Source organism: Sinorhizobium sp. NG07B, from assembly GCF_002532005.1.
In the GTDB taxonomy this organism is placed as follows: Bacteria; Pseudomonadota; Alphaproteobacteria; order Rhizobiales; family Rhizobiaceae; genus Sinorhizobium; species Sinorhizobium fredii_C.
Genome location: NZ_NWTD01000001.1, coordinates 223,245 through 336,439 on the forward strand (window position 1 = coordinate 223,245; position 113,195 = coordinate 336,439).

Annotated in this window: 104 protein-coding genes, 1 tRNA gene and 1 pseudogene (2 of these 106 cut by a window edge); 58 read left to right on the top strand and 48 right to left on the bottom strand. The window is 64.0% G+C overall.

What is annotated here, in order from left to right; all coding sequences use genetic code 11:
* The 6 genes from rpsT to CO664_RS01175 all read left to right on the top strand — a co-directional run.
* Positions 1-90, top strand: the end of a protein-coding gene (rpsT, locus tag CO664_RS01150; RefSeq protein WP_018235071.1) for a 30S ribosomal protein S20. The gene continues 177 nt to the left of window position 1, outside the view; the window shows 90 of its 267 coding nt (coding positions 178-267); its start codon lies beyond the left edge, outside the window; the stop codon is at positions 88-90.
* 1,101 nt (positions 91-1,191) lie between these two features.
* The gene (dnaA, locus tag CO664_RS01155) at positions 1,192-2,634 is read left to right on the top strand and encodes a chromosomal replication initiator protein DnaA (protein ID WP_234819747.1); all 1,443 of its coding nucleotides are present in this window, start codon (positions 1,192-1,194) and stop codon (positions 2,632-2,634) included.
* A gap of 164 nt (positions 2,635-2,798) precedes the next feature.
* A complete protein-coding gene (locus tag CO664_RS01160; protein WP_037420835.1) occupies positions 2,799-3,173 on the top strand; it encodes a YciI family protein in 375 nt (124 codons plus the stop codon).
* Positions 3,170-4,438 (top strand): RNA polymerase sigma factor, encoded by a 1,269-nt coding sequence (locus tag CO664_RS01165; protein ID WP_097537734.1) that lies wholly within the window; start codon positions 3,170-3,172, stop codon positions 4,436-4,438. The genes CO664_RS01160 and CO664_RS01165 overlap by 4 nt, the downstream gene beginning before the upstream one ends.
* A gap of 74 nt (positions 4,439-4,512) precedes the next feature.
* Positions 4,513-4,989: an SRPBCC family protein gene (locus CO664_RS01170; protein ID WP_097537735.1), complete on the top strand. Its 477-nt coding sequence runs from the start codon at positions 4,513-4,515 to the stop codon at positions 4,987-4,989.
* Positions 4,990-5,003: 14 nt separating this feature from the next.
* Positions 5,004-5,861, top strand: a complete 858-nt coding sequence (locus CO664_RS01175) for a nuclear transport factor 2 family protein (protein WP_097537736.1) — start codon at positions 5,004-5,006, stop codon at positions 5,859-5,861.
* Between the two features lie 129 nt (positions 5,862-5,990).
* On the opposite strand, the gene hemW is transcribed toward CO664_RS01175, so the two are convergent.
* The 4 genes from hemW to rph are packed head-to-tail and all read right to left on the bottom strand — an operon-like array spanning position 5,991 to position 9,052.
* Positions 5,991-7,172: a radical SAM family heme chaperone HemW gene (hemW, locus tag CO664_RS01180; RefSeq protein ID WP_176536526.1), complete on the bottom strand. Its 1,182-nt coding sequence runs from the start codon at positions 7,170-7,172 to the stop codon at positions 5,991-5,993.
* An 11-nt stretch (positions 7,173-7,183) separates the two neighbouring features.
* Positions 7,184-7,828, bottom strand: a complete 645-nt coding sequence (rdgB, locus tag CO664_RS01185; RefSeq protein ID WP_097537737.1) for an RdgB/HAM1 family non-canonical purine NTP pyrophosphatase — start codon at positions 7,826-7,828, stop codon at positions 7,184-7,186.
* A gap of 35 nt (positions 7,829-7,863) precedes the next feature.
* On the bottom strand, positions 7,864-8,280 hold the full coding sequence (locus CO664_RS01190; protein WP_097537738.1) for a VOC family protein: 417 nt from the start codon (positions 8,278-8,280) through the stop codon (positions 7,864-7,866).
* A gap of 52 nt (positions 8,281-8,332) precedes the next feature.
* Positions 8,333-9,052, bottom strand: coding sequence for a ribonuclease PH (gene rph, locus CO664_RS01195; RefSeq protein WP_037420854.1), 720 nt, complete (start codon positions 9,050-9,052; stop codon positions 8,333-8,335).
* Between the two features lie 156 nt (positions 9,053-9,208).
* Here rph and hrcA point away from each other — a divergent pair, with 156 nt between their 5' ends.
* The 3 genes from hrcA to CO664_RS01210 all read left to right on the top strand — a co-directional run bounded on the left by hrcA (position 9,209) and on the right by CO664_RS01210 (position 11,434).
* Positions 9,209-10,279, top strand: a complete 1,071-nt coding sequence (gene hrcA, locus CO664_RS01200; RefSeq protein ID WP_097537739.1) for a heat-inducible transcriptional repressor HrcA — start codon at positions 9,209-9,211, stop codon at positions 10,277-10,279.
* Positions 10,280-10,438: 159 nt separating this feature from the next.
* Positions 10,439-11,065: a nucleotide exchange factor GrpE gene (gene grpE / locus CO664_RS01205; protein WP_037420822.1), complete on the top strand. Its 627-nt coding sequence runs from the start codon at positions 10,439-10,441 to the stop codon at positions 11,063-11,065.
* A 12-nt stretch (positions 11,066-11,077) separates the two neighbouring features.
* Positions 11,078-11,434, top strand: coding sequence for a hypothetical protein (locus tag CO664_RS01210; protein WP_097537740.1), 357 nt, complete (start codon positions 11,078-11,080; stop codon positions 11,432-11,434).
* Between the two features lie 124 nt (positions 11,435-11,558).
* Here the strand turns inward: CO664_RS01210 and CO664_RS01215 are convergent, their stop codons facing one another.
* From CO664_RS01215 to lptC, 8 genes are all read right to left on the bottom strand, one after another.
* Positions 11,559-12,794 carry a D-arabinono-1,4-lactone oxidase gene (locus tag CO664_RS01215; RefSeq protein ID WP_097537741.1) on the bottom strand — a complete coding sequence of 412 codons (1,236 nt, stop codon included), beginning with the start codon at positions 12,792-12,794 and terminating at the stop codon, positions 11,559-11,561.
* 10 nt (positions 12,795-12,804) lie between these two features.
* Positions 12,805-13,572, bottom strand: coding sequence for an SDR family NAD(P)-dependent oxidoreductase (locus CO664_RS01220; protein WP_097525534.1), 768 nt, complete (start codon positions 13,570-13,572; stop codon positions 12,805-12,807).
* A gap of 203 nt (positions 13,573-13,775) precedes the next feature.
* Positions 13,776-14,240 (bottom strand): PTS IIA-like nitrogen regulatory protein PtsN, encoded by a 465-nt coding sequence (gene ptsN, locus CO664_RS01225; protein ID WP_037420810.1) that lies wholly within the window; start codon positions 14,238-14,240, stop codon positions 13,776-13,778.
* Between the two features lie 171 nt (positions 14,241-14,411).
* A complete protein-coding gene (gene raiA / locus CO664_RS01230) occupies positions 14,412-14,984 on the bottom strand; it encodes a ribosome-associated translation inhibitor RaiA (protein WP_037378109.1) in 573 nt (190 codons plus the stop codon).
* 189 nt (positions 14,985-15,173) lie between these two features.
* The gene (gene rpoN / locus CO664_RS01235) at positions 15,174-16,736 is read right to left on the bottom strand and encodes an RNA polymerase factor sigma-54 (protein WP_097537742.1); all 1,563 of its coding nucleotides are present in this window, start codon (positions 16,734-16,736) and stop codon (positions 15,174-15,176) included.
* Positions 16,737-16,876: 140 nt separating this feature from the next.
* On the bottom strand, positions 16,877-17,689 hold the full coding sequence (gene lptB, locus CO664_RS01240) for an LPS export ABC transporter ATP-binding protein (protein ID WP_176536527.1): 813 nt from the start codon (positions 17,687-17,689) through the stop codon (positions 16,877-16,879).
* Positions 17,690-17,703: 14 nt separating this feature from the next.
* Positions 17,704-18,267, bottom strand: a complete 564-nt coding sequence (locus CO664_RS01245; RefSeq protein WP_037420804.1) for an LptA/OstA family protein — start codon at positions 18,265-18,267, stop codon at positions 17,704-17,706.
* Positions 18,268-18,283: 16 nt separating this feature from the next.
* Positions 18,284-18,952 (bottom strand): LPS export ABC transporter periplasmic protein LptC, encoded by a 669-nt coding sequence (gene lptC, locus CO664_RS01250; RefSeq protein WP_037420801.1) that lies wholly within the window; start codon positions 18,950-18,952, stop codon positions 18,284-18,286.
* Between the two features lie 260 nt (positions 18,953-19,212).
* On the opposite strand from lptC, the gene sppA reads away from it, so the two are divergent.
* The 3 genes from sppA (at position 19,213) to CO664_RS01265 (ending at position 21,055) form a co-directional block, all read left to right on the top strand.
* Positions 19,213-20,172: a signal peptide peptidase SppA gene (sppA, locus tag CO664_RS01255; protein WP_037420798.1), complete on the top strand. Its 960-nt coding sequence runs from the start codon at positions 19,213-19,215 to the stop codon at positions 20,170-20,172.
* A 117-nt stretch (positions 20,173-20,289) separates the two neighbouring features.
* Positions 20,290-20,592, top strand: coding sequence for an integration host factor subunit beta (locus CO664_RS01260; protein ID WP_037378120.1), 303 nt, complete (start codon positions 20,290-20,292; stop codon positions 20,590-20,592).
* 121 nt (positions 20,593-20,713) lie between these two features.
* Positions 20,714-21,055 carry a LapA family protein gene (locus CO664_RS01265; protein ID WP_037420795.1) on the top strand — a complete coding sequence of 114 codons (342 nt, stop codon included), beginning with the start codon at positions 20,714-20,716 and terminating at the stop codon, positions 21,053-21,055.
* Positions 21,056-21,077: 22 nt separating this feature from the next.
* On the opposite strand, the gene CO664_RS01270 is transcribed toward CO664_RS01265, so the two are convergent.
* Positions 21,078-21,530, bottom strand: a complete 453-nt coding sequence (locus tag CO664_RS01270) for a carbon monoxide dehydrogenase subunit G (RefSeq protein WP_097525537.1) — start codon at positions 21,528-21,530, stop codon at positions 21,078-21,080.
* 293 nt (positions 21,531-21,823) lie between these two features.
* Between CO664_RS01270 and CO664_RS01280 the strand changes: the two genes are divergently transcribed.
* From CO664_RS01280 to CO664_RS01300, 5 genes are all read left to right on the top strand, one after another.
* Entirely contained in the window at positions 21,824-22,966 is a 1,143-nt protein-coding gene (locus tag CO664_RS01280) for a class I SAM-dependent rRNA methyltransferase (RefSeq protein ID WP_097537743.1), read from the top strand.
* The gene (locus CO664_RS01285; protein ID WP_097537744.1) at positions 22,963-23,820 is read left to right on the top strand and encodes an RNA methyltransferase; all 858 of its coding nucleotides are present in this window, start codon (positions 22,963-22,965) and stop codon (positions 23,818-23,820) included. Before CO664_RS01280 ends, CO664_RS01285 begins: the two co-directional genes overlap by 4 nt.
* Positions 23,820-24,320, top strand: a complete 501-nt coding sequence (lspA, locus tag CO664_RS01290) for a signal peptidase II (RefSeq protein ID WP_097525540.1) — start codon at positions 23,820-23,822, stop codon at positions 24,318-24,320. Before CO664_RS01285 ends, lspA begins: the two co-directional genes overlap by 1 nt.
* 47 nt (positions 24,321-24,367) lie before the next feature.
* Positions 24,368-26,620, top strand: coding sequence for a PAS domain-containing hybrid sensor histidine kinase/response regulator (locus tag CO664_RS01295; protein WP_097537745.1), 2,253 nt, complete (start codon positions 24,368-24,370; stop codon positions 26,618-26,620).
* 112 nt (positions 26,621-26,732) lie between these two features.
* Positions 26,733-27,623 carry a GNAT family N-acetyltransferase gene (locus CO664_RS01300; RefSeq protein WP_097537746.1) on the top strand — a complete coding sequence of 297 codons (891 nt, stop codon included), beginning with the start codon at positions 26,733-26,735 and terminating at the stop codon, positions 27,621-27,623.
* A gap of 394 nt (positions 27,624-28,017) precedes the next feature.
* Here CO664_RS01300 and CO664_RS01305 read toward each other — a convergent pair whose 3' ends face one another.
* A complete protein-coding gene (locus tag CO664_RS01305) occupies positions 28,018-30,303 on the bottom strand; it encodes an NADP-dependent malic enzyme (RefSeq protein WP_064252534.1) in 2,286 nt (761 codons plus the stop codon).
* 102 nt (positions 30,304-30,405) lie between these two features.
* Here CO664_RS01305 and mutS point away from each other — a divergent pair, with 102 nt between their 5' ends.
* The 14 genes from mutS (at position 30,406) to CO664_RS01375 (ending at position 47,264) form a co-directional block, all read left to right on the top strand.
* Complete coding sequence (gene mutS / locus CO664_RS01310; RefSeq protein ID WP_097537747.1) at positions 30,406-33,153, top strand: DNA mismatch repair protein MutS; 2,748 nt, start codon at positions 30,406-30,408, stop codon at positions 33,151-33,153.
* Positions 33,154-33,354: 201 nt separating this feature from the next.
* Positions 33,355-36,204 (top strand): [protein-PII] uridylyltransferase, encoded by a 2,850-nt coding sequence (locus CO664_RS01315; RefSeq protein ID WP_097537748.1) that lies wholly within the window; start codon positions 33,355-33,357, stop codon positions 36,202-36,204.
* Positions 36,201-37,808, top strand: a complete 1,608-nt coding sequence (gene murJ, locus CO664_RS01320; RefSeq protein ID WP_097537749.1) for a murein biosynthesis integral membrane protein MurJ — start codon at positions 36,201-36,203, stop codon at positions 37,806-37,808. The genes CO664_RS01315 and murJ overlap by 4 nt, the downstream gene beginning before the upstream one ends.
* Positions 37,805-38,197, top strand: a complete 393-nt coding sequence (locus CO664_RS01325; RefSeq protein WP_097537750.1) for a VOC family protein — start codon at positions 37,805-37,807, stop codon at positions 38,195-38,197. Before murJ ends, CO664_RS01325 begins: the two co-directional genes overlap by 4 nt.
* A gap of 73 nt (positions 38,198-38,270) precedes the next feature.
* Positions 38,271-39,335 carry a tryptophan--tRNA ligase gene (gene trpS / locus CO664_RS01330; protein WP_037378144.1) on the top strand — a complete coding sequence of 355 codons (1,065 nt, stop codon included), beginning with the start codon at positions 38,271-38,273 and terminating at the stop codon, positions 39,333-39,335.
* Between the two features lie 52 nt (positions 39,336-39,387).
* The gene (locus CO664_RS01335) at positions 39,388-39,879 is read left to right on the top strand and encodes a universal stress protein (RefSeq protein WP_037378146.1); all 492 of its coding nucleotides are present in this window, start codon (positions 39,388-39,390) and stop codon (positions 39,877-39,879) included.
* Between the two features lie 104 nt (positions 39,880-39,983).
* Positions 39,984-40,550: a NifU family protein gene (locus tag CO664_RS01340; protein ID WP_037378149.1), complete on the top strand. Its 567-nt coding sequence runs from the start codon at positions 39,984-39,986 to the stop codon at positions 40,548-40,550.
* Positions 40,551-40,705: 155 nt separating this feature from the next.
* Entirely contained in the window at positions 40,706-41,386 is a 681-nt protein-coding gene (tsaB, locus tag CO664_RS01345; protein ID WP_097525547.1) for a tRNA (adenosine(37)-N6)-threonylcarbamoyltransferase complex dimerization subunit type 1 TsaB, read from the top strand.
* An 83-nt stretch (positions 41,387-41,469) separates the two neighbouring features.
* Positions 41,470-41,967, top strand: a complete 498-nt coding sequence (locus tag CO664_RS01350) for an N-acetyltransferase (protein ID WP_097525548.1) — start codon at positions 41,470-41,472, stop codon at positions 41,965-41,967.
* Between the two features lie 135 nt (positions 41,968-42,102).
* Positions 42,103-42,918 (top strand): 1-acyl-sn-glycerol-3-phosphate acyltransferase, encoded by an 816-nt coding sequence (locus tag CO664_RS01355; protein ID WP_097537751.1) that lies wholly within the window; start codon positions 42,103-42,105, stop codon positions 42,916-42,918.
* Positions 42,919-42,997: 79 nt separating this feature from the next.
* On the top strand, positions 42,998-44,398 hold the full coding sequence (gene miaB, locus CO664_RS01360; protein WP_097525550.1) for a tRNA (N6-isopentenyl adenosine(37)-C2)-methylthiotransferase MiaB: 1,401 nt from the start codon (positions 42,998-43,000) through the stop codon (positions 44,396-44,398).
* A 113-nt stretch (positions 44,399-44,511) separates the two neighbouring features.
* Positions 44,512-45,567, top strand: coding sequence for a PhoH family protein (locus CO664_RS01365; protein WP_037420741.1), 1,056 nt, complete (start codon positions 44,512-44,514; stop codon positions 45,565-45,567).
* Positions 45,568-45,584: 17 nt separating this feature from the next.
* Positions 45,585-46,091, top strand: a complete 507-nt coding sequence (gene ybeY, locus CO664_RS01370) for an rRNA maturation RNase YbeY (RefSeq protein ID WP_037420738.1) — start codon at positions 45,585-45,587, stop codon at positions 46,089-46,091.
* Between the two features lie 12 nt (positions 46,092-46,103).
* Positions 46,104-47,264: a hemolysin family protein gene (locus CO664_RS01375; protein ID WP_097525553.1), complete on the top strand. Its 1,161-nt coding sequence runs from the start codon at positions 46,104-46,106 to the stop codon at positions 47,262-47,264.
* A 6-nt stretch (positions 47,265-47,270) separates the two neighbouring features.
* Here CO664_RS01375 and CO664_RS01380 read toward each other — a convergent pair whose 3' ends face one another.
* Complete coding sequence (locus CO664_RS01380) at positions 47,271-47,846, bottom strand: NYN domain-containing protein (RefSeq protein ID WP_037420733.1); 576 nt, start codon at positions 47,844-47,846, stop codon at positions 47,271-47,273.
* A gap of 497 nt (positions 47,847-48,343) precedes the next feature.
* On the opposite strand from CO664_RS01380, the gene lnt reads away from it, so the two are divergent.
* The 4 genes from lnt to CO664_RS01400 all read left to right on the top strand — a co-directional run bounded on the left by lnt (position 48,344) and on the right by CO664_RS01400 (position 52,926).
* Positions 48,344-49,939, top strand: coding sequence for an apolipoprotein N-acyltransferase (gene lnt, locus CO664_RS01385; protein ID WP_097537752.1), 1,596 nt, complete (start codon positions 48,344-48,346; stop codon positions 49,937-49,939).
* A 145-nt stretch (positions 49,940-50,084) separates the two neighbouring features.
* Positions 50,085-50,501 (top strand): helix-turn-helix domain-containing protein, encoded by a 417-nt coding sequence (locus CO664_RS01390; RefSeq protein ID WP_097525555.1) that lies wholly within the window; start codon positions 50,085-50,087, stop codon positions 50,499-50,501.
* 223 nt (positions 50,502-50,724) lie between these two features.
* Positions 50,725-51,993, top strand: a complete 1,269-nt coding sequence (gene metK / locus CO664_RS01395; protein WP_097537753.1) for a methionine adenosyltransferase — start codon at positions 50,725-50,727, stop codon at positions 51,991-51,993.
* 234 nt (positions 51,994-52,227) lie between these two features.
* On the top strand, positions 52,228-52,926 hold the full coding sequence (locus tag CO664_RS01400; protein ID WP_097525666.1) for a tRNA (guanosine(46)-N(7))-methyltransferase TrmB: 699 nt from the start codon (positions 52,228-52,230) through the stop codon (positions 52,924-52,926).
* Between the two features lie 144 nt (positions 52,927-53,070).
* Here the strand turns inward: CO664_RS01400 and CO664_RS01405 are convergent, their stop codons facing one another.
* On the bottom strand, positions 53,071-53,328 hold the full coding sequence (locus tag CO664_RS01405) for a DUF1150 family protein (protein WP_012706639.1): 258 nt from the start codon (positions 53,326-53,328) through the stop codon (positions 53,071-53,073).
* 49 nt (positions 53,329-53,377) lie between these two features.
* Positions 53,378-53,809, bottom strand: a complete 432-nt coding sequence (locus CO664_RS01410; protein WP_037378185.1) for an Hsp20 family protein — start codon at positions 53,807-53,809, stop codon at positions 53,378-53,380.
* A 247-nt stretch (positions 53,810-54,056) separates the two neighbouring features.
* Between CO664_RS01410 and CO664_RS01415 the strand changes: the two genes are divergently transcribed.
* On the top strand, positions 54,057-55,001 hold the full coding sequence (locus CO664_RS01415; protein WP_097525558.1) for a nucleoside hydrolase: 945 nt from the start codon (positions 54,057-54,059) through the stop codon (positions 54,999-55,001).
* Between the two features lie 49 nt (positions 55,002-55,050).
* Here CO664_RS01415 and CO664_RS01420 read toward each other — a convergent pair whose 3' ends face one another.
* From CO664_RS01420 to CO664_RS01430, 3 genes are all read right to left on the bottom strand, one after another.
* Positions 55,051-57,411: a methyl-accepting chemotaxis protein gene (locus CO664_RS01420; RefSeq protein ID WP_097538555.1), complete on the bottom strand. Its 2,361-nt coding sequence runs from the start codon at positions 57,409-57,411 to the stop codon at positions 55,051-55,053.
* 282 nt (positions 57,412-57,693) lie between these two features.
* Entirely contained in the window at positions 57,694-58,593 is a 900-nt protein-coding gene (locus CO664_RS01425) for a ribokinase (protein ID WP_097537754.1), read from the bottom strand.
* A 51-nt stretch (positions 58,594-58,644) separates the two neighbouring features.
* A complete protein-coding gene (locus CO664_RS01430) occupies positions 58,645-59,850 on the bottom strand; it encodes a DNA recombination protein RmuC (protein WP_097537755.1) in 1,206 nt (401 codons plus the stop codon).
* A 116-nt stretch (positions 59,851-59,966) separates the two neighbouring features.
* Here CO664_RS01430 and def point away from each other — a divergent pair, with 116 nt between their 5' ends.
* From def to truA, 3 genes are all read left to right on the top strand, one after another.
* On the top strand, positions 59,967-60,491 hold the full coding sequence (gene def, locus CO664_RS01435) for a peptide deformylase (protein WP_097537756.1): 525 nt from the start codon (positions 59,967-59,969) through the stop codon (positions 60,489-60,491).
* Between the two features lie 82 nt (positions 60,492-60,573).
* Positions 60,574-61,509 (top strand): methionyl-tRNA formyltransferase, encoded by a 936-nt coding sequence (gene fmt, locus CO664_RS01440; RefSeq protein ID WP_097538556.1) that lies wholly within the window; start codon positions 60,574-60,576, stop codon positions 61,507-61,509.
* A complete protein-coding gene (truA, locus tag CO664_RS01445) occupies positions 61,509-62,252 on the top strand; it encodes a tRNA pseudouridine(38-40) synthase TruA (protein WP_037420705.1) in 744 nt (247 codons plus the stop codon). Before fmt ends, truA begins: the two co-directional genes overlap by 1 nt.
* Positions 62,253-62,270: 18 nt before the next feature.
* On the opposite strand, the gene CO664_RS01450 is transcribed toward truA, so the two are convergent.
* The 5 genes from CO664_RS01450 to CO664_RS01470 all read right to left on the bottom strand — a co-directional run bounded on the left by CO664_RS01450 (position 62,271) and on the right by CO664_RS01470 (position 69,585).
* Positions 62,271-62,867, bottom strand: a complete 597-nt coding sequence (locus CO664_RS01450) for a hypothetical protein (protein ID WP_037420699.1) — start codon at positions 62,865-62,867, stop codon at positions 62,271-62,273.
* Positions 62,854-64,047, bottom strand: a complete 1,194-nt coding sequence (gene dapE, locus CO664_RS01455; protein ID WP_097537757.1) for a succinyl-diaminopimelate desuccinylase — start codon at positions 64,045-64,047, stop codon at positions 62,854-62,856. Before dapE ends, CO664_RS01450 begins: the two co-directional genes overlap by 14 nt.
* Before the next feature lie 159 nt (positions 64,048-64,206).
* Entirely contained in the window at positions 64,207-67,392 is a 3,186-nt protein-coding gene (locus tag CO664_RS01460; RefSeq protein WP_037420842.1) for a multidrug efflux RND transporter permease subunit, read from the bottom strand.
* Positions 67,393-67,519: 127 nt separating this feature from the next.
* Entirely contained in the window at positions 67,520-68,725 is a 1,206-nt protein-coding gene (locus CO664_RS01465; RefSeq protein ID WP_097537758.1) for an efflux RND transporter periplasmic adaptor subunit, read from the bottom strand.
* A 44-nt stretch (positions 68,726-68,769) separates the two neighbouring features.
* Complete coding sequence (locus tag CO664_RS01470) at positions 68,770-69,585, bottom strand: alpha/beta hydrolase (protein ID WP_037420689.1); 816 nt, start codon at positions 69,583-69,585, stop codon at positions 68,770-68,772.
* Between the two features lie 136 nt (positions 69,586-69,721).
* Here CO664_RS01470 and CO664_RS01475 point away from each other — a divergent pair, with 136 nt between their 5' ends.
* Positions 69,722-70,633 (top strand): LysR family transcriptional regulator, encoded by a 912-nt coding sequence (locus CO664_RS01475; RefSeq protein WP_037420686.1) that lies wholly within the window; start codon positions 69,722-69,724, stop codon positions 70,631-70,633.
* A gap of 15 nt (positions 70,634-70,648) precedes the next feature.
* Here CO664_RS01475 and CO664_RS01480 read toward each other — a convergent pair whose 3' ends face one another.
* The 3 genes from CO664_RS01480 to dapD form a co-directional block, all read right to left on the bottom strand.
* A complete protein-coding gene (locus CO664_RS01480) occupies positions 70,649-72,550 on the bottom strand; it encodes a DEAD/DEAH box helicase (RefSeq protein ID WP_097537759.1) in 1,902 nt (633 codons plus the stop codon).
* Positions 72,551-72,703: 153 nt separating this feature from the next.
* Positions 72,704-73,087: a DUF805 domain-containing protein gene (locus CO664_RS01485; RefSeq protein ID WP_037420680.1), complete on the bottom strand. Its 384-nt coding sequence runs from the start codon at positions 73,085-73,087 to the stop codon at positions 72,704-72,706.
* A gap of 2 nt (positions 73,088-73,089) precedes the next feature.
* On the bottom strand, positions 73,090-73,947 hold the full coding sequence (gene dapD, locus CO664_RS01490; protein WP_037420677.1) for a 2,3,4,5-tetrahydropyridine-2,6-dicarboxylate N-succinyltransferase: 858 nt from the start codon (positions 73,945-73,947) through the stop codon (positions 73,090-73,092).
* Positions 73,948-74,250: 303 nt separating this feature from the next.
* Between dapD and CO664_RS01495 the strand changes: the two genes are divergently transcribed.
* Positions 74,251-75,150 carry an LOG family protein gene (locus CO664_RS01495; protein WP_037378215.1) on the top strand — a complete coding sequence of 300 codons (900 nt, stop codon included), beginning with the start codon at positions 74,251-74,253 and terminating at the stop codon, positions 75,148-75,150.
* A 15-nt stretch (positions 75,151-75,165) separates the two neighbouring features.
* Here the strand turns inward: CO664_RS01495 and CO664_RS01500 are convergent, their stop codons facing one another.
* Entirely contained in the window at positions 75,166-75,879 is a 714-nt protein-coding gene (locus CO664_RS01500; protein ID WP_097537760.1) for a pyrimidine 5'-nucleotidase, read from the bottom strand.
* A gap of 158 nt (positions 75,880-76,037) precedes the next feature.
* Here CO664_RS01500 and CO664_RS01505 point away from each other — a divergent pair, with 158 nt between their 5' ends.
* From CO664_RS01505 to CO664_RS01520, 4 genes are all read left to right on the top strand, one after another.
* Positions 76,038-76,838 (top strand): sterol desaturase family protein, encoded by an 801-nt coding sequence (locus CO664_RS01505; RefSeq protein WP_176536472.1) that lies wholly within the window; start codon positions 76,038-76,040, stop codon positions 76,836-76,838.
* Between the two features lie 49 nt (positions 76,839-76,887).
* On the top strand, positions 76,888-77,802 hold the full coding sequence (locus CO664_RS01510; protein WP_037420672.1) for an EamA family transporter: 915 nt from the start codon (positions 76,888-76,890) through the stop codon (positions 77,800-77,802).
* Between the two features lie 74 nt (positions 77,803-77,876).
* Positions 77,877-78,956 carry a trifunctional transcriptional activator/DNA repair protein Ada/methylated-DNA--[protein]-cysteine S-methyltransferase gene (locus CO664_RS01515; protein ID WP_097537762.1) on the top strand — a complete coding sequence of 360 codons (1,080 nt, stop codon included), beginning with the start codon at positions 77,877-77,879 and terminating at the stop codon, positions 78,954-78,956.
* Positions 78,953-79,729, top strand: coding sequence for an isocitrate lyase/phosphoenolpyruvate mutase family protein (locus CO664_RS01520; RefSeq protein WP_097537763.1), 777 nt, complete (start codon positions 78,953-78,955; stop codon positions 79,727-79,729). Before CO664_RS01515 ends, CO664_RS01520 begins: the two co-directional genes overlap by 4 nt.
* A gap of 191 nt (positions 79,730-79,920) precedes the next feature.
* Here the strand turns inward: CO664_RS01520 and argB are convergent, their stop codons facing one another.
* Entirely contained in the window at positions 79,921-80,808 is an 888-nt protein-coding gene (gene argB, locus CO664_RS01525; protein WP_097537764.1) for an acetylglutamate kinase, read from the bottom strand.
* A 192-nt stretch (positions 80,809-81,000) separates the two neighbouring features.
* Here argB and CO664_RS01530 point away from each other — a divergent pair, with 192 nt between their 5' ends.
* Positions 81,001-81,714 carry an anti-sigma factor gene (locus CO664_RS01530; protein ID WP_037420659.1) on the top strand — a complete coding sequence of 238 codons (714 nt, stop codon included), beginning with the start codon at positions 81,001-81,003 and terminating at the stop codon, positions 81,712-81,714.
* 129 nt (positions 81,715-81,843) lie between these two features.
* Here CO664_RS01530 and CO664_RS01535 read toward each other — a convergent pair whose 3' ends face one another.
* From CO664_RS01535 to rpmH, 5 genes are all read right to left on the bottom strand, one after another.
* The gene (locus CO664_RS01535) at positions 81,844-82,383 is read right to left on the bottom strand and encodes a DUF1269 domain-containing protein (protein WP_037420656.1); all 540 of its coding nucleotides are present in this window, start codon (positions 82,381-82,383) and stop codon (positions 81,844-81,846) included.
* A 135-nt stretch (positions 82,384-82,518) separates the two neighbouring features.
* Positions 82,519-83,172 (bottom strand): ribosome biogenesis GTP-binding protein YihA/YsxC, encoded by a 654-nt coding sequence (gene yihA / locus CO664_RS01540; RefSeq protein ID WP_037420653.1) that lies wholly within the window; start codon positions 83,170-83,172, stop codon positions 82,519-82,521.
* 164 nt (positions 83,173-83,336) lie between these two features.
* Positions 83,337-85,115: a membrane protein insertase YidC gene (gene yidC, locus CO664_RS01545; RefSeq protein ID WP_172900160.1), complete on the bottom strand. Its 1,779-nt coding sequence runs from the start codon at positions 85,113-85,115 to the stop codon at positions 83,337-83,339.
* The gene (rnpA, locus tag CO664_RS01550) at positions 85,115-85,513 is read right to left on the bottom strand and encodes a ribonuclease P protein component (RefSeq protein ID WP_176536473.1); all 399 of its coding nucleotides are present in this window, start codon (positions 85,511-85,513) and stop codon (positions 85,115-85,117) included. Before rnpA ends, yidC begins: the two co-directional genes overlap by 1 nt.
* 20 nt (positions 85,514-85,533) lie before the next feature.
* Positions 85,534-85,668: a 50S ribosomal protein L34 gene (rpmH, locus tag CO664_RS01555; RefSeq protein ID WP_012706673.1), complete on the bottom strand. Its 135-nt coding sequence runs from the start codon at positions 85,666-85,668 to the stop codon at positions 85,534-85,536.
* 326 nt (positions 85,669-85,994) lie between these two features.
* Here rpmH and CO664_RS01560 point away from each other — a divergent pair, with 326 nt between their 5' ends.
* The 5 genes from CO664_RS01560 to CO664_RS01580 all read left to right on the top strand — a co-directional run bounded on the left by CO664_RS01560 (position 85,995) and on the right by CO664_RS01580 (position 92,252).
* Complete coding sequence (locus tag CO664_RS01560; protein WP_097537766.1) at positions 85,995-87,992, top strand: methyl-accepting chemotaxis protein; 1,998 nt, start codon at positions 85,995-85,997, stop codon at positions 87,990-87,992.
* Positions 87,993-88,279: 287 nt separating this feature from the next.
* The gene (locus CO664_RS01565; protein ID WP_097537767.1) at positions 88,280-89,080 is read left to right on the top strand and encodes a TVP38/TMEM64 family protein; all 801 of its coding nucleotides are present in this window, start codon (positions 88,280-88,282) and stop codon (positions 89,078-89,080) included.
* Between the two features lie 19 nt (positions 89,081-89,099).
* Entirely contained in the window at positions 89,100-90,524 is a 1,425-nt protein-coding gene (locus tag CO664_RS01570; protein ID WP_097537768.1) for an FAD-dependent oxidoreductase, read from the top strand.
* A gap of 22 nt (positions 90,525-90,546) precedes the next feature.
* Positions 90,547-92,028, top strand: a complete 1,482-nt coding sequence (locus tag CO664_RS01575; RefSeq protein WP_097537769.1) for a HAMP domain-containing sensor histidine kinase — start codon at positions 90,547-90,549, stop codon at positions 92,026-92,028.
* Between the two features lie 147 nt (positions 92,029-92,175).
* Positions 92,176-92,252 (top strand) — tRNA-Arg (locus tag CO664_RS01580).
* 553 nt (positions 92,253-92,805) lie between these two features.
* Here CO664_RS01580 and CO664_RS01585 read toward each other — a convergent pair.
* From CO664_RS01585 to CO664_RS01620, 8 genes and pseudogenes are all read right to left on the bottom strand, one after another.
* A complete protein-coding gene (locus CO664_RS01585) occupies positions 92,806-93,276 on the bottom strand; it encodes an aminoacyl-tRNA deacylase (protein ID WP_037420633.1) in 471 nt (156 codons plus the stop codon).
* A gap of 96 nt (positions 93,277-93,372) precedes the next feature.
* Entirely contained in the window at positions 93,373-94,050 is a 678-nt protein-coding gene (locus CO664_RS01590) for an isoprenylcysteine carboxylmethyltransferase family protein (protein ID WP_097537770.1), read from the bottom strand.
* A 330-nt stretch (positions 94,051-94,380) separates the two neighbouring features.
* Positions 94,381-94,809: a DUF1810 domain-containing protein gene (locus CO664_RS01595; protein WP_097525669.1), complete on the bottom strand. Its 429-nt coding sequence runs from the start codon at positions 94,807-94,809 to the stop codon at positions 94,381-94,383.
* A 43-nt stretch (positions 94,810-94,852) separates the two neighbouring features.
* The gene (locus tag CO664_RS01600; protein ID WP_097537771.1) at positions 94,853-95,839 is read right to left on the bottom strand and encodes an aldo/keto reductase; all 987 of its coding nucleotides are present in this window, start codon (positions 95,837-95,839) and stop codon (positions 94,853-94,855) included.
* Between the two features lie 93 nt (positions 95,840-95,932).
* On the bottom strand, positions 95,933-96,517 hold the full coding sequence (locus CO664_RS01605; RefSeq protein WP_037420624.1) for a YigZ family protein: 585 nt from the start codon (positions 96,515-96,517) through the stop codon (positions 95,933-95,935).
* Positions 96,518-96,772: 255 nt separating this feature from the next.
* Positions 96,773-100,473 (bottom strand): annotated as a pseudogene (gene putA / locus CO664_RS01610) (trifunctional transcriptional regulator/proline dehydrogenase/L-glutamate gamma-semialdehyde dehydrogenase).
* Positions 100,474-100,633: 160 nt separating this feature from the next.
* A complete protein-coding gene (locus CO664_RS01615; protein ID WP_097525578.1) occupies positions 100,634-100,963 on the bottom strand; it encodes a YkgJ family cysteine cluster protein in 330 nt (109 codons plus the stop codon).
* A gap of 50 nt (positions 100,964-101,013) precedes the next feature.
* Entirely contained in the window at positions 101,014-101,820 is an 807-nt protein-coding gene (locus CO664_RS01620; protein ID WP_037420615.1) for a phosphodiesterase, read from the bottom strand.
* Positions 101,821-102,008: 188 nt separating this feature from the next.
* Here CO664_RS01620 and CO664_RS01625 point away from each other — a divergent pair, with 188 nt between their 5' ends.
* On the top strand, positions 102,009-103,043 hold the full coding sequence (locus CO664_RS01625; RefSeq protein WP_097537772.1) for a proline racemase family protein: 1,035 nt from the start codon (positions 102,009-102,011) through the stop codon (positions 103,041-103,043).
* A gap of 51 nt (positions 103,044-103,094) precedes the next feature.
* Here the strand turns inward: CO664_RS01625 and CO664_RS01630 are convergent, their stop codons facing one another.
* Entirely contained in the window at positions 103,095-103,652 is a 558-nt protein-coding gene (locus CO664_RS01630) for a sel1 repeat family protein (protein ID WP_097537773.1), read from the bottom strand.
* 179 nt (positions 103,653-103,831) lie between these two features.
* On the opposite strand from CO664_RS01630, the gene CO664_RS01635 reads away from it, so the two are divergent.
* The gene (locus tag CO664_RS01635) at positions 103,832-104,452 is read left to right on the top strand and encodes a FecR domain-containing protein (RefSeq protein ID WP_097525581.1); all 621 of its coding nucleotides are present in this window, start codon (positions 103,832-103,834) and stop codon (positions 104,450-104,452) included.
* Between the two features lie 3 nt (positions 104,453-104,455).
* On the opposite strand, the gene CO664_RS01640 is transcribed toward CO664_RS01635, so the two are convergent.
* Both CO664_RS01640 and CO664_RS01645 read right to left on the bottom strand, forming a co-directional pair.
* Positions 104,456-106,321, bottom strand: a complete 1,866-nt coding sequence (locus tag CO664_RS01640; protein WP_097537774.1) for an adenylate/guanylate cyclase domain-containing protein — start codon at positions 106,319-106,321, stop codon at positions 104,456-104,458.
* 3 nt (positions 106,322-106,324) lie between these two features.
* Positions 106,325-107,029 carry a Crp/Fnr family transcriptional regulator gene (locus CO664_RS01645; protein WP_097537775.1) on the bottom strand — a complete coding sequence of 235 codons (705 nt, stop codon included), beginning with the start codon at positions 107,027-107,029 and terminating at the stop codon, positions 106,325-106,327.
* Positions 107,030-107,249: 220 nt separating this feature from the next.
* On the opposite strand from CO664_RS01645, the gene CO664_RS01650 reads away from it, so the two are divergent.
* The gene (locus CO664_RS01650) at positions 107,250-107,687 is read left to right on the top strand and encodes a DoxX family protein (protein WP_097538557.1); all 438 of its coding nucleotides are present in this window, start codon (positions 107,250-107,252) and stop codon (positions 107,685-107,687) included.
* A gap of 63 nt (positions 107,688-107,750) precedes the next feature.
* Here CO664_RS01650 and CO664_RS01655 read toward each other — a convergent pair whose 3' ends face one another.
* Positions 107,751-108,182 carry an RbsD/FucU family protein gene (locus tag CO664_RS01655; RefSeq protein WP_037420585.1) on the bottom strand — a complete coding sequence of 144 codons (432 nt, stop codon included), beginning with the start codon at positions 108,180-108,182 and terminating at the stop codon, positions 107,751-107,753.
* Positions 108,183-109,415 carry an ROK family transcriptional regulator gene (locus tag CO664_RS01660; protein WP_097537776.1) on the bottom strand — a complete coding sequence of 411 codons (1,233 nt, stop codon included), beginning with the start codon at positions 109,413-109,415 and terminating at the stop codon, positions 108,183-108,185. It abuts the gene before it with no gap.
* Between the two features lie 263 nt (positions 109,416-109,678).
* Between CO664_RS01660 and CO664_RS01665 the strand changes: the two genes are divergently transcribed.
* The 4 genes from CO664_RS01665 to CO664_RS01680 form a co-directional block, all read left to right on the top strand.
* Positions 109,679-110,704: a sugar ABC transporter substrate-binding protein gene (locus tag CO664_RS01665; RefSeq protein WP_097537777.1), complete on the top strand. Its 1,026-nt coding sequence runs from the start codon at positions 109,679-109,681 to the stop codon at positions 110,702-110,704.
* A 303-nt stretch (positions 110,705-111,007) separates the two neighbouring features.
* The gene (locus CO664_RS01670; protein WP_037420580.1) at positions 111,008-112,093 is read left to right on the top strand and encodes an ABC transporter permease; all 1,086 of its coding nucleotides are present in this window, start codon (positions 111,008-111,010) and stop codon (positions 112,091-112,093) included.
* Entirely contained in the window at positions 112,093-112,875 is a 783-nt protein-coding gene (locus tag CO664_RS01675; RefSeq protein ID WP_037420579.1) for an ATP-binding cassette domain-containing protein, read from the top strand. Before CO664_RS01670 ends, CO664_RS01675 begins: the two co-directional genes overlap by 1 nt.
* On the top strand, positions 112,872-113,195 hold the 5' portion of the coding sequence (locus CO664_RS01680) for a nucleoside triphosphate hydrolase (protein ID WP_097525584.1). Its footprint extends 297 nt past the window's final position; the window shows 324 of its 621 coding nt (coding positions 1-324); its start codon is at positions 112,872-112,874; its stop codon lies off the right edge, out of view. Before CO664_RS01675 ends, CO664_RS01680 begins: the two co-directional genes overlap by 4 nt.

Genomic DNA, 113,195 nt, shown 5'->3' on the forward strand with positions numbered 1-113,195 from the left:
CGCGCCGCCACCAAGGGCGTGCTGCACGCCAACACGGCGTCGCGCAAAGTGTCCCGTCTGGCCCAGCGCGTGAAGTCGCTTTCGGCCTAACCCGGCTAAATAATAAGCAGTTGATGAAAAGCCCGGCGCGTGCGCCGGGCTTTTCGGATTCATAATTCTGCCATGGTCGTGACTAGCCTGCCAGAAGGGTGGTTGTGTCAGTGGCGTGACAAAATTATTGAAACGATTTCAAGCGGTTGCGCGAGGTTGTCACAAGGAATAGGTGTCGGCGGCTTGCCCTCTTCGAGGCGAAGTGAGTCAAGCAGATTTTTATTTTTTTTCTTTTTCGCCAGCTAAACACGGCAGCAAAAATTAAAACCCTTGATTCAACAGGGATTCTTTCGGGACTCGCAAACCCGCATGCAAAACGCGGCACGAGAGTCAACTGCCAGCGCTTAAGAAGCGGTAAAAATCGCCATTGATCTTACCCATCGATCCTGCCTAAATGGCTTCCACAGGGGACACGGATCACATCTGTATCAAGGAGGTTTGGAGTCATTTCAACGAGATGGCTTTGGGCTTTCTGTTCCCTGTGGCGGGGGAAATCCACGTCGCTCAATCAGACAAGTCGAGATGGTGAACCGGGCGATCCGTCGCCGCGGGGCGAGGACATTTCGTCTTAAGGTTGTGTCGTGCGCGGCCCCGATCGGTACTGTGTCGGTGTAGAGGAAGGAGACCCGGGCTACCCGCTTCGTACGAGGGTGCGGCGTAGTCGAAATGAATAGGACCGGATGGCTTGAAAGCGGCCACACGGAATCGATAGGACTACAGCGCCACGCACCTCGTCTCGGTGCGCAAAGGTCGCTGTAGAGTTTTGAGTGCTGCATGGTTCCGTCCTTGAATCGAAGCCGGTTCAGGGAAGCATGCAGGAGGCGCGAGGGGACATTCGCTTGTTCGAGGCGAGCGGGTGCGCGCAGCGCGCAGCGGGGCGGGATTATGAGGAGCCCGATTCACTGCGACAGGGCGTCCGTCGGACGCGGCATGGCTTCGGAAGGCGGCCGTGTCCGATGGATAAAAGAATGACGCCGGCAGCAATGACGGCATCGGACAATGATATTGGAAGGCGGCAACATGCAGATGAATTTGGCGACGGCGTCTGAAGGATTTCAGGCCGGAAGCAATCAGTCTCAGGCGGCGGGGGAAAAGCACGACATGCGGCATGACGCACTTTTCGAGCGGGTAAGTGCGCGTCTAAAAGCCCAGGTCGGTCCGGATGTCTTCGCCAGCTGGTTCGGGCGTCTCAAGCTCCATTCGGTATCGAAAAGCGTCGTGCGCCTGTCGGTGCCGACGACATTCCTGAAGTCGTGGATCAACAATCGCTATCTCGATCTGATCACCAATATTTTCCAGCAGGAAGACGGTGAGATCCTGAAAGTGGAGATCCTCGTCCGCACCGCGACCCGGGGCCAGCGTCCGGCGGTTCACGAGGAGGCAGCGACTGCGGCAGCCGAACCTGCGCCCGCTGCCCCGGTCCGCCGCACGGCCTCGCCGCAGCCGGTCGCCGCTGCCGCCGCCACGGTCGCCGCCGCCGCAAAGCCGGCCCAGGCGCCCCTTTTCGGCTCGCCGCTCGACCAGCGATACAATTTCGAGAGCTTCGTCGAAGGCTCCTCCAACCGCGTTGCGCTCGCTGCCGCTCGCACCATCGCGGAGGCCGGCGCCGGCGCCGTGCGCTTCAATCCGCTGTTCATTCACTCGAGCGTCGGCCTCGGCAAGACGCATCTCCTGCAGGCGATCGCACTTGCGGCTCTGCAGAGCGCCCGGGCGCCGCGCGTCGTCTATCTGACGGCCGAATATTTCATGTGGCGTTTCGCCACCGCGATCCGTGACAACGACGCGCTGTCGCTGAAGGAATCGCTGCGCAACATCGATCTTCTCGTCATCGACGACATGCAGTTCCTGCAGGGCAAGTCGATCCAGCACGAATTCTGCCATCTCCTGAACATGCTGCTCGACTCGGCCAAGCAGGTGGTCGTGGCGGCGGACCGGGCGCCCTGGGAACTGGAATCGCTCGATAGCCGCGTTCGCTCGCGCCTGCAGGGCGGCGTGGCGATCGAGATGGAGGGCCCGGACTACGAGATGCGCCTCGAAATGCTGAAGCGCCGCCTCGAAGCGGCCCGTCAGGACGATGGGTCGCTCGATATTCCGCAGGAAATCCTGTCCCATGTGGCGCGCAACGTCACCGCCAGCGGCCGCGAACTGGAAGGGGCCTTCAACCAACTCCTCTTCCGCCGCTCCTTCGAGCCGCAGCTGTCGATCGAGCGCGTCGACGAGCTCCTCGGCCATCTCGTCAATGCCGGTGAGCCGCGCCGCGTTCGCATCGAGGACATCCAACGCATCGTCGCCAAGCATTATAACGTCTCGCGCCAGGAACTGGTCTCGAACCGCCGCACCCGCGTCATCGTCAAGCCGCGCCAGATCGCCATGTATCTTTCGAAGACGCTGACGCCGCGCTCCTTCCCGGAAATCGGCCGCCGCTTCGGGGGCCGCGATCACACGACCGTCTTGCACGCGGTGCGCAAGATCGAGGAACTGATCGCGGGCGACACGAAGCTCAGCCACGAGATCGAGCTGCTCAAGCGCCTGATCAATGAATAGGGATAGGTAAGCTTGTAGTTACGAAAAGCCCGGTTCGACCGGGCTTTTTGTTGGCCGGCACCCGCGGGTGTGCGTGGCATGCGGCTTGCCCCGTGTTTTTTTCGCCGCGCTTGTCGGCTATCTCTTTCGTCATTCGTCTATTCAATCGAAGCGGGAGAGTCTCGATGCTTTACGCGGTGCTTTGCTACAATACGGAAGACGTCACCAGTGCCTGGACCAAAGAGGAGGACGACCAGGTCATGCGCGACCTGACGGCGGTCCAGCGCAAATATGTCGAAGCCGGCAAACTCGGCCCGGTTGCACGGCTTCTCCCGACGACCGCGGCCACCACATTGCGCCACCGGCCGGGCGAGACCGTTGTCATGGACGGACCCTTCGCCGAGACCAAGGAGCAACTGCTCGGCTTCTACCTGATCGATTGCGCATCGCTCGACGAGGCGCTGGATTTTGCCCGCGAGCTGAGTGCCGCCAATCCGGCCGCCGGCTCCTACGAGATCCGCCCGCTTTCTCTCTACAAACCGGGCGAGCTTGCCCCATGACCGACACGGCCTGGATCGACCTTGCCCTTGTTTCCGCGCGGCCGCAGGCCATGGGCGCGCTGCTGCGCTATTTCCGCAATCTCGATCTGGCGGAGGAAGCCTTCCAGGAGGCCTGTATCCGGGCATTGAAGACCTGGCCGACGAACGGACCGCCGCGCGATCCCGCCGCCTGGCTGATTTTCGTCGGCCGCAACAGCGGTATCGACAAGGTCCGGCGGCAAGCGCGCGAGACGCCCCTGCCGCCGGAGGACATTCTCTCCGACCTCGGGGACCGGGAAAGCGAGCTTGCCGACCGTCTCGACGGAGCGCATTATCGCGACGACATCCTGCGGCTGCTCTTTGTCTGCAGCAATCCGGCCCTGCCGGCGACACAGCAGATCGCGCTGGCGCTCCGCATCGTTTCCGGCCTTACCGTCAAGCAGATCGCCCGCGCCTTTCTCGTCAGCGAGGCAGCGATGGAACAGCGCATCACCCGTGCCAAGGCGCGGGTCGCTGCGGCCGGCATCCCGTTCGAAACGCCGGACGCCGCGGACCGCGCTGAGCGGCTCGCGGCCGTCGCGACGATGATCTACCTCGTCTTCAACGAGGGTTATTCGGGCATGAACGGCCCCGAGGGCGTGTCCGCGGATCTCTGCGACGAAGCGATCCGGCTCTCCCGACTGCTCTTGCGCCTGTTTCCGGCGGAGCCCGAAATCATGGGGCTGACGGCGCTCCTGCTTCTCCAGCATTCGCGCGCTCGTGCCCGCTTCGACGCGCATGGCGCCATCGTCCTCCTCGACGATCAGGACCGCTCGCTGTGGAGCCGGCCGATGGTCACCGAGGCGCTGGCGATGATCGACAAGGCGATGCGCCATCGCCGCCCCGGTCCCTACCAGATCCAGGCGGCAATTGCGGCCCTGCACGCGCGCGCCGAGCGGCCGGAAGGGACGGATTGGGAGGAGATCGACCTGCTCTACCAGGCGCTCGAGCGTCTGCAGCCGTCCCCGGTCGTCACCCTTAACCGGGCGGTGGCCGTCTCGAAGCGCGAAGGGCCGGAGGCGGCGCTGGCACTGGTCGAGCCGCTCGCCGACAGGCTCTCCGGCTATTTCTATTTCCACGGGCTGCGCGGCGGCCTGCTCAAACAGATGGGCCGGGCGCGCGAGGCGCGGATTGCCTTCGACCAGGCGATCGCGCTTGCGACCAACGCGGCGGAGGCAGCCTATATCCGCAAGCAGCTCGACCATCTTGCAGGAGAGGCAGGCACCTCGCGCGAAGACCAGCAATAAAAAATCCTCGCCGCTGTCGGAACTCGATCTCCCCCATCGTCCTAGGTTTCGAACCCATCAAGGAGGAATTGCAAATGACCGCAGCAGCCGACGCCGCCAACGAACGCGAACTGATTTTGATCCGCCTGATCGACGCGCCGAGTGAGAAAGTCTATCGCGCCTTCACGGATCCGGAGCTGCTGAAGCAATGGTTCGCGCCCTTGCCGTGGACGATCACCGAAGCGGAGCTCGATGTCAGGCCAGGCGGCACCAACCGTTTCGTCATGCGCTCGCCGGAGGGCGAGCTTTATCCCAACCAGGGCGTCTATCTCGAAGTCGTGCCGAACGAGAAGCTGGTCATGACCGACGCCTATACGGAAGCCTGGAAGCCCTCCGAAAAGCCCTTCATGACGGCGATCCTGACCTTCGAGGAGGAGGGCGGCAAGACCCGCTATACGGCCCGCGCCAGCCACTGGAGCGTCGCGGACCGGGAGGCCCACGAGAAGATGGGCTTTCACGAGGGCTGGGGCCAGTGTGCCGACCAGCTCGCGGCCCTTGTCGCAAAACTCTGAGCGGAGGACGGAATATGTCCAGCACCGAGAGCAGCAGCACCGCGGAGATTCGGGCGGTGATCGAAGACTGGGCGGAGGCATTGCGCCAGAAGGATGCCGATCGCGTCCTCTCGCATGGCACCAAGGATTGTCTCGTCTTTTCGCTGGCGCCGCCGCTGAAGGGCTCGGACGCCGACGCCGATGGACTTGAGCAATGGTTCTCGACCTGGAGAGGGCCGCTCGGCTACCGGCTACAGGAGCTCGACATTTCCGCAAGCGGCGACGTCGCCTTCGCCACGTCCTTGGCCCATCTCTCCGGCGAGAAGCAGGACGGATTGAAAGTCGCGCTCTGGTATCGCCAGACGCTCGGCCTGAAACGCACCGACAAGGGCTGGAAGATCGCCCACCAGCACGAATCTGTCCCCTTCTACATGGACGGCAGCCTCAAGGCGGCGGTCGATCTCGAGCCCACATCAAAGATCGACTGGAACGCGCCCCCGCATCCGCCGATGGCGGGCGTTATCGCCTATCTCAACGTCGAGAATGCGGACGCGACCGCCAAATTCTATGCCCGCGCCTTTGCCGCCAAGGAGGAGGACCGAAAATATGCCGAGGACGGCAAGCGCCTCATCCATTGCCATCTGACGATCAACGGCGGCGCGCTGATGCTGAACGACCCCTTCCCGGAGTTCGGCATTCCCTGGAAGGCGCCAGAGGGGTTTGTGCTGCACCTCCTCGTCGACGACGCCCATTTCTGGTGGGAGCGGGCCGTCGCGGCGGGGGCGGAGGTGACGATGCCGCTGGAGATCGCCTTCTGGGGCGACTATTACGGTCAGCTGCTCGATCCCTTTGGAGTCACCTGGGGAATAGTCGCGCCGGTGAAGAAGAGCTGACGAGCCTCATCCGCCTGCCGGCTCCCCGCAGGCGGGGCGAAGGGCTATGCCGCGTCGCCATCAGTCCCCTCTCCCCGCCTCGCCGCATGCGAGGAGAGGGGCAATCCGCGCTCCGCTTCCTCCCAGCCGTCAGCAGGCGAGGTCGGCGACCACCGCATCGAGGATCAGCATGCCGGCCGGCGTGCAGCGCAGGCGTGAATTGCCGAGCCGCTCGACGAAGCCGTGATCGATCAGGAACTGTTCGCGCTCCGGATCCGGATCCCGGCCGGAGAGGCTCTGCCAGCGGGCAAGATCGACGCCTTCCCGAAGCCTCAAGCCCATCAGCAGCATTTCGTCGGCCTGGGCTTCGAGGTCGAGCGGCTCCTGTTCGGTGATGCCTTCGCCGCGTTCTTCGACGAGGCGCAGCCACGCCTCCGGGTTTCGTTCCGTTGCGGTCGCGATCTTGGTGCCGCCGACCGCAACTCGCCCGTGGGCGCCGGGTCCGATCCCCGCATAGTCGCCATAGCGCCAATAGGTGAGGTTGTGCCGGCTTTCCGCCCCCGGCCGGGCATGGTTGGAGACCTCGTAGGCCGGTATGCCGATCGCCGCCGTGATCTCCTGGGTCGCCTCGTAAAGCACCGCCGATTGTTCGCCATCCGGAACGATCAGCTTGCCGGCCTTGTGCAGCCCGAAGAAGGGCGTGCCTTCTTCGATGGTGAGCTGGTAGAGCGACAGATGATCGACGGCGTAGGAAACCGCCTCCTTCAGCTCGCGCTCCCATTCGTCGACTGTCTGGTCCGGCCGGGCATAGATCAGGTCGAAGGACATGCGCGGGAAGATTTCGCGCGCCAGCCGCACCGCTTTCAGCGCATCCTCGACATTATGCAGCCGGCCGAGGAATTTCAGGTCGCGGTCGTTCAGCGCCTGGACGCCGAGGGAGACACGGTTGACGCCGGCAGAACGATAGCCGTGGAAGCGTGTCGCCTCGACGCTCGAGGGGTTGGCCTCCAAGGTGATCTCTATGCCATCCGGCACATGCCAGTGCTTCGCTATGCCGTCGAGGATCGCGGCGACGGTCGCCGGGTCCATCAGCGACGGCGTGCCGCCGCCCATGAAAATGCTGGTCACCGTTCTCGGGCCTGACAGCGCCCGCACCGCCGCCATCTCCTGGAGAAAGGCGGCGACGAAGCGCGGCTGGTCCACCGGCTGGTGGCGGACATGGCTGTTGAAGTCGCAATAGGGGCATTTGGCGGCACAGAACGGCCAGTGTACATAGACGCCGAAGCCCGGGTCCATGCCGTCACCGATTGCCGAAAGCGGGGCCGTCTGGATCATTCTCGTTCTCAGGCGCCGAGGCAGGTCTCGGCAAACAGCTTGAAGGCGCGGGCGCGATGCGAGAGCGCGTCCGCGTCGCCCGGCTTCCAGCCGTGCTTCTCTTCGGCGCTCATTTCTCCGAACGTGGTGGCGTAACCCTTGGGCTGGAAGACCGGATCGTAGCCGAAGCCGCTCGTGCCGCGCGGCGGCCAGACGACGTAGCCTTCGACTTCGCCGCGAAAGAGCTCGACATGCCCGTCCGGCCAAGCAAGGCAGAGCACCGAGACGAAGCGGGCGGTACGCTCGCCCGGCTCCGTCGCACCTTTCTCCCTGAGCTCTTTTTCGACCTTTTCCATGGCCATCGCGAAGTCGCGGCTGCCGTCGTCGCGTTCCGCCCAATTGGCGGTGTAGACGCCGGGAGCGCCGCCGAGCGCATCGATGGCAAGGCCCGAATCGTCCGAAAGTGCCGGCAGGCCGGAGGCTTTGGCAGAGGCGAGCGCCTTGATCGTCGCGTTCTCCTCGAAGGTCGTGCCGGTCTCGTCCGGCTCGATGAAATTGAGATCGGCGGCCGATTTTGCCTCGAAGCCGAGCGGTCCGATCAGGTCACGGATTTCGCGGATCTTGCCGGCATTGTGGCTTGCGACCACGAGTGTCTTGTCAACCAGTTTGCGCATTCGAGTTTCGTTCCGTCCAAACGTTCAAAGCGTCATCAATCGAGGGCCCAGAGGCCGGGCTCCGCGCATTCAAGGCTGTTTCCGGCCGGGTCGCGGAAGTAGAAGGAGCGGGCGCCGTTCGGCCAGCGGATGTCCGCCTCGATCGCAATCCCTGCCGCCTCCAGCTTCGCCTTCCAGGCGTCGAGCGCCTGTCCGCCGACGCGGAAACACATGTGCCCCTTGCCTTGCGTGCCATGCGGCGGCACCGGCAATGCGCCGGCCACGGGCGGCTTTATCGTTTCCGCCGGGTTGAAGATCAGCAGCACCCCGTCGCCGCAGCGGAAGAAGACGTGACGATTGCCGACGCGGGTGATTCGCGTCAGTCCGAGCACGTTGCCGTAGAATGCCTCGGCCGCATCGAGATCGTGCGCATAGAGTGCGGTTTCGAGGATGCCCTCAAGAGCCGGAGCCAATGCCAATCCTCTCCTCTGTCAGCCAAAGCGGGCGCGCGCGCCCCGCCTACCGCTAGCCGGCGATCGCCTGCTTCTGCAGCGCCACGAGCTCGGCGATGCCGTCCTTGGCGAGTTGCATCAGGCTTGCGAACTCTTCCTCGCTGAAGGGTTTTCCTTCCGCCGTTCCCTGGATCTCGACGAGACCGCCGCTGCCCGTCATGACGAAATTGGCGTCGGTTTCAGCGGCCGAGTCTTCCAGATAGTCGAGGTCGACCACCGCCTGGTTGGCGAAGATGCCGCAGGAGATGGCGGCGACATGGTCCTTGAGCACCCTCTCGACCTTGATCATGTTGCGCGCTTCCATCCATTTCAGGCAGTCGTGCAGGGCAATCCAGGCGCCGGTGATCGAGGCGGTTCGGGTGCCGCCATCCGCCTGGAGCACGTCGCAGTCGATCGAAATCTGCCGCTCGCCGAGCGCCGGCAGATCGACGACGGCCCGGAGCGAACGGCCGATCAGCCGCTGGATCTCCTGTGTGCGGCCGCTCTGTCTGCCGGCGGCCGCCTCGCGTTTCATCCGCTCGCCGGTCGCCCGCGGCAGCATCCCGTATTCCGCCGTGATCCAGCCCTTGCCGCCGTTGCGCAGCCAGGCGGGGACCTTCTCTTCGAGACTCGCGGTACAGAGCACGTGCGTGTCGCCGAAGCGCACCAGACAGGACCCTTCCGCATGCTTGGAGAAATTGCGCTCGAAGGAAACCTTGCGCATTTGGTCGGTTTTTCTGCCGGATGGCCGCATCTTCAACTCCTGTGTTCTCAGCAGCCTTCTAGATCATGGCGCCCCCAAAGGGAACCGCCTGATATCGGGCCGGGACGGTGATTTTTCCCTTTTGCCATTGCCCCGGCGGATCACTATATTCTTCGGCGACACGAACGGTTGTTTGCATGGAGTGACATGGTACTGCGCAACCCTCAAAAGCAGGGGATCGCATCGACGCTGGACGAGCGCTCCGGCGAGATCTTCCGCCGCATCGTGGAAACCTATCTGGAAAGCGGCGAGCCGCTCGGTTCACGCAATCTCTCCCGCCTCCTGCCGATGTCGCTGTCGCCCGCCTCGGTGCGTAACGTGATGAGCGATCTCGAGGATCTGGGGCTCATTTATTCGCCGCATGTCAGTGCGGGCCGCTTGCCGACCCAGACAGGCCTGCGCTTCTTCGTCGATGCTTTCATGCAGGTCGGCAACCTTTCCGCCGAGGAGCGGACCTCGATCGAGCGGCAGGTGCGGCGGGACCAACCGGTCGAAAGTCTTCTCACTGAGGCAAGCCAGATGCTTTCCGGCATGTCCCGCGGCGCCGGCCTCGTCATCACCACCAAAAGCGATCCGGTGCTGAAACACGTCGAATTCATCCGGCTCGCGCCAACCAAGGCGCTTGCGGTCCTCGTCGGCGATCACGACCAGGTGGAGAACCGCATCATCGAGCTGCCGGCGGGCGTCACCAGCGCGCAGCTCACCGAGGCGGCGAACTTCGTCAATGCCCATCTTGCCGGGCAGACCATTCCGGAACTGCGCGCCCAGCTCGAAAAGGTCAAGAAGACCGTGCGCGGCGAACTCGACGCGCTGTCGCAGGACCTGGTCGAGCGTGGCCTTGCGATCTGGTCGGGCAGCGAGGGCGACGAGAAGCCGGCGCGCCTGATCGTGCGCGGACGTGCCAACCTGCTCGAGGGCCTGGAAGGAAGCGAGGACATCGAGCGGCTGCGCATGCTGTTCGACGATCTCGAAAAGAAGGACAGCCTGATCGAGCTTCTCAATCTTGCCGAAAGCGGTCCGGGTGTGCGCATCTTCATCGGCTCGGAAAACAAGCTGTTTTCGCTCTCCGGATCGTCGCTGATCGTCGCACCCTATCGCGACAGCGACGACCGGATCGTCGGCGCCGTCGGCGTCATCGGCCCGACGCGGCTCAATTACTCCCGGATCGTGCCCATGGTCGATTACACCGCCCAGCTCATGTCGCGACTGTCGCGCTGAGCGAATCCTTTTGGACGAATAGACCGATTGGACCCTTGATTTTTCGGGCTCAAACCTCGATATCGGCTTCAAATCCAGGCAACAGAACGTTCAAGCAAAGCGACTTCCGCTGGTTTGATGATGCCGAACACGCCAAAGACAAGACATTCGGAGACCGTCATGACCGACGAAACGAACAAGAACGGAGCTGAGGCCGCAGCGCCGGAAGAGGTTGCAAAGGCCGCCGCGCCGGACGCGGTGGAGAAGCCGGAGGCCGAGACTTCTGCCGCTGCGCCGGACCCGCTGGAGCTCGCCAAGGCCGAAAGTGCGGAGCTGCGCGATAAATATCTTCGCCTCGCCGCCGAGATGGACAATCTGCGCCGGCGCACCGAGCGCGAGGTGAAGGACGCCAAGTCTTATTCCGTCGCCGGCTTTGCGCGTGACATGCTGGCCGTCTCCGACAATCTGCGCCGCGCGCTGGAAGCCATTCCGGCCGAAGCAAGGGAATCCGCCGATGCCGGCCTCGCCGCGCTGATCGAAGGCGTCGAGATGACCGAGCGCTCCATGCTGGCGGCGCTCGAGCGCCACGGCGTCAAGCAGCTGGACCCGACCGGCCAGAAATTCGATCCGAACTTCCACCAGGCGATGTTCGAGGTTCCGAACACCGAGGTTCCGAACAACACGGTCGTCCAGGTGGTCCAGGCCGGCTACACGATCGGCGAGCGCGTGTTGCGCCCGGCCATGGTCGGCGTCGCCAAGGGTGGCCCGAAGGTCGCCGCCGCGGAAAGCGAGACGCCTGCCGCCTGAGGGCGGAGGAGGTTGGATCTGACCGACGCAGTCGAAAATGCGCAGAAAGAAATCTGCGCGAAATACGGCACGGCTTACTACCTTTCACCACCAGGGATGAAGGTAGGGATCGCTCTGAACGGCTGGGATGGTAAAACGCCCATAAATGGCTTGCGTCATCCGCCCGAAGGCGACACCACCGGCTGGTATATATGGGCCGGTGAAATGCTATCTGCGGACACGGATTTCTTTAAACCACTGCATGTGCGGCATTTGGCTGGTTGGTATCCTGAGATTCAGAAGTATCTTGCTTTGCCGCCCGGATGGCGATTTCTGATTAGCGGGAATTATGAGGATGTTTGGTACAACGGGTCGTTATTGAGCGTCTGATATTTTGGTGTGCTGCTTGCCCGGGCTCAGTGCCGCAGCTATTCCTCCGACCCGCGTTTGGAGCGACCGCGTAAGGTGAAGCGGCGTTTGACGTTGCTTGCTTGCAAACGACCTCGCAGGGGTCCTACCCAAAAAGCTGCCGGAGATGGTCGTTCAGGAAGCGGCCCTCCGGATCGACCTTCGCCCGTAGCGCCCGGAAATCGCCGGAGCGCGGATAGAGCGCCGTCACGTCTTCGGCGCCCAAGAAGTGCAGCTTGCCCCAATGCGGGCGCGAGCCATATTGGCGCAGGATCGTGTCGACGTCCTTCAGATAGTCCCAATAGTCGGTGCCCGGTTCGCCGGAGACCGAAAGCGTGATCGAATCCTGCTCGAAGAATGGGCTGATCCAGCCGGAATCGCCAGCGGTGAAGCGGTATTCGATCGGGTAGATGCAGGTGGGGTGCTTCTCGAGCATCAGCTGGCGCACAGCGCGGACGGCCTCCTTGCCGTGTGCGACGGGCACCGCATATTCGAGTTCGTGGAAGTTCGGGACATATTCGATCGGGTAGATTTCCGAGGAATAGGCGATCCGCTCGAAGGCCCGGTCCATCGGCGGGCGCTCGGTGATGTCGATCACCTTCATTTCGCAGACATCGGCGGTCTTTTCCGTCGTCGAGACGGATGATGTATCCGGCAGACAGTAGCAATGGCGGCTTTCCGGAACCGGGCACCAGAAGAAGCCGAAATGGCGATGCTTCGCGGCGAGCTCGTCATGCTGCTCCATGCATTCGTCGAAGTCGCAGCGCCACAGCTTTTCATGAAGGTTGTAGCTGTCCATCACCTGAAGGGTGATTTCCGAGATGACGCCGAGCATGCCGACGGAGACGCGGGAGGCCTCCAGGAGATCCGGCGTCGTCTCGTCGACGACGAGGATCGAGCCGTCCGGCTGCACCAGGCGCATGCCGACGATCTGCGACGCCATGTTGCCGAGCGCCGCGCCGGTGCCGTGCGTGCCGGTGGTGAGCGCGCCGGCGAGCGCCTGGCTGTCGATGTCACCCTGGTTGATGAGCGACAGGCCGTTCGATTTCAGCGCCTTGCCGAGCTGGTTGATCGTCGTTCCGGCGCTGACCGATATCCGTTTGCGTGCTTGGTCGATTTGGGTGACGCCCTGCATGCCGGACAGCGTCAGATGCAGGCCGCTCGTCAGCGCGACCGGTGTGAAGGAATGGCCGGAGCCGGCGCAGCGAACGTTGAGACCGGCGGACGTCGCTTCCCGCACCATCTCGGCAAGTTCCGCTTCGCTCTCCGGCACGCCCCTGTGACGGACGATGCAGGACTGATTTCCGACCCAGTTGCGCCAATGACCACCCGCTTGCAGCATGCTTGTCTCCTCAGACGGCCGTGAAACAATTGTCGACGAAGAGATGCGTGCCGTTGACGAAGCTCGCCTCGTCGCTCGCCAGGAACAGCGCGGCATTGGCGACCTCCATCGGATCGCACATCCTCCCCTGCTGGGCGGCGATTGCCGCTTCGGACACATCGACGCCGTGTTTGGTGAGGCCGGCGAGCTCGCGCTTGCCGTGATCGGTGGCGATGAAGCCCGGGCAGACGGCGTTGCAGCGAATGCCGCGGTCGCGAAACTCGACGGCGATCGCCCGGGCGAACATGTGGCAGGCGCCCTTTGTCGTGTCGTAGAGCACCTCCATCGGCGTCGCCGCGACTGCCGAGATCGACGAGGTGCAGACGATGCTGCCGCCGCCGGCGCCGATCATGCCCGGTAGCACCGCCTTGGTCATCAGGAACATGCTCTTCACGTTCACCGCCATCAGCCGGTCCCACTCCGCCTCTTCGGTTTCGAGGAAGGGTCCGACGGCGAGAATGCCGGCATGATTGAAGAGGACGGTGATCGGGCCGAAGGCATCCTCGACGGGGCGGACCGCCGCACTCACGTCGGCCGAGACCGAGACGTCGGCGGCCGCGAACACGGCCTCACCGCCCCGGGCGCGAATGGCGGCTGCAACCTCCTCGCCTTTGCTCTTCGGCAGGTCGACGATGCCGACCTTGGCGCCCTCGCGCGCGAAAAGCTCGGAGGCCGCCAGCCCGCAGCCGCCGGCGCCGCCACTGATCAACGCGACCTTGCCCGAAAGCCTGCCCGTCATGATGTCGTCCTCCCCGCATCGCCGATCGAATGCCGGAGTGGATTATTGTTGACGACGGGGAAGCTGTCGATAGCCCTTTTCGGGTGGGCGAGAGCAGCGGAACGCTTGAATTGTTTGATCAATCCGGACGCGGACGGAAACACGATCGGTCTTCGGTCAGCGAAGTCGCAAGGGAATCCGGGCCGCTCCACTGCGCCCGGTTGTCACGCGGCGTGCGAGGTCGTGTCCTCGTTGAGGAGCATATAGATGGCGCTGGCGGAATCGGTCGCCCGGATGCGCGTCACCATATCATGGTCGCGCAGCACCCGCGCGATGCGCGACAGGGCCTTGAGGTGATCGGCTCCGGCGCCTTCCGGGGCGAGCAGAAGGAAGACGAGGTCCACCGGCTGGTCGTCAAGGGCTTCGAAATCGACCGGCGTCTCGAGCCGCGCGAAGATGCCGACGAGCGAAGAAAGATTGCTGAGCTTTCCGTGCGGGATGGCAATGCCGTTGCCGACGCCGGTCGAGCCGAGGCGTTCGCGCTGCAGGATGACGTCGAAAATCTCCCGTTCCGGCAGACCGGTGAGCTTCGATGCTTTTGCTGCCAATTCCAGAAGGAGTTGCTTTTTCGAGTTGGCCCTCATGGCCGGGATGATCGCATTTTGGTGCAGCAAGCCTGCCAATGCCATTCTTTTATCCTCGTTTGCCGGTCAGAGCCTGACAACTTCAACACAAATTTGCCGCAATGGCTCCAACCATCTTTAGGCTGGTGGGTCGCATTCACAGAAAAGACGAATTTTCCTGGCCCGCCGATCGGAGCGGCGGGGAAGGCCGACCGCGCCGGCATTCCCCGAACCCACTCATCCTTTGATATTGGCGGCGTCGATCCAGCCAATGTTTCCATCATTGCGCCGATAGACGATGTTCAGATCTTCCTTGCCGGGGGTGCGAAACATCAGCACCGGCTCGTCCGTCATGTCGAGCGCCATGACGGCGTTGGCGACGGACATTGTCCTCAATTGCTTCGTGCTTTCGGCGACGATGGTCGGTGCGTAATCATCGGGAACTTCCTCGTCCTCGAAGGGAACCGAGTCCATTACCCTGTAGGCCACCTCGGTAGCATTCTGACCATTGCCGTTGTGATGGTCCTTGAGCTTACGCTTGTAGCGCCGGAGCCTCTTTTCGATGCGCTCCGAAGCCGCGTCGAAGGCCAGCTGTGGTTCATTCGCCTGACCGTTTGCCTGCAAGACCACGCCCGTGTCGAGATGAAGCTTGCAGTCGGCGCTGAAGCGTGAGCCGGATTTTTCCACAGTGACCTGGCTTGAATATCCTCCGTCGAAATATTTGGTTACGGCCTCGCGGACCTGCTCGCCTATGCGCGAGCGAAACGATTCGCCGATTTCCATATGTTTACCGGATACACGCACACTCATGGAGTTTCCTCTCTCGTTCGTGACTTGCGTATCCAGTCTATTCCAAGCGCCTTCGTCATCCAAGCGTTTCAACGAGGGGCGGACGGGGCGCGTGGAGCCGCCGAAGTGGAGTGACTGGCTCGGCATTTCGCGGCGGCCTCATATCGCCTGCGTCGCAGCGAGTCAATTGCAGCCGCAAAAAAACCCCAATCAGAACCCGGCTGCCTTGGCAAGCGCGCGCTTCTCGCGGCGCCGCTGGACCGAGGAGGGGATGTTCATCGCTTCGCGATATTTGGCGACGGTGCGCCGTGCGATGTCGACCCCGGCTTGCTTGAGGACATCGACGATATCGTCGTCAGACAGCACCGCATCGGCGCTTTCCTGACTGATCAACGTGCGGATGCGGTGCCTGACGGATTCCGCCGAATGGGCGTCGCCGTTTTCCGCCGAGCCGATCGACACGGTGAAGAAGTATTTCAGCTCGAAAAGACCCCGCGGGGTCAGCATGTATTTGTTCGAGGTGACGCGGCTCACCGTCGATTCATGCATCTTGATCGCGTCGGCGACGATCCTGAGGTTCAGCGGCCGCAGGTAGTCGACGCCATGGATGAGGAAAGCGTCCTGCTGCCGCACGATCTCGCTCGCGACCTTCATGATCGTCCTGGCGCGCTGGTCGAGACTGCGCGTCAGCCAATTGGCGTTTTGCATGCAATCGCTGAGGAAAGCCTGCTCGGCGCTGTTTTTCCGGCTGTGGCGTGAAACCTCGGCGAAATAGTCGTGATTGACGAGGACCCGCGGCAGCGCGTCAGGGTTAAGCTCGACCAGCCAGCCGCCATCGGGTGCCGAGCGGACGACGACATCGGGTATGATCGCCTCGGTGATGCTGGTCTCGAAGCTTGTCCCCGGCTTCGGATCGAGCTTGCGAATCTCCGCGAGCATGTCGACGAGATCCTCCTCGTCCACCCCGCAGATCTTCTTGAGGTTCGCGAAGTCGCGGCGCGCCAGAAGCTCGAGATTGGCGACAAGCGCCTCCATGGCCGGGTCGAGGCGGTTGCGCAAGCGCAGCTGAATGGCAAGGCATTCGCTGAGCGAGCGCGCGAAGACGCCGGGCGGATCGAACTGCTGCAGGACGAAAAGGACGCGCGTCACGTCCTGCGCGGCCACGCCAAGCCTTGCCGCCGTTTCCCCGATCTCCGCATGCAGATAGCCCGCTTCGTCGAGTTGGTCGATGAGATGCTGGGCAATCAGCCGGTCGCGCGCGGCGGCAAGCGCAAAGGGGATCTGCTCGAGCAGCGTCTCGCGGAGCGTTTTCCGGCCGGCGACGAAATCGTCGAGATCGTATCCTTCGCCATCATCGCCGCCGCCGGCGCCCGGCATCGATTTCCATTGGCCGAGCAGCTCCGGCGCATCCGCGCGCTGCGGAGCCGTATCGTCCTGGAAGACGTTGGCGAAGTCGGCGTCGAGTTCTTCGCTGAGCCTCTCGCCGGTGCTCGACATGGTGCTGTCATAGAGGTCGCTTTGGCTGCCACTCTCCTCCGCCCCGCCGCCCGTCTCGCTGGCAAGGCCTGCCTCGTCGCGTTCGGACCGGTCTGGGCCGGAGCCTGCCTCCTCGGCCGATTGAAACTCCAGCAGCGGGTTCTTTTCGACTTCCTGGGCGATGAATTGGCCGAGTTCGAGATGCGTCATCTGAAGCAGCTGGATCGACTGCATCAGTTGCGGGGTCATGACCAGCGACTGTGACTGTCGCAAATGAAGGCTGGCGGACAAAGCCATGCAGACGCGAAACTCCCGTCAATTCTTCGGGCCGGTCTAGCGTGGACGGGCCATTTCTTAGTTGGCCCAAAAATTGCTTATTACTGGGATTTGGTCAAGCGCCGAGGCGTTGTGAAGCGGTAATTCGCCTGCACGCACGGTTACAGGCTGAAATTGTCGCCGAGATAAAGTCTGCGCACATCCGGATTGGTGACGATGTCATTGGCGCGCCCGTGGGTCAGCACTTCACCGGCATGGATGATATAGGCGCGGTCGATCAGCCCCAGCGTTTCGCGGACGTTGTGATCCGTGATCAGGACGCCGATGCCGCGCGAGGTCAGGTGCCGGACCAGCGCCTGGATATCGGCGACCGAGATCGGATCGACGCCCGCAAAGGGTTCGTCGAGCAGCATGAAGGTCGGGTCGGTTGCAAGGGCGCGGGCGATCTCGAGGCGGCGGCGTTCGCCGCCGGAAAGGGCGATGGCCGGTGATTTGCGCAAATGCGTGATCGAAAATTCGCCAAGCAGGTCGTTGAGCTTGCTTTCGCGCCGCTCGACATTCTTGTCGTGGATTTCGAGCACGGCGCGGATGTTTTCCTCCACCGTCAGCCCACGGAAGATCGAGGCTTCCTGCGGCAGGTAACCGACGCCGAGCCGCGCCCGGCGGTACATGGGCATGGTGGTGACGTCGTTGCCGTTGATCTCGATCGCTCCCTCGTCGACGGGGACCAATCCGGTGATCATGTAGAAGCAGGTCGTCTTGCCGGCGCCGTTCGGCCCAAGCAGACCGACCGCCTCGCCGCGGCGCACGACAAGCGAGACGCCGTTGACGACGCGCCGCGAGCGGTAGGATTTCGTCAGGCCGCGGGCGATCAGCGTGCCGTCATAGCGCGCCTTGTCGACCGTGCGCGCAGCAACGGCTGCCGCCGACGGTTTCTTGACCCGTTTGCGTTTGGGAAGAAAGGGGATCTGCACGTCCGAATCTTGCATCAATTCTGCTTGCGGGACTGCGGATCGAGCTGAATCTGCACGCGGCCGCCGCAGGCCTCGAGCTGGGCTTCGCCCGTATCCATTTGCACATTCAACTGGCAGCCGACGAAGACGTTCTTGCCCTCCGACAGCACGACCTTCTCGCCCTTGAGCACGATCGTCTGGTTGGTCAGGTTGACGAGGCCGGTATCGCCCGTGGCCTGTTGGGCGCCGGAGCTCAAGAACACCTTGTTGCTGACCTCGATCCGGTCGATATCGGCGTTGCCGCTGGTGATCGTCGCGCCTTCGGTCGCCTTGTAGAAGACGGTCATGTTGCCGGCCTGCAGCGTCGTCGTGCCCTGCACGACCTTCACATTGCCGGTGAAGATCGCCTTGCTTTCCGGATCCTTGATCTCGAGCTTGTCGCTCTCGATCTGGATCGGCTGGTCGTTGGAAAGCTGCATGCCCTTCATGCGGCTGGATGTGGCCTGCGCCAAGGCGCCGGAAGCAATGATCAAAGCGCCGAGCCCGGCGGCAGCCAGGGTGGCGGATACCTTAAAAGAAACGGTAGATGTGACCGACATGGGGGTGCACCAGGTCCTATTTGGCGTTCTTGCGGATGGCGCTGGGTTCGACATTGACCCGGACCATGCCTTCGAATGTTACAATACGTCCCTTATCTGTCATTCGCAGCGACTGCGCAATGATCGATCCGCCGTTCATGCTGATGGCAATCGGATGCTTGGTCTCCATTTCGCCGGCGTCGATATCCAGATATGCCGACTGGAAATCGGCATTGACGCCATTATTCATCGAAATAGTGAACGGCGCGTTCATATCGAGCGTATTTCCGCCGCGATCGTAAATGCCGCTCGTCGCGTCGACCGTCGCCACCAAAGTCTCGTTGACCGGCATCTCGGCGTGGATCTTCTCGAGCGTGATGATGTCCGGATTGGCAATGTCCTGCAGCGCCCGCTGGGCTTTCATGGAATAGCTGATATCCTGCCGGTTGCGGCCGGAAATCGCCGGATTCTGCATGACGATCTTGCCGTTTTCGATCGTCGCGGTTTCGAGCTGCAGTTCCTCCGGCAGAAAGGCGCGGATGAAGGAAATGGCCGCGAAGACGAGAGCGATGACGCCGGCCGCGAGCGGCAGGACGATCTTCAGGCGCTTCACCCGCGCGGAGTGTCGCGCCGCCGATGCATAGGCATCCACGGAGCTCGTGCCCGTATCGGCGACGATATCGGGAAAACGCGCTTGGTTCAGCATCAAGAGCCTGTTGGTTCCGTTCGGATCTTGCGATAGCCGCAAGATCCGCATTTACATGCAATGGCGTAGGTCACGGCGAATATGGTTATTTTGTTATCGTCCGGCAATGGAGCGGCAAAAAGTTTGAAGGGACTGCGAAAAACGCGGGCTTTCGACTTTCCTCCGTCGCCAGCCGCGCCTATCTAGCCTGCCACCGCGGGCGCAGATAGCATGTTCCTGAGGAAACTGACAGGACCCGCGCCAAGATTTGGGAGATGCCCATGGACGAACTCGCCGTTGCCGATCGCCGCAGCCTGCGCCGGAAGTTGAGCTTCTGGCGCTGGGCGGCGGCTGCCATCCTCGTTCTGGGCGGTTTCGCGCTCGTTGCCCTTTCGGGCTGGACGGAGGTCAGCGGACGGGCCCGCGAGCACGTTGCCCGCGTGACCGTGACGGGCGTCATCCAGGACGATCGGGAGCTGGTCGAGAGGCTGGAGAGCATTGCCGACAACAATTCCGCCAAGGCTCTGATCGTGACCATATCGTCGCCGGGTGGCACCACCTATGGCGGAGAGGTGCTCTACAAGGCGATCCGCAAAGTCGCAGCCAAGAAGCCGGTGGTCTCCGATGTCAGGACGCTTGCCGCCTCCGCCGGCTACATGATCGCGCTTGCCGGCGACCGCATCGTCGCCGGCGAAACCTCGATCACGGGCTCGATCGGCGTCATCTTCCAGTATCCGCAGGTCAAGGAACTGATGGACAAGGTCGGCGTGTCGCTGGAGTCGATAAAGTCGCGGCCGCTGAAGGCCGAGCCCTCGCCGTTCCACCCGCCCAGCCCCGAGGCAAGGGCGATGATCCAGACGATGATCGACGACAGTTACAACTGGTTCGTCGATCTCGTGGCCGAGCGGCGCAAGCTGCCGCGGCCGGAGGCGCTGGCGCTGGCAGACGGCCGGATCTTCACCGGGCGGCAGGCTCTCAGGGACAAACTCGTCGACACGATCGGTGGCGACGACGAGATCAGGGCATTTCTGGCCGAGCGCAAGGTGTCGAAGGACCTGCCCGTCGTCGATTGGAAGGATCCGGGCGGCTCCTTCCCCTTCGGGCTTTCGACGGTCGTATCCAATTGGCTCAAGCTGTTGGGATATGATGCTTTTCCGGCGATGAACGGGATCGAAAAGATTGGCGGCGACAAGTTGTTTCTTGACGGTCTTGTTTCGGTTTGGCAGGTTGATGCTCAATAAGGAAGGCTAGAAATGCCGCCCTGAGGCGAGATGGGGCCTCACCCATGCTCCGGGCGTCCGGTGAGGCCTTCCAAGCGTCACAAACATTCACAAAAAGCAAAAGACCAGGGGGCGAAAGTGATCAAGTCAGAACTGGTGCAGATTGTGGCCGCGCGCAATCCGCATCTCTATCACCGCGACGTTGAAAATATCGTCAATGCGGTCCTCGATGAGATCACTGACGCACTCGCGGCCGGAAACCGGGTCGAACTGCGCGGTTTCGGTGCCTTCTCGGTGAAGAACCGGCCATCGCGCTCGGGCCGCAATCCGCGCACTGGCGATTCCGTCTTCGTCGAGGAGAAATGGGTGCCGTTCTTCAAGACCGGCAAGGAGCTGCGCGAACGGCTCAATCCAGGTATGAACGGTCAGGATGAAGACTGAGCGAGAGGCGCAGCGACGACAGCGCCGTACGTTTTGAAAGCGGCGGTCGCCCCTCTCATTCCAACAGCGCACCGTGCCTGCCGCAGAGCATTCCGAGCCGGTGCCATAGCCGGAGCGGTGCATGTTCAAGAAAATCGTCAACATCGTCGTGCTCGTACCGCTCGGGGTGATCCTTGTCGCCTTGAGCGTCGCCAACCGACAGACCGTTACATTGTCGCTCAATCCCTTCGATCCGGCCGACAACGTGCTTTCCGTATCCGCGCCGTTTTTCCTCTTCCTATTTCTGGCGGTCGTCCTCGGCCTGTTCCTTGGGGCCGCCGTGGTTTGGTTCAGCCAGGGCAAGTACCGCCGCCGGGCGCGCAACGAGGCCCATGAGGCGCTGAAATGGCATCGCGAGGCTGAAAAGCACCGCAGCGAGGCCGAAAGGTTGGCGCAATCGAGCCTGCCGGCGCCGCAGAACTGACTGGCCGAGATGCGGGCGCGCTTCAGCCCGCCGGCTCGCCGCTGACGGCGAGGTTCAGATTGGCGAAGAACTGCTGCGCGAGCTTCTTGGCCGTCGAATCGATCAGGCGGGAGCCAAGCTGAGCGAGCTTGCCGCCGACTTCGGCCTTGACGTCGTAACGCAGCACCGTTTCGTCACTCGCTTCGGCAAGCATGACATCCGCGCCCCCCTTGGCAAAACCGGCGATGCCGCCCTTTCCCTCACCCGATATCCGGTAGCTTTCGGGCGGATTCAGGTTGGAGAGCATGACCGTGCCGTTGAAGGTCGCCGAAACCGGACCGATCTTGACCTTCACGACGGCCGTGAGTTCCGTCGGCGAGACCGCCTCGATCGCCTGGCAACCGGGAATGCACCGCTTCAAGATCTCGGGGTCGTTCAGGCATTGCCAAACTGCTTCCCGCCGTGCCGCGATCCGCTCCTCTCCGGTAATGTCCATAGAGCTTCCTCCCTTCTACTGTATGTGTCCCTAAATCGACCTCGATTTTAAGGACAAAGACATGCAGCAATTCAAAGTGCTACAGCGACCTTTGCGCGCCTGAGGCGCGCGACGCTGTAGTGAAGTCACCGATCTTCGCAGACCGGAAACGGCTTTGCCAAGAGCATCCGCGATGCTATTGCACGCACTGAGCAAGTCGCGCATCCGTCCGGGCGCGCGGCCAGGGCACATTCCCTCTGCTGGCCGGGCAAAAGGGATGTGCCGGTGATCGAGCGAAATCCAAGGATCAGCGCGTGAAGGAAAAAGATCGGCGATCGAAGAACGCCTCGGTCACGGCGGCCAAGGGACGCGGCGCAGAGGCGCGTGGCGGTCGTCACGAGCAAAGGCATTCTTCGGCAAAGGGCGGTCCTCAGAAGGGCAAGGCCGGCGGGCTGCCGTCGCCAAAGGCGGCGCCGCAGAAATTGCCGCGTTCGGCCGCACAGGAGAGCACGCCGCCGCGCCGCGTGGAGCCGCGGAGCGGCGCGAAGCCGGCCGAGACGGTGCCGCTCATCCTCGAGACGCGGCCGACCGCCGGCTACCACCTGATCGACAGCGGCGACGGCGAGAAGCTGGAACAGTACGGGCTCTATCGTATCGTCCGGCCCGAAGCCCAGGCGCTGTGGCCGAAGGCGCTGCCCTCTGGCGTCTGGGAAAAGGCGGATGCGATCTTCACCGGAGACACCGACGAGGATGGCATGGGCCGTTGGCGTTTCCCGCAGGAAGCGCTCGGGGAAACCTGGCCGATGCAGCTTCTCGACACGGATTTTCTCGGCCGATTCACCTCGTTCCGGCATGTCGGGGTTTTCCCCGAACAGCTTGCCCACTGGTCGTGGATGAAAGACCAGGTCGCGTCGGCCGGCCGGCCGCTGAAGGTGCTCAACCTCTTCGGCTATACCGGCGTCGCCTCGCTGATCGCGGCGAAGGCGGGCGCGGAGGTGACCCATGTCGATGCTTCCAAGAAGGCAATCGGCTGGGCACGCGAGAACCAAGCCATGGCGCGCGCCGAGAAACTGCCGATCCGCTGGATCTGCGACGACGCCATGAAGTTTATCCAGCGCGAGGAGCGACGCGGCAGCCGCTACGACATCATTCTGACCGACCCGCCCAAGTTCGGCCGCGGTCCGAACGGCGAGGTCTGGCAGCTCTTCGACCATCTGGCGGCGATGCTCGACATCTGCCGCGAAATCCTGTCTGAGGATGCTCGCGGCCTGGTGCTCACCGCCTATTCGATCCGCGCCAGCTTCTATTCGATCCACGAGCTCATGCGCGAGACGATGCGCGGGCGCGCCGGCCGGGTGGAATCGGGCGAGCTCATCATCCGCGAGGGCGGTCTCGACGGCACGGCGCCCGGTCGGGCGCTGTCCACCTCCCTCTTCAGCCGCTGGGTACCCAAATGAATTCTGACAGAAGCGATCACGGCACGTCGCGCGTCGGCCAGGTCAAGGAGGTCACCAGCCTCACCAATCCGATCATCAAGGATATCCGCGCGCTCTCCCAGAAGAAGCATCGCGACGAGACGCGCTCCTTCATGGCCGAAGGGCTGAAGCTGGTGATCGATGCGCTCGATCTCGGCTGGAAGATCAAGACGCTCGTCTATGCCAAGGCGGCCAAAGGCAAGCCGCAGGTCGAGCAGATAGCGGCAAAGGCGGTGGCAAAGGGCGGGCTCGTCCTCGAGGTCAGCGAGAAGGTGATCTCGACGATCACCCGCCGCGACAACCCGCAGATGGTGGTCGGCATCTTCGAGCAACGCTACCGGCCGCTGAAGGATATCCGCCCTCAGGAGGGCGAGACCTACGTGGCGCTCGACCGGGTGCGCGATCCCGGCAATCTCGGCACGATCATCCGAACCGCCGACGCCGCCGGAGCGTCCGGCATCATCCTGGTCGGCGAGACCACCGATCCCTTCTCGCTCGAAACGGTGCGCGCAACGATGGGCTCGGTCTTCGCCTTGCCGATCGCGCGGGCCAGTGCCGAGGAGTTCGTCCGCTGGCAGAAGTCGGCCGGCGTCCAGGTGGTGGCGACGCATCTGGCGGGCTCCGTCGACTATCGCACCATAGACTACCGGTCGAAGCCGGTCGTCCTGCTGATGGGCAACGAGCAGGCAGGCCTGCCCGTCGAGCTCGCTCGCGAAGCCGGCGCACTGGCGCGCATTCCGCAAGCGGGCCGGGCCGACTCGCTCAATCTGGCGATTGCCACCGGCATCATGCTGTTCGAGGCGCGCCGCCATCTTCTTTCATTGGATGAGCGCTGATGAGTGAACGCAACACCCTTTTTTCCCGGCCGCTGCCGATCGCGCTTTTCATTCTCGTCGCGCTCGTTGCCGACCAGGCGATCAAGTATCTGGTGGAAGCCTTCCTGCCCTTCCAGGAGGCGGTGTCGGTCATCCCGATGCTCGCGCTCTACCGCACCTATAACTACGGCGTCGCCTTCTCGATGCTCTCCGGCATGGAAGGCTGGTTCATCGTCGGCATTCGTCTCGCCGTCGTCACTTTCGTGCTCTGGCTGTGGCGCCGCACTCCGAAGGACCGCTTCTTCGCCCATCTCGGCTATGCGATGATCATTGCCGGCGCGCTCGGCAACCTCGTCGACCGGCTGCTCTTCGGCTATGTCATCGACTACATCCTGTTCCACACCGCCACCTGGTCCTTCGCCGTCTTCAATCTCGCCGACAGTTTCATCACCGTCGGGGCCGGTGCGATCATTCTGGACGAGCTGTTGCAGGCGAAAAAACCGCGGTCGCTAAAACTTTAGACGTCCGTTGAAGCCATTCGGAAGGCTTGCCATGCCAGGTTGAAGGCATGAGCGAGCTTCCATCGGTCAAGCATCGGAACCAAGCCGGCTCGGGCGCGCGATCCGGAGCGGCTGGAATCACGTTCTCGAAGGCGACTACGCTCGGTGGTGGCTTGCGGCCGGCGATCGGCGGCGAAGCATCCGTCGGGCGACTTCTCCTTGCGCTCGCCGGCCTCGCTGCTGCGGGCGTTCTGCTGGTCGTCGGCGCGCGCGCCGATCTTTATCTGCTGCCGGTCCTTGCGGCCCTCAGTGCCCTTGTTGGCGGCTTTCTGCTGCTCTCCAGCCATGGCACGGCCTCCGGGCAGGTTCCGGAGGCGGGCAGGGCCGCAGCCGATGCGCTGTGTTCCGAGACGGCGAAGCTGCTTTCGACGATCCATGACGCGCTGGGCGACATTGCTCTCGTCCGCGGCATGGACGGCAGGATCGTCCAGGCGAACCGGGTGTTCACGCGAATGTGCGGGCGAGCCGACGTGCGGGGGCTGACCTGCTCCTCGCTGGGCCTCGAGTTCGAAACGCGGCCGGATCCCGACCGTTTCATCGTCCGCTTGGCGACGCCGGCGGGCTTGCGCCTTTTCGATTGGCACGATGTCGTGATCCGCGCCCCGGCAACCGGCCGGCTGATGCGCCACAGCATCGCCCGCGACATAACGGAGGAAGCGCAGGCGGCACGCCGGCGGGAGGAGGCGCGGCAGCGCGCCGAAGAGGCGAGCCAGGCGAAATCGCGGCTGCTTGCGACCGTCACGCATGAGATCCGCACGCCGCTTTCCGGCATTCTCGGCATGAGCCATCTGCTCGCCCAGACGAAACTGTCGGCCGAGCAGCGGAACTATCTTGCCGACATGCAGCAGTCGGGCCACGCCCTGGTGCAACTGGTCGAGGACCTGATCGACTTCTCCTCGCTCTCGGCTGGGCGCTTTCAATTGCATCCGTCCGGGCAAGACCTGCGCCTCGTCATCGAGAACGTCGTGGAGATGCTCTCGCATCGTGCCCATGAGAAAGGCATCGAAATCGGCGCCGCGATCGATGCGAGTGTGCCGCGCGGCGTGGCCTTCGATGCGGCGCGGCTGCGGCAGGTGCTGTTCAACGTTATCGGCAATGCCGTGAAATTCACCGAGACCGGCGGCGTCCTCGTCACGGCCGGCTTCGAAGCGGGGATCGTCCGCATCCGCGTCGACGACAGCGGCCTCGGCATGTCGGCCGACGAACTGGCGCGTGTCTTCGATGAGTTCGAACAGGCCGGCGACGACGCCCAGCGCTCCAAGGGAACGGGTCTCGGTTTGGCGATATCCCGCCGCATCATGGAGGCTTTCGGCGGCAGCCTGACCGCGTCGAGCATCGCGGGAGAGGGAAGCCGCTTCGAAATTCGCTTCCCGGTCGCTGGAGCCGGTTCGGCGGCTCAGCCCCGCCGCGGTGTCCTTGCCGACACCCATGTACTCTTGCTCGCTCCCGACGGTCCTGCTTCGACGGCGCTTGCGGCGACGATCGAGACGCTCGGCGGCAAGTGCCACCGTGCCGGATCCCTCTCGGCCGCCCGCGCTGTCGCAGCCGACGCGCTCGCCGATCGCTTGCCGCTGACGGATATTATCGTCGATCACCGCCATGCGGCGCAGTTGCGCGAACTCCTCTCCCTGGAGCCGGCGCTCGGGCGGCAGCGATTGCGCAAGACCTGCCTGATCAGCCCCGAAGAGCGCAGCAGCCATCCGCTCAGCAGGATGGGCGGCTACGAGGCCTGGCTGATACGCCCCTTGCGGGAGAAATCGCTGGTCGAGGTGTTGCTCGGCCGCATGACGGGCATCGAAAGGCGCGACGGGATCAACGACAACAGGCCGATCCTGAGGGCGGAGCCGCCGAAGGCGGCAACGGTCCGAGATCACGGCCGCCCGGTGCTGCTCGCCGAGGACGATCCGGTGAACGCCCTGATCCTGCGGAAAATGCTCGAAGGAGCCGGGCACGCCGTCCACCCTGTTGGCGATTTCGCCGCGCTCGAGGCCGTGTTGCGAGAGAAGGGTGCCCCGGCGCTCATCGTGACGGACGTCAACATGCCGGGCGGCGACGGTCTTGCCCTGCTGCGGCGCCTTCGCGCAAAGGAAGCGCCCGGAACGGGACGTCGCCTGCCGGTGATCGTTCTGACCTCCGACGTCCGTAGCGATCTTCATCGGCTGTTGCTTGCGGCCGGCGTCGACGCCGTTCTCACAAAGCCGGTCGAACCGCAGCAGTTCCTCAATGAAGTCGCTCGGCTGCTTGGGGTCGGGCAAGCCTAGCCGCCGCGCGGCATTGTCCCGCCTCGGGGTTGTCTTGCGTTTTCGTGTCACTATGTTGTTGCAGAAACGTGGTCTAAGCCCGACGGACACTGACGATTCGGGATGACACGGCATGACGATCGACCTTCTGGATTCGACGAGCGTGGTTGACACTTCACAGGCTTGCGTCCGCAAGACGATTGCGGCACCGGCAACCGATGTTCTCGGCCGTATCGCCAATCTCGAAACGCGCCTTGCCCGTACGGCCGCGGAGATCGATGCGGCGCAGGCGGTACGCTACCGGGTTTTCGTCGAGGAGATGAAGGCGCAGGTGGCGCCCGAAGCAGAACGGCGCAAACGCGATGTCGACGGCTGGGATGCGATCTGCGACCACCTGCTCGTCCTCGACACGTCGATCGAAGGCGATGCCGAGGAGCAGATCGTCGGCACCTATCGCCTGCTGCGCCAGGAGGTTGCCGTGCGCGCGGGCGGCTTCTATTCGGCCTCCGAGTTCGCGATCGGCGATCTTCTCGCCCGGCATCCGGACAAGCGCTTCATGGAACTCGGCCGATCCTGCGTGTTGCCGGAGTACCGGACCAAGCGCACGGTGGAACTGCTCTGGCAGGGCAATTGGGCCTATGCGCTGAGGCACGGCATCGACGCCATGTTCGGCTGCGGTTCGCTTCCGGGCGTGGTTCCGGCGGAGCACGCGTTGGCGCTCTCCTTCCTGCACCACAATATTCTGGCTCGCGACGAATGGGCGGTCGCCGCCCGGCCGGAGCTCTATCGCACGATGGATCTGATGCCGTCCGAGGCGGTCAATCCGAAAAAGGCGCTTGCGGCCCTGCCGCCGCTGATCAAGGGCTATATGCGGCTTGGTGCCATGGTCGGCGACGGTGCCGTGGTCGATCACGCTTTCCGCACGACAGACGTGCTGATCGTTCTGCCGATCAGCAATATTTCCGGTCGCTATCTCAACTACTACGGTGCCGACGCGGGACGTTTTTCTTCATCCGTCTCCTGATCTCCCCATCACGCCGATCGTTCAAGAAGATCATGCTCGGCGAAGCCATGCCTTTTACGTCGCAGTTTAACCGTTAACCACTTATTAAGTGTATGTTTGACTTCTAACATAATGAGACGGAAATATATCCTCGTGGTTGGATCTCAATTTCATTACGAAGCGGTGTAAAAAAGAAGGGGGCAACCGCCGCTGCGGCTGGAGGGAGCCGCGATCGCGGAAAGTTCCGTATTTTTGATGACGTAAGCTGTAGGTTGGCCACAATGTATTGAGCCCACTTCCTTCTCAAGAAGTGGGCTCTTGTTTTATTTGGAGACTTTGTACCGTTACTGTACAGATTCACAAATGCGCTTGACTACGACAAGGTGGGCCGTGCCGAAACGGCGCATCCGCCCCGTCAGGTCCCGGCATTGTAGGCGGCGATTGCGGCCAGGTTAACGATGTCGGAGTCCTTGGCCGACATGGAGACGATCTGCACCGACTTGTCGAAGCCGACGAGCAGCGGGCCGATGACCGTCGAACCGCCCAGCTCCTGGAGCATCTTGGTGGAGATCGAGGCCGAGTGGAAGGCGGGCATCACCAGCACGTTGGCGGTGCCGGAAAGCCGGCAGAACGGATATTGCTCCATCACCCGGTGATTGAGCGCCACGTCGGCGGCCATTTCGCCGTCATATTCGAAGTCGACACGGCGGCGGTCGAGTATCTTCACGGCCTCGCGCACCCGCTCGGAGCGCTCGCCCGACGGATGGCCGAAGGTCGAATAGGCCAGCATCGCGACGCGCGGCACGTAGCCGAGCCGCTTGGCGAGGCCGGCGGCCTCCTCGGCAATATCGGCCAGTTCCTCGGCCGACGGCATGTCGTGCACGGCGGTGTCGGCGACGAGCACGGTGCGGCCGCGGCAGAGCGCGATCGAGACGCCGATCACCCGGTGGCCGGGCTTTGCGTCGATGCAGCGGCGGACGTCCTCGAGCGCCGTCGAATAATTGCGCGTAAGACCGGTGACCATGCCGTCGGCATCGCCAAGCGCGACCATCGAGGCGGCGAAGTGGTTGCGGTCGTTGTTGATCAGCCGCTGCACGTCGCGGAAGAGATATCCCTTGCGCTGCAGGCGGGCATAGAGGAAGTCGGTATAGGCGCCGACACGTTTCGACAGGCGGGCATTGACGATCTGGATGCCCGGTCGGTCGAGATCAATGCCTTCCCGCTCGGCGGTTTCGCGCATCTGCTCCTCGCGTCCGAGCAGGATGGCCGTGCCGAGCTGCTGGTTCGCATAGGCAATGGCCGAGCGCATCATCTGCACTTCCTCGCCCTCGGCGAAGACGATGCGTTTCGGCTGGCGGCGGACGCGCTCGTAGATGCGCTGCAGCGTCGATGCGATCGGATCGCGCCGGGCCGAAAGCTGCTGCCCGTAGGCATTGAGATCGGTTATCGGCTTGCGCGCGACGCCCGTCTCCATGGCTGCCTTCGCGACCGCCATCGGGATCGCTGAGATCAGGCGCGGATCGAAGGGCACCGGAATTATGTACTGCGCTCCGAAGCGCGGCCGGTTGCCCTGGTAGGCGGCGGCGACGTCGTCCGGCACGTCTTCCTTGGCGAGGCTGGCAAGCGCTTCCGCCGCGGCGATCTTCATCGCGTCGTTGATCGTCGAGGCGCGCACGTCGAGCGCGCCGCGGAAGATATAGGGGAAGCCGAGGACATTGTTGACCTGGTTCGGATAATCGGAGCGGCCGGTCGCGACGATTGCATCGTCGCGAATCTGGGCGACCTCTTCCGGGGTGATTTCCGGATCCGGATTGGCCATGGCGAAGATGATCGGCTTCGGAGCGAGCGAGCGCACCATATCGGGTGACAGCGCGCCCTTTGCCGAGAGTCCGAAGAACACGTCGGCGCCCTCGACCGCCTCGGCCAGCGTCCGGCGATCGGTCTCGACCGCATGCGCCGACTTCCACTGGTTCATGCCTTCGGTGCGGCCCTTGAAGATCACGCCCTTGGTGTCGCAGAGGATGATGTTTTGCGGATTGAAGCCCATCGCCTTGATCAGCTCGATGCAAGCGATGGCGGCCGCACCGGCGCCGTTGCAGACGAGCTTGGTCGTCTTGAAGTCGCGCCCGGTCAGCGTCAGCGCATTGATGAGACCGGCGGCGGCGATGATCGCCGTGCCGTGCTGGTCATCATGGAACACCGGAATGTCCATGACCTCGCGCAGTCGTTGCTCGATGATGAAACAATCCGGTGCCTTGATGTCCTCGAGATTGATGCCGCCGAAGGAGGGACCGAGGAAGCGCACGCAGTTGATGAATTCGTCCACATTCTCGGTATCGACCTCGAGGTCGATCGAATCGACATCGGCGAAACGCTTGAAGAGCACCGACTTGCCCTCCATCACCGGCTTCGAGGCAAGCGCCCCCAAATTGCCGAGGCCGAGGATCGCCGTGCCATTCGAAATAACCGCCACCATGTTGCCGCGCGCCGTGTAGTCATAGGCCGTCGCCGGATCCTCGGCGATTGCCTTGACGGGAACGGCGACACCCGGCGAATAGGCGAGCGACAGGTCGCGCTGCGTCGCCATCGGTTTCGTCGGCGAGATCTCCAGCTTGCCGGGACGACCCTGGGAATGGAAGTCGAGTGCTTCCTGTTCAGTCACGCTCGTCCTCGTGCGGTCGGACTTGTCGGTAGCCGGCATGTTTCCTCAACCTCCTGTGGGCGACCCTTTCGATCAGCCTCTTTGTTGTTGTCGTCTATAAATGCTTGCGGATAGTGTGACATCTCTTTTTTTGGAACAATCATGAATTTCATGCCTGACGCATCGAGCCGCACGGGCGACGTCCTTTCCGTGTCCGATCTGGCGAGCGAGGAGAGCCGCTCCACTGCCACGCCGATGATGGAGCAGTTCATCGAGATCAAGGCGAACAATCCGGATTCGCTGTTGTTCTACCGGATGGGCGATTTCTACGAGCTGTTCTTCCAGGATGCGGTGGAAGCCTCGCGCGCGCTTGGCATTACGCTTACCAAACGCGGCCAGCATCTCGGACAAGACATCCCGATGTGCGGGGTGCCGGTGCACGCCGCCGACGACTACCTGCAGAAGCTCATCGCGCTCGGCTTCCGGGTCGCAGTCTGCGAACAGGTGGAGGACCCCGCCGAAGCCAAGAAGCGCGGCAGCAAATCGGTGGTACGCCGCGATGTCGTGCGGCTGGTAACGCCGGGGACGATCACCGAGGACAAGCTGCTCTCGCCTTCGGAAACCAACTATCTGATGGCGCTCGCCCGCATCCGCAGCGGTTCGGATCCGGCCTATGCGCTTGCCTGGATCGACATTTCCACCGGCATTTTCCGTCTTGCCGAGACGGCGGAAAGCCGGCTGCTCGCCGATATTCTGCGCGTCGAGCCGCGCGAGCTGATCCTGCCGGATACCGTCTTCCACGATCCGGAACTGCGCCCGGTCTTCGACGTGCTCGGCCGGGTGGCGGTGCCGCAGCCGGCGGTCCTCTTCGACAGTGCCACGGCGGAAGGCCGGATCGGCCGGTACTACGGCGTAAAGACCCTGGACGGCTTCGGCACCTTCTCGCGCGCCGAACTTGCCGCCGCTTCCGCCGCGATCTCCTATGTCGAGAAGACGCAGCTCGCAGAACGACCGGCGCTCGGCATCCCGGAGCGGGAGAGCGCCGCCTCGACCCTCTTCATCGACCCGGCAACCCGCGCCAATCTGGAACTCGTCAAGACGCTGTCCGGCTCCCGCGACGGTAGCCTGTTGAGAGCCCTCGACCGCACAGTCACCAGCGGCGGCGCGCGGTTGCTCGCCGAGCGGCTGATGTCGCCGCTCACCGACCCGGAGCGGATCAATCACCGTCTCGATTCGATCGAGGTCCTTATCGACCAGCCAAGCTTCGCCATGGACGTCCGCGACGCCTTGCGGCGCGCGCCGGACATGCCGCGGGCCCTTTCTAGGCTCGCGCTCGGCCGCGGCGGCCCGCGCGACCTCGGCGCCATTCAGGCGGGACTTCGGGCCGCGGCGGCGACCTCGGCGCTGCTTGCGGAGGCGCGGCTTTCGTCGGAGCTTACCGAAGCGCAAGCCGCGCTCGCCGCCTTGCCGGCAGCCCTGCTGGAGCGCCTCGATTCAATGCTTGCCGAAGACTTGCCGCTTCTGAAGCGGGACGGCGGCTTCCTGCGCGAAGGGGCAAGCGGCGAACTCGACGAGATGCGGGCGCTGCGCGACCAGTCGCGTCGCGTCATTGCCGGCTTGCAGCTCCAATACTGCGAAGAGACCGGCATCAAGTCGCTGAAGATCAAGCACAACAATGTGCTCGGCTATTTCATCGAGGTGACGGCCGGCAATGCCGGCGCCATGACCGACACCGATGCCGGCCGTGCCTGCTTCATCCATCGCCAGACCATGGCGAATGCGATGCGCTTCACTACCACGGAACTTGCCGAGCTCGAGACGAAGATCGCCAATGCCGCCGATCGGGCGCTGGCGATCGAGCTCGCGGCCTTCGAGGCGATGGCCCGCGAGGTCGTCGCCGAGGCCGACGCGATCAAGGCGGCGGCGCTGGCGCTCGCGACGCTCGACGTCTCGGCGGGGCTTGCCGTGCTTGCCGAGGAGCAGAACTATGCCCGGCCGCTCGTCGATCACTCGCGGATGTTTTCGATCGACGGCGGACGCCACCCGGTCGTCGAGCAGGCGCTCAGGCGCCAGGCGGCCAATCCTTTCGTCGCCAATGGCTGCGACCTGTCGCCTCCGGACGGTCCGGAGGCCGGCGCCATCTGGCTGCTCACCGGTCCGAACATGGGCGGCAAGTCGACCTTCCTGCGCCAGAACGCGCTGATCGCCATCATGGCGCAGATGGGCTCCTTCGTGCCCGCCAACGCTGCCCATATCGGCATTGTCGACCGGCTGTTCTCACGGGTCGGCGCCTCGGACGATCTCGCCCGCGGCCGCTCGACCTTCATGGTCGAGATGGTCGAAACGGCGGCGATCCTCAACCAGGCGACCGACCGCTCGCTCGTCATCCTCGACGAGATCGGCCGCGGCACCGCGACTTTCGACGGCCTGTCGATCGCCTGGGCGGCGGTCGAGCATCTGCACGAGGTCAATCGCTGCCGCGGGCTCTTCGCCACCCATTTCCATGAACTGACGGTGCTGTCGGAAAAGCTCGGGCGGCTCTCCAATGCGACGATGCGGGTCAAGGAATGGGACGGCGACGTGATCTTCCTGCACGAGGTCGGCCCGGGCGCGGCCGACCGATCCTACGGCATTCAGGTCGCCCGCCTTGCCGGGCTTCCCGCCTCCGTCGTCGCGCGGGCGAGGGACGTGCTTGCCAAGCTTGAGGATGCCGACCGCAAGAATCCGGCGAGCCAGTTGATCGACGACCTGCCGCTCTTCCAGGTGGCGGTCAGGCGCGAAGAGGCGGCGAGGGCCTCCGGCCCCTCCAGGGTCGAAGAGGCGCTAAGGGCGCTCAATCCCGACGACATGACGCCGCGCGACGCATTGGATGCGCTCTACGCCTTGAAAAAGGACCTCGCCGGCCGCTGACTTGAGAGGCGCGTCTCGACGCGCCCGGGCCGTTGCGCAGCGCCCCGATTTTCCCTGTCAATCGACCGGCAAAAAGGCTATACAGCGCCGCGTGCCTTTTCACGAGGGCATGCGGTAGTGCTTGAAATGCTGCATGATTCCGGCGCTTGCACATGCAGCGAACCATTACGATCAGTCGGACAGGACGCCTCCCGGCACTAAATGGCCAAACACGAAACTTCCTTCCCTGAAATTCTCGACGTCGCCGCACTTCGGGCCAAGTGCGGCTTCATCGCCTCGGCCCATGCCGAGCAGCGCGAGCCGATGCGCCGCGCGCTTCTCGCCGCCTTCAAGGAGGCGAACAATGCAGGCCGAGCCAAGGCGCGCGAACTGCTTGCCGTCGACGGGGCCGGCATCAAATGCGCCGAGCGCATATCCTGGCTGCAGGATCAACTGATCACCGTGCTGCACGATTTCGTGCTGAACGAGGTGTTCGACGCCGCCCATGCGCCGGCGGCTTCCCGGCTCGCCGTGACCGCGGTCGGCGGCTATGGCCGCGGCACCCTGGCGCCGGGCTCGGACATAGACCTGCTCTTCCTGTTGCCGCCCAAAAAGGCGGTCTGGGCGGAGCCTGCCATCGAATTCACACTCTACGTCCTGTGGGACCTCGGCTTCAAGGTCGGCCATGCGACGCGCACCATCGACGAATGCATCCGACTGTCGCGCGCCGACATGACGATCCGCACGGCGATCCTCGAATGCCGCTATATTTGCGGTTCCGAGGCGCTGGCTGGCGAACTCGAGCAGCGCTTCGATCACGAGATCGTCCGCAACACTGGCCCCGAATTCATCGCTGCCAAGCTCGCCGAACGCGACGGGCGCCACCGCAAGGCGGGCGACACCCGCTATCTCGTCGAGCCGAACGTCAAGGAGGGCAAGGGGGGCTTACGCGATCTGCACACGCTGTTCTGGATCGCCAAGTATTTCTACCGGGTTAAGGATCCGGCCGACCTCGTCAAGCTCGGCGTCCTGTCGCGGCAGGAATACAAGCTTTTCCAGAAATCGGACGATTTCCTCTGGGCAGTTCGCTGCCACATGCACTTCCTGACCGGAAAGGCGGAGGAACGCCTGTCCTTCGACATCCAGCGCGAGATTGCCGAAGCGCTCGGCTATCACGACCATCCGGGCCTCTCGGCGGTCGAACGCTTCATGAAGCATTACTTCCTCGTCGCCAAGGACGTCGGCGATCTCACCCGCATCTTCTGCGCCGCGCTCGAGGACCAGCAGGCCAAGGATACGCCGGGGATCTCGGGCGTCTTCAGCCGCTTCCGGCACCGCACGCGCAAGATTGCCGGTACGCTCGATTTCGTCGACGATGGCGGCCGCATCGCGCTCGCAAGCCCGGACGTCTTCAAACGGGATCCGATCAACCTGCTGCGCCTGTTCCATATTGCCGATATCCACGGGCTGGAGTTCCATCCGAACGCGCTGAAGCAGGTGACCCGTTCGCTCGGCCTGATCACCCCGCATTTGCGCGAAAGCGACGAGGCCAACCGGCTGTTCCTGTCGATCCTCACCTCGCGCCGCAATCCGGAACTGATCCTGAGGCGCATGAACGAGTCGGGCGTGCTCGGCCGGTTCATCCCGGATTTCGGCAAGATCGTCTCGATGATGCAGTTCAACATGTATCATCACTACACGGTGGACGAGCACCTCTTGCGCACGGTCGACGTGCTGTCGCGGATCGATCGCGGCCTCGAGGAGGAAGCGCACCCGCTGACGGCCATGCTGATGCCCGGCATCGAGGATCGCGAGGCGCTCTACGTCGCCGTGCTGCTGCACGACATCGCCAAGGGCCGGCCCGAGGACCATTCGGTCGCCGGCGCCAAGGTTGCCCGCAAGCTCTGCCCGCGTCTCGGCCTGTCGCCGAAGCAGACCGAGACGGTGGTCTGGCTGGTCGAGGAACATCTGACCATGTCGATGGTCGCGCAGACCCGCGACCTCAATGACCGCAAGACCATCCTCGACTTCGCCGAGCGTGTGCAATCGCTCGAGCGCCTGAAGATGCTGCTCATCCTGACCGTCTGCGACATCCGGGCGGTCGGCCCCGGCGTCTGGAACGGCTGGAAGGGGCAGTTGCTGCGCACGCTCTATTACGAAACCGAGCTTCTTCTCTCCGGCGGCTTCTCGGAACTGTCGCGCAAGGAGCGGGCAAAGCACGCCGCCCATATGCTTGCAGACGCGCTCAAGGACTGGTCGAAGAAGGAGCGGGACGCCTATGTCCGGCTTCACTACCAGCCCTATCTCCTGACCGTGGCGCTCGAGGATCAGGTGCGGCACGCCGAATTCATCCGCGAGGCGGATAAGGCCGGCAAGACCCTGGCGACGATGGTGCGCACCCATCATTTCCATGCCATCACCGAGATCACCGTGCTTTCGCCGGACCATCCGCGGCTGCTGACGGTCATCGCCGGCGCCTGCGCCGCCGCGGGCGCCAACATCGTAGACGCGCAGATCCATACGACCTCGGATGGCCGGGCGCTGGATACGATCCTCGTCAACCGGGAGTTCTCGGTCGACGAGGACGAGATGCGGCGCGCGGCGAGCATCGGCAAGCTGATCGAGGACGTGCTCTCCGGCCGCAAGCGGCTGCCGGAGGTGATCGCCAGCCGCACCCGGGCGAAGAGGCGCAGCAAGGCCTTCACGGTGACGCCGGAGGTGACGATCAGCAATACGCTGTCGAACAAGTTCACCGTCATCGAGGTCGAGGGCCTCGACCGGACCGGCCTGCTTTCCGAGATCACCGCGGTGCTTTCCGACCTCTCGCTCGATATCGCCTCGGCCCATATCACCACTTTCGGCGAGAAGGTCATCGACACCTTCTATGTGACCGACCTGGTCGGCGCGAAGATCATCAATGAGAACCGGCAGAGTAACATTGCCGCTCGCCTCAAGGCAGTGCTGGCCGGCGAGGTCGACGAGGCGCGCGAGCGCATGCCCTCCGGCATCATCGCTCCCGCCCATCCGCCGCGGACGTCGCACGCTTCCAGAACGACAAAAGCCGAAACATGAGCCTCGTCAAGAAATTCGCAACCGTCGGCGGCGCGACGCTCGGAAGCCGCGTCTTCGGCTTCGTGCGCGAGACCTTCATGGCGGCCGCCCTCGGCACCGGACCGGTCGCCGACGCTTTCAACACGGCCTTCCGGCTCCCCAACACCTTTCGCCGGCTTTTCGCCGAGGGTGCGTTCAACTCGGCTTTCGTGCCGCTCTTCGCCAAGGAGATCGAGGCGCGCGGCATGGACGGCGCCCGCCGCTTTTCCGAAGAAGTGTTCGGCGTGCTCTTCACCGTCCTTTTGTTTCTGACGATCGCCATGGAACTGGCGATGCCGTTTATCGTGCGCGAACTGATCGCTCCCGGTTTCGCCGACGATCCGGCGAAATTCGCAAGCACCGTCACCTTCGCGACGATCATGTTCCCGTATCTCGCCTGCATGTCGCTGGCGGCGATGATGGCGGGCATGCTCAATTCGCTGCACCGCTATTTCGCCGCGGCGATCGCGCCGGTGTTCCTCAACTTCATCCTGATCGGCGCGCTTGCCTATGCCTGGTATAGCGGCCAGGACGCGGTTGCCGTCGGCTACAGCCTCTCCTGGGGCGTCATGGCGGCCGGCCTCGTCCAGCTGGCGATCGTCTGGATCGCCGTCCGCAACGCCGGCATCCGGATCGGCTTCCGCCGTCCGCGCCTGACCGCCAATGTCCGGCGCCTGCTGGTGCTGGCGCTGCCGGCGGCGATCACCGGCGGCATCACCCAGATCAACCTGCTGATCAACACCAATATCGCCTCGGCGCAGGAAGGGGCGGTTTCGTCGCTCGTCTATGCCGACCGCATCTACCAGCTTCCGCTCGGCGTCGTCGGCATCGCGGTCGCAACCGTGCTCTTGCCGGAGCTGGCGCGGGCGCTTCGCGCCGGCAATCTCAACGAGGCGTCGAACCTCCAGAACCGCTCCGTCGAGTTCACCCTGTTCCTGACCCTGCCGGCGGCCGCGGCGCTGCTGGTCATGTCGGAACCGATCGTCCGGCTGCTCTTCGAACGCGGAAAGTTCTCGCCCGAATCGACCGTCGTCGTCGGGCATATCCTGGCGATCTACGGTCTCGGCCTGCCGGCCTTCGTGCTGATCAAGGCCTTCATCCCGGGCTTCTTCGCGCGGGAGGACACGCGCACGCCGATGATCTTCGCGGCGATCTCGGTGGCGGTGAACGTGTCCTTGGCGCTGGCGCTGTTTCCCTCGCTCGGCGCCAGCGGCATCGCCACCGCCGAGATCGTCGCCGGCTGGGTGAACGCCCTCCTGCTCTTTGCGACGCTCGCCTGGCGCGGCCACTGGGGCCGCGACATTCCGCTACTCACCCGCATTCCGCGCCTTGTGATCGCCGCGGCGATCATGGCGGCGGCGCTCCACTACGCCATCCAGTGGCTGGTCTTCCCCCTTTCCTCCGCCGCGCCACTGGCGATCCGCGCCGCAAGTGTCTGCGGCCTGGTGGCGGTTGCGATGTCGATCTATTTCGCCGCCGCCTTTGGGCTCGGCGGCGCCAGCCTGGGGATGATACGCCGCAGCTTGAAGCGCAAAGCTGTTCCGGCGGCTGCCTCGAGGGCGGGTGAGGGGACCGGCGAGCCATGAGGCAGACCATTGCCCGGGTCGCCATTCTCGTCCCGGACTATGTCGAGGGCATCGCCTTCTATTGCGGTCGCTTGGGCTTCGATCTGATCGAGGACACCGATCTAGGCGATGGCAAGCGTTGGGTGCTGGTGCGGCCGAGAGGCGCGACCGAAACGGCGCTGCTCATCGCCAGGGCCGAGGGCGATCGGCAGAAGGCGGCGATCGGCAATCAGACCGGCGGCCGCGTCGGCTTCTTCCTCTTCACCGACGACTTTGCCCGCGACCATGCGACGATGCTTGCCGCCGGCGTCGAATTCCTCGAGACGCCGCGCCATGAGGCCTACGGCATTGTCGCCGTCTTCACCGATCCGTTCGGCAATCGTTGGGACCTCCTGCAACCCGCCTCTTGATTGCATTTGGCGCGCCGTGCATAAGCGCGGCGATATCAATTGGTGGGCCCTCCACAAGCCCGATGAGGACGACATGAACGAATTCAGGCCGCTCGTATTTTCCGGCGTTCAACCGACCGGCAATCTGCATCTCGGCAATTATCTCGGCGCGATCCGAAAATTCGTCGCCCTGCAGGAGAACAACGACTGCATCTATTGCGTCGTCGACCTCCACTCCATCACCGCGCAGCTCGTGCATGACGACCTGCCGGGCCAGATCCGCTCGATCGCGGCCGCCTTCGTCGCCTCGGGCATCGATCCCGAGAAGCATATCGTCTTCAACCAGTCGGCGGTGCCGCAGCATGCGGAGCTTGCCTGGATCTTCAACTGCGTCGCCCGCATCGGCTGGATGAACCGGATGACGCAATTCAAGGACAAGGCCGGCAAGGACCGCGAGAACGCCTCCCTCGGCCTGCTTGCTTACCCGAGCCTGATGGCGGCCGACATCCTCGTCTACCGCGCCACCCATGTTCCGGTCGGTGACGACCAGAAGCAGCATCTGGAGCTCACCCGCGACATTGCCCAGAAGTTCAATATCGACTTCATGGAGCACATAAGGGCGCGCGGCTACGGCGTCGATATCGTCGTCGGCGAAGAACCGATCCATGCCTATTTCCCGCCGGTCGAGCCGCTGATCGGCGGACCGGCGCCGCGCGTCATGTCATTGCGCGACGGCACGAAGAAGATGTCGAAATCCGATCCGTCCGACCTGTCGCGCATCAATCTGCTGGATGATCCGGAGACGATCGCGAAGAAGATTCGCAAGGCCAAGACCGATCCCGATGCGCTGCCGAGCGAAGCCGAAGGGTTGAAGGGCCGCCCGGAGGCGGAAAACCTCGTCGGCATCTATGCCGCACTTGCCGACCGGACGAAGGATCAGGTCCTCGCCGAGTTCGGCGGTCAGCAATTCTCGGTCTTCAAGCCGGCCCTTATCGATCTCGCCGTCGAAGTGCTGTCGCCGATCACCGGCGAGATGCGTCGCCTGATGGACGACACTGCGCATATCGACTCGATCCTCAGGAATGGCGGCGAGCGGGCGCGGGCGCGGGCGGAAAAGACCATGCGCGAGGTTCGCGAGATCATCGGCTTTTTGCAGTAGTCCGCCGAAATGAGAGCTTGCGGGACGCATGCGGCGATGTAATGTTCGCCGCATGGTTTCCACCCGACTCTCACGACTGGAAGGTCATCGCCGCAAGTTCATGGCGGTGATCGACGACACGCCAGAATGCGGTCGTGCCGTGCACTATGCAGGCATGCGCGCCAAGAACTCCAATGGCGGTCTCGTGCTGCTCTATGTGATCTCCGACGCCGACTTCCAGCAATGGCTGGGCGTGGAGGAAATCATGCGGGCGGAGGCGCGCGAGGAGGCCGAGGCGACGCTTGCCAAGGTCGCGCAGACGGTACGCGAGAGGATCGGCATCGAGCCGGAAATCGTCATTCGCGAGGGGATCGCCACGGAGCAGATATACGCGCTGATCGAGGAAGATCGGGATATCGCCATCCTCGTGCTTGCCGCGGGATCGGCGAAGGAAGGGCCAGGCCCTCTCGTATCGTCGATCGCAGGCAAGGCGGCGGCCTTTCCGATTCCGGTCACGGTCATTCCCGATCTTCTGACCGACGAGGAGATCGACGCGCTGACCTGACAGTGCGGCAGAACGCGCCCTTGCGGCGCCGGAGCGATGCCCCTATATTTTTGAACAATTCTAAAGAGCCGGTTGAGAGCGCTCCCGGCGCAACGGAGAGAACCATGTTCATCCAGACCGAAGCCACGCCGAATCCGGCCACGTTGAAGTTCCTACCGGGCAAGGTGGTGATGGAGAACGGAACCGCCGAATTCCGAAGCGAGGAAGAGGCGCGCGCCGGTTCGCCGCTGGCAGCACGGCTTTTTTCGATTCCCGGCGTCAGCGGCGTCTATTTCGGCTACGACTTCATCACCGTCAGCAAGGAAGGGCAGGAGTGGCAGCACCTGAAGCCTGCGGTCCTTGGCTCGATCATGGAGCATTTCATGTCCGGCCAGCCGATCATGTCGGGCGCCGGCCGCGCCGAAGAGACGGATCAGGAAGGTGAGTTCTATGACGAGGGCGACGAGGCGATCGTCGCGACGATCAAGGAACTGCTCGACACGCGGGTGCGCCCGGCCGTCGCCCAGGATGGCGGCGACATCACCTTCCGGGGTTTCAAGGACGGCACCGTGTTCCTGAACATGAAGGGAGCCTGCTCCGGTTGCCCGTCCTCGACCGCGACGCTCAGGCACGGCGTGCAGAACTTGCTGCGCCATTTCGTGCCCGAGGTCGAATCGGTCGAATCGGTCTGAAGCCGTCCTCGGATTCGGATGATAGCGACTTAGGCTTGTTGCAGCCCCAAGATTTTCGGACACCGACGACAGGCGACGGCTGCGGTCGCGCCTTGCAGCGGAAGAGCCTCTTCGCGGGCCGGCGAAGCAGCGCAGGGAGGTCATGGCGTCTCACAATGTTGGTCCTTGCCATCGATACCTCGGGCAGCGGTTGCGCGGCTGCAGTCTATGACGGCGCGGCGGGCGAAGTGCTGGCCCATGCCGGCGCCGACATCGGCCGCGGTCATGCCGAGCGCCTGATGGAGTTCGTCGATGAGGCGCTCTTCGCCTCCGGCAGGGAACTTGCGGACATAGACCGGATCGCCGTCACCGTAGGGCCGGGGTCGTTCACCGGCATTCGCGTCGGCGTCGCAGCGGCGCGCGGCCTGGCGCTTGCCCTCGGCAAGCCGGCCCTCGGTATCACCACGCTCCAGCTTGTTGCCGAGAGCGCCAGGGAGAAGCAGCCGGGGCAGCCGGTGCTGGCGGTCATCGACGCGAAACGGGACGAGCTCTATGTCCAGGCCTTTAGCGCGTGCGGCGAGGCGCAAGGCGAGCCCGAAATCCTGCCGCTCGCCACAGCGCGCGACCGCTTTTACGGTTTCGTCGGCGTTATTTGCGGCTCCGGCGCACCGCTCGTTGCCTCGGCCGATACGGTCGGCAAGCCGGACGAGATCGATATCGCCATCGATATCGGCCTCGTCGGCCGGCTAGGCGCTACGGCCGATCCAGCCTCGGCCAAGCCGAAACCGCTCTACTTGCGGGGCCCGGATGCAAAGCCTCAGGCGGGCTTCGCCGTCAGGAGGGCGACGGCAGGATAGACCCGTTCAGCCAATCGAGACAGCCGGCCGGCGCCCTGGATGAGGAGGGCGCGGTACCGTCGAGCCGGATGCGCAGGACAGAGATGAGCTTCACCGACTATTTCACGCGCCGAACTGAATTCGACATCTTCCCGCTGGAGGAGGCGGACCTGATCGCGGCGGCAACTCTGCACAGCCAGCGTTTCGCCAAGCCCTGGAGCGACGGCGAAATTCATGCGCTCCTGCTGCAGGAAACGGTCTTCGGCTTCGCTGCCCGCCAGACGAATGGCACGTTTCGACCTGCATTCGGAGGCTTCGTGCTGTCGCGTGCCGCCGCGGGTGAGGCCGAGGTCCTGTCGATCGGCGTCGATCCGCGTTTTGCCCGCTCCGGTCTCGGCTGGCGGCTGATGCAGGCGGTGATGCGCGAGGCGATCGTCAAGGGCGCTGAGACGCTATTCCTCGAAGTCGATGAGGCGAACCTGGCAGCGATCGGACTCTACGGCAAGCTCGGCTTCGCGAAGGTCGGCGAGCGCAAGGCCTATTATCAGGGAGCGGGCGGGTCGCGCACGGCCGCCCTTGTCATGCGGCTCGATCTTCGCTAGAGCATTTTGCAGGCAGGTGGACTCACCTGCCGTCGCATAAATGCGGCAAATCAATCCGATAGAGCGGCGGCGCGGACGCATTGAGCGCACCCGCTCCAGTCCCGTCGAAGTGGTCGGATCAGAAAGTCTTTCCGGATGATCAACTGGATACGGGTCGCGCTCTACGCCATCCTGCTGGCGATCGTCTCTTTGCTGCTGATGCCGGTCCAACTTGTCTGCCTCTGGCTGGATATGAAGCCGCGCCGCTTCCTGCCGCGGTTCTGGCATCGCATCGCCTGCCGTCTGCTCGGCCTTCGCGTTCGGGTCCACGGGGAATTGGATCGGCGGCGGCCGCTGCTGATAAGCGCCAATCACGTCTCCTGGAAGGACATAATGGTCCTGTCGTCCATTGCCGATGTCGTTTTCGTAGCCAAGTCGGACGTCAGGGACTGGCCCGTCTTCGGTATCCTTGCCCGCCTGCAGGCCTCGGTTTTTATTGAACGCGAGCAGAAACGCACAACCGGCCACCAGGTAAGCGAGATCGGCCGCCGGCTCGCAGACGGCGAGGTCGTCGTGCTCTTTCCGGAGGGGACGACTTCGGACGGCAACCGCCTTCTCGAGATCAAGACCTCGCTGTTCGGCGCAGCCGCCTCGGCCGTGCCGCAGTCGCCGACCGGCGTCGTGCATGTCCAGCCGGTGGCGATTTCCTATACGGGCATCCATGGCATGCCCATGGGCCGCTACTACCGGCCGATCGCGGCCTGGCCGGGCGACATCGGGCTGCTGCCGCACCTCGTCGGGGTCCTTCGGGAAGGGGCGATCGACGTGGAAGTGGATTTCGGCGAGGCGGTGGATTACGACCGGTACTCCAGCCGCAAGACCATCAGCCGCCTCGTCGAGCAGCGGATCCGCAACATGTTGTCGGACCGGCTGAGAGGCCGGGCGCCGGCCCGGGAGAGGACCGCGGCCTAGCGATAACGAGCCGCCCCGCCGCCTTGGGTGCCGGCCGAAAATGCTTCAACTTTGGGCCGCTTTGCACTAAAGAACCCGCATGACCCAGGAAACCGCTCTTCTGCCGAAATCGCCCGTGGCGGGCGAGGAACACGCTCCGACGCGCAAGGTCTTCGTCAAGACCTATGGCTGCCAAATGAATGTCTACGATTCCGACCGTATGTCCGACGCGCTCACGCGGGACGGCTTTATTGCGACGGACGTGCTGGAAGATGCCGATTTCGTGCTGCTCAACACCTGTCATATCCGCGAGAAGGCCGCCGAAAAGGTCTATTCCGAACTGGGCCGGCTGCGCGAACTGAAGAAGGCGAAGGCGATCGCGGGCCGCGAAATGGTGATCGGCGTCGCCGGCTGCGTCGCCCAGGCCGAGGGCAACGAGATACTGCGGCGTGCGCCGGCGGTCGACCTCGTCATCGGCCCGCAAACCTACCACCGGCTGCCCGAGGCGTTGAAGCGGGCGAGGAGCGGCGAGCGCGTCGTCGAGACGGACTACGCCATCGAGGACAAGTTCGAGCATCTGCCGGCGCCGGACAGGGCCAAGACCCGTGCCCGCGGCGTCACCGCCTTTCTCACCGTGCAAGAAGGATGCGACAAATTCTGCACCTTCTGTGTGGTGCCCTACACACGCGGCTCGGAAGTCTCGCGCCCGGTGGCGCAGATCGTCGCTGAGGCGGAAAAGCTGGTCGACGGCGGCGTGCGTGAGATCACGCTGCTCGGCCAGAACGTCAATGCCTGGCATGCAACGGGGCCTGACGGACGCGACTGGGGCCTCGGCGACCTTCTGAGGCGCCTCGCCGAGATCGACGGCCTCGCGCGGCTGCGCTACACGACCAGCCACCCGCGCGACATGGACGAGAGCCTGATCGAGGCGCACCGATCGATGGCCAAGCTGATGCCCTATCTGCATCTGCCGGTCCAATCCGGGTCCGATCGCATCCTGAAAGTGATGAACCGGCGCCATACGGCGGCCGAATATCTTGCCCTTGTCGAGCGGATTCGCACCGTTCAACCCGATCTGGCGCTCTCCGGCGATTTCATCGTCGGCTTCCCGGGCGAGACCGACCAGGATTTCGAGGACACGATGCGTCTCGTCGAGGCGGTGGGTTATGCACAGGCCTTCTCTTTCAAATATTCAAGCCGCCCGGGTACGCCGGGGGCCGATCTCAAGGACCAGGTTCCCGAAGACGTAAAGGCCAAGCGGCTGGAAAGATTGCAGACTTTGCTCTTCAAACAGCAGCGCGACTTTGCCGCCGCCTGCGTCGGCAGAGAGATAGACCTGCTTCTGGAAAAGCCCGGCCGCATGCCGGGTCAGCTAGTCGGCCGCTCGCCCTGGCTGCAGCCCGTGAATGTTGATGCAAAACGATCGCAAATCGGTGACATTATCAAGGTACGAATCACCAAGGCCGGCCCGAACAGCCTGTTTGCCGAGATGATCGAATAGAGCAGGGGCACGAGAGCCTTCTCGGGAGCTTTTGCTGAGTTAAGGCGTTAGAACATTCTCTGCGCGTCATTTCACGCGCGGTGCCGAGATCGAGAGTGAGGAGCCAGAACCGCTTGAACGGACACGAAATGATTTCAACCTCATCGCGCCATTCCAAGACAACCGCGACAGACGCCAATCACTTCGTGCTCACGTTCGAGAACAATCGGTTCGCCAGCGAGCTCTTCGGCCAGTTCGACCAGAATTTGAAATTGCTTGAGGAACGGCTGCGCGTCGATGCCAGGCCGCGCGGCAATTCCGTTGCGATCTCCGGCGACATCGTGGCGACCAACCAGGCGCGGCGCGCGCTCGACTATCTCTATGGAAGACTGCAAAGTGGGGCTTCGATCGATACGTCCGACGTCGAAGGGGCGATCCGCATGGCGGTCGCGGCCGACGACCAGCTGCAGTTGCCGACCATGGAGCGCAAAGCCAAGTTGACGATGGCGCAGATTTCGACGCGCAAGAAGACGATTGCTGCGCGCACGCCGATGCAGGACGCCTATATCCGGGCCATGGAGCGGGCGGAGCTCGTCTTCGGCGTCGGCCCGGCCGGCACCGGCAAGACCTATCTCGCCGTCGCCCATGCGGCCCAGCTGCTGGAGCGCGGCGCCGTCGACCGCATCATCCTGTCGCGGCCGGCGGTCGAAGCGGGCGAGCGGCTCGGCTTCCTGCCCGGCGACATGAAAGAGAAGGTCGATCCCTATCTCAGGCCGCTCTACGATGCGCTTTACGACATGATGCCGGGCGACAAGGTGGAACGGGCGATTTCGGCCGGCGTGATCGAGATCGCGCCGCTCGCCTTCATGCGCGGCCGGACGCTCGCCAATGCCGCCGTCATCCTCGACGAGGCGCAGAACACGACGTCGATGCAGATGAAAATGTTCCTGACGCGCCTCGGCGAAAACGGCCGGATGATCGTCACCGGCGATCCGAGCCAGGTCGACCTGCCGCGCGGCGTGAAATCCGGTCTCGTCGAGGCGCTGCAGATCCTCAAGGGCGTCGAAGGCGTGTCGGTGATCCGCTTCAAGGATGCCGACGTGGTGCGCCATCCGATGGTGGCGCGGATCGTCAGGGCCTATGAAAGCCATACGGCCGTTCACGACGAAAGCGAACAGAGCGACCGCTGAGGCGGTCGCGACCAGTCATGACGGCTTTGGATATTCAGATCAGCGTCGATGAAGGAGACTGGCCGCCGGAGGACCGGTTGCAGGCCCTTTCTGCGCGCATTCTCGGCGCGGCCGCGGATTTTCTCGCCACCGAGGAGAAGCAGCCGTTCCCGGCGGAACCGCCGGAACTGTCGCTGGTCTTCACCGACGATCGGTCTATGCGGGAGATCAACGCCGAATGGCGCAACCAGGACAAGCCGACCAACGTGTTGTCCTTCCCCGCCTTCCCGGTGACGCCCGGCAGGATGCCGGGGCCGATGCTCGGCGACATTATCGTCGCCTACGAGACGCTGAAGCGCGAAGCCGATGAATTGGAGAAATCTTTCGACGAGCATCTGACGCATCTTCTCGTCCATGGATTCCTCCATCTTTTCGGCTATGATCATATTGAAGACGACGAAGCGGAAAGAATGGAAGGGTTGGAGACTCGCATTTTGGCGCGTCTTGGCCTATCTGATCCCTACGGGGACCGGACCCCGGATTGACAGTTTGGAACAATGAGCGACTTCAAGACACAGCCGGCAACGGTTGCCAGCGAGGAGGCCGATGCCTCCGGCGACGCCGACGCGGGCAGTAGTAGTACCACCGCCCGACCAGAGGGCAACAAATCCACCTCATCCTTCTGGAGCCGTGCGGCCCGCCTGTGGCGCGGTGCGGGTGCGTCAAGCCTGCGCGAGGATCTCGCCGACGCGCTGATGACGGATGCCGACAGCAACACCGCCTTTTCGCCCGAAGAGCGGGCGATGCTCAACAACATCCTCCGCTTCCGCGAGGTCCGCGTTGAGGACGTGATGGTGCCGCGTGCCGATATCGAAGCGGTCGATCAGAGCATCACGATCGGCGAACTCATGGTTCTCTTCGAAGAATCCGGCCGTTCGCGCATGCCGGTCTATAGCGAGGGCCTCGACGACCCGCGCGGCATGGTCCATATCCGCGACCTGCTCGCCTATGTGACCCGGCAGGCCCGCAACCGCCGCCGCAACGGGAAGGCAGCGCATCCGGTCGTCGCCGACAAGGTGGAGAAGACGCCGCGCCCGCCGAGGCCGGGCTTCGATCTATCGCGCGTCGACCTGAACAAATCGGTCGAGGAGGCGGGCATCATTCGCCAGGTCCTCTTCGTGCCCCCTTCGATGCTCGCTTCCGACCTGATGCAACGCATGCAGGCCGCACGCATTCAGATGGCGCTCGTCATCGACGAGTATGGCGGCACCGACGGGCTGGTCTCGCTCGAAGACATTGTCGAGATGGTGGTCGGCGACATCGAGGACGAGCATGACGACGACGAGGTGATGTTCGCCCGCTCGTCGGACGACGTTTTCGTGGCGGACGCGCGTGTCGAGCTCGAGGAGATTGCCGAGGCGATCGGTCCGGATTTCGACGTGCGCGAGCAGCTCGAGGACGTCGACACGCTGGGCGGCCTGGTCTTCGCATCGCTCGGCCGCATTCCGGTCCGCGGCGAGGTGGTGCAGGCCATTCCCGGCTTCGAGTTCCAAATCCTCGACGCCGATCCGCGTCGCGTAAAGCGGGTGCGCATCATGCGCAAGCGGCCGCCGGCACGCCGGCGGGTGGTCAAGCCCGAAAAGGAAATCTTGCCCGATGCGCTGCCGGCGAATGGCGGCGCTCAGGCAAACGCCCCGCCTCCGAGCTCGGCGGAATGATATGTTTTAGGTGGTGAGCGTTTCGTCGACCGGCTTGGCGGTCTGGGGCGACGCCTGTGGATGGCGGTCGATCTCGCTGCGCAATGTGATGAGATCGATGAAATGATCAGCTTGGCGGCGCAGTTCGTCGGCGATCATCGGCGGCTGGGTCGTGAGCGTCGAAACGACGGAAACCTTGCGTCCCCTGCGCTGCAACGCGTCCACCAGGGTGGTGAAATTGCCGTCGCCGGAGAAGAGGACGAAATGGTCGACGACGCGGCACTGTTCCATCGCGTCGATCGCGAGTTCTACATCCATGCTCCCCTTGATCTTGCGCCGGCCCTGGGCGTCAGTGAATTCCTTGGCCGGTTTGGTCACGACCGTGTAGCCATTGTAGTCCAGCCAGTCGATTAAGGGCCGGATCGAGGAAAATTCGAGGTCTTCGATGAGCGCCGTGTAGTAGTAGGCGCGCAGCAGATAGGCGCGTTTGTGGAATGCGGTCAACAACTTCCGGTAATCGATGTCGAAGCCGAGGCTCTTCGATGTCGCGTAGAGATTGGCGCCGTCAATGAAAAGCGCGATCTTTTCGCGGGTATCGAACATGGGGACCCCTTTTTTGTCCGAGATGCTGTTCTGGATCGCCTGTCCTACAACGCCGCGCGGTCAAGAGACGTGCAAAGGTCGCTGTAGCACTTTGAATTGCTGCATGATTTCCTCCTCAAATCAATTCTCGAATTTTAGGAGTGATGCAGTAGACGCGTCACATGGGCCCAGTGCCGAGTAGTTGGACCAGACTAACGGCATCGTCCCCAGGAGGGAACAACCAGCGGTGGCCGGAGCGTGAATTCTGCCGGCTGTGGTTAATCCGGCTTCTATCTCAACCAGTCGGGCGGTGATCCGGGTAATTGCCCTCTCTCTTCATCTCGCCACGATCTGCTGCATGATTTCGTGAAGCGGAACCGACCCAAGGCCAAACCATGCAGCAGCGGCGCGGCGCCGCCACGGCCACGGGACAAGCAAGCGGTTTTTTGGAAAACTGCCGGCACTGATTCGATTGATCTTACGCGCGAGGCCTTTCGCCGGCGCGACTTGGAGGCTGCATGGAAAAACTGGCAGGCAGGATCATATTGCTCTCCGGGGCGTCTCGCGCATTGGTCGGCTTCCTCGCGGGCGTGCTGGCGATGCTCGCCCAGCCGCCTTTCGGCATCTTCGCGGCGGCCTTCATTTCCTTTCCGATGCTCGTCTGGCTGATCGACGGGGTACCGACCCATCCCGACGACGGCGTCGTCCGGCGGCTCCTGCCGGCGGCTGCGATCGGCTGGAGTTTCGGCTTCGGCTATTTCCTCGGCGGTCTTTGGTGGCTCGGCAACGCGCTCCTGGTGGAGGCGGATCTCTTCGCCTGGGCCTTGCCGCTGGCCGTCATCGGCCTTCCCGCCGCGCTCGCCCTGTTCTATGCGCTCGCCGTGATCATCGCCCGCTGCCTCTGGTCAGACGGCGTCGGACGTATTGCTGCGCTTGCGGTCGGCTTCGGCCTCTCTGAATGGCTGCGCAGCTTCCTCTTTACCGGCTTCCCCTGGAATGCGATCGGCTATGCGGCAATGCCGATGCCGCTGATGATGCAATCGGCGAGCGTCCTGAATGTGGCGACGATCAATATGCTTGCGGTCTTCGTGTTTGCCGCTCCGGCCCTCGTCGGCACCGGCAGGGGCGCGCGGATCGGCCTTGCCGCCGCTGCACTGCTCTTCGCTGCGCATATCGGCTACGGCTATCACCGGCTTTCCCTGCCGGCGCCGCAGCCGATGATGCCGGAACGCACCGTTCGTCTTGTGCAGCCGGTGATCGACCAGGCGAAGAAGATGGACGACCGCGAGCGCGCGGCGATCTTCGAGGAGCATCTGTCCTTGACCGCCGCGCCGCCGCAGGCGGGCGGCAAGCGCCCGGATATCATCGTCTGGCCGGAAACCTCGATCCCCTTCATCCTGACGGACAATCCCGACGCGCTGACCCGGATCGCGGAGGTTCTCCAGGAGGGGCAAATCCTCGTGGCGGGCGCCGTGCGGGCCGAGGACGCGGGGGCGGGCCTGCCGCCGCGCTACTACAATTCGATCTACGTGATCGACGACCGCGGCCAGATCGTCGGCGCGGCGGACAAGGTGCATCTCGTTCCATTCGGCGAGTATCTGCCGTTCGAGGACGTCCTCAATTCCTGGGGCTTGAGTTCGATTGCCGCGAATATGCCTGGTGGCTTCTCGGCGGCGCCGAACCGTTCGGTCCTGACGCTGCCCGGCGGCAGGACATTCTATCCGCTGATCTGTTACGAGGCGATCTTTGCCGACGAAATCGACGGCAATGCGCAGCTCTCCGACGCTCTCCTGAACGTCACCAATGACGCCTGGTTCGGCGACACGCCCGGCCCGCGCCAGCATCTCCATCAGGCTCGGCTGCGCACAATCGAGACCGGCACGCCAATGATCCGAGCCGCCAACACCGGTATATCAGCGATTGTTGATGCACGTGGTGTTTTAGTGGTAGGATTAGGATACAATTACAAGGGAGTGACGGACACAATTCTGCCGGGCAAGATGCCCACCATGACCGACAGCACGATGCGTGGCAGGATCTTCTGGTTCACGGCGGCGTTTCTATTGTTGGTTGCGGTAATCTCGCGCAGGGGTTTTAATTTTTGGACGAATTGACCTAAAACCCCTAAAATTGCATAGTGTATTTCACCATCAACCCATGCCTGCCACTGGAGCCCTGCTTTCGCTGGCAGGCTGTTCATCAATTGCTGCGTCAATGATGGGTTGTGGCCATCGAAACAGCGTGTTCAGGAACGCGACTATGGTTGAAAACAAGAAGAAGCCGAACCCGATCGACATTCATGTCGGTAGCAGGATTCGCCTTCGCCGGACGATGCTTGGCATGAGCCAGGAGAAGCTCGGCGAGAGTCTGGGGATCACATTCCAGCAAATCCAAAAATACGAAAAGGGAACGAACCGCGTCGGTGCGAGCCGGCTGCAGAACATCTCCTCCATCCTCAACGTCCCGGTCTCGTTCTTTTTCGAGGATGCTCCGGGCGAGGGCGGCGCCGGATCAGGCATGGCGGAAGCGCCGAGCTCCAATTATGTGGTGGACTTCCTCTCCTCTTCCGAAGGCCTGCAGCTCAACCGGGCATTCGTGAAGATTTCCGATCCGAAGGTCCGCCGCAAGCTGGTGGATCTGGTGAAGGCACTGGCGGCCGAAGCCGAGAGCGAATAGCAGAACTTTCCGACCTTACGAAAAAGCGGCCCAGGGCCGCTTTTTTCGTAGGTGCCGGGGGCTCCTGAGACTGTTTTTGTCGGTCGGCGCGGCTTGGAGAAATGCCGTTCCAATCGTCGTCGCGATATCGATATAAAGATATATTTATGTCCTTGTGCGCTTGTTTTTCGGTGGCAAAACCACTAACAGTGAACATGCTTCTTTCATTGAGGGGACTTCCCGTATGCGCGCAAATTACCTGTTCACCAGCGAATCCGTTGCCGAAGGTCATCCGGACAAAGTGTGCGACCGCATCTCCGACGAGATCGTCGACCTGGTCTACCGCGAAGCGGCGAAATGCGGAGTCGACCCGTGGACCGTGCGCATTGCTTGCGAAACGCTGGCGACCACCAACCGCGTCGTCATCGCCGGTGAAGTACGCCTGCCGCCGAGCCTTCTGAAAAAGGACAAGAACGGCAACGACGTCATCAACCCCTCGAAGTTCAAGGCGGCCGCCCGCAAGGCGATCCGCGACATCGGCTACGAGCAGGACGGCTTCCACTGGAAGACGGCGAAGATTGACGTGCTGCTGCACTTCCAGTCGGCGCACATCGCCCAGGGCGTCGACAATGCCGCCGACAAGCAGGGCGAAGAGGGGGCCGGCGACCAGGGGATCATGTTCGGCTATGCCTGCCGCGAGACCGCCGAGCTCATGCCGGCGCCCATCTACTATTCGCACCGCATCCTCAATCTGCTCGCCGCCGCCCGCAAGAAGGGCGAGGGCGACGTTGCCAAGCTTGGCCCGGACGCCAAGAGCCAGGTGACGGTACGCTATGTCGACGGCAAGCCGAGCGAAGTCACCTCCATCGTCCTGTCGACCCAGCACCTCGACGACAGCTGGGATTCCGCCAAGGTCCGCAAGGTCGTGGAGCCCTATATCCGCGAGGCCCTCGACGACCTGAAGATCGCCGACGACTGCACCTGGTACATCAACCCGACCGGCAAGTTCGTCATCGGCGGACCGGACGGCGACGCGGGTCTCACCGGCCGCAAGATCATCGTCGACACCTATGGCGGCGCCGCACCGCATGGCGGCGGTGCCTTCTCCGGCAAGGACACGACCAAGGTCGACCGCTCGGCCGCCTATGCCGCCCGCTATCTCGCGAAGAACGTCGTGGCGGCCAACCTCGCGGAACGTTGCACGATCCAGCTTTCCTATGCGATCGGCGTCGCCCAGCCGCTGTCGATCTATGTCGACCTGCACGGTACTGGCAAGGTTTCGGAAGACCAGGTCGAGAAGGCCATCCGCAAGACGATGGACCTTTCGCCGACCGGCATCCGCCGCCACCTCGACCTCAACAAGCCGATCTATGCCAAGACCTCCGCCTATGGCCACTTCGGCCGCAAGGCTGGCCGCGACGGCTCCTTCTCCTGGGAGAAGCTCGACCTCGTCAAGCCGCTCAAGGAAGCGATCTCGCTCGATTCTGCGCCGATCAGCAGCCGCGCCGCTTGATATTCACACACGGGTGGGCCGAAGAGGCTGGCGTCAGCGCCACGGTGTTGCCGCGGTTGAACGCAAGTGAAAAGCAGATCGGGGCGGATGCTCGAAGGAGCCTCCGCCCCTCTGCTTGCGCGCGGGAAGATGTGAGCGGTCAGGCGCCGGCGTCTGGACATAATGAAGTCGATCATGCTTGTGATCTTCGGTCGAATGAGACCGAAAATCGTCATGATCCAAGGAAGAACAAATATGACCGAACCGCGTGGTGCCAGATCGACGGAGGCCTTCTTCGGGCGCCGCAAGGGCAAGCCGTTGCGGGAACGCCAGGCAGCGCAGCTCGAGACGCTGCTGCCGGTCCTGAGGCTCGATCTCAAGCAACCGTCGCCGGACGATCTGTCGGCGCTGTTTCCCGCGGAGGTCAAGCGGATTCGCCTGGAAATCGGCTTCGGCGGCGGCGAGCATCTCATTCATCGGGCGGCGGAGGATCCGTCCACCGGCTTCATCGGCGTCGAACCCTTCGTTAATTCCATGGCAAAGCTGCTCGGCCAGATCGAAGCGAGGGAGATCGACAATGTCCGCCTCTATGACGACGATGCCACGCAGGTGCTGGACTGGCTGCCGCAGGCTTCCGTCGATCAGATCGATCTGCTCTATCCCGATCCCTGGCCGAAGCGGAAGCATTGGAAGCGGCGGTTCGTCTCAAAGGTCAATCTCGACCGCTTCGCGCGCGTCCTGAAACCCGGCGGCCTCTTCTGCTTCGCCTCGGACATCGACAACTATGTCAATTGGACGCTCATCCATTGCCGCGACCACGCCGCCTTCGACTGGACGGCGGAAAGATCGGCCGATTGGCTGACCCCGTTTGCCGGCTGGCCGAGCACGCGCTACGAGGCCAAGGCCCGACGGGAAGGCAGAAGTTCGGCCTATCTGACGTTTCGGCGCGTTTAGGACTCTTTGCGCTTTGGCCTTACCCCAGTTAGTGCGGAAAATGGGCGGTGGGACATAGCCCCTTGTTCCTTCTCCCCGTCGCCGCGGGGAGAAGGTGGCGGCAGCTGGATGAGGCGCCAAATTCAGCTGGAATGCCTCAGCCGCTCAATGCAGGCTGACGGTGCGAAGGTCGTCCTCGGCGGCCTTGAAGAAGGTGCTCGAGCGGTTGTCGGTCAACAGGATCGGCGTGCCGTCCGCCGCAAACAGGGCCCAGAGATCGATGCCCGGTCCCATCTCGGGCGCTTCCGGAAAGCAGCGGGAGACCTCCTCCGACCGCATCTTGCGGATATAGCCGACTTCGCCGGCGCCGAGATGCGCAAGGTCGTTTTTCGACAGCGATGAGGTGATGGTTTTCAGTCCCATGGTCATGCTCCGTGGTCGCCGGCGCGGGAGGAAAATCCCGCCGGTTATCCTATTCTGGGACCGAAATGTTAATTTTCTTTACCATACGGACCGGCTCGGGGCGCACCAGATCGACCGACAGAAGACCGTTGCGGAGTTCGGCGCCGAGCACCCGCATGCCGTCGGCAAGCACGAAGGTCCGCTGGAATTGCCGGGCGGCGATGCCGCGATGCAGGTAATCCCGTTCGCCGGTTTCGACCTGGCGGCCACGGATGACGAGCTGGTTTTCCTCCGTCGTGACCTCCAGATCCTCTTCGGAGAATCCGGCGACGGCAAGCGTGATCCGCAGCCGTTCCGGCGTACCGGCGGCGCTATCGCCGCGAATGCGCTCGATATTGTAGGGAGGGTATCCGTCGTTCGCCTTGGCGATCCGCTCGAGGGTCTTTTCCATGCTGTCGAAGCCCACCAGCAGCGGGCTCGTAAAGGGCGTAATCCTGCTCATTCCAAGTCCTTGTGAGCTCAAGCGACCATCTTTCGGACCTGCCAGGCAGCATCCTGCGACAGCAATATGGTAGCTGTGCGCAACGAGTGCAAGCGGCTTGCCTCGGCCGCTGACGCAAATCATAGTCCGCTGCGGAGGTCCAATTCCCCGGCGCACGCGCAGGCTGCTCAAGTCTCCCCGTGACCGGCTCACCTCACCAGGTCATGGCCTGGCGATCCGATACCATCCGACTCGCAGGAGGAAGACAGTGACAAGCGCGAGAAAGATCATCATCGACACGGATCCGGGACAGGACGATGCGGCCGCCATCATGCTGGCCTTCGGCAGTCCGGAGGAAATCGACGTGCTCGGCATCACCACGGTTGCCGGCAACGTGCCGTTGACGCTGACGTCGCGCAATGCGCGGATCGTCTGCGAACTTTGCAACAGGACCGACATCAAGGTCTTTGCCGGGGCCGAGCGGCCCGTGGCGCGGCCGCTGGTGACGGCCGAACATGTGCACGGCAAGACCGGCCTCGACGGTCCTGAACTCAGCGAGCCGACCCTGCCGCTGCAGGAGCAGCACGCCGTCGACTTCATCATCGAGACGCTGCTTGCCGAAGCGCCGGACACAGTGACGCTCTGCACGCTGGGTCCGTTGACCAATATCGCCCTGGCGCTCACGAGGACGCCGGAAATCGCGCCGCGGGTGCGGGAGCTGGTGATGATGGGCGGCGGCTTCTTTGAAGGCGGCAACATCACGCCGGCGGCCGAATTCAACGTCTATGTCGATCCGGAAGCCGCCGAGATCGTCTTCCGCTCCGGCATTCCCATCGTCATGATGCCGCTCGACGTGACGCATCGCGTCCTCACCCATAAGGTCCGGGTCGAGAAAATCCGCGCCATCGGCCGCCCGGCGGCGGTCGCGCTCGCTGAAATGCTGGAATTCTTCGAACGCTTCGACATCGAGAAATACGGCACCGATGGCGGGCCTTTGCACGATCCGACGGTGATCGCCTATCTCTTGCGGCCGGAGCTCTTCACCGGCCGCGACTGCAATGTCGAGATCGAGACGGCGTCGGCGCTGACCACCGGCATGACCGTCGTCGACTGGTGGCAGGTCACCGGCCGAAAGCACAATGCCAAGGTGATGCGCCATATCGACGACGAGGGATTCTTCGAGCTCCTGACCGATCGCCTGGCGCGCCTCTGAAAATGAAAGCGGCGCCCGTCGGGCGCCGCTTTAGTCTTGTCTGGTTCGATCAGAACTCTTCCCAATTGCCTTGAGCGAGGGCGTTTGCGCCGGAGGTCTGGACGAGAACCCGCTGCGTCGAGCTCGAATAGCCGCGTGCCGCCGGCGGTTCCGCTGCCGGGCGGGGAGCTTCTGCGGTTCGCATCCTGGCGGCGGCGCCACGCAGCTTTTCGGCGGAAGACTGTACCGGCTCCCGCTGGACCACGCGGAACCGCGCAACCAGCCCGCTCAGTGTCCGGGCCTCCTCGTTCAGCGTCATGCTGGCCGCCGTCGTCTCTTCGACCATGGCCGCATTCTGCTGCGTCACCTGATCCATCTGGTTGACCGCTGCGTTGATCTCCTTGAGGCCGACGGCTTGCTCCGAGGCGGAGCTGGAGATCTGCCGGATCAAGCCGTTGATCTGCACCACCTGCTCGGCGATCTTCTTGAGTGCGCCGCCCGTCTTGCCGACGAGATCGACGCCCTCGCGCACCTGTCCGGCCGAGGTGTTGATCAAGGTCTTGATCTCCTTGGCGGCATTGGCCGAGCGCTGCGCAAGCTCGCGGACCTCCTGCGCGACGACCGCAAAGCCCTTGCCGGCCTCGCCGGCGCGTGCGGCCTCGACGCCCGCATTGAGTGCGAGCAGGTTGGTCTGGAAGGCGATCTCGTCGATGACACCGATAATGCGGCTGACCTCGTGCGAGGACTGCTCGATGCCCTGCATTGCCGCAATCGCCTTCTGCACGACCGCGCCGGACTGCTCCGCATCGCTGCTCGCCAGTTCGACGGATTTTGCCGCGACCTTGGCGTTTTCGGCGCTGGCATCCACCTGCGACGTCAGCTGGTCGAGGGCGGCTGCGGTTTCCTCCAGGCTTGCGGCCTGCTGCTCGGTCCGATGCGACAGGTCGTTGGCGGCGTTGGAAATCTCGCTGGTGCCGCTGCCGATATTGACGACCGAGTGGTTGACGGTGCGGATGGTCTCTTCAAGGCTCTCCATCGTCGCATTGAAGTCGCGCTTCAGCTGGGAGTATTCGCCCGGGAACTCGTCCGCAATCCGGTAGGCGAGGTCGCCGGAGGCGAGATGCGAGAGACCCTTGCCGAGACGTGCGACGATGTCGCGTTGCAGCGCCCCGGTCTCGGCGCGCTCGCTCTCCGAGCGGCTGCGTTCCAGCTCGGCCTGTTCGCGCTCGTGGCGGGCTTCGCCTTCTAGGCGTTTGGCGTCGGCCAACCGATGACGGAAACCTTCGAGGGCCTTGGCGACCGAGCCGGTCTCGTCGGAGCGGTCTTGCCCGGAGATCGGCTGTGCATAGTCGCCATTGCTGAGCGTTTCGACGTCGCGGACGAGGCCCGCGAGCGGCTTCTGGACGAAGCGGCGAACGGCGAGATGGAGGCCGGCGAGCACGGCGGCGAGAACGACGATGCCCCCGATGATCATCATATAGGTCTGATCGTTGACCGGTGCATTGATGGCGGTGCGCGGCACGTCGACGAGGACGAGCCAGTTCGCAGCCACATTGGGCAGTTTGAAGGGATAGACGACCCGGTCGAAGGGCGCGTTTCCGTCATAGGTCAGGTTCCTGATCATGCCTGACGCGTCGGACGAGAGCGCCTTCTGGATGATATCCTCACCCTCGCCCTCGTAATCCTTCATCAGGAGATCGGGAATTGGCGCCGCGAGCCACTTGCCGCTCTGCGACAGCAGGTAGACGCGGCCCGAACCGAAGGGCTTCAACGTCGCGAGCCGGTCGGCAAGCGAAGCGAGCGAGATGTCGACGCCCGAGACGCCGATCATCTTGCCGTCGGACAGCACCGGATAGGCGATCGACGTCATCGTCGTCGGAACGTCGGTGCCTTCGGCCATGTAGGGCTGGGTGATGGCACCCTTGCCGCTCTTCGCGGCTAGCGCGTACCATTCGGCCGCGTAGTCGGCGCGGAAGGTCGAAAGCTGTGCCTTGCCGTTGCGGTCCTTCGACCAATAGGGCGTGAAGGCGCCTTCCGCATTGCCGCCAAGCTCGGTGTTGTTGACGACGTCCTTGCCGTCGAATGCCTTCGGCGCCTCGGCGAACCAGCTGCCGAAGGCGAAGTCATGCTGATCGAGGTTGGCCTTCAATAGGTTGATGGCGCCGGCGCGGTCGACGGATTTTCCGGCATGGCCGCGGCCGAGCACGCCCGACATCGTGTTGGCGGCGGCTGCCAGCTCTCCGACGCTGCCGGCGATTTCGGCGGCAATCGCGCGGGCCTCCGTCTTGGCGCCGTCGAAGACGAGCGTTTCGACACGATCCTGGGTCTGCGAAATGAGAACGAAATTCGATGCGAGCAACACGAGAGCGATCGTGCCGCCCGTGACGGCGATCAGCTTGGTGGCCAGCGATTTTGCATGGAAGTTGAACATGAAATCCTCACGCACTGAGAGGTCCGCAGGTTTCTTGCCTGCGGCATGACATTCCAAATGTGGGTGAAGCTCCATCATGGAGCGCGTGATGCCGACCGGCATACAGGAGCCGGACCGATGCGAGCGGGCTGCCTCGCAATCTGGATAGATCATCAAAGATTAATTTAAGGCCAACATCCGGGCCAAATCCTGGCCGTCCAAAGTGGATTCTGCGCGGCGAGGATCGTTGCCGCGCCAAATCCTATCCAGATCGCGAAACGGACCAAAAATAGACTGCGGCAGTCAAAGGCGCGCGGCGACCTCGGAGGCGAGCGGTATGGACGGCTGTGCTCCCGCTTTCAGGCAGGCGAGCGATCCGGCGGCGGCGGCACGGCGCAGCGCATCGGGGAAGACGAGGCCCGCGTCGAGGCTTGCCGCGAGATAGCCGCAGAACGTATCTCCAGCTCCGACCGTATCGACGGGTTCGATCGCCAGCCCCTTGGCGCTGTGAATATCGCCCTGATGGACGGCGGCGACACCCTCGGCACCGAGGGTGACGATGACGATCTGTCCGGTTTCGTCGTGGAGGTCCTTCATTGCCGCTTCACGCTCAGCGCCGGCGATACCGCTTTTGCCCGCCAAAAGCTCGAACTCGGTCTCGTTTGCAATGACGATGTCGGCCATGCGGCCAAGGCGGGCCGCCTCCGGCGTCAACGGCGCGATGTTGATGATCGAGCGGATGCCACGGCGTCTGGCCTCCACCAGCGCCTTCTCCACCGAGGCCGCCGGAATTTCGAGCTGCAGCATCAGCGTGTCGCCGGCCGCCATTTGCTCGAGGGCCGTGACCGCGTCGCTCTCGCTCACCGTCGCATTGGCGCTGGCGACGACGACGATGACGTTCTCGCCGTCACCGCCGACGAGGATATGGGCGGTCCCGGTCGGCTCGCTCACGGTCTTGGTGAGGCCAAGGTCCGTGCCCGCCTCCTTGAGCAGGGTAAGCGCGCCTTCCGCAAAGCTGTCCGAGCCGACGGCGCCGGCCATCCGCACGGAAGCGCCGGCGCGCCGGGCTGCCAGCGCCTGGTTCGCCCCCTTGCCGCCGGCGGCGGTGGAAAAGCCCGTTCCGGCAACGGTTTCGCCCGGCTTCGGAAGGCGTGCGGTCGTGGCGATCAGGTCCATGTTGATGGACCCAAGAACAGTGATCATGTGGAGATGTCCCGTCGGGTTGCTGATTGTGCCGGAGAGTGCCCGAGGCCGTCAGTCTTCGTCAACCACCCGCAGCTTCAATTGCCCGATGCGGTTGTCGACTGCCCGCTCACTCTTGTCGGCCGGCTCCCTGGCGCCGTGGTTCGCCGGTGCGGCCTCCAGTTCAAGCGCCTCGATCTTGGCGCCGCGACGCGTCAGCTTGTCGGAGGAGATCAGAATGTCCTCGACATCCTTCTGGGTCATCGCGAAGTGGCCCTGCAGCTTCCGGACCCGTTCGTCGAGCCGCGAGAGATCCTCCATCAGGCGCACCACCTCGCCCTGGATCAGATGCGCCTGCTCGCGCATGCGGGCGTCCTTCAGGATCGACTGGATCACCTGGATGGAAAGGAGCAGCAGCGACGGCGAGACGATGACGATGCGCTGGCGGTGCGCCTTCTGGACGGTCGCTTCGAAATGCTCGTGGATTTCCGCAAAGATCGATTCGGACGGAACGAACAGGAAGGCGGTTTCCTGCGTCTCGCCGGCGAGCAGATATTTGCTGGCGATATCGCGGATATGGACCTCCATGTCGCGTCGGAAGGCTTGCGCCGCCTGCTGGCGCCGCTCGGCACTTTCCGCATCACGCATGGCATTCCAGGCTTCGAGCGGGAATTTTGCGTCGATGACGAGCGGCGGCTGGGCATTCGGCATGCGGATGATGCAGTCCGGCCTCGCCCCGTTCGAAAGCGTCGCCTGGAAGGTGAAGGCGCCCATCGGCAGGCCGTCGGCAACGATCGCCTCCATGCGCGACTGGCCGAAGGCGCCGCGCGTCTGCTTGTTGGCAAGAATGCTCTGCAGCCCGGCCATGTCCTTGGCGAGAGACTGGATATTATTCTGGGCGCTGTCGATGACCGCCAGCCGCTCCTGCAGCCGCCTTAAATTCTCGTGGGTCGCCTTCGTCTGTTCGCTGATCGACGCGCCGATCCGGTGCGTCATGCCGTCGATGCGCTGGCTGAGCGATTGGTTGAGTTCCGCCTGCCTTGTGCCGAAGACATCGGCCATCGCGGCGATGCGTCCCTGCATTTCGGTCTGTGCCGCGAGCAGCGCCGATAGCTGCTGGTCCCGGTCGTCGGCGCGAAGCGCCCGCGCCCTGCGGGCCGACGCAATTGCCAGCAAAACGAACAGGAGAGCGGCGAGGCTGAGCAGATGGCCAGCCGTTAGGGGAAAGGTGCCGATGAGGAACAGCGGCTGGTCGATGGCGAAGGCAGTGGGCTCCATGGCCGCAGCCTAAACAGATTCGCATCCGAAAACTAGATCAAAACAAGAACAAACGGCTCAACTCATCACACGGCAATTTTCTTGCGCAGCGACGGAAAGATCGGCTATGGGGGAGCATGACGATCAAGCCGCTCATCATCCTTCCCGATCCGCTTCTGCGCCAGGTTTCGACGCCCGTTGAGACGATCGACGCCGACATTCGCCGGCTTGCCGACGATATGCTCGAGACCATGTATGACGCTCCCGGCATCGGACTGGCGGCGATCCAGATCGGCGTTCCGAAGCGCCTTCTGGTTCTCGACGTTTCGAAGGAGGGCGAGGAGAGGAAACCGCTGGTCTTCCTCAATCCGAAGATCGTGAAATCCTCCGAGGAGCGCTCCGTCTACGAGGAAGGCTGCCTGTCGATCCCTGACTATTATGCCGAAGTCGAGCGACCGGCGGCGATCACCGTCGAATATCTCGACCGCGGCGGCAAGGAGCAGGTAGTTGAGGCCAACGGCTTGCTCGCCACCTGCCTGCAGCACGAGATCGACCATCTGAACGGCGTCCTGTTCATCGATTACATCTCCAAGCTCAAGCGCGACATGGTGATCCGCAAGTTCGCCAAGGCGGCCAAGACGCGCGGCGCCAAGGCCATCTGACCGTCGCGCCCCGCGCCTAGAGGCGTTTGACTCGGAGCCGCTGCCCTGCTTGGGGCATTTGAGAAAGACGGAGTTCACCGCCTTGCCGCTTCGCATCATCTTCATGGGCACACCGGAATTCTCCGTGCCGACGCTCTCTGCTCTCGTCGAGGCGCGTCACGAGATCGTCGCCGTCTACACGCAGCCGCCGCGTCCCGGCGGCCGGCGCGGCCTCGATCTGCAAAAGTCGCCGGTGCATCAGGCGGCCGAACTTCTCGGTGTTCCGGTGTTGACACCCGTCAACCTCAGGCAAACCGCGGATCGGCAGATCTTTCGCGATTTCGGTGCCGATGTGGCAGTCGTCGTCGCCTATGGCCTGCTGCTGCCGGAGGAGATCCTCTCGGGCACTCGCCACGGCTGCTATAACGGCCATGCCTCGCTCCTGCCGCGCTGGCGGGGTGCCGCACCGATTCAGAGGGCGATCATGGCCGGGGACCGTGAGACCGGCATGATGGTGATGAAAATGGATAAGGGGCTCGACACCGGGCCCGTGGCGCTCGTCAAGTCTGTTCCGATCGGCGAGACGATGACGGCCGGCGAGCTGCACGACAAGCTGATGCATGTCGGAGCGGCGCTCATGAAAGAGGCGATGGTGCGGCTCGAAATGGGCGAACTGACGCTGACACCGCAGCCCGAGGAAGGCGTCGCCTACGCCGCCAAGATTACGAAGGACGAGACGCGGATCGTTTTCACGCGGCCGGCGGCCGACGTTCACAATCATATCCGCGGCCTCGCGCCCTTTCCGGGCGCCTGGTTCGAACTTCAGGTCGCCGGGCGGATGGAGCGGATCAAGGTGCTGGGGTCGGAGCTTGCCACAGGGGCCGGCACGCCGGGCACGATCCTGGACGACGGCTTGACGATCGCCTGCGGCGAAGGGGCGGTGCGGCCGACGCGCCTGCAGCGGGCAGGCGGCAAGGCGCTTGCTGCGCCTGACTTTCTGCGCGGCACGCCGATCGCCGCCGGCACGAGGATTTCCTGATGCCGCGCTACCGGCTGACCGTCGAATATGACGGCTCCGATTATGTCGGTTGGCAGCGGCAGGAGAACGGTCCCTCCGTGCAAGGGGCGATCGAGAAGGCGGTGCTGTCCCTGACCGGCGAGACCGTGTCGATCCGCGGCGCGGGACGCACCGATTCCGGCGTCCACGCCAGGGGCCAGGTGGCGCATCTCGACCTGACCCGCGAATGGAAGACGCACACGCTGCGCAATGCGCTCAATGCCCACCTGACGCTCGCCGCCGAGCGGGTGTCGATCCTCGACGCGGCCGAAGTTCCGCCGGAATTCGACGCGCGCTTTTCGGCCGTCCGCAGGCATTATCTCTACCGCATCATCTCCCGCCGTTCGCCGCTGGCGCTCGAGGCACGGCGCGCCTGGTGGGTGCCGAAGACGCTCGACCATGAGGCGATGCATGCGGCCGCACAACATCTCGTCGGCCATCACGATTTCACGACGTTCCGGTCCGCCCATTGCCAGGCGACCAGTCCGCTGCGCACCATCGATCGGCTGGATGTCACCCGCAGCGGCGAATTGATCGAGATTCGCGCGACGGCGCAAAGTTTTCTGCACAACCAGATACGCTCCTTCGCCGGCTCACTGAAGCTCGTCGGCGAGGGCAAGTGGACGCCAGACGACCTCAAGGCCGCACTCGAGGCGCGCGACCGCAAGGCCTGCGGACCCGTTGCCCCGCCGGATGGCCTGTTCTTCATGCAGGTCGATTACTGACCGCTCGCGCTCACCCGCTCAGCCGGGGATCAGTCCGAAGAAGTGCTGAAGATATTGGGCGAGCATCATCGGCGGCAGCAGGTAAAGGGCCGTCAGGGCGGAAGCGAGCAGGTTCTGATTGCCGGTTATCGAGCGCAGCAGCCGGAAGAGCAGGACGACGCCCGCAATGAGGACGATCAGCGACAGGAGAGCAGTGAGCTGATGGCCTCCACGCGCGAGAAGGAGGAGCGCGGCCGGAATCGCCATCGCATAGGAAAGCGGCACCGAGAGCCAATTGGTGGTGACGATCACAGGCACGACCAATCCGGCAAATCCGAGGGGCCGCGAAAGGCCAGCAACGAGCATGACCGGCAGCAGCCAACTGACGAGATCGACGACGAGCAGCTTTAGGAAAAAGCCGATGCCGACGGTCGAGCCGCTCGGCATCGCCGAAAGATAATAGAGGCGCCAGGACGCCCAGGAAACGGCCATGGCCGGCAGCGACCAGAGGATCGCCGAAAAGGAGCGCCACAAGCCGCTTTCGCTGATGTCCAGCCAGTTATAGCCTTCGCGGTTGCCCTGGATCAGCAGCCAGAGCCCCTTGATATAGGCGAGAACCTCGTCAAGCAGCGGCATGGCCGAACCAGCGGGCGATGAAGGTTTCATAGATCTCGGTCAGGGTCTCGAGATCGGCGACCGCGACGCGCTCGTCGACCATGTGCATTGTCTGGCCGACGAGACCGAATTCGACCACCGGGCAATAGTCCTTGATAAAGCGGGCGTCCGACGTGCCGCCGGTGGTGGAGAGCTTCGGCCGGCGGCCGGTCACGGCCTCGACTGCGCCGGAAAGCGAATCGATCAGCGCGTTGTTGCGCGTCAGGAAGACGTGGCTCGGGCGCTCGTTCCAGACGATGTCGTATCTGACCGGATCGCGACCGGGCCGAAGCGCACCGTCCTTTGCGGCACGGCCGAGGCGGGCAACGATCTCCGCCTTCAGGCTTTCGGCCGTCCAGCGGTCGTTGAAGCGGATGTTGAAGGCGGCACTGGCCTTGGCCGGAATGACGTTGACGGCGGCATTGCCGACATCGATTGTCGTCACCTCCAGGTTGGACGGCTGGAAATTCTCGGTGCCGGTGTCGAAGGGCGGGTCCATCAGCGCTTGCGTCAGCTGCAGAATGCCGCGCACCGGATTGTCGGCAAGGTGCGGATAGGCGGCATGCCCCTGGACGCCGTGGACGGTGATCCGGCCGGAGAGGGATCCGCGCCGGCCGATCTTGATCATGTCGCCGAGGTTATCCGGATTGGTCGGCTCACCGACGAGGCAGGCGTCCCAGCGCTCGCCTTTTTGGGCAGCCCATTCGAGAAGCTTGATCGTGCCGTTGATCGCCGGTCCTTCCTCGTCGCCGGTGATGAGGAAGGAAATCGATCCCTTGGGTCGGCCATGCTTTTCGATGTGGCGGGCAACCGCCGCGACGAAGCAGGCAATGCCGCCCTTCATGTCGACAGCGCCGCGCCCGTACATTTCGCCGCCGGCGATTACGGCCGAAAAGGGCGAATGGGTCCAGGCGGCTTCGTCGCCGACCGGCACCACGTCCGTATGGCCGGCGAACATTAGATGCGGGCCTTCGGTGCCGAGGCGGGCATAGAGGTTCTCGATATCCGGCGTTCCCGCCTCCCTGGCCATTACCCGATCGAGCGTGAAGCCGAGGGGCGCCAGCATGCCTTCGAGCGCCGACAAGGCACCGCCTTCGGCCGGGGTGACCGAGGGGCAACGGATAAGGGCGGAGAGATTGGAGATCGGATCGGTCGGGAACATCGAACGGAATGCCTGCGGAGCCGGTGGGCCAAGGAACTGAGTTTGCTGGTTTATCCGATCGCTCCCCGGCTGTCACGCCCGATGAGAGGGCGACGCGCTTGGAGACCGCAACGGGCCGGACGATCATCCGGCCCGTCGGATGTGTGTTCCGGGAGAAGGCTATTCGCCCGGGGCGAGATGCGGCGCCTCGATATGCGCTCCCGCGTGCTTCAGCGGCCGCTCGCCGGAGAGCTTGCGGATCAGCACGTAGAAGACCGGCGTCATGAAGATGCCGAAGGCGGTGACGCCGATCATGCCGGCAAAGACCGCCACGCCCATGGCCGAGCGCATTTCAGCACCGGCGCCGGTCGAAGTGACGAGCGGCACGACGCCCATGATGAAGGCCATCGACGTCATCAGGATTGGCCGGAGCCGCAGCCGGCTCGCCTCGATCGCGGCGCTGACGGCGCTCTTTCCGGACAACTCGAGCTCGCGGGCGAACTCGACGATCAGGATCGCGTTCTTCGCCGAGAGGCCGACGAGCACGATCAGGCCGATCTGCGTGAAGACGTTGTTGTCGCCGCCGGTCAGCCAGACGCCGGTGAGCGCCGCCATGATGCCCATAGGCACGATCAGGATGATCGAGATCGGCAGCAACAGGCTCTCATATTGCGCCGCGAGCACCAGATAGACGAGCAGCAGCGCCAGCGGGAAAATCAGGATGCCCGAATTGCCGGCGAGGATCTGCTGGTAGGTCAGATCAGTCCACTCGTAGGAGATTCCGGGCGGCAGCGTCTCGGCGGCGATTCGCTCGATGGCGGCCTGCGCCTGGCCGGAGGAGAAGCCCGGTGCCGGGCCGCCATTGATGTCGGCGGCGAGGAAGCCGTTGTAGCGGATCGCCCGCTCGGCACCGACCGTCTGCTCCACCTTCAAGAGCGCCGACAGCGGGATCATCTCGCCCGACTGCGAACGGACCTTCAGCTTGCCGATGTCGTCGGCGTGGCTGCGATAGTTCGCGTCGGCCTGGATGCGCACGCTGTAAGTGCGGCCGAAGGCGTTGAAGTCGTTGACGTAGAGCGAACCCAGATAGATCTGCAGCGTCTCGAACACGTCGGTGACCGCGACGCCGAGCTGGCGCGCCTTGGTGCGGTCCAAATCGGCATAGAGCTGCGGCACGTTGATCTGGTAGCTCGAATAGAGCCCGGCCAGTTCCGGTGTCTGTGCAGCCTGCGCCAGGAAGGCCTTGGCCGCGTCGTCCAGCGCCCGATAGCCGAGGCCATTCTTGTCCTCGATCTGCAGCTTGAAGCCGCCGGTCGTGCCGAGCCCCTGAACTGGCGGCGGCGGGAACATGGCGATGAAGGCGTCCTGGATCGCGCCGAACTCCTGGTTCAGCTGCATGGCGATCGCGCCGCCCGAGAGTTCCGGCGTCTTCCGCTCCTCGAATGGCTTCAGCGACACGAAGACGATGCCGGAGTTCGAGGAATTGGTGAAGCCGTTGATCGACAGGCCCGGGAAGGCGATGGCATGTTCGACGCCGGGGTGCTTCAGCGCGATGTCGCTCATCCGCCGGATGACGTCCTCCGAGCGGTCCAGCGTCGCCCCGTCCGGCAATTGCGCAAAACCGATCAGATATTGCTTGTCCTGCGCCGGCACGAAACCGCCAGGAACGGAGCGGAACAGCGCGAAGGTGACGCCGAGGAGGACGACGTAAAGGCCCATGATCAGCGACTTGCGCGTCAGAATGCCGCCGACGCCGCGGCCATAGGCTTCCGAGCTCGCCCCGAAGAAGCGGTTGAAGCCGCGGAAGAACCAGCCGAACAGCGCGTCCATGATGCGCGTCAGGCGGTCCTTCGGCGCGTGATGGTCCTTCAGGAGAAGGGCGGCGAGCGCCGGCGACAGCGTCAGCGAGTTGAAGGCGGAGATCACCGTCGAAATCGCGATCGTCAGCGCAAACTGGCGGTAGAACTGGCCGGTCAGCCCGGTGATGAAGGCGAGCGGCACGAAGACGGCGACGAGCACCAGCGCGATCGCGATGATCGGCCCGGACACCTCCTGCATGGCGCGATATGTCGCCTGCACCGGCGAGAGACCCTGGGAGATGTTGCGCTCGACGTTTTCGACGACGACGATCGCATCGTCGACGACGATGCCGATCGCCAGCACCAGGCCGAAGAGGCTGAGCGCATTGATCGAGAAGCCGAAGACATACATCACCGCGAAGGTGCCGACGATCGAGACGGGCACCGCGACCAGCGGAATGATCGAGGCGCGCCACGTCTGGAGGAAGACGATGACGACGAGCACGACGAGCGCGATCGCTTCGAGCAGCGTATGGACGACCGATTCGATCGACGCCCGGACGAACTGCGTCGTGTCGTAGACGATCTCGTAGTCGACGCCTTCCGGCATGGTCTGCTTCAGCTCGGCCATTGCCTTGTGGACGTTTTCGGAAATCTGGATGGCATTCGAGCCCGGCGCCTGGAAGACGCCCATGCCGACGGCCGCCTTGTTGTCGAGTAGCGAGCGCAGCGAGTAGTCCGCCGCGCCCATTTCGACGCGGGCGACGTCGCCGAGGCGGGTGATCTCGCCATTGGCGCCCGACTTAAGCACGATATCGGCAAAGTCCTCAGGCGTCCTCAAACGCCCCTGGGCGTTCACGGAGAGCTGCAGGTCGAGGCCGGCAACGGAGGGCGAGGCGCCGATCACGCCGGCGGCCGCCTGGACGTTCTGTCCGCGGATTGCATTGGCGATGTCGCTCGCGGCAAGGCCTCGCTCGGCGGCCTTTTCCGGGTCGATCCAGACGCGCATCGAATAGTCGCCGCCGCCGAAGATCTGGACCTGGCCGACGCCTTCGACGCGGGCCAGCCGGTCCTTGACGTTCAGGACGCCGTAGTTGCGCAGGTAGTTGATGTCGTACTGGCCGTTCGGCGAGATCAGGTGCACGACGAGCGTCAGGTCGGGCGAGCTCTTGACGGTGGTGACGCCGAGCCGGCGCACCTCCTCCGGCAGCCGCGGCTCGGCCTGCGAGACGCGGTTCTGCACCAGCTGCTGGGCCTGGTCCGGATCGGTGCCGAGCTCGAAGGTGACGGTAAGGGTCATCAGCCCGTCGGCGGTCGCCTGGCTTTGCATGTAGAGCATGCCTTCGACGCCGTTGATCTGCTCTTCGAGCGGTGTGGCGACAGTTTCGGCGATGACGGCCGGGTTGGCGCCCGGATACTGGGCGCGAACGACGATCTGCGGCGGCACCACCTCCGGATATTCGGAGATCGGCAGGCCGGTCATGCCGATCAGGCCGGCGACGAAGATGAGCACGGAGAGAACGCCCGCGAAGACCGGGCGGTCGACGAAAAAGCGTGAGAAGTTCATAACGATCCCCCTTGGGAACTTCAGGCAAACAAAGAGCTTCTGCGGCGGAAAAGCGTCCGCCGCGCGCCGATGCATGCCGTTGGATGTCTAAGCGCTTCCCTGCCTCTCAGCGGCAGGGCGCGCCTAACTATGGTTTCGCGATCGACGCGGTTGCCTGCTCGGCCGGCTGCGGCGCGACGACGACGCCCGGACGGACGCGCTGCAGACCGTTGACGACGATGCTCTCGCCGGGCTTCAGGCCGGTCTCGATGATCCGCAGGCCGTCCGCCGTCGGTCCGAGGGTGACCTGCCGGTATTCGACCTTGTTGTCGGAGCCGACGACCAGCACGAATTTCTTGTCCTGGTCGGAGCCGATGGCGCGGTCGCTGATCACCAGCTTCTCTGCCGGCGCCGGATCGCCGATGCGGATGCGGACGAACTGGCCCGAGATCAGCCGGCCGTCGGCATTTTGGAGCGCCGCCCGCACGCGGATCGTGCCGGTTGCCGCATCCACCTCGTTGTTGATCAACTGGATATGGCCGCTGATCGGCGTGCCCTCGTCGGCGGCGGTGCCGATCTGTACGGGTATTTGCTCGATCGACTCGGCACCGGCGGAAGCGGAGAGCTTGGCGAGCGCTGCCGCGACCACTTCCTCGCTGACGTTGAAGCTCGCATAGATCGGGTCGACCGAGACGAGCGTGGTCAGCACCGGCGAGGCGGAGCCCGCCGCGACGAGGTTGCCGGCCGTCACCTCCAGCCTGCCGACTCGTCCGGCGATCGGCGCGCGCACCTCGGTATATTGCAGGTCGAGCCGCGCGGAGCGCAGCGCCGCCTTGGCCGACCGGACATTCGCCTGCGCCTCGTCATAGGCGCTGAGCCGCTGGTCGACGCCGCTCTGCGGAATGGCGCTGGTGGAAACCAGCTTGCGGCCGCGCTCGAGCTCGGTCTTGGCGAGTGCCACCCGGGCTTCCGCGGCCGCCACCTCCGCTTCCGCGCGCTCGACCGCTGCCGCATAGGGTTCGGGGTCGATGGTCACGAGCAGGTCGCCCTTCTCGACGAGCGCACCCTCCCGGAAATGGGCGCTGAGGATCGCCCCGCCGACGCGCGGGCGAACCTCGACCCGCTCGATCGCCTCGAGCCGGCCGGAGAAGCTCTCCCAAGTGGTGATCCGGCGCGTTTCCGCCTGGGCGACGGAAACCGGCACGGCCGGCGGCGCGGCGGGCGCCGCTTCAGTTGTGGCATCCGCCTGCAGGCGGGCAGGCAGGCCGAGAAGGACGGCACCGCCGCCGGCGACGGACAATAGAATGCTGAGGCCGGCACCCCACAGGGCGCGGCGAGTAACGCTCGACGTCATGATCTCTCCTTGCCGGTTGGGAGCCGGCTCTAAAAAATGTCTGCTTACTTCTGTGTGGCCTTCGCTCCCGCCTTCTCGAAGAAGCGGGAGAAAATGCCGGATATGATTTCTTCCTGTTCGGGCCAGCTTTTCTGGGCCGAGACATTGGCCGGGACCCAGGCGGCACGGCCGGGCAGGACGTGCATCTCCACCGGAACGCCGGCTGCGCGCAGGCGCTCGGCATAGGCCTTTGCCTCGTCGCGCATCGGACACTCCTCACTGGTGACCACGAGGGCCGGAACGAGACCGCCGAGCCGGGTGCAATGGCCGGGCGCCGCGTAAGGGTGGGTCAGGCCGCTGCCTTCACCGAGATATTGCTGCCAGCCGTCGGCGATCGATTGGACCGAGCTCTGCGGACAGAATTTGCGGAACGACGGCGTCGCCAGGCAGGGGTCGAGCAGCGGTGACAGCAGGATCTGGCCCTTGAGGTCGGTCAGAAACTGGTCCCGCGCCATCAGCGCCAAGCCGGCGGCGAGGTTGCCGCCTGCCTCCTCGCCGGCGACGAACAGCAGCGACTTCTTGTGCGCGAACTGCGGGCAGCGGCTGCGCATGGAAGCCAGCATGGCATAGGCGGTGTCGAGAGCCGCCGGAAACGGGTTGAGGCAGGCCGACGGATATTCCGGCGAGACGACGACCGCACCGGCAGCGGCGAGGGCCCCGGCAACCTTCTCTCCGGCCGCGACCGAATCTCCCGTGAAGCTTCCGCCGTGCAGATGCAGAACGACCGGCGGCGGCGCGAGCAACGACGCACCCTTGTAGACGCGTGCGCGGCACGAGCCCTGGCCCGTCTGCATCGTCTCTTCGGTAAAATGCGTGTCCATCTCTTGCCTCGACAATGGGTGAATCCCTAGATGAGGGACAACCCGCGACGGTCACATCCTAACATTGTCTTTCTTCTGGAATAGTCCGTGGGTGTTGATTACACTATTCGGTATTTCGAACAATTGGCTATTGAAAATGGACCAGCTTACGGCCATGCGCGTGTTCCTTCGAGTGGTGGAGACCGGCAATTTCACCCGGGCCTCCGCCTCGCTCAACATGCCGAAGGCGACCGTCACCAATCTCATTCAAGGCCTGGAGGCGCATCTTCGCACCAAGCTTCTCAATCGCACGACCCGGCGGGTTCTGGTAACGCCGGACGGTGCGCTCTACTACGAACGCGCCGCGCGCCTGCTCTCCGACATTGACGAACTGGATGGCAGCCTGTCGAGTGCCCAGAGCCTGCCGAAGGGCCGGCTGCGCGTCGAAACCGCGAGCGCCTTCGCCAATCTGATCATCATTCCGGCGCTCCCTGAGTTTCACCGCAAGTACCCCGATATCCAGATCGATCTCGGCGTGTCCGACCGCAACGTCGATTATCTGGCCGAGAACGTCGATTGTGCGATCCGTGGCGGTGCGCTGACGGACCAGTCGCTGATCGCCCGACGCATCACGGAGATGAAGTTCATCACCTGCGCCACGCCGGATTTCCTCGAAAGGCACCCGGCGCCGCAGCATCCCTCCGACCTCGAGAAGAACTGCTATGCCGTCGGCTATTTCCGGCCCACCACCGGTCAGCAGATGCCCTTCCACTTCCGGCGCGGCAGCGAGGAAATCGAGGTCAATTGCCGCTATACAGTCGCAGCGAACGAGGCGACGACCTATGTCGCGGCCGCGCGGGCGGGGATGGGCGTCATCCAGGCGCCGCAGTTCATGGTGCGCGACGATCTCCGCGCCGGCACCATGGTCCCGGTGCTCGCCGATTGGCAGGTCGACCCGATGCCGATCTATCTGGTCTATCCGCCGAACCGGCATTTGAGCAGCCGGCTGCGCGTCTTCGCCGACTGGGTTGTGAAAGTGGTCGCGCAATCGCAGCTCGACGGCGCGTAACCCGAGAATGCGAAGTCAGGCTTGCCGGCTCTTGGCGTTGTTGCGCTTGGCTTTCGGCTTGAAGTCGCCGGCCGCCTTTCTCGCGTCAGGCTTCCCCTTCTTCTTGCTCCAGGCCTTTTCGTCGCGCCTCTCCGGATGCGCGTCCTGGCTGACGGGCGGCTTCTTCTCGTACTTGCGTTTCGGCTGAAAGTCGTTGTGGCCACGCTCCGGCTGAGCCTCTGCCGGCCGCGGCCGCTTTTTCGCGAATTCTTGCTTGTCGTCGCGCCGCCGCGAGCCGTCCGGGGCGCCCGGCAGCGACTTGACGCGAATGCCCTTTTCCAGTGTCCGGTTTGGGCCGATTGCGGAGAGGAAGCGCTCGGCGCCCTCGGCAGTCAGCTCGACATGGGTTTCCTCCGGCTGCATGCGGATTGCGCCGATGTCGCGCTTGCTGAGCTTGCCATGGCGGCAGAGCATCGGGATGAGCCAGCGCGGTTCGGCGTTCTGCTTGCGCCCGACGGAGAGCGAGAACCACTGGCCGTCTGTGAAGTCCGCGCGCGGCGCGGGGCCCTCGTCGCCGGTGAAAGCCGGACCGTCGCGGCGGCTTTTCTTCCGATCGTCCGCAAGCGAGACCTCGGAGAGCTCCTCGGGGGCGGAGTGCCGCGAGCGGAACTGCCGCACGAAGGCGGCGGCCAGCTTTTCGGCGCCATGGCGCGCGATCAGCGCCTCGACGATCGCTTGCTCGTCGTCGCGCAGCGCCTCGTCGAAGGCCGCGTCGGCAATCAGACGCTCGTCGTCGCGGCTTGTCACGTCTTCTGCCGACGGCGGCTTCGCCCAGGCGGCGGTGATGCGGGCGCCATCCAGGAGCCGCTCCGCTTTCCGCCGCTGATTGACCGGTACGATCAATGCGCTGACGCCCTTCTGGCCCGCCCGACCGGTGCGGCCGCTGCGGTGCAGAAGCGTCTCGGAATTGGTCGGCAGATCCGCATGGATGACGAGCTCGAGGCCCGGCAGGTCGATTCCACGGGCGGCGACGTCGGTGGCGATGCAGACCCGGGCACGGCCGTCGCGCATCGCCTGAAGCGCGTGGGTGCGCTCGTTCTGGCTGAGTTCGCCCGAGAGCGCGACCACCGAGAAGCCGCGATTGTTGAAGCGGGCCGTCAGGTGGTTGACCGCAGCGCGGGTCGAGCAGAAGACGATCGCGTTGCGGGCTTCGTAGTAGCGCAGCACGTTTATGATGGCGTTCTCCCGATCGCTCGGAGCGACGAGAAGCGACCGGTATTCGATATCGCCGTGCTGCTTTTGCTCGGATGCAACCCCGATCCGCACCGCGTCGCGCTGGTAGTTCTTGGCAAGCGTGGCGATCGAGCGCGGCACGGTCGCCGAGAACATCAGCGTGCGGCGTTCGGGCGGCGACGCCTCGAGAATGAATTCCAGATCCTCGCGGAAGCCGAGATCGAGCATCTCGTCCGCCTCGTCGAGCACCACGGCGCGCAGCGCCGAGATGTCGAGCGAGTCGCGGCGGATATGGTCGCAGAGCCGGCCCGGCGTGCCGACGACGATGTGGGCGCCGCGTTCGAGCGCGCGTCGTTCGCTGCGGATGTCCATGCCGCCGACACAGGACGCGATCGTCGCCCCGGCAATCTCGTAGAGCCATTCAAGCTCGCGCTTGACCTGCAGGGCCAGCTCGCGCGTCGGCGCGATGACAAGCGCCAGCGGCGCCTCCGGAGTGCCGAATTGCCTTGCCGTTCCGAGCAGCGTCGGCGCCAGCGCCAAGCCGAAGGCAACGGTCTTGCCGGAGCCGGTCTGAGCGGAAACCAGCGCGTCGGCGCCGTCGAGCGCCGGGTCGCGCATCGCCTCCTGAACCGGTGTCAGCGTGTTGTAGCCGCGTTTCGCCAATGCCGCGGCGATCGAGGGCGCGATCCCTTCGAACTCTGTCATGTCCTGTCTTTCGGATTTCGGTCGTCGCGCCGAAGACGAGCGGACCATAACTCGGGTCGTCCTCAGGCGTCGATAGCCGCGGCCAACGTCGCGGCCCTGTTCATTTGCGGGGCTACATACGCGTTGGGAGAGGGAATGTACAGGGCCGGATGGTCAACGCGCGGGGCCGTTGCGGCGCCCGCCGAACTCGTTGGCGCCTGGCGCGCCGGGCCAGAGACAGAGTGCGATGAAGACGATGGGGCTCAATACCGGGATGAACAGGCAGAGCGCGAGCGGGCCCGGATAGCCGATATCGTGCAGCCGCTTGATCGCCAGCATGGCGATCGAAATGGTCGAGGCGATGCCGGAGCCGATCACAGCCAGCGTCCAGAGCGCCAGCGCCGCGTCCTGGTCCTCGTATTTCAGCATCTGCATCAGGATGATGCCGCCGACGACGAACCAGAAAAGCCAGGAGAGAAAGAAGGGCAGGCGGCCGATCCGGCCGGAGGGGCTGAAGAACAGCCAGGTCATGCTCGGCTGCCGCCCCTCCTCGGCCATGATCAATCCCGGAGCAGTTCGTTGATGCCGGTCTTTGACCGGGTCTTCTCGTCGACCCGCTTGACGATGACGGCGCAGTAGAGGTTCGGCGCCGGCTGGCCGTTGGCCATGGTCGAGCCGGACGGCATCGAGCCGGCGACGACGACGGAATAAGGCGGCACTTCGCCATACATGACTTCGCCGGTGGCGCGGTCGACGATCTTCGTCGACTTGCCGATAAAGACGCCCATGCCGAGGACCGAGCCCTCGCGGACGATGCAGCCCTCGACGACCTCGGAGCGGGCGCCGATGAAGCAATTGTCCTCGATGATCGTCGGCCCGGCCTGCATCGGTTCGAGCACGCCGCCGATACCGACGCCGCCGGAAAGATGCACGTTCTTGCCGATCTGCGCGCAGGAGCCGACGGTTGCCCAGGTGTCGACCATCGTTCCCTCGCCGACATAGGCGCCGAGATTGACGAAGGAGGGCATCAGGACTGCATTGGGGGCGATATAGGCGGAACGCCGCACGACGCAGTTCGGCACGGCTCGGAAGCCGGCCTTCTCGAACTCGTTGACGCTCCAGCCGTCGAATTTGGACGGCACCTTGTCCCACCAGACCGACTCGCCCGGTCCGCCCTTGACGAGCTCCATGGGGTTCAGCCGGAAGGAGAGCAGCACGGCCTTCTTGAGCCACTGGTTGACGGTCCAGATCCCGTCGGCGCCGCGTTCGGCGACGCGCACCTTGCCGCCGTCGAGCAGGTTCAGTGCCGCCTCTACGGCGTCGCGTATCGGCCCGCGCGTGCTTGTGCTGACGGCCTCGCGATCATCGAAGGCGGTCTCGATCGTCTGCGACAGGGAGGCGAGGTCGTGGTTCGTCATCGGATTTCCTTATGTTCGCGTTGTCCAGCAAGCTCTACTGCATAATCCCTCGAATCGGAACCGATTAAAGGAGGGATTTGGCGGGCAATTCAGAGGGCGGCAGCCCCCATTCACGCCCGAAAAAAGTGCATCCTTGCGGCGCCCGGGTCCGAAAAGTTGAAGGGCTTTTCGGCCCGCTCTCCGAACGAGGGACTTGGCAAGCCTGCCCGTTTCCGGCAGAGAGACGCACTTATGGCTGAAAAGCATGAAAGAACATGTCCGGACGAGGTGCCGGCTGTTCGGAACACGACGGGACGAGGACATATGGGACGCATGAAGAAGCGCAGTTTGCGCGGCAAGGGCGGGGTTTGGGATCCGCTGGCAGACAGCTCGCAAAGCAGGCAGCGCGCCTCGACCGTTCCGCTGACGCCCCAATCGGCCTCTCCGACCTATCGGCTAGCCTATATCGACGACGATTTCCTGTGCCGCGAGGAACTGAGGCCCGTGCGCCTGCAGCTCGAGCTTCTGAAGACGGAGATGATGCTCGAGGAACGCGGCATCAACTCGACCGTCGTCATGTTCGGCGGCGCGCGCATTCCGGAACCGGGCGGCGAAGCCTGGGCGGCCAAGAACGAGACGCAGCGCAAGAACCTGGAAGCCGCTTCGGTCTATTACGACGAGGCGCGCAAGTTCGCGCGGCTTTGTTCCGAGCAGTCCGCCAAGCTCGGCCACAAGGAATATGTGATCGTGACCGGCGGGGGTCCCGGCGTCATGGAGGCCGGAAACCGCGGTGCCGCGGATGTCGGCGCACCGTCGATCGGCCTCAATATCGTCCTGCCGCACGAGCAGGCGCCGAACAGCTACGTCACGCCGGAGCTGTCCTTCAACTTTCACTATTTCGCCATTCGCAAGATGCATTTCCTGCTCCGCGCCAAGGCGGTGGCGGTCTTCCCGGGCGGCTTCGGCACGCTCGATGAGCTGTTCGAGACCATGACGCTGATGCAGACCGGTCGCCTGGCACTCGTGCCGCTCGTTCTGTTCGGCGAGAAGTTCTGGCGCTCGATCATCAATTTCGAGGCGCTCGCCGAATTCGGCACGATCGCCCCAAACGATATCGACCTCTTGCATTTCGTGGAAACCGCCGAAGAGGCGTGGCAGATCATTGCCCGCTTCTACGAGTCGGTGGATCCCCACGCCGTGCCTATGGCGTCGGGCAGGCGGTAGGGTTCGGGCGGGCGTTTAGTCCGCCGCCACCACGCGGCGCAGGAAGCCGGCGAGATCCTCGGTGACGTAATCGATCTGCTCGTCGGCGTCGCTCGAGGTCTCCCAGGCTTCCGCGAACTCATATTCGAGATTGCGCGGCACCAGCAGGATGGTCGTCATGCCGAGGGCCTTCGGGACCAGCAGGTTGCGCGGCAGGTCCTCGAACATTGCTGCATGCTGCGTGTCGACGCGGTGCAGGCTCATGAACTTGTCGTAGGTATCGCCGGCCGGCTTCGGCAGGTAGCCGGCGGCGACGATGTCGAAAATGTCGTCGAAATGGTCGAGAATGCCGAGCGCGCGGGCCGTCATCTGCGCATGGGCGACGCTGCCATTGGTGAAGATGAACTTCCGGCCGGGGAGTGCCTTGATCGCCTCGCCGAGATCGGGATTTGCCGGCACCACGCTGTAGTCGATCGCATGCGCCCGTTCGAGAAAATCGTTCGGATCGATGCCGTGATGGAGCATCAGGCCCTGCAGGGTCGTGCCGTGATCGCGGTAATATTCCTTCTGCAGCTTCTTTGCCTCCGAGGGCTCGAGCGACAGGAGTTCGGCCACATAGGCCGTCATGTTGCGGTCGATCTGCGCGAAGAGATTGACGTGATGCGGGTAGAGCGTGTTGTCGAGATCGAAGACCCACTCGGTGACATGGGCGAATTCGGCGTAGGTCGGCAGGCGGTCGAGCTTTTTCATGAGCGGGTTATGACATGGGTATGGGCGGCGGCAAACGAGAAAATGCGTCCCCCGCCTCAGAGGCCCGCCTGCTGCCGTGAACATTTCTACTTTGAATTGTCAAAGAGGCATGGCATCTTCCGCCCGGCGCAGCTTTCGCTCGGGGGATGCAGGTGCTGATGTCGGACGAACTGTTCTATCTCATGTTTCTGTTCGGATTCTACGCCACGACGGTCGTTACCTATTTCGCCCTCGGCTACGGCCTGACCTGGGTCAACGACCGCAATCCTGAGCGGAAGATTCAGAAGGGGCGCGGTTCCGACAAGCGCCGCAAGGCGGAAATCCGCCAGAGCCTGGCGTCGATGTTCAGCTCCTGCCTGCCGCTGACGATCGGCCTCTACGCCCAGCAAAAGGGCTGCGCGCCGGCGCCTTGGGCCTTCAGTTGGTGGACGGCGGTGCCGCTCTTTGTCCTGTGCATGTTCCTCTACGATACCTGGTTCTATTTCATGCACCGGCTGCTGCACACCAAGTGGCTCTATCCCCTGCACGCACTCCATCACAAAAGTGTCGCACCAACGATCTGGAGCACCTATTCGGAGGATGTCTTAGACAATTTTCTACTGCAGGGCTTTTCAGCCGTCATCGTTTTCGTCATTCCGTTTCCGCCGGCGATTCTCATCGGACAAAGACTGTTCGAGCATTTCAACGGCATGTTCGGGCACTGTGGCTTCGAGTATTTCGCCTCATCGACGACGCGTTATCCGTCCCCTTTGTTGTCCACGACGTTCCATGACCAGCATCATTCGGGGTTCCGTTACAACTACGGCAACTATTTCTCGTTCTGGGATCGTGTGCTGGGCACGATCTCGCCGAGCTACGACCAGCGCGTGAAGACATTCGAGGAGGACGGGCCGCCGCTCGTATTCGGTCACGCCATCGATCTGGCGGAGGTCCAGGAAAAGCGGACCGAAACACCGTAGCTCCACGGAGTTCTTGGCAATGTCCTGACCTGCGTGCTAGCTCGCAACCATGGAAACCTGGGTTCTCATCACCATCGGCGCGGCCTTTCTGCAGAATATCCGCTCCTCCATGCAGAAGCACCTGAAGGGCGCCATGGGCACGACCGGCGCCACCTTCGTGCGCTTCGGCTTCGGACTGCCCTTCGCGCTCCTCTATCTCCTCCTGCTCTGGCGCGTTTCGGGCCACCCTCTGCCGGTGCCGAACGGCTCCTTCTTTATCTGGGCAATCATCGGCGGTTTGGCGCAGATCGCCGCGACATTCCTGCTCGTTCACCTCTTCTCCTTCCGCAACTTCGCGGTCGGCACCGCTTATTCCCGCACCGAGCCGGCCCAGGCGGCGCTCTTTGGGCTGATCTTTCTCGGCGAAAAGGCAAGCCAGGGGACGCTGGTGGCGATCGCCATCTCGGTGGTCGGGGTCATGCTGATCTCCGTTGCCCGCACGACGCTCAGCGCCCGGTCGCTGCTGACCTCGGTCTTCAGCCCGACCGCGGCGATCGGCCTGCTCTCCGGCACGTTCTTCGGGCTCTCGGCGGTGTCCTATCGTTCGGCCTCGCTGGCGCTGGCGCCCAGCCTGCCGGCGCCGGACTATATGATGCAGGCGAGCTTCACGCTCGGTTTCGTCATCCTGCTGCAGACCGTCGTCATGCTCCTTTGGATCGTCGCCCGCGAGCCTGACGAGTTGACGCGGATCGGCGCGGCCTGGAAGCCCGCCTTCATCGTCGGCTTCGTCGGCGCCTCGGCGTCCTTCGGCTGGTTCATGGCGATGACGCTGCAGCAGGCGGCGATCGTCAAGGTGGTGGCGCAGGTCGAGATGCTGTTCACCTTCGCCTCGTCCTTCTTCGTCTTCCGCGAATGGATCAACAGGCTCGAACTCGTCGGTTGCCTGCTGATCGTGCTCGGCGTCGTGATGCTGCTCGTGCTCTAGTCGGCGCATTCCGATGTAGAATAAGCGCCCGAATTTCGGCGGAAGATTCAATCATAGGGTGCTACAACGCGGGCATGCTTTTCGATTTGCCGAACGACGACATCCTTTACGACGCGCTGCTGGCCCGCAGTTCCGACTATGAGGGCCAGGCCTTCGCCTGCGTGAAGAGCACTGGCATCTTCTGCCGGCTTTCCTGCCCGGCCCGCAAGCCGAAGCGGGAGAACACCCTGTTTTTCGACAGCATCGCGGCCTGCGTCAATTCGGGTTTCAGGCCCTGCGAGCGATGCCGGCCGCTGGAGGAGGCTGCCGGCAAGGAGCCGCTCGTCGAACAACTGCTGAAGCTCCTCGATCGGCATCCGGACCGTCGCTGGACCGAGGACGACCTCGTGCGGCGCGGTCTCGATCCGTCGACCGTCCGCCGCACGTTCAAGCGAAGCCTCGGCGTGACCTTTCTCGACCTCGCCCGCCAGCGGCGCATGGGGGAGGCTGCGCGGCAGCTTTCCGCCGGGGCGAGCGTCATCGCGGCGCAGGTCGATGCGGGCTACGAGTCGCCAAGCGGTTTTCGCGCTGCCTTCGCGCGGCTGATCGGCGAGGCGCCGGCGAAGGCGCAGGGCCGTGAACTGCTCTTTGCCGATTGGATCGACACGCCGCTCGGGCCGATGGTAGCGGTCGCCGACCAAACGCACCTGCACTTGCTCGAGTTCCACGATCGCAAGGCTTTGCCCGCCGAGATGGAGAGGCTGAAGCGAACGGCGCGGTCGGCCGTCGTGCCGGGCAGGACGCCGCCCATCGAGCAGATCGAGACGGAACTCAAGGCCTATTTCGCCGGACTGTCCGGTGAGTTTCTGACGCCGCTCGCTCTCGACGGCAGCGCCTTCGAGCGGCAGGTATGGGCGAGGCTCATGCAAATCCCGATCGGCGAGACGCGATCCTATAGCGACATTGCCCGGGAAGTCGCTACCATTGAGACTGTGCGGGCCGTGGCGAGAGCCAACGGCGCCAACTGCATCGCGATCGTTGTCCCATGCCATCGCTGCGTCGGCGCGGACGGATCGCTGACGGGATACGGTGGCGGCCTCGAGCGAAAGCAGTGGCTGCTTCGGCATGAAGGAAAGATGAGACCTGTCGGACTGTTTACGGAGGAGATGCGATGAACCAGGAGGAAAGGGCGCGTGCCTTTCAGGCGCTGCACCGCAAGGGCGATCCGATCGTTCTTTACAATATCTGGGATGCGGGCAGTGCCCATTGCGTGGCCGAGGCCGGCGCCAAGGCGCTGGCCACGGGGAGCTGGTCGGTGGCGGCCGCGCATGGTTTCGGCGACGGGCAGAAGATCCCGCTGCAATTGCTGGTCGAGATCGCCCGCGAGATCGTCGCGGCGACCGACCTGCCGCTGTCGGTCGATTTCGAAGGCGCCTATTCGGAAGACCCGGCCCAGGGTGCCGCCAATGTGGCGCAACTGATCGATGCCGGTGCAATCGGCATCAATTTCGAGGACCAGATCGTCGGCAAGGGCGGGGTTCATCCGATCGACAAGCAGGCGGCCCGCATCCGGGCGATCCGCGACATGGCGGAGCGCCAGAACGTGCCGCTCTTCATCAACGCCCGCACCGACCTGTTCCTGCAGGAAAACGATACGACGCGCCATGCAGGTTTGCTGGAGGGTGCGATCACCCGTGCCAAGGCCTATGCCGAAGCGGGGGCGAGCGGCTTCTTCGCGCCGTGGCTCGTCGATGTCGACCTGATCGGCAAGCTTTGCGCTGCGTCGCCGCTGCCGGTGAACGTGATGATGCGGCCCGGCGCGCCGGACCTCGCCACTCTTGCCGCCGCGGGCGTCGCTCGGGTCAGCTACGGACCGTTTCCCTACCGGGCAATGATCGCCTGGCTGCGCGGCGAGGCGGAGAAGGTGTATGAGGGCCCTAGGAAGTAGGTCGGGGCGGAAGCGCTCGTAAGAGGGAACTGCCCCTCATCCCGCTGCCGCGACCTTCTCGCCACAAGCGGGGCGAAGGGGTATGCCGCGCCGCCTCAGTTCCCTCTCTCCGCGCGCGGGGAGGGGGTTGGTCCTCGGGTTAAACCCGGGTTAAACCCGAGGAGAGGGGCAATTCTCGCGAGTCGGCCGCCTTACGGCACGATCAGCGTGCCGGCGCCGCGTTCGGTGAAGATCTCCAAGAGCACGGAATGAGCGGTCTTGCCGTTGAGGATGACGACGCCCTGGACGCCGGACTTGATCGCCTCCATGCAGGTCTCGACCTTGGGGATCATGCCGCCGGAAATCGTGCCGTCGGCGATCAGCGCGTGCGCCTGGGCGACCGAAAGCTCCTTGATGAGATTGCCCTGCTTGTCGAGAACCCCCGGAACGTCGGTCAGGAACAGGAGGCGCGTCGCGTTGAGCGCGCCGGCAATCGCGCCTGCGAAGGTGTCGGCGTTGATGTTGTAGGTATGGCCGTCACGGCCGGGGGCCACCGGCGCGATCACCGGGATCATTTCCGAGCGCGCCAGCAGATCGAGGAGCGTGCGGTCCACTTCGACCACTTCGCCGACGAAGCCGAGATCGAGGACGCGTTCGATATTGGAATCCGGGTCCTTGATGGTCTTGCGCGCCTTTTCCGCAAAGACCATGTTGCCGTCCTTGCCGCAAAGGCCGATCGCCCATTCGCCGGTCTGGTTGATGAGCGCGACGATCTCCTTGTTGATCGAACCGGCGAGCACCATTTCGACGATCTCGACGGTTTTCTCGTCGGTGACGCGCAGGCCGCCCTCGAACTTCGATTCGATGCCCATCTTGTTGAGCATGGCGCCGATCTGCGGGCCGCCACCGTGGACGACGATCGGGTTGACGCCGGACTGCTTCAGAAGCGCGATGTCGCTGGCGAAGGCGCGCCCGAGCTCGGGATTGCCCATGGCATGGCCGCCATATTTGACGACGATCGTCTTGTTCTCGTAGCGCTGCATGTAGGGCAGGGCCTGAGCCAGCAGGCGTGCCTGGATTTCACTTTCTGATGCGGACATGGCGACCCTCGAAATATACCGGCTGCTATCTAGCGCATGTTGCCCGCTGATGGAATGATCCAGGCAACACAAGTCGCCGAAGATTGGCGCCGGTCCATGGCGAAAAACCGGCCGCCTGCACGATTGACGAGATTTGTGATTTGACCGATCCTGCTACGGTGCAATCTCTCGAATGTGAGAGAACATGGAACGATGACCACGCAGAAGCCCGAGAGCGGGGATTCTCGCCGCGATGAGGTGATCGCCGGGGAATACGTGTTGGGCGTCCTGTCCGCCGAGGACCGCCGCAAGGTCGAAGCGCGCATGGCGACGGACAGGGATTTTGCGGCAATGGTTCTCCGCTGGCGCAACAATCTCGCCACTTTCGATACGGCCTATGAAACGATCGCGCAGGCGCGCGCCTTGCCTACCGCCGAGCACCGGGCGTTCGAGGCTCAGGCGGGGGCCGACGATTCCATCGGATTGTGGGATTCCTTGTCGTTCTGGCGCAGCCTCGCCTTTGCCTCGCTGGCCGCCGTCGCGGTCCTGATGGTCTCTTTGGCGGGGCTGTTCGGCGGCGGATCGGGCGGTCGGCCGTTGCTGGCCGAGCTTTCGGGCGAGGGCAATGCGATCGGTTTCGTCGCAACCTTCGATGTCGGCTCCGGGCGATTGCGCCTGACGCCGGTCGCGGCAGGCGGTGACGGCGAAAGATCCCTCGAGTTCTGGCTGCTGCGGGGCAGCGACCCGGCGATCTCCCTCGGAGTGTTGCCGCAGTCCGGCGAAGGCGAGTTCCGGGTTCCTCCTGCCATGCGGACGAAGATAACCGAAGGCTCGACGCTTGCCGTCAGCCTCGAGCCGCGCGGCGGTTCACCGACCGGCTTGCCGAGCGGCCCATTCCTCGCCCGCGGCACTGCCGGCTATCGCTGACCTCGCGAGACATGCCGGCAATGCTTTTAGACCTTCATCCGGCTGCCGCAACCTTCTCCAGCGCCGCGCGTCCAATTGGACGCGCACACGCCGCGGCTGGGAGTGGGGGTTTCTTCATCAACTGAAGAGTTAAAAGCTCCCCGCCTGCGGCGACGGCGTCTGTGCCTCGGAGAGGGCGGCCTGCAGTTTCTGCTCCTGCTCCGGCGAGAGCGAAGTCTTCAATACGCGGCCGCGAAGCCCCGAGAGTTCGGCCAGAACCTTCTCGGGCTGCACCTTGCGCACTAGGATGAAAAGGGCCGACGAATTGTTCGGGATCGTGCTGCCGAGCGACTTGATGAATTCGTCGTCGATGCCGTAGTCGGCAAGTGAACCGGAGAGGGCTCCGGCGCCTGCGCCGAGCGCGCCGCCGATGGCAAAGCCGGCGAGCGGGTTCAGGAAAAGCAAGCCGACAAGTCCACCCCAGAGCGAGCCTGACAGAAGACCCGAGGCGGCACCGACGGTGGTGAGATTGAGGCTCTGCTTCAAATGCACCTTGCCTTCGGCGTCGCGCACCACGACGACCGCGTCTTCGAGATCGATCAGATATTCCTTCTTCAGGCTGTGGAGCTTCAGGAGGACCCGGTCGGCCTCCTCCGGCGTGTCGAAACCAATGACAATCAAGTCGGACATCTCTCTCTCCTCTGACCGTGAGGCGACGAGCACCTGTCGTCGCCAGCGAGGAGATAGAGCGGCCGAAGTCGCCGGGTAGTGAGTTGCGGCAGATGTCTTTGGCGGCACCGGCGACCGGTGCCGCGCATGACGGTTTTAGCGCAGGACGGCCTGCTCGATCGCCGTGCGCAGATCTTCGATCCCGGCGCCCTTCTCCGACGAGGTCGACAACACCTCGGGATAGGCGGCCGGCCGCTTCTTGATTTTCTCGAGCGTTTCGGCGACCAGCCGCGGTACGCCGGCGGCCTTGATCTTGTCGGCCTTGGTCAGCACGATCTGGTAGGAGACCGCCGCCTTGTCGAGGAGCGACAGCACTTCCTCGTCGTTCTTCTTGATGCCGTGGCGTGCGTCGATCAGCAGGTAGACGCGTTTCAGCGTCGAGCGGCCGCGCAGATAGTCGAAGACGAGTTTCGTCCAGGCATCGACCTGCTCCTTCGGCGCCTGGGCGTAGCCGTAGCCGGGCATGTCGACGAGCGCCATCGGCGGCAGATCATCGGCCTCGCCGGAATAGCCGTCGGGCACGAAATAGTTGAGTTCCTGGGTGCGGCCTGGCGTGTTGGAGGTGCGGGCGAGCCCTTTGTGTCCGACGAGCGCATTGATCAGAGAGGACTTGCCGACATTGGAACGTCCGGCAAAGGCGATCTCGACCGGGCCCTCGGGCGGCAGGAATTTCATCGCCGGCACGCCGCGGATGAAGATCCATGGCCGGCCGAAGACACTCGAGGCGTTCTGATTGTTCTTCCCGGACATGTCCTGACCTTCCTCTTTGCCGGGCCGGCATCGGGCTTTTGGCCCCGCTTGTCAAGCGCAGCCGCACCTTCGGCCGCCGCGGCGGTTCCTCTCACGGGAAATGAGAAAGCCCCGGGTCTTTGTGATCCGGGGCCGCAAACTGGCGCAGGGGAGCGAAGTGCCGGCTATTCCGCCGGTTTGGGTTTCTTGGCGAACATCCCCTTCAGGTTGTCGAAGAGCTCGATCTTCACGCCCTGGCGCTTCATGATGATTCCCTGCTGAAGGATCGACAGGGTGTTGTTCCAGGCCCAGTAGATCACCAGACCCGCCGGGAAGGACGCCAGCATGAAGGTGAAGACCAGCGGCATCCAGGTGAACAGCATCGCCTGGGTCGGATCCGGCGGCGTCGGGTTCATGCGCATCTGCAGGAACATCGTGATGCCCATGACGATCGGCCAGATGCCGAGATGCAGGAAGGCCGGCCCGTCGAAGGGAAGCAGGCCGAAGAGATTGACGATCGTCGTCGGATCGGGGGCGGAGAGATCCCTGATCCAGCCGAAGAACGGCGCGTGACGCATCTCGATGGTGACGTAGATCACCTTGTAGAGCGCGAAGAACACCGGAATCTGGATGAGGATCGGCCAGCAGCCCGCCAGCGGGTTGATCTTCTCATCCTTGTAGAGCTGCATCATCGCCTGCTGCAGCCCCATGCGGTCGTCGCCGAACTTCTTCTTCAGTTCCTCCATCTTCGGCTGGACCTTCTTCATGTTCGCCATTGAGGCATATTGCTTGTTGGCGAGCGGGAAGAAGATCAGCTTGACGACGATCGTGGTGATCAGGATCGCGATGCCGAAATTGCCGAACAGACGGAAAAAGAAGTCCATCATTTTGAACATCGGCTTGGTGATGAAGTAGAACCAGCCCCAGTCGATCAGCTTGTCGAAATTGGGAATCGCGTAGGCCACTTCATAATTGTCGACGACCGGTACTTCCTTGGCGCCGGCGAAGACAAGGTTCTTGACCTCCGCGGCCTGCCCCGGGGCGACGGTGATCGCATCGCTCTTGTAATCGCTCTGGTAACGCGGGCGGCCATCGGCGAAGTGAGAGAAGCGGATGTCGAAGGGCGTCTGCTGCGGCGGCACGATCGTCGCAGCCCAGTACTTGTCGGTGATGCCGAGCCAGCCGCCGGTCGATTTGCCCGGTTCGACCGGCTGGTCGTCCTCGACCTTCGAATAGCCCACTTCCTGTAGGCCGTTTTCGCCGGCGACCCCGATGAAGCCCTCGTGCAGCACGTAGATGCTCGGAGTCGTCGGCTTGTTGAAGCGCGTCACCCGGCCGTAGGAGGAAAGCGAGGCCGGCGCGGAGCCCGCGTTCTTGATGCTGTCGACGACCTGGAACATATAGCGATCGTCGACCGAGATGGTCCTCGCGAAGGTGATGCCCTTGTCGTTGGTGTAGGTGAGCGTGACGGGCGTTGCCGGCGTCAGCTTGTCGCCGCCCGAGAGCGTCCACACTGTCTGCGGGCCCGGCACCGAGCCGGTCGCGTCGCTGCCGATATAGCCGATCTCGGTGAAATAGCCGTCGGCGGTTTCTGCCGGACTGAAAAGGGTGATGACCGGGCTCTTCGGGTCGACTGTCTCGCGGTACCCCTTGAGCTTCAGGTCGTCGAAACGGGCGCCGGTCAGGTTGATGGAGCCGGAAAGCGCCGGCGTGTCGATCGCCACGCGTGCAGACTTGGCGACCGCCTGATCGCGGCTTTCGCCGGGGACCGCGCCGCCCGGCAGTGCCTGGCCGGGCGCGGCGGGCTCGCCGCCCTGCTGGGGCTGCGCGTGCTGCGTCTGCTGGGCATTTTCCGCAGCGATCCGCTCCTTTTCCATCCGTGGATTGACATAGAAGAACTGCCAAGCGACGAGGATCAGCACCGAGAGCGCTATCGCCACGAAATAATTGCGGTTGTTTTCCATCATGGTTTCCTGGAACCGGCCGGCGGCCGTTTCGGTTTCGGCTTGTTTTCGATGCGATCCTTGAGCGCCCGGGTCAATGCGTCAAAAGGTGCATTCAGGAGATCGCGTCGGGCGACAATCACATAGTCGTGTCCGGGTTTCATTGCAAACCCGGCGGACAGCCGCACGGCTTCTTTAAGGCGTCGGCGCATGCGGTTTCGCTCGACGGCACTGCCGTGTTTTTTGGTGACGGTGAAGCCGACGCGGGCCTCGCCTTCCGGATCGTCCCGGTCAAGCACTTCAAGGAGGAAGTGCGGCCCTTTTCGGGCTTCTCCCGCCCTGACCGCCAAAAACTGCGGACGGCTTTTCAGCCGTCCGACAGTGGTCTTGTCTTTTTCTGACGTCATGTGCCCAAACAATGCTTTCGGGCAGCTTCGGCTCAGGCCGAAAGACGCTTGCGGCCTCGAGCCCGGCGGGCTGCGAGGACCTTCTGGCCACCCTTGGTGGACATGCGTGCACGGAAGCCGTGACGGCGCTTGCGAACAAGCTTGGACGGTTGGTAGGTACGCTTCATTTATTTAATACCGCGGTGTGCGGCCCTTCTTGGGTTTGCAATTTGCAAGAGCGTTTACGTTACCGGGCATGGCTCCGCTTTCGCGCGGCTTGACCGGACGTGCGCGGCTTATAAGGACAAATGTCCGGTAAAGTCAATTCCCGCCACTTTTCCCCCGCGCAAAGCCGAGCAGAAGGCGATATCGATCGGGGAGACGCCTCGTTCCGGCACATTTCATGAAATGCTGAGGTCTTTGTTAACCTCCGGTATTTTAGAATTTACTGAAACGTGTATACCGCGTGCCCATGCTCGCTAGGCGTGAGTGGCGGCGGCGAGGAGAGCAGGAAATGAGAATTCGCGGAAAGATCTACCTGATCGTCGGCATCATGGGCCTGCTGGCGATCGCCATCACCGGCATGTCGTTGATGATCGTATCCAGATACAACGACGAGCTTCAGCAACTCCAGAACGCGTCCGAACGGAGCTTCAAGGGCGAGCGGCTCAATCGCCTGGTCACGGCCGTGGTGATGGAGTCGCGCGGCGTCTACGCCGCACCGACGATCGAGAAGGCAACCCCTTTCGCCGAAGGCATCCTCAAGAACCTCGACAAGATCGACGCGCTGCTGAAGGATTGGCGGCCGCTGGTTCCGGCCGACAGGCTGCCGGCCTTCGATGCGGTCGCCAAACGGGCCGAGGAATTCAAGACGTTCCGCACCGAAACCGCGCGGCTCGGCCGGGAGGTCTCGCCGCAGGCCGCCAACGAGCAGGGTAACAACGAGGCGAACCGCGCCAACCGCAAGGCTTTCCAGGCGGAGATCGACGTCGTCGTCGACGCCGACCGTGAGTCGCTTCAAGCCATCAACGATGAGATCGCCGCCTTCGAAGACGCCGTCGTTCTCGTCCTCCTCGGCATGGCCGGCCTCGGCATGGCTGCCGGCATAGGTGCGGCCTTCTATATCGGCACCAATCATCTCAGCCGGCCGATCGTCGACTTGACCGGCCGGATGAAGCTGCTGGCCAGCGGCGACCTCTTGGTCGATGTGCCCTTTGCCGGGCGCAAGGACGAGATCGGCGACATGGCGGCGGCCGTCGAAGTCTTCAAGCAGAACGGGCTCGCCGTGCGCGAGTTGAATGCCCAGGAAGCGGCGCTGCGCGAAAAGAGCGCCGACCTCCAGTCGAGCATCGGCATCGTCGTTGCGGCCGCGGCCGCCGGCGACTTCGCCCAGCGCATCGGCAAGGATTACGACAACGACGATCTGAACCGCTTCGCCGCCAGCGTCAACGAGCTCGTCGGCAGCGTCGACAGCGGCATCGCCGAAACGCGTCGGGTGATCGCGAGCCTTGCCGCCGGCGACCTGACGCAAAGCATGGACGGCCGCTTCCAGGGTGCCTTCGCCGAACTGCAGAAGAATGTCAACGAGACGTTCTCGACCCTGCAGAAGACCATGCGCGAGGTGCGTTCGGCGACGGATTCGATCAACGGCAACGCGTCCGAGTTGCGCTCGGCAGCCGACGACCTGTCGAAGCGGACCGAGCAGCAGGCGGCCGCGCTGGAGGAGACCTCCGCCGCCCTCGACGAGATCACCGCGGCGGTGAAGAGTTCCACCGAGCGGGCGCATGAGGCCACCGTCATGGTGACCGAGGCGAAGGAAAACGCCGCCGAATCCGCCTCGGTTGTCCGCAATGCCATCGAGGCAATGGGGCGCATCGAGCAGGCTTCGAGTGAGATCGGCCAGATCACCAACGTCATCGACGAGATCGCCTTCCAGACGAACCTGCTGGCGCTGAATGCGGGCGTCGAGGCGGCCCGGGCGGGGGACGCCGGCAAGGGTTTCGCGGTCGTCGCGCAGGAGGTCCGCGAACTCGCCCAACGCGCCGCCAGCGCCGCCAAGGACATCAAGGCGCTCATTTCGAAATCCGGCAGCGAGGTGGCGACCGGCGTCAAGCTGGTGCAGGCGACCGGCGCCGCGCTCGGTGAGATCGAGACGCGGGTGCTGAAGATCAACGATCACATCCATTCGATCGCCACCGCCGCACGCGAGCAGTCGACAGGGCTCGGCGAGGTGAGTACCGCCGTCAACCAGATGGATCAGGTGACGCAACGCAACGCCGCAATGGTCGAGGAGGCGAATGCGGCGACGCACAAGCTTTCCGCCGAAGCGAACGGTCTCGCCACGCTCATCACCTATTTCAAGGTCGAGCGCGAGCCGGCGCGTGCAGCCAGCCCGGCCAGGGAGACGAGTCGCCCGGTCGCTTCGCCCGCCCGCCGCATGATCGGAACGGTCGCCCGCGCCTTCGGCGCCGGTTCGGCCGCCGCGGCCCGCAGCGAATGGGAAGAGTTCTAGCGCATCGGCCCGAAAATCGGAGGCGATTTTCGGAAAGCACGATGTTCAAGTGTTACAGCGTCTTTTGCGCGTCTGAAAAGACGCGGGCGCTGTAAGCGTCGGCACGGCAGACCCGAGCGATCTCAAGGAGCCGCCGGCCGCCGGCCGCGGGCTCTTTTCGTCTCACGGCAAAGTGAGTTGTCATCGCCGCCCTTTCACAGTGACGTTTGAGGGCGCGACCATTCTTTACTGGTCCGCGGCTCGGAGTCCTTTTAAGTCAGGAGCAAGTCTCGTCGAAAGCAAAGTTCATGAGCCAGGATGTCAGCAACAGGGCGGAAGAAGGAGCGGCCCTGAGAGTGTCGCCGGGCCGGAAGGACGATGTTTTTGGAGGGGGCCGGTCGTCGCGCTGGCGGGTCGTGCTGCTGGCGCTGTTGTTTGCGGGCGGAGTGGCCGCCTACGCCCTCGGGCTGCAGAACTATGTTTCGCTGTCGGCGCTCGTCCGTCATCAGGAGGCGCTGAGCCTCCATGTCGACGCCTATCCGCTTCGCTCGGGCCTCGCCTTCTTCGTCCTCTATGTCGCGGCGGTGGTCTTCTCAATCCCCGCGGCGTCGGTGCTGACGATGGCCGCCGGCTTTCTGTTCGGCCCCTTCCTCGGCGGCGCGATCACTGTTCTTGCCGCTACCTTGGGCTCGAGCCTCCTGTTCCTCGCGGCGCGCGGCGTCCTCGCCGATCTCTTGCGCCGGCGTGCCGGACGCTTTCTGGAGCGCCTCGCGGGAGGATTCCGGCGCAATGCATTCCTCTACCTGCTGGTCTTGCGGCTGGCGCCGATCTTTCCCTTCTTCATCGTCAATATCGCGCCGGCCTTCTTCGACGTGAAGCTGCGCACCTTCGTTTCCGCCACCCTCATCGGCATCGTTCCGGCTACCTTTGCCTATGCGTGGCTGGGCTGCGAACTCGATGACGTGATCGCCCGCGCCGGCGAGAGCGGCCACGCGCTGTCGCTTTCGGATTTCGCCACCAAGGAAATTTCGCTCGCCCTTCTCGCGCTGGCCCTTTTTGCGGCATTGCCTCTGGCCTACAGGCTAATAAAGTCACGTCGACAAGGCTGATGGCGGGAAGGCGGGCGGCGTGGGGAAGCTTCTTAATCCGGACATCTGCGTGATCGGGGGCGGGGCGGCCGGCCTGTCGCTTGCCGCCGGTGCGGCCGCCTTCGGCGTTCCGGTCGTTCTCGTCGAACAGGGCAAGATGGGTGGCGACTGCCTGAACTACGGCTGCGTGCCCTCGAAGGCGCTGATCGCGGCGGCAAGACGGGCGCAGGCGATGCGCCAGGCCGGCGAATTTGGCCTCCTGTCGGCGGAGCCCTTCATCGACGGCGAAAGGCTGCAGGCGCGCATCCGCTCGGTGATCGAGGGCATCGCGCCGCATGATTCGGTCGAGCGCTTCTCCGGCCTTGGCGTAGAGGTCATCCAGGAGCCGGCCCGCTTCGTCGACGGCCGAACCGTCGCCGCCGGCGATCATCTCATCCGCGCCCGGCGCTTCGTCATCGCCACGGGCTCCTCGCCCGCCATTCCGCCGATCGCCGGCCTGGCGGAGACGCCGTTCCTGACCAACGAATCGCTGTTCGACTTCACCCCTCTGCCGCGCCATCTCGTCATCATTGGCGCCGGGCCGTTCGGTCTCGAGATGGCGCAGGCCCATTGCCGATTGGGAGCCAGCATCACGGTCGTCGAAAGGGCGGACGCCTTGTCGAGGGAGGACCCGGAACTGAAGGCGATCGTGCTCGATGCTGTCCGCGCTGAAGGCGCAGTGCTGCACGAGAGGACCGACATTCGCTCGGTCGAGCGCGATGGCAAGGGGATCCGGCTGCATTGCGTGGGCGAAAATGCCGCCTTCGACATCGATGGCAGCGATCTGCTGCTCGCCGCGGGCCGCACCGCGAATCATGCGGCCCTGAACCTTGGTGCGGCCGGGATCCGCCACGATGCGCAGCGGATTTTCGTCGGCGCTGACCTGCGCACCAGCAACCGCCGCGTCTATGTGATCGGCGACGCGGCCGGCGGCCTGCAATTCACACATGCCGCGAACTATCATGCCCGGCTCGTCCTGCAGCAAATCCTCTTTCGACTGCCGGCGCACGAAATCCGGGACATCGTTCCCCGGGTCACCTTCACGGACCCGGAAATTGCCCAGGTTGGACCGACTGAGGAGGAGGCGCGCGCAAGCTTTAGCGCGATTGACGTGGTCCGTTGGGACCTGGCAGGAAACGACCGGGCCCGAACGGACGGCCTGGGCCGGGGGATGGTCAAGGTCGTGGCCGGCCGCGGCGGGCGCATTCTCGGCGCCGGGATCGCCGGCGCCGGTGCGGGCGAGATGATCAACCTTTGGGCTTTCGCCATTGCCAACCGGCTGACACTCAAGAATTTTCGCGACTATGTCGCGCCCTATCCCACCCTTTCCGAGATTGGAAAACAGGCGGCGATCTCCTATTATTCTCCACTGGCGCGAAATCGCTTCGTTCGCTCCGCGATCCGCATCCTGCGGCGTTTCGGCTGAGGGCAGGGAATAGTCACTGGTGATGGTAGAAGACGCACGTCCGGCCAACGAGAGTGCGCCGCCGCGAGCGGCCGTCGGATTTCTGCGCGGACTCTCCGGCAAGCTCCTCTTGCTGACGATCGCCTTCGTCATGTTGGCGGAGGTGCTGATCTTCGTGCCCTCCGTCGCCAACATGCGCATCCGCTGGCTCGAGGACCGGCTGAACACCGTGGCCGCCGCCGCCGTCGTCGTCGACGGGCTGCAGAACATCGAGCTGCCGCGCGCCGTACAGCGCGAGACCCTGATGGCCACCGGCACCAAGGCGATCGTCATCCGCCGCAAGGATGCCTCGCGGATGATCGCGACCGTCGACATGCCGCCGGCGATCGACCGCGAATACGACATCGCCAATTTCACGGCCCTCGGGGCGATCCGCGACGCGTTCGACACGCTGCTTTTCGGCGGCAGCCGCATCATGCGCGTCTACGGGCCGCTCGGCGAGAGCGATGCGACGATCGAGCTGGTGATGAAGGATGCGAGCCTGCGCAAGGCCATGCTCGTCTATTCGCGCAACGTCTTCCTGCTGTCGATCGTCATTTCGCTGATTACCGCGGCGCTGATCTTCCTCGCCATCAACCGCATGCTGATCGTGCCGATAAAGCGCCTGACGGCAAGCATGCAGGAGTTCTCCGACGAGCCTTCGAGCCCCGAACGCGTCCTCGTGCCGCCCGACGGCGGCGACGAGCTGGCGGTCGCCGGTCAGCACCTCGCCAGCATGCAGCGCGAGTTGCAGAAGACCTTGAAGCAGCAGAAGAGCCTCGCCGAGCTCGGCCTTGCGGTGTCGAAGATCAACCACGACATGCGCAACATCCTGTCCTCGGCGCAGCTCATCTCGGACCGGCTTGCCGATGTCGACGATCCCGTCGTCAAGCGCTTTGCGCCGACGCTGCTCAGAACCATCGACCGCGCCGTCGGCTATACGCAGGAGGTTCTCTCCTACGGGCGGACTGCGGAGGCCGAACCGCATCGCCGCTTCGTGGCGCTTCGCCCGCTCGTCCAGGATGTCGGCGAGCTCCTGGCCGTTGACCGCCAGAGCGGCATCGAATTCGACGTCCAGATCCGCGACGACATCCTAGTCGATGCGGACAGCGAGCAGCTTTTCCGCGTCGTCCACAATATCTGCCGCAATGCCGTCCAGGCACTGACGAACCACCAGCCGGAGAACGGCCGCCCGAGGGTGGTCTCCGTCTCGGCGGTGCGGACCGGCAGCGTCGTGACGATCTCCATCGAGGATACCGGCCCGGGCATGCCGGCCAAGGCACGCGAGAACCTCTTCGCGGCCTTCCGCGGCTCGGCGCGCTCCGGCGGCACCGGGCTCGGCCTGGCGATCGCCCGTGAGCTTGTGCTCGCCCATGGCGGCACGATCGCGCTCGTCGAGAAGCCGACGCCCGGCACGCTGTTCCGCATCGAGCTTCCGGACCGCCCGGTGCGCCTCGATGCTTTCCGCGCCAAGGGACGCTCCTGACGCCTCTCCTGGGACCGGGATGTTAGCGCAACGCCGGCTTGTCCACCGCTGTCGCAAAAATGAAGTTTTTTGCCGAAAGGCGCTTGCAATCCCCGAAAGGACGCTTTAGAGGATCGCCACGCAAGCGGTGGTCACCGCTTCAGCCACGCACCCGTAGCTCAGCTGGATAGAGCACCAGACTACGAATCTGGGGGTCAGGAGTTCGAATCTCTTCGGGTGCGCCATTCTCTCTGTGTCCCTCCTGGACACCTAGGGGATGACGGAATGTCCCTGCCACATGGGTCACAATCCGTACGACACGAGATTGTCACCCCACCCACGTCTTCGGTACGAAACGTCACCTACCTCTCAGGTCCGGGGGATCCAAAGCAAGCCGCATTCTGGTTTTTGCAAGCGGCTCAACGAGGTCATGCTGGCGCGCAAGCGATGATCGGTGCATCTTGGCGCCGGTGTGGAGCTCGATCGACTGCGTGCTACACGTTGGCTTAGGGCGAGCGCCGAGTAAGGTAATCCGCTCGCGCAAGTCATTTTTGCCAAGAGTAGAAGCTGAACTTACCCCTGATGAACGAATGCTTTTGCAGAAGGAAATTGTCGATTCAGCCGGGGCAGGCCAAAGTTAGTGCGGTTGGCGTGAGCGTTGTTTCTTCGATGCCAAGCTCAAGCTCTCGGGTTCAAGCGCCCTTTTTCACATCGTCAGAAGTCCACTCCGGAATTAGTTGCTTAGCTTGCGCGTAGACAACAGCGTAGCCCTGCGACGACACGGGCCTGCTGCGCCGTTCAACCGGGATGGCTGAAACGGGCTACCTGAGCATCCCTCGTCAGGTTGCGGAAGCTGGTGCCGCTCATATGCACCAGGGTTCGGTGGTCGCCGCCCTCGAAATAGACGTCATTGGCCTTGTCGAGACTCTCGTCGAGGATGACCGGTACGCCATAGGCCGATCCGATGGGCGGCACGGCGCCGATCTCGCAATCGTTGAAGAGCGTGCTGACTTCTTCCTCCGAGGCGAGGCCGAGACGCCGGTTCATCACATCCTGCAACGTCGAGAGCTCGACCCGGTGCGTGGCCGGCACGACGGCAAGCACGTAGCCCATCTCGTGGTGTACGACCACGGATTTGGCCAGCCTGTTGCCCGGAACATGGGCGGCCTCGGCGGTTTGGCTGGTCGTTGCGGTCCGGTGGTGAGGGACAGTGTCGTAGTCGACACCCTCGGTCTCGATATAGTGCTGGAGTTTCCTGGCGATGGTCATCGTAGGCGTCCCTTCTGTTGAGCAGTGACGCAGGAATGATTTTATTCTGCTCTGATCGTCTGCGGAGTCAACGGCGAATGGACGCGGCGACGACCGTCACCACACCAACGGAACGAGCCGATAGCGCACCCGTTCCGCATAGGCGTCGTAGTCCGCAAGGCCGGCGCGCAGCGCCTTTTCCTCGATGCCGATGCGGATGGCGAGGAGAGCCGCGAGTCCCAATGCGGCAAGCAGTCCCCACCAGGAGCCGAGCAGCAGCGACGTCCCGGCGACGAAAAGCAGGCTGCCGCTGTAGAGGGGATGGCGGACATAGCGATAGGGTCCGGTGGTGACGACCCGTTGTCCCCGCTCGCTCTGCACCTTGACTACCGGCGCCGCAAAACTGTTTTCGCGCATGACCCGGTAGCTGAAGCCGACCGACAGAACGACCAGCAGTGCGCCCGCCGCCTGCACCCAGGGCGGCACTGCCGACCATTCGAACCGGGCGGCATCGAGCGCCATGAAGGCGAAGGCGCCGAACAGGAACAGGACAAGCACGCAGATGAGCACCTTGTCGGCCCTCGGCTGGTCCTTCTGGATGGGTGCGGCCAATCGCTCCTTGAGCAGCGCCGGATCGTGCCAGGCAAGCAGGAACCCGGTGCCGAGCGAGAGTGCCAGCATGAGGGCGAGGTAGATCCATGCCGCCGTCCAGTCGAAGGTTCCGGCAGATACGAAGAGAACGGCTCCCATGATGCCGAACCAGACGACGGTCTGAGTGATCAACCTGGCGACCATCGGTGAACTCCCTTGCAACATCCATGCTGCCCCGCCCGGTGTCCTCGAACTTAGCGGCGCAGTGGGGCACGTTTGCGGCAAGCGCGGGCGGCATTTTCGGCGCGTTCACGCGGTTGTGCACGGAACCGGCCTCAAAACGGCTCCGGCGGATTCCTACATGATTTCCGTCTGCAAACCGATTGTGAGGCCATGATGAGAAAGGAGGGCCGCGAGTGCATCGCTATATGATGAAGGAGCTGATGCTGATCATCGCCGGCCTGAGCGCCTGTGCCCTTCTGATCCTTCTCGTCACCCAGATCCCGGGCGCGTCGCCTTGATGTTGGCCGGTCTTCAGATACTTTCGAGAATTTCCATCGTTCGAGGGTCTCGGACGCCGCTGTAGTAGCGATCGAGCGCCCTTGCGAAGGCGCCGCCGGCCGGGTCGGCGGCCTCGAAGAGCGTCATCGACGAGCGGAACTTGAGATCGTCCGGCCGGCCGAAAATCTCCAGCGCGCTGCGCCCTGCTACCAGGTTCACCGCCTCCGTGCATTCGATGAGGCGCCGGCCCAGCAGCGGGTGCTTGAGATAGGCTCGCGCCTCATCGATATCCGCTATCGCGTAGCGCTGCGCCATCGAGGAATGGCCGAGGCCCTGAACCTGTGGAAAGATGAACCACATCCAATGGCTGCGCTTGGCGCCGACGCGGAGCTCCGCCAGCGCCGTTTCATAGACGCCTTGCTGTGCCGTGACGAAACGTTCGAGATCGAAGGCGTTGCTCATCGGCTTGCCTTGTGCCGCCGTCAGGCAGGCGCTGTCGCGGCCCCTACCATCGCTGATGAACATGGACCTTGATCAGCCGCTCGTAAAGTGCGGCGATTGCCTCCATGGCCGCTCCGTCGATCGGCGGAAGGGCGCTCGCCGCCGCGTTCGATTGCGCCTGGCCGGCATTGCGAGCGCCGGGGATGACGACGGAAACCGCTTCCTGCTCGAGGATCCAGCGGAGCGCGAACTGCGCCATCGGCACGCCGGCCGGCACGAAAGCACGCAGTTCCTCCACCGCCTCCAGCGCCGCCTCGAACGGCACGCCGGCAAAGGTCTCGCCGACATCGAAGGCTTCGCCATGGCGGTTGAAGTTGCGGTGGTCGTCCGCGGCGAACGCCGTGTCCCTGCCGATTTTGCCGGAAAGCAGCCCGGAGGCGAGAGGTACGCGCACGATGATGCCGACATTCTTCTTTCTTGCCTCGGCAAAGAACAGATCGTGCGGCCGCTGGCGGAAGATGTTGTAGATGATCTGCACCGTGGCGACGCCCGGATACTCGATCGCCTTCAGCGCCTCTTCGACCCTTTCGACCGAAACGCCGTAGTGGCGGATCTTGCCCTTGGCTTTGAGCTGGTCGAGTGCTTCAAAAAACTGCGGCCGGTAGTAGACGTCGGTCGGCGGGCAGTGGAGTTGCACGAGATCGAGCGTCTCGACGCCGAGATTCTCGAGGCTGCGGTCGATGAAGGCCTCGATATTGGCGCCCGTATAGCCGTCGGCGACATGCGGATTGAGCCGGCGGCCGGCCTTGGTGGCGACGAAGGGCTTCTCACCGCCGCGTTCCTTCAGCACCGCCGCGATGATCTTTTCCGAGCGCCCGTCGCCATAGACGTCGGCCGTGTCGATGAAGGTCACGCCACTATCGAGCGCCGCGTGCAGGGCGCGCTTGCCGTCCTCCTCGCTGACATCGCCCCAGGAGCCGCCGATCTGCCAGGCGCCGAAGCCAAGCTCCGAAATCGCCGCGCCCGTCCGTCCCAAAATTCTCGTCTTCATCTGCAGGTCTCCTCCATTATCCTGAAATCGCAGCGGCGCCGTGCGTGCTTATCGATCAATTGTATGATGATTGTGAGGCCGAGGAAAAGGCGTTCAGTCCTCGCTCGACAGGATAGCCCTGCCGCGGCTGAGATCGCTCACGAGTGCGCGTGTTGCGTCTGCCGCGTCCTTCGGCAGCCCGATCGCCAGCACCGCGCCCGTGTCGGTGAAGCTCTCGCTGGCGATCGAGACGCCGCGAGCGGCAAGCCGCGCCTTGATGAGGGCGAGATCGGCAAAATCGCAGGCGACCGTGGCCCGCAGCGTCTCGACCAACTCGACCTTTTCCGCGGTCCTGAGGCAGAGCGCGGCAGTGCCGCCATAGGCCCGGACCAGTCCGCCGCTGCCGAGGAGGATGCCGCCGAACCAGCGCGTGACGACGACTGCGACCCGGTCGAGCGACTGTCCGTCGATCGCCGCGAGAATTGGCTTACCTGCGGTGCCGCTCGGCTCGCCGTCATCATTGAAGCGATAGGTCTGGCCGATGCGCCAGGCCCAGCAATTGTGATTGGCGGTGGGGTCGGAATGGGCAGAGAGAAAGGCCTTTGCGGCCTGCTCGTCGTCGATCGGACCGGCGATCGCCAGAAAGCGGCTCTTCTTGATTTCCTGTGTCGAGGTCTCGATGCGCTGGAGGGTGAACATCCGCTGTTTCCGGTTTGGGAGCGGTCATAGCGGAATGGGGGCACTTCGTCATCTGTGATGAATTGCCTGCCGAGGCGCACCTCGCCCCTCCCCAACCCCTCCCCACAAGGGGGAGGGGCTTGAGCCTCCGCTGCGGCCGACTACCATGCCGGAACACTCTCGCCTGCTGCAACGACCAAACGCGGGCCTAAAGGGTGCGGCAGCTCAAGCCCCTCCGCCTTGTGGGCCCTTGTGCGGAGGGGTATGTCCAGAGTCTCAGCCGATCGCCATCAGGCTGGCATTGCCGCCGGCGGCGGCCGTGTTGATCGAGGTGGAAACCTCCTCGACCAGCCAGTTCAGGCAATAGGCGTCCGGATTGCGGCCGATTTCCTCGCCGGAAGCCGCCTGGACGAGCACGAGCGGACCGGGAAGCGCCGCAATTGCCTTGTTAACGTCGCGGATGCGTTCGGCGTCGCCCTCGACCAGCGCGCCGGCAAAGGGGCCGTCGGCGGCCCAGTCCTTCGACCAGGAGACGCGCAGCGCGACGCTGTGCGGCAGGTTCTTGAGCGAGGATTGCAGGCCGGAGGCGGCGTTGACCACGACGCTGTTGCCGGTCGCGAGCGCCGCGGCGAGCTGGTGATAGAGGCCGCTCTCGGTCGCGGGCACAAGGAGAACGCGGCCGCGCGGATGCAGCGCATAGAGATTGCGCTCGCCGACCGGGCCGGGGAGTTCCACATCGAGCCCCAAAGCCGAGTTGCTGCCGGCGTTGCGCGCTGCTTCCGCTTCCGCTGTGGCGCTCTTGCCGTCGAGCCACTTGGCGAAATCGAGCAGAACGGGATCGGTATGCACGGAGCTGTGCTGCGGCGGCACCGGGGCCGTCGTCACCAGCCGGCCGAGATAGAGCGGCCCGCCGGCCTTGGGGCCGGTGCCGGAAAGGCCGCGGCCGCCGAAGGGCTGCACGCCCACCACCGCGCCGATGATGTTGCGGTTGACATAGAGATTGCCGGCCTTGATGCCGCTCGTCACATGGGCGATCGTCTCGTCGAGGCGGGTGTGCAGGCCGAAGGTCAGTCCGTAGCCAGTGGCATTGATGTCGTCGATCAGCCGGTCGAGGTTGTCGCGGCGGTAGCGGATGACGTGCAGCACCGGCCCGAAAACCTCGCGCTGGAGATCGGAGAGCTTCTCCAGCTCGATGATCGTCGGCGGCACGAAGGTGCCCTTTTGCGTCTCGGCGGCGAGGCCGATCTGCTCAACCTTGCGGCCGAGCCCGCGCATCCGCTCGATGTGCTTGTCGATCGTCTCCTTCGCATCTGCCGTGATGACCGGACCGACATCGACGGAAAAGCGATCGGTGCGGCCGATGTTCAATTCGTGCAGCGCTCCCCTCAGCATGTTGAGGGTCCGGTCGGCGATATCCTCCTGCAGGCAGAGCACGCGCAGCGCCGAGCAGCGCTGTCCAGCGCTGTCGAAGGCCGAGGCGATGACGTCGCCGACGACCTGTTCGGCAAGCGCCGAGGAATCGACGATCATCGCGTTCTGGCCGCCGGTCTCGGCAATCAGCGGGATTGGCCGGCCGGAGGGCGAAAGCCGATCGGCGAGCTCAGCCTGGATGAGCCGCGCGACCTCCGTCGAACCGGTGAACATCACGCCCGCAGTCTCGGGCGCTGCGACCAGCGCGGCGCCGACTCGGCCGTCGCCCGGAAGGAACTGCAGCGCGCTTGCCGGCACGCCGGCCTCATGCAGAAGGCGCACGCCCTCGGCGGCGATCAGGGGCGTTTCCTCCGCCGGCTTGGCGAGCACCGGGTTGCCGGCGACAAGGGCTGCAGCAACCTGGCCGGTGAAGATGGCCAGCGGGAAGTTCCACGGGCTGATGCAGACGACGGGGCCGAGCGCCCTATGGCCGCGACCGAGGGTGCGGCGCGTCTGCTCGGCGTAATAGCGCAGGAAATCGATCGCCTCGCGCACCTCGGCAATGGCATTCAGCACCGACTTGCCCGCCTCGCGCATGATCAGCCCGAGAAGCGTCGGCATGCGTGCCTGCATCAGGTCTGCGGCGCGCTCGAGGCCCGTTCCGCCGGCGGAACGGCAGCCCAATTCGAGGCCGCATCGGCGGCTAGGCGAGCGGCCCGTCTTGCATCCTCCTCCGACGTCTCTGTGACCGAGCCGACGCGGTCGCGATGGTCGCCCGGATTGACGACCGGCCGGGTTTCGCCGCCCGCCGCGCCGGTCGCGAGTTGCGGCACCGCCGTCCAGGCGATCGCGGCGCTCGCCTTCAGCGTCTCCGTCAGGGAGGCGAGCGTCGCTTCGTTGGAAAGATCGAGGCCGGCCGAATTGGGGCGTGCAGCGCCGAAGAGCTCGGCCGGCAGCGCGATCTTCTCGTGCTTTGCGCCGACCACCGGCATGGCGCGGACGATCTCCACGGGATCGGCGACCAGCTCGTCGATCGAGACCATCGGATCGGCGATGCGATGCACGAAGGAGGAGTTGGCACCGTTCTCGAGCAGGCGGCGCACGAGATAGGCAAGCAGCGTTTCGTGCGTGCCGACCGGCGCATAGATGCGGCAGGGCCGGCCGAGATTCTCCCGGCCCACCACTTCCTCATAGAGCGGCTCGCCCATGCCGTGCAGGCACTGGAATTCGTATCTGCCGACGTGAAAGTCCTTGCCGGCCATGTGGTAGATGGCGGCGAGCGTCTGGGCGTTGTGGGTGGCGAACTGCGGGAATACCAGCTCGGTCGCCGAAAGCAGCTTGCGGGCGCAGGCAATGTAGGAGACGTCGGTGTGAATTTTGCGGGTGAAGACCGGGAAATCGTCGAGCCCGTCGAGTTGCGCCCGCTTGATCTCGGCGTCCCAATAGGCGCCCTTGACGAGTCTGACCATGATGCGCCGGCCGGCGCGCCGCGCCAGGTCGATGATGAAGTCGAGCACGAAGGGGCAACGCTTGCCATAGGCCTGCACGACGAAGCCCATGCCGTTCCAGTCGGCGAGATCGGCGTCGAGGCAGAGCTCTTCCAGAAGGTCGAGCGAGAGTTCCAGCCGGTCGGCCTCTTCGGCGTCGATGTTGAGGCCGATATCGTATCTCTTGGCGAGGATCGCGAGCGACTTCACCTTCGGCAGCAATTCCTCCATCACCCTCAACGCCTGCGCCCGCGTATAGCGCGGATGGAGCGCGGAGAGCTTGATCGAGATGCCGGGACCTTCATAGATGCCCCGTCCGGCCGAAGCCTTGCCGATCGCGTGGATGGCGTTCTCATAGTCCTTGTAGTAGCGCTTCGCGTCCGCGGCGGTCGTCGCCGCTTCGCCAAGCATGTCGTAGGAATAGCGGAAGCCCTTCTGTTCGAGCGCGCGGGAGCGTCGCAGCGCCTCGTCGATCGTCTCGCCGGTGACGAATTGCTCGCCCATCATTCGCATCGCCATGTCGACGCCACGGCGGATCACCGGTTCGCCGCAGCGGGAGATCAGCCGCGTCAGCGCCGCGGCAAGGCTGCGGTCGTTGACCGTCGACGTCAGCTTGCCGGTGACGACCAGGCCCCAGGTGGCGGCGTTGACGAAGAGCGATCGGCCGCCGCCGAGATGCGATTTCCAGTCGCCATCGGAGATTTTGTCGCGGATCAGCGCGTCGCGCGTCGCCGTGTCGGGAATGCGGAGAAGGGCCTCGGCAAGGCACATCAGCGCCACGCCCTCCTGGCTCGAAAGCGAGTATTCCTGCACCAGCCCCTCGACCCCCGAACCCTTGTGCTTGGCGCGCAGTGCCTCGACCAGCTTGCGAGCGGTCCGTGCGGCGGCGTCCCGCATTTCCCGAGGCAGTGTTGCGGCCTCGACGAGCTGCGGCAGGCACTCCGTCTCAGGCCGGCGATAGGCGGCCGTGATCGCCTGACGCAGCGTGCTCTGGGTCCGGATCGGCGGCGCGAAGTCCGCAAACGGCGCCGGGTCGGCGTCGGTCGTAACGGTTGGTTTCTGAAGTCGGGTCTGGCTCATCGAACGCGATCCTCCACGCGGGAATTCGTGGCCGAACAATACGCTTTATGGTGCCGAACCTCCATCCGGCAAATTCGCCATCTCCCAGGATGTTTCGCTACACATATCACCAAGGTAGTGAAATGTACGGAGCAGGAAGAGTGATCCAGACGATTCCACATCAAGCCGCGGCGCCGAAAAGCCGTTGTCGGGCCATCAGGCATTCGTCGTCTCCGGGCATGCAGGTCCGGCAGACGATCGGTCGCACCGCATAGACCTTGCAGGCGACAGATTTGCCGAGCGTGCCCTCGAGCGCCGTGCAGCGCTCGTTCTCGCAGCGCATGCCGCCGAGGTCGGCGGCGACGTGGTCCGCCGGTATTCGTTCCAGTTCCTCGTCCGTCTCCAGCGAGAAACGCGGCCATTCGGCCGAATAGGCGCAACAGGCGCCGCAGCTCTGGCAATCGAAATCGTGACTGGCGAAGTCGCGGCTGGCGGAAAGGGAGAGGGTCATGGCGCCAGCCTATCACGAAGCCGGTGGCGTCGGAACTGGCCAAGCGGGTCTCACGCCACCGCCGCGTCGCGCTTTGCGATCTCGTAGTCTTCGGTATGCACCAGCACGCCATCGGCGGTGACCACCGCGATGCCGTAGGCCGCCGGCTCATCGACGGAAAGCGATGCATCCGCGATGTCGAAGGGCATCGGCTGCTGGTGGACCGGGCTCTTGAAGATCGAGAAGGGAATGCCGCGGCTGGAGCCGCTGATGGTGCGATGCACATGTCCGGCAAAGATGTGGCGTACATTGCCGTGCCGTTTCACGAGCCCGTAGAATTGCTCCTCGTTGATCAGCCGGATCATGTCGATGCCCGCAAATCCGCTGGCATGCGGCGGGTGGTGCATGAAGATGAGGACCGGCCGGTCGTCGGCGCTGCCGAGCTGCCGGTCGAGCCAGTTGAGGCGCCTCTCGCAGAGTTGGCCGGCATGGCTCATCGGATAGTCGTAAGGCGGTGCAAACAGCGTGTCGAGCAACACAGCCCGGCAATCGGGAAAATCGATCACCTGCTGCACGAAGCCGTTCTCGTCTCTCGCGGCCTCCCGGAACACTTCCAGGAAAACTTCGCGCCGATCATGATTGCCGAGCATCACGGCCGCGGGCGGGATCAACTCGAAAAGCAGATCCTTCAACCGTTCATAGGAGGCACGGTCCGCCTGGTGCGTGAGGTCGCCGGCAAAAATCACCCGGTCGGCATCGGCATGGTAGCGATTGACATGGTCGATGCCGTTGGCGAGCCGCCGATAGGGGTCGATCCCAATGATCGTCGTGCCGTCGGGAACCATGTGAAGATCGGTGAAGATGATGAACTTTGTCATGAGGGGGCGTCGCAATACTGATCTGACGGCACGCTCCTCCCCTTGGCTCCGCCGGTCAAGCGGCATCTTTGGGTGGATCGATCAGGCACGCTTGCGATTGGGCCGGCAGGCAGTCTCTTGCGGCTCGATGGCGAACGCGCTATGGGTTGCTGACGCTGATATATCAGTCGATATCCGGAGAGACGGTCATGAGATGGAAGCGCACGATCCAGTTGCTGGACGTCCATTGCGAGGGTGAGATCGGCAAGGTGGCGATCGGCGGCGTGCCGAAGATCCCAGGCAATTCTATCGCCGAGCAGCTGAACCACATCAACACGGTGGATGACAGCCTGCGCCGGTTCCTCTGCCTCGAGCCGCGCTCCGGATCGATTGGCTCGGTCAACCTGCTGCTGCCGCCGAAGCGGCCGGGGGCCGATGCCGGCTTCATCATTCTGCAGGCCGACCAGGCGCATGCGATGTCCGGCTCCAATTCGATCTGCGTGACGACGGCGCTGCTCGAATCCGGCATGATCGAGATGAAGGAGCCGGAAACCGTGGTGATGCTCGACACCGCCGCGGGTCTCGTGAAGGCGACGGCCAGCTGCCGCGACGGCCGTTGTGAGCGGGTGAAGCTCACCATGGTTCCGTCGTTCGTCCAGGAGCTGGATGTCGAGCTGGACACGCCGGAATGGGGCCGCATCAAGCTCGATCTCTGCTTCGGCGGCGTGTTTTACGCTCTGGTTGACGTCCGCCAGATCGGCACGACGATCGAAAAGGCGAATGCCCGCCGGATCGTCGAGGCAGGCATGGCACTGAAGGACATCATCAATCGCACCATACCGGTGGTGCACCCGGTAATCCCCGAGATCAGCGGCGTTGCCTATGTGATGTTCCGCGACACGGAGGAAGACGGCGCCGTCAGAACCTGCACCACCATGTGGCCCGGCCGTGTCGATCGCTCGCCCTGCGGCACCGGCAGCTCGGCAAATCTTGCGACGCTCCATGCGCGCGGCAGGGTCAAGCCGGGCGACGTCCTGAAATCCCGCTCGATCATAGGCTCGGAATTCGAGGTCGGCCTCGAAGCCGAGACGACGGTCGCCGGGCGGAAGGCGATCATTCCGACCATATCCGGCCGCGGCTGGACCTTCGGCTTGCATCAGCTGGCGCTCGATCCGTTCGATCCGCTCGCCGATGGTTTTGCGCTGACCGATACCTGGGGGCCCCAGGCGGGCGAGATCCGCTAGCTCTAAGCACACGAGGTGCCGGCTTCGGTGGATTTCGCGTACCCAGCGTCCTCACTGGAGATCGTTCGTCTTCGCCCGCTCCAGCCATTGCGCCGCAAGGACGCCGTCGACCCGCGTGCCGACACCATCCCGATAGGCGGCGGCGAGATACTGGGCGGCGGCGCGATTGCCCTCGGAGGCGGCGCGCTGATAGAGCTCGAAGGCCGCTTCCGGCTCGCCGCGCTCCGCCAGCCGGGTGCCGTAGACAGCCATCGCCAGCGCATGGCCGTTTTGCGCCGCCTCGCCGAGAATACGAAGCGACTTTAGCCTTTCGCCGGCGCGTTCGAGCACACGGGCAAGCTGAAACTGCGTCCGCGCGCCGCCATTCTGGTTATAGGCTTCGCGGCAGGCCGACAGTGCGACGCCGATGCGGATATCCTGCGTCGCGACAGCCGGAAAGGCTCTGTTGCGCTCCAGATCGAGTTCGCTGCCGGCCTCCCGATCGCATTGCTCGGCGGCAGTGAGCTCGGCGGCGCGAGCCGCGGGCGTGGCGGCGATGGACAGAAGCATCGCCGTTGCAATGAGCGGGCCGCTCGCGATGCGAATGGTCGGTTTGATCCGGGTCTTCATGATACTCTCCGTTCTCCGGCCATAATCGTAGAACGGTTGTGACCCGGTGCCTGTTCCGAGCGAAACAGCCAGGGTCTTGGCATGCCTTCGAAGCGAGACGTCTTGCATCCTCCATGCCTCGGTCTATCCTCGAACGAAGGCTCGAACAGGGAGGGCTGCAAACGCAGCGGGAGAAGCCGATGCCTGAGCCACGGATAAGAAGAAGGGCGGTGCTTGGCGGCTTGCTCGCGGCGGTTATCGGCGGCCGCAGGGCTGCGGCGGCGAACGGTGCAGTCGTTGGCAAGGCGCAGAAAATCCGCGGCAATGTTCGCCGCCGGCAGGGTGAGGCGGATGAGCGGCTTGCCGCAGGCGGCGCCGTTCTCGACCGTGACTATGTCACGACCAGCACCAACAGCTTTGCCGATCTCGCGCTGAGCGAGACCCGAATCTTACTGGGACCCCAAACGGAGCTGCTGATCGACAGCTTCATTGCCGGCGAAGGTGGCACGCTCGAGCTCGGCGTCGGCCGCATGGTTTTTGACCGGCCACAAGGGCTGCCGAAGGCCGACGTCGCGGTCCGCACCGCCTTCGGAATGATCGGCGTTCGCGGCACGAAGTTCTTCTGCGGGCCCAGCCGGGCGGCTGCCTTCGCTGTTTTTGTCGAGCACGGTGCCGTCAGCGTCGAAGGCGCCGGCGTCGCGCGGACGCTGACTGCCGGCGAGGGCGTGGATTTCGACCGGCCGGGCGCAGCGCCAGGTGCGGTGACGCGATGGGGGCAGGCGCGCATCCGCGAGGCCTATGCGAGCGTGGGTTTAAGGTAGCGGCTACTGCCATTCGGCGTCCACGACGGTGAACAATTCCATCGATCCGAAACTGCGGATTTCGTGCCTGCCGAGCGGCCGAAGCGCAACGTTGCACTCGGCGGCGGCTGCCGGGCCGATGCAGATCGCCGTCCCGAGGAACTTGTTCGCCTCCTGGAGACGCGCCGCGAGGCTCACCGCGTCGCCGTGGGCGGTATAATCGAGCTTGCCGCCGGCACCGACCTCTCCAAGCACCGCCGGTCCGGTCTCGATGCCGATCCGGGTCCTGCCAAAACCATGCTTGGCAAATTGCGGTCGCTGCCGCATTTCTTCCGTCAAGGCGTGAACGGCGATGGCGCATTGGATGGCCTTGTCGACATGGTCGGCGAGATCCTCCGGCGCGTTGAAAAGCGAATGGACCGCATCGCCGACCACCTTGTCGACCATGCCGCCATGGCGGGCAACGAGCGCGTTCACCTCCGCGAAATAGACGTCGAGCAAGGCCACCAGCTCGCGTGGCCCTAGCTTTTGGGACAGCGTCGAGAAGCCTTCGATATCGGTGAAGAGAGCGGTCACCGGTCGCTCTTCGCCCGTCGCACCGCTGCGGTCCGGATCGTCTATGTAGCGCGCCACCACCGACTGCGGCAGATATTGCGAGAATTTCTGCCGGGCGATCGCTTCGGCTCGGCGCACCCGGGCGAGCTGCAGCGCGCTCGTCACGATGAGGATTGCCACCAGCGCGACCGAGATGCCGACGGCGTCGAAGAGCCAGCCGGTCGTGCCATAGATCGCCCCGGCAAAGGCACTGACGGAAAGCACGGCCGCGGCGCCGAGTGTCAGGGTCGTCAAAGGACGGAGCTTCGTTGCGCCATAGGCGGCAACGACACCGGCGGCGAGACCGAACAGCGCTTCGATCAGCGGCAGGTCGCCACCGCGGTAGGGCACGAAGCCCGTCACCACCGCATTGGCGATGTCGGCATGGATCTGCACGGAGGGCTCAAGCGGCATCGAGGCGGTCGGCCTCAGTCCGCCGAGGCTCGGCATGCTGCTGCCGAGAAAGACGAGCTTGCCGGCGATACGACCCGTGTCGAACCTGCCTGCGATGATGTCGGCGGCCGAGACCGTCCGGGCAGCGATTTCCGCCTGCGAACTCGCCACAAAACGAAGGTTGCCGTCCGCATCGAGGGGAATGATGGCATGGTCGAGTCTCAGCCAGGCGGGTTCTCCGCCGAGCACCGGCGTGCTGCTTGCCGCGCCGAGCCGGCCCGCTTCGATGCCGAGCGCCGGAAAGGCTTGGTTGTCGAGAATGGCGTAGGCCTGCGCGCGCCGTACCCGGGCATCCTTGTCTCCCACCAGGAAGGCCGCCGTCGCCCCCTTCGACCGGTCCATGAACATCGCGCAGGCGGTCTCTGCGCCCGGTATGAACCACTCATCGGGGACCGCGAGCTGGCGCCGCAAGGCGAGCGGTGGAACGGGCCGGGGGTGCTCAAGGGTGCGGTCGGCTGCGAGAAAACCAAGGACGACCGGCGCTTCGCCGATCGCCGAGGCGAGCGCGACGTTGGCCGGCGAGACCGGATCGCAGTCGGAACTGAAGACGAAGTCGACGGCGATCGCCTTGGCGCCGGCGGCTGTCAGGCGCGATATCAGTTCGGCGGTCGCACCTCTGTCCCAGCTTTCCGACCGCGCCTCGAAGGCCGTCTGATCGATGTCGACCACGGTGATATCTGCCGAGCGCGGCGAGGGGACCCACTGGGTGAGATTGTCGAAGAAGAGTTCACGCGGCGTGCGGAACGCCGCCTCGGCATGGAGGTAGAGAACAAGCGCCGCGACCAGACTCGCAACGACCCCGCCGGCAAACGGGCTGAAGCGGCGATGCGGCCATGGCGTCAGCGCCTAGTCCTCCGGTGGATCTGCTATCATCAGCAGGCGCCCCACATTACACGAGACGATGCCGTCCGTCCGCTTGAGAGCGCCGTTTTCCTCGAGCGAGAGAATGGCACGGTTCACCTTCGGCCGGCTCGCACCGAGAATGGCGGCGATGTCGGTCTGGCTCAGCGTCAGGCGCAGATTTGCACTTTCCGGCAGTTCGTTGCCGTGGATCTGCCGAAGCGTCGCCAGGAAGAAGCGCGCGACCCGGGCGTGGAGATCGTAGAGCGCGATCGTCTCCAGCCGGTCGGTCGTGTCGCGCAGCTGCGCGCAAAGGAAGCGGATGACCGCCTCGGCGATCCTCGGCTTCTGGGTGATCAGATCGAGAAAGGCCTTCTTGCCGATCACATAGCCTTCGGCGGCGGTGACCGCGGTCGCATCGGCCGAGCGCGGCTGATCGTCGAGCACCGCCATTTCGCCGAACAGCGCTCCCGCCTCGTGCTGGCGCAGCATCAGCTCGCGGCCTTGCGGGGTGAACAGCGAAAGCTTGATGCGCCCGGAAACCACGACAATCATGTAGTTGCCTTCGTCGCCGCGCTGGAAGATGACCGTGCCCGCGGGCCACCTGCGGTGACTGGCGATGTCGGCGAGTTCGCAGAGCGTTTCCTTGTCGAACTCTTCGAAAATCGGAAAGGACCGCCAGAAGGCGGGACTCCGGTTAATTTCGGTCATGAGACTTCCCCTGCGTGCCCTACGCGCCGGAGATTCTTCACACAGTCGCGGCCGTTGCAACATAAAAAGCATTGGGGGGACAGTGCATCGGGAGAAATGTTGACGAAATCACGCGATCGTCTCGAAATTGTGAACGATGTGTTTCTGCCATGGCGGCTGGTCGACTCGCAAAATGCTGATATTCCTGCTGCAAATCAGTTTTGAACAGGAGCCTTTGCGCATGCCTCAGAATGTCATCGTCCTCGTCGGGCGCGTTCTTCTCTCGATCATCTTCCTCGTCTCCGGCTTCGGCAAGCTCGCCGATCCCGCAGGCACCGCCGGCATGATCACCAATGCCGGATGGCCGGCGGCAACGGCGCTTGCCTATCTCGCCGGTCTTTTCGAACTGGTCGCGGGTCTTGCCGTTCTGGTTGGCTTCCAGACGCGCATCGCTTCCTATCTGCTCTCCGCCTTCTGCCTCGTGACGGCCTTCGTCTTCCACAGCGGCCCGATCAACGTTCCGGATTTCCCGGAAGCGGCAAACGGGCTTCTCTCCATGTTCAACCAGATCATGATGATGAAGAACATCACCATTGCCGGCGCCTTCCTGGTGCTTGCCGGCTTCGGCCCTGGAGCGCTCTCCGTTGACGCCCGCGTCGGCAAGGTGGTCGCCGCTTAGGCCTCCGGTTCCTCGCCTGGAAAAGAAGAACCCGCCGGCTGCGTCGGCGGGTTCTTTGCATTATCACGCGGGATAGATCACGCCCTTGCGCAGAATGACATTGCCGTAGAGGCGCGGTTCGCTGGTCTGCACGACCGTGTGGGCGGCTTTGACTCGCGGATAGAATTCCGGGCCGAGAAGCGGAACGACTGGCTGCGACGGCTCGTGCCTGCGGCAGCATTCGATGATGTCCCGGTGCACCGGATCGAGCGCATCCCTGTCCTGCTTGACCGTCGCGCGAAAGATCGCCTCCGGCACGAAGTCGTCGATCGGCAGCACGCTGAGGATGGCATCGAGGATCGGGATCAGATGATGGCCGTCGAGCCGCACCAGCCGGCGGGCATGCTCCTGGCCCGGATAGTTCCCGTCGACGAGCGCGATCTCGTCGCCATGCCCCATCGCCCTGAGCGCGGCAAGCAGTTCCGGGCTCAGGATGGGGTCGATTCCCTTTAGCATCTAGGTAAGCTCCTTGAAGAGGACATTGGTGTCGAGCAGATAGCGGGAGAAGAGCGGCAGGCTCGCACCGCCGATCGCCCGGGCGTGGCTCCCGACCGCACCCTCGACGAGGTCCGGAACCGTGACGCCCTGAAGGTCGAGCGCCTGCAGCGCCTTGCGGGTCGCGGCCAGCAGGCGCGCCCGCACCCAGGGCGGGAAGCCGCCGTCGATCACTGCGGCGGAAAAATCGACTATGGAAACGGCCGAGACTATGGCCTGGGCAAGGGCTGCCGCCGAATCTTGGATCCAGATTTCGAGCGGCTCGCCGAAATCGATCCAGTCGTCGGCCGAATACCAGAGCGGCTTCGGATCCATGCCGCGCTCGCGCAACAGTTTTTCCAGGACGAAGACCGAGGCGATCTTCAGCAATTGCGTCGTCTTGCCGTCCTTGGCCGAGACAGGCAGCGGACCGACGGCGCCGGCCGTGCCGGTGCGGCCTGAGAACAGCGCGGAATTGATGACGACGCCGCCGCCGATGAACGAGCCGATGTAAAAATAGACGAAGTCCGGATAGTTGGCGCCGACGCCGAAGGCGAGTTCCGCCCCGCAGGCGCTGGTGCCGTCGTTCTGGAGGAAGATGGGGAGCGGCGTGCGCGCGGCGACCGCAGCCTGCAGGTCGAAATTGCGCCACCGGTCCATCTCGTTGTGGGGCGCGCCCACTTCCTCGGCCCAGTTCCACAGTTCGAACGGCGTCGCAATGCCGACGCCGGCGATGCGCTTGCGATCTGCGGGGCTGAGCTGCCTTTCGAGCTTCTCGATGCCCTCGACGATGAAGGTGACGAGGTCGTCGGGCAGCGGATAAGTGTGGATTTGGTGTAGATGCAGGCGGATGGTGCCGAGAAAATCCATCAGCACCAGGTCGGCGCTGCGGCGGCCGATCTTGACCCCGAAGGAATAGACCGCATCCGGGTTGAGGCGCAACGGGATCGAGGGCTGACCGACGCGGCCACGCACGGGTTCGCCGCGGATGAGCATCCCGTCGGCTTCGAGCGACCGCATGATGACGGAAACGGTTTGGGCGGAAAGTCCGGACCGGCGGGCGATCTCCGCCTTGGACAGGCTGCCGTGGCGACGCACCAGCGACATCACCAGCCGCTCGTTATAGGCGCGCACGCGCGTCTGGTTCGCCCCGCCGCTCGGGTCGACCACATCCGGCTGTGCGGATCCCCGGCGGGGGTCCCCTATCAATGACATGCCACCGTCTCCTCCCGTTGGCACTTTTCGCGCAGAATGTCGCGTCATTCCGTACGCTCACCTGGCCGCCGGCCCGCCCCACAGGACCGGCTGCTGCCCGCAGAATGCCACATCCAGATAATAATTCAATTTGATTTATTTATTGACACCCCGAGAAATTGGTGTTTGATTGACGCTCGGAAGCGCCGCCCGCAGGAGGAGAATGCTGCGGCGGCGAAGCCTGAAGGCCGGTACCGGCCCTATTTGAACCTTGGGAGGGTTTGATGAAGAAAACTGTTCTTTCCACCGCATTCGGCGCGCTCGCTCTCGGCGTTGCCTTCGCGTCGCCGTCGCAGGCGGCGGACGTCTCTGCCTGCCTCATCACCAAGACCGATACCAACCCCTTCTTCGTGAAGATGAAGGAAGGTGCGACCGCCAAGGCCCAGGAACTCGGCGTCACGCTGAAGTCCTATGCCGGCAAGGTCGACGGTGATCACGACAGCCAGGTTGCCGCTATCGAATCCTGCATCGCCGATGGCGCGAAGGGCATTCTCATCGCCGCCTCCGACACCAAGGCAATCGTCGACCAGGTCAAGAAGGCGCAGGACGCAGGCGTTCTGGTGATCGCGCTCGACACGCCTCTCGATCCGGCGACGGCCGCAGACGCGACATTCGCCACCGACAACCTGCTGGCGGGCAAGCTGATCGGCCAGTGGGCGGCCGCAACCATGGGCGAGGGCGCGAAGACCGCAAAAATCGGCTTCCTCGACCTCACCCCGTCGCAGCCGACGGTCGACGTCTTGCGCGACCAGGGCTTCATGATCGGCTTCGGCATCGATCCCAAGGATCCGAACAAGATCGGAGACGAGGACGATCCGCGTATCGTCGGCCATGACGTGACGAACGGCAACGAGGAAGGTGGCCGCACGGCGATGGAAAACCTTCTGCAGAAGGATCCGGACATCAACGTCATCCACACCATCAACGAGCCGGCCGCTGTCGGCGCCTACCAGGCGCTGAAGGCCGTCGGCAAGGAGAAGGACGTGCTGATCGTATCGGTCGACGGCGGTTGCCCGGGCGTCAAGTCTGTTGCCGAAGGCGTCATCGGCGCCACCTCGCAGCAATATCCGCTGATGATGGCGGCGCTCGGCATCGAGGCGATCAAGAAGTTCGCCGAGACCGGCGAGAAGCCGAAGCCGACCGAAGGCAAGGACTTCTTCGATACGGGCGTAGCGCTCGTCACCGACAAGCCGGCCGCCGGCGTCGAATCGATCGACACCAAGGTCGGCACGGAGAAGTGCTGGGGCTGATCGCCCGCTTGGTCCAGAAGCAACCGACAGGGAAGGGCGGCCCCGGCCGCCCTTCGCTTAAGCGCCGATCTCTTTGACAAGGCGCAAAACCTGCGCAAATTTGAGAGCGGGATAGACGAAAGTCGCGAGGCGCTTTCGCGCGCGTACCGCTCTGGCTTCTCGGAACCGCCACGGTTGATCTGGATGGATAGCCCGGACCTGCCGTGACCGAAAAAGGTTCTGAACCCTGCCGCGACGACCGGCGGGCCGCGCATCCGGCAATAATGCGCCCCCTTGAGAGTGGGGGTTATGGGAGGAGTCTCCATGGCCGAGCCAAACACAGCCGCACAGCCATCCCAGGAATTCGAAAAGGTCCTGGTCAACAGTTCGACGGATGTGGCGTCCTTCGACACGCATGACAAGACGCCGCTCCAAAGAATCCAGCATTTCCTGCATTCGACGCCGGCCGCGGTGCCGTTCGTCGTGCTTGTCGCATCGATCCTCGTTTTCGGGCTGGCGATCGGCGGCAGGTTCTTCTCGTCCTACACGCTGACGCTGATCCTCCAGCAGATTGCCATCGTCGGCATGTTGGGCGCGGCGCAGACGCTGGTGATCCTGACGGCCGGCATCGATCTTTCGATCGGCGTCGTCATGGTCATCTCGGCCGTCGTCATGGGCAATTGCGCCGTGACCTACGGCCTGCCGGCGCCGCTTGCCGTGGCGGCCGGCTTCCTGGTGGGCGGCGCCTGCGGCTTTCTGAACGGCCTTCTGGTTTCCCGGCTGAAGCTGCCTCCCTTCATCGTCACGCTCGGCACGTGGTACGTGATCATGTCGACGAACTTCATCTATTCTGAGAACGCCACGATCCGCGAGGCGGACGTGACGGCGGTGACGCAGTGGCTGCATGTCTTCGGTGTCAGCTTCAAGATAGGCACTGCCGTCCTGACCCTTGGCGTGATCAGCATGGTGCTTCTGGTCTTCGGTCTCTGGTACGCGCTGAACCACACCGCCTGGGGACGCCATCTCTATGCGGTCGGCGACGATCCTGAGGCCGCCAAGCTCTCCGGTATCCGTGTCGGCAAGGTGCTTCTGAGCGCTTACACGATCGCCGGCCTGATCGCCGCTCTCGCCGCCTGGGTTTCGATCGGCCGCAACGGTTCGATCTCCCCGTCGGCGGCGGTGACCGACTACAACCTGCAGGCCATTACCGCGGCCGTGATCGGCGGCATTTCGCTCTTCGGCGGCCGTGGCTCGATCCTAGGTACGCTGATCGGCGCGATGATCGTCGGCGTCGTGTCGATGGGCCTCAACATGCTTGGGGCCGACCCCCAGTGGAAGGTCTTCCTGACCGGCGTCCTGATCATCTCCGCCGTCGCGATCGACCAGTGGATCAGAAAGGTAGCAGCGTAATGGCACAGGAACCCATTCTCACCGCCCGCGGTCTCGTCAAGCGCTATGGCCGCGTCACCGCCCTCGACCACGCCGATTTCGACCTCTATCCCGGCGAAATCCTCGCAGTGATCGGTGACAACGGCGCCGGCAAGTCTTCGATGATCAAGGCGATCTCCGGCGCCGTCACCCCCGACGAGGGCGAGATCCGCCTCGAGGGCCAGCCGGTGCACTTCCGCTCGCCCATGGACGCCCGCGCCGCCGGCATCGAGACGGTCTACCAGAACCTCGCCCTTTCGCCCGCGTTGTCGATCGCCGATAACATGTTCCTCGGCCGGGAGATCCGGAAGCAGGGCCTGTTCGGCAAGCTGTTTCGCACTCTCGACCGCTCGGCCATGGAAAAGATGGCAAGGGCCAAGCTCTCCGAATTGGGTTTGATGACGATCCAGAACATCAACCAGGCGGTGGAAACGCTGTCCGGCGGCCAGCGCCAGGGCGTGGCGGTGGCGCGCGCCGCCGCCTTCGGCTCCAAGGTCGTCATCATGGACGAGCCGACCGCGGCGCTCGGCGTCAAGGAGAGCCGGCGCGTCCTGGAACTGATCCTCGACGTTCGCCGCCGCGGCCTGCCGATCGTGCTGATCTCGCACAACATGCCGCACGTCTTCGAGGTTGCGGACCGGATCCATATCCACCGCCTCGGCCGCCGGCTCTGTGTGATCAATCCGAAGGAATACACCATGTCCGACGCGGTCGCCTTCATGACCGGCGCCAAGGCTCCGCCCGGCGAGGCAGTCGCCGCATGAATGTGCAGTCCTTGACGGACGAAATCCTGAAACGGGCGGCGGGCGCCGGCCGTTTCATCGTCGCCATCGCCGGCCCGCCTGGGGCCGGTAAGTCGACGCTTGCCGACGGTCTCGCCGAGGCCATCGCCGAAGCGGGGGAGCGCGTGGCGGTGCTGCCGATGGACGGCTTCCACATGGACAATGCGGTCCTCGCCGACAAGGGCCTGCTGGCGCGCAAGGGCGCGCCCGAAACCTTCGACGTGCGGGCCTTCCTTTCGACGCTCGCCGCGGTGCGCGACAATGACGGCGAGGTGCTCGTTCCGGTGTTCGACCGCACCCGG

What these genes read in the sequence shown, in the direction of transcription:
- dnaA (WP_234819747.1), top strand. Translation starts at nt 1,192, where the DNA reads ATGCGGCATGACGCACTTTTCGAGCGGGTAAGTGCGCGTCTAAAAGCC.
- CO664_RS01160 (WP_037420835.1), top strand. Translation starts at nt 2,799, where the DNA reads ATGCTTTACGCGGTGCTTTGCTACAATACGGAAGACGTCACCAGTGCC.
- CO664_RS01165 (WP_097537734.1), top strand. Translation starts at nt 3,170, where the DNA reads ATGACCGACACGGCCTGGATCGACCTTGCCCTTGTTTCCGCGCGGCCG.
- CO664_RS01170 (WP_097537735.1), top strand. Translation starts at nt 4,513, where the DNA reads ATGACCGCAGCAGCCGACGCCGCCAACGAACGCGAACTGATTTTGATC.
- CO664_RS01175 (WP_097537736.1), top strand. Translation starts at nt 5,004, where the DNA reads ATGTCCAGCACCGAGAGCAGCAGCACCGCGGAGATTCGGGCGGTGATC.
- rdgB (WP_097537737.1), bottom strand. Translation starts at nt 7,828, where the DNA reads ATGCGCAAACTGGTTGACAAGACACTCGTGGTCGCAAGCCACAATGCC.
- rph (WP_037420854.1), bottom strand. Translation starts at nt 9,052, where the DNA reads ATGCGGCCATCCGGCAGAAAAACCGACCAAATGCGCAAGGTTTCCTTC.
- hrcA (WP_097537739.1), top strand. Translation starts at nt 9,209, where the DNA reads ATGGTACTGCGCAACCCTCAAAAGCAGGGGATCGCATCGACGCTGGAC.
- grpE (WP_037420822.1), top strand. Translation starts at nt 10,439, where the DNA reads ATGACCGACGAAACGAACAAGAACGGAGCTGAGGCCGCAGCGCCGGAA.
- CO664_RS01215 (WP_097537741.1), bottom strand. Translation starts at nt 12,794, where the DNA reads ATGCTGCAAGCGGGTGGTCATTGGCGCAACTGGGTCGGAAATCAGTCC.
- CO664_RS01220 (WP_097525534.1), bottom strand. Translation starts at nt 13,572, where the DNA reads ATGACGGGCAGGCTTTCGGGCAAGGTCGCGTTGATCAGTGGCGGCGCC.
- ptsN (WP_037420810.1), bottom strand. Translation starts at nt 14,240, where the DNA reads ATGGCATTGGCAGGCTTGCTGCACCAAAATGCGATCATCCCGGCCATG.
- raiA (WP_037378109.1), bottom strand. Translation starts at nt 14,984, where the DNA reads ATGAGTGTGCGTGTATCCGGTAAACATATGGAAATCGGCGAATCGTTT.
- rpoN (WP_097537742.1), bottom strand. Translation starts at nt 16,736, where the DNA reads ATGGCTTTGTCCGCCAGCCTTCATTTGCGACAGTCACAGTCGCTGGTC.
- CO664_RS01245 (WP_037420804.1), bottom strand. Translation starts at nt 18,267, where the DNA reads ATGTCGGTCACATCTACCGTTTCTTTTAAGGTATCCGCCACCCTGGCT.
- lptC (WP_037420801.1), bottom strand. Translation starts at nt 18,952, where the DNA reads ATGCTGAACCAAGCGCGTTTTCCCGATATCGTCGCCGATACGGGCACG.
- sppA (WP_037420798.1), top strand. Translation starts at nt 19,213, where the DNA reads ATGGACGAACTCGCCGTTGCCGATCGCCGCAGCCTGCGCCGGAAGTTG.
- CO664_RS01265 (WP_037420795.1), top strand. Translation starts at nt 20,714, where the DNA reads ATGTTCAAGAAAATCGTCAACATCGTCGTGCTCGTACCGCTCGGGGTG.
- CO664_RS01270 (WP_097525537.1), bottom strand. Translation starts at nt 21,530, where the DNA reads ATGGACATTACCGGAGAGGAGCGGATCGCGGCACGGCGGGAAGCAGTT.
- CO664_RS01285 (WP_097537744.1), top strand. Translation starts at nt 22,963, where the DNA reads ATGAATTCTGACAGAAGCGATCACGGCACGTCGCGCGTCGGCCAGGTC.
- lspA (WP_097525540.1), top strand. Translation starts at nt 23,820, where the DNA reads ATGAGTGAACGCAACACCCTTTTTTCCCGGCCGCTGCCGATCGCGCTT.
- CO664_RS01295 (WP_097537745.1), top strand. Translation starts at nt 24,368, where the DNA reads ATGAGCGAGCTTCCATCGGTCAAGCATCGGAACCAAGCCGGCTCGGGC.
- CO664_RS01300 (WP_097537746.1), top strand. Translation starts at nt 26,733, where the DNA reads ATGACGATCGACCTTCTGGATTCGACGAGCGTGGTTGACACTTCACAG.
- CO664_RS01305 (WP_064252534.1), bottom strand. Translation starts at nt 30,303, where the DNA reads ATGCCGGCTACCGACAAGTCCGACCGCACGAGGACGAGCGTGACTGAA.
- mutS (WP_097537747.1), top strand. Translation starts at nt 30,406, where the DNA reads ATGAATTTCATGCCTGACGCATCGAGCCGCACGGGCGACGTCCTTTCC.
- CO664_RS01315 (WP_097537748.1), top strand. Translation starts at nt 33,355, where the DNA reads ATGGCCAAACACGAAACTTCCTTCCCTGAAATTCTCGACGTCGCCGCA.
- murJ (WP_097537749.1), top strand. Translation starts at nt 36,201, where the DNA reads ATGAGCCTCGTCAAGAAATTCGCAACCGTCGGCGGCGCGACGCTCGGA.
- CO664_RS01325 (WP_097537750.1), top strand. Translation starts at nt 37,805, where the DNA reads ATGAGGCAGACCATTGCCCGGGTCGCCATTCTCGTCCCGGACTATGTC.
- trpS (WP_037378144.1), top strand. Translation starts at nt 38,271, where the DNA reads ATGAACGAATTCAGGCCGCTCGTATTTTCCGGCGTTCAACCGACCGGC.
- CO664_RS01335 (WP_037378146.1), top strand. Translation starts at nt 39,388, where the DNA reads ATGGTTTCCACCCGACTCTCACGACTGGAAGGTCATCGCCGCAAGTTC.
- CO664_RS01340 (WP_037378149.1), top strand. Translation starts at nt 39,984, where the DNA reads ATGTTCATCCAGACCGAAGCCACGCCGAATCCGGCCACGTTGAAGTTC.
- tsaB (WP_097525547.1), top strand. Translation starts at nt 40,706, where the DNA reads ATGTTGGTCCTTGCCATCGATACCTCGGGCAGCGGTTGCGCGGCTGCA.
- CO664_RS01350 (WP_097525548.1), top strand. Translation starts at nt 41,470, where the DNA reads ATGAGCTTCACCGACTATTTCACGCGCCGAACTGAATTCGACATCTTC.
- CO664_RS01355 (WP_097537751.1), top strand. Translation starts at nt 42,103, where the DNA reads ATGATCAACTGGATACGGGTCGCGCTCTACGCCATCCTGCTGGCGATC.
- miaB (WP_097525550.1), top strand. Translation starts at nt 42,998, where the DNA reads ATGACCCAGGAAACCGCTCTTCTGCCGAAATCGCCCGTGGCGGGCGAG.
- ybeY (WP_037420738.1), top strand. Translation starts at nt 45,585, where the DNA reads ATGACGGCTTTGGATATTCAGATCAGCGTCGATGAAGGAGACTGGCCG.
- CO664_RS01375 (WP_097525553.1), top strand. Translation starts at nt 46,104, where the DNA reads ATGAGCGACTTCAAGACACAGCCGGCAACGGTTGCCAGCGAGGAGGCC.
- CO664_RS01380 (WP_037420733.1), bottom strand. Translation starts at nt 47,846, where the DNA reads ATGTTCGATACCCGCGAAAAGATCGCGCTTTTCATTGACGGCGCCAAT.
- lnt (WP_097537752.1), top strand. Translation starts at nt 48,344, where the DNA reads ATGGAAAAACTGGCAGGCAGGATCATATTGCTCTCCGGGGCGTCTCGC.
- CO664_RS01390 (WP_097525555.1), top strand. Translation starts at nt 50,085, where the DNA reads ATGGTTGAAAACAAGAAGAAGCCGAACCCGATCGACATTCATGTCGGT.
- metK (WP_097537753.1), top strand. Translation starts at nt 50,725, where the DNA reads ATGCGCGCAAATTACCTGTTCACCAGCGAATCCGTTGCCGAAGGTCAT.
- CO664_RS01400 (WP_097525666.1), top strand. Translation starts at nt 52,228, where the DNA reads ATGACCGAACCGCGTGGTGCCAGATCGACGGAGGCCTTCTTCGGGCGC.
- CO664_RS01405 (WP_012706639.1), bottom strand. Translation starts at nt 53,328, where the DNA reads ATGGGACTGAAAACCATCACCTCATCGCTGTCGAAAAACGACCTTGCG.
- CO664_RS01410 (WP_037378185.1), bottom strand. Translation starts at nt 53,809, where the DNA reads ATGAGCAGGATTACGCCCTTTACGAGCCCGCTGCTGGTGGGCTTCGAC.
- CO664_RS01420 (WP_097538555.1), bottom strand. Translation starts at nt 57,411, where the DNA reads ATGTTCAACTTCCATGCAAAATCGCTGGCCACCAAGCTGATCGCCGTC.
- CO664_RS01425 (WP_097537754.1), bottom strand. Translation starts at nt 58,593, where the DNA reads ATGATCACTGTTCTTGGGTCCATCAACATGGACCTGATCGCCACGACC.
- CO664_RS01430 (WP_097537755.1), bottom strand. Translation starts at nt 59,850, where the DNA reads ATGGAGCCCACTGCCTTCGCCATCGACCAGCCGCTGTTCCTCATCGGC.
- def (WP_097537756.1), top strand. Translation starts at nt 59,967, where the DNA reads ATGACGATCAAGCCGCTCATCATCCTTCCCGATCCGCTTCTGCGCCAG.
- truA (WP_037420705.1), top strand. Translation starts at nt 61,509, where the DNA reads ATGCCGCGCTACCGGCTGACCGTCGAATATGACGGCTCCGATTATGTC.
- CO664_RS01450 (WP_037420699.1), bottom strand. Translation starts at nt 62,867, where the DNA reads ATGCCGCTGCTTGACGAGGTTCTCGCCTATATCAAGGGGCTCTGGCTG.
- dapE (WP_097537757.1), bottom strand. Translation starts at nt 64,047, where the DNA reads ATGTTCCCGACCGATCCGATCTCCAATCTCTCCGCCCTTATCCGTTGC.
- CO664_RS01460 (WP_037420842.1), bottom strand. Translation starts at nt 67,392, where the DNA reads ATGAACTTCTCACGCTTTTTCGTCGACCGCCCGGTCTTCGCGGGCGTT.
- CO664_RS01465 (WP_097537758.1), bottom strand. Translation starts at nt 68,725, where the DNA reads ATGACGTCGAGCGTTACTCGCCGCGCCCTGTGGGGTGCCGGCCTCAGC.
- CO664_RS01470 (WP_037420689.1), bottom strand. Translation starts at nt 69,585, where the DNA reads ATGGACACGCATTTTACCGAAGAGACGATGCAGACGGGCCAGGGCTCG.
- CO664_RS01475 (WP_037420686.1), top strand. Translation starts at nt 69,722, where the DNA reads ATGGACCAGCTTACGGCCATGCGCGTGTTCCTTCGAGTGGTGGAGACC.
- CO664_RS01480 (WP_097537759.1), bottom strand. Translation starts at nt 72,550, where the DNA reads ATGACAGAGTTCGAAGGGATCGCGCCCTCGATCGCCGCGGCATTGGCG.
- CO664_RS01485 (WP_037420680.1), bottom strand. Translation starts at nt 73,087, where the DNA reads ATGGCCGAGGAGGGGCGGCAGCCGAGCATGACCTGGCTGTTCTTCAGC.
- dapD (WP_037420677.1), bottom strand. Translation starts at nt 73,947, where the DNA reads ATGACGAACCACGACCTCGCCTCCCTGTCGCAGACGATCGAGACCGCC.
- CO664_RS01495 (WP_037378215.1), top strand. Translation starts at nt 74,251, where the DNA reads ATGGGACGCATGAAGAAGCGCAGTTTGCGCGGCAAGGGCGGGGTTTGG.
- CO664_RS01500 (WP_097537760.1), bottom strand. Translation starts at nt 75,879, where the DNA reads ATGAAAAAGCTCGACCGCCTGCCGACCTACGCCGAATTCGCCCATGTC.
- CO664_RS01505 (WP_176536472.1), top strand. Translation starts at nt 76,038, where the DNA reads ATGTCGGACGAACTGTTCTATCTCATGTTTCTGTTCGGATTCTACGCC.
- CO664_RS01510 (WP_037420672.1), top strand. Translation starts at nt 76,888, where the DNA reads ATGGAAACCTGGGTTCTCATCACCATCGGCGCGGCCTTTCTGCAGAAT.
- CO664_RS01515 (WP_097537762.1), top strand. Translation starts at nt 77,877, where the DNA reads ATGCTTTTCGATTTGCCGAACGACGACATCCTTTACGACGCGCTGCTG.
- CO664_RS01520 (WP_097537763.1), top strand. Translation starts at nt 78,953, where the DNA reads ATGAACCAGGAGGAAAGGGCGCGTGCCTTTCAGGCGCTGCACCGCAAG.
- argB (WP_097537764.1), bottom strand. Translation starts at nt 80,808, where the DNA reads ATGTCCGCATCAGAAAGTGAAATCCAGGCACGCCTGCTGGCTCAGGCC.
- CO664_RS01530 (WP_037420659.1), top strand. Translation starts at nt 81,001, where the DNA reads ATGACCACGCAGAAGCCCGAGAGCGGGGATTCTCGCCGCGATGAGGTG.
- CO664_RS01535 (WP_037420656.1), bottom strand. Translation starts at nt 82,383, where the DNA reads ATGTCCGACTTGATTGTCATTGGTTTCGACACGCCGGAGGAGGCCGAC.
- yihA (WP_037420653.1), bottom strand. Translation starts at nt 83,172, where the DNA reads ATGTCCGGGAAGAACAATCAGAACGCCTCGAGTGTCTTCGGCCGGCCA.
- yidC (WP_172900160.1), bottom strand. Translation starts at nt 85,115, where the DNA reads ATGGAAAACAACCGCAATTATTTCGTGGCGATAGCGCTCTCGGTGCTG.
- rpmH (WP_012706673.1), bottom strand. Translation starts at nt 85,668, where the DNA reads ATGAAGCGTACCTACCAACCGTCCAAGCTTGTTCGCAAGCGCCGTCAC.
- CO664_RS01560 (WP_097537766.1), top strand. Translation starts at nt 85,995, where the DNA reads ATGAGAATTCGCGGAAAGATCTACCTGATCGTCGGCATCATGGGCCTG.
- CO664_RS01565 (WP_097537767.1), top strand. Translation starts at nt 88,280, where the DNA reads ATGAGCCAGGATGTCAGCAACAGGGCGGAAGAAGGAGCGGCCCTGAGA.
- CO664_RS01575 (WP_097537769.1), top strand. Translation starts at nt 90,547, where the DNA reads ATGGTAGAAGACGCACGTCCGGCCAACGAGAGTGCGCCGCCGCGAGCG.
- CO664_RS01585 (WP_037420633.1), bottom strand. Translation starts at nt 93,276, where the DNA reads ATGACCATCGCCAGGAAACTCCAGCACTATATCGAGACCGAGGGTGTC.
- CO664_RS01590 (WP_097537770.1), bottom strand. Translation starts at nt 94,050, where the DNA reads ATGGTCGCCAGGTTGATCACTCAGACCGTCGTCTGGTTCGGCATCATG.
- CO664_RS01595 (WP_097525669.1), bottom strand. Translation starts at nt 94,809, where the DNA reads ATGAGCAACGCCTTCGATCTCGAACGTTTCGTCACGGCACAGCAAGGC.
- CO664_RS01600 (WP_097537771.1), bottom strand. Translation starts at nt 95,839, where the DNA reads ATGAAGACGAGAATTTTGGGACGGACGGGCGCGGCGATTTCGGAGCTT.
- CO664_RS01605 (WP_037420624.1), bottom strand. Translation starts at nt 96,517, where the DNA reads ATGTTCACCCTCCAGCGCATCGAGACCTCGACACAGGAAATCAAGAAG.
- CO664_RS01615 (WP_097525578.1), bottom strand. Translation starts at nt 100,963, where the DNA reads ATGACCCTCTCCCTTTCCGCCAGCCGCGACTTCGCCAGTCACGATTTC.
- CO664_RS01620 (WP_037420615.1), bottom strand. Translation starts at nt 101,820, where the DNA reads ATGACAAAGTTCATCATCTTCACCGATCTTCACATGGTTCCCGACGGC.
- CO664_RS01625 (WP_097537772.1), top strand. Translation starts at nt 102,009, where the DNA reads ATGAGATGGAAGCGCACGATCCAGTTGCTGGACGTCCATTGCGAGGGT.
- CO664_RS01630 (WP_097537773.1), bottom strand. Translation starts at nt 103,652, where the DNA reads ATGAAGACCCGGATCAAACCGACCATTCGCATCGCGAGCGGCCCGCTC.
- CO664_RS01635 (WP_097525581.1), top strand. Translation starts at nt 103,832, where the DNA reads ATGCCTGAGCCACGGATAAGAAGAAGGGCGGTGCTTGGCGGCTTGCTC.
- CO664_RS01645 (WP_097537775.1), bottom strand. Translation starts at nt 107,029, where the DNA reads ATGACCGAAATTAACCGGAGTCCCGCCTTCTGGCGGTCCTTTCCGATT.
- CO664_RS01650 (WP_097538557.1), top strand. Translation starts at nt 107,250, where the DNA reads ATGCCTCAGAATGTCATCGTCCTCGTCGGGCGCGTTCTTCTCTCGATC.
- CO664_RS01655 (WP_037420585.1), bottom strand. Translation starts at nt 108,182, where the DNA reads ATGCTAAAGGGAATCGACCCCATCCTGAGCCCGGAACTGCTTGCCGCG.
- CO664_RS01660 (WP_097537776.1), bottom strand. Translation starts at nt 109,415, where the DNA reads ATGTCATTGATAGGGGACCCCCGCCGGGGATCCGCACAGCCGGATGTG.
- CO664_RS01665 (WP_097537777.1), top strand. Translation starts at nt 109,679, where the DNA reads ATGAAGAAAACTGTTCTTTCCACCGCATTCGGCGCGCTCGCTCTCGGC.
- CO664_RS01670 (WP_037420580.1), top strand. Translation starts at nt 111,008, where the DNA reads ATGGCCGAGCCAAACACAGCCGCACAGCCATCCCAGGAATTCGAAAAG.
- CO664_RS01675 (WP_037420579.1), top strand. Translation starts at nt 112,093, where the DNA reads ATGGCACAGGAACCCATTCTCACCGCCCGCGGTCTCGTCAAGCGCTAT.